The sequence below is a fragment of the Stenotrophomonas sp. 59 genome, assembly GCF_030291095.1.
Taxonomy (GTDB): Bacteria; Pseudomonadota; Gammaproteobacteria; order Xanthomonadales; family Xanthomonadaceae; genus Stenotrophomonas; species Stenotrophomonas maltophilia_Q.
The window spans coordinates 2,352,674-2,464,833 of the sequence record NZ_CP127408.1; the positions used below are offsets into that span (position 1 = coordinate 2,352,674).

At 66.5% G+C, this 112,160-nt stretch carries 112 protein-coding genes (2 of these 112 running past the window's edge); 71 read left to right on the forward strand and 41 right to left on the reverse strand.

Annotated features, from left to right (window positions below; all coding sequences use genetic code 11):
• Positions 1-1,343 carry the 3' portion of an ABC transporter permease subunit gene (locus QP552_RS10955; protein ID WP_286073619.1) on the forward strand. Its footprint begins 16 nt before the window's first position, so 1,343 of the gene's 1,359 nt are visible here — the last part of the coding sequence; its start codon lies off the left edge, out of view; the stop codon is at positions 1,341-1,343.
• A gap of 36 nt (positions 1,344-1,379) precedes the next feature.
• Positions 1,380-2,066 (forward strand): ABC transporter ATP-binding protein, encoded by a 687-nt coding sequence (locus QP552_RS10960; RefSeq protein ID WP_260678181.1) that lies wholly within the window; start codon positions 1,380-1,382, stop codon positions 2,064-2,066.
• Here the strand turns inward: QP552_RS10960 and QP552_RS10965 are convergent.
• From QP552_RS10965 to QP552_RS10975, 3 genes are all read right to left on the reverse strand, one after another.
• Positions 2,063-3,904 carry an asparagine synthetase B family protein gene (locus QP552_RS10965; protein WP_286073620.1) on the reverse strand — a complete coding sequence of 614 codons (1,842 nt, stop codon included), beginning with the start codon at positions 3,902-3,904 and terminating at the stop codon, positions 2,063-2,065. The genes QP552_RS10960 and QP552_RS10965 overlap by 4 nt on opposite strands.
• 13 nt (positions 3,905-3,917) lie before the next feature.
• A complete protein-coding gene (locus tag QP552_RS10970; protein WP_286073621.1) occupies positions 3,918-4,619 on the reverse strand; it encodes a lasso peptide biosynthesis B2 protein in 702 nt (233 codons plus the stop codon).
• Positions 4,620-4,695: 76 nt separating this feature from the next.
• The gene (locus QP552_RS10975) at positions 4,696-4,857 is read right to left on the reverse strand and encodes a hypothetical protein (RefSeq protein ID WP_164146301.1); all 162 of its coding nucleotides are present in this window, start codon (positions 4,855-4,857) and stop codon (positions 4,696-4,698) included.
• 191 nt (positions 4,858-5,048) lie between these two features.
• On the opposite strand from QP552_RS10975, the gene QP552_RS10980 reads away from it, so the two are divergent.
• From QP552_RS10980 to QP552_RS10990, 3 genes are all read left to right on the forward strand, one after another.
• Entirely contained in the window at positions 5,049-5,975 is a 927-nt protein-coding gene (locus tag QP552_RS10980; RefSeq protein ID WP_286073622.1) for a hypothetical protein, read from the forward strand.
• 135 nt (positions 5,976-6,110) lie between these two features.
• The gene (locus QP552_RS10985; protein ID WP_258392026.1) at positions 6,111-6,233 is read left to right on the forward strand and encodes a hypothetical protein; all 123 of its coding nucleotides are present in this window, start codon (positions 6,111-6,113) and stop codon (positions 6,231-6,233) included.
• 45 nt (positions 6,234-6,278) lie between these two features.
• Positions 6,279-7,172: a helix-turn-helix transcriptional regulator gene (locus QP552_RS10990; protein WP_286073623.1), complete on the forward strand. Its 894-nt coding sequence runs from the start codon at positions 6,279-6,281 to the stop codon at positions 7,170-7,172.
• On the opposite strand, the gene QP552_RS10995 is transcribed toward QP552_RS10990, so the two are convergent.
• A complete protein-coding gene (locus tag QP552_RS10995; RefSeq protein ID WP_286073624.1) occupies positions 7,153-8,157 on the reverse strand; it encodes a PHB depolymerase family esterase in 1,005 nt (334 codons plus the stop codon). The genes QP552_RS10990 and QP552_RS10995 overlap by 20 nt on opposite strands.
• Positions 8,158-8,378: 221 nt before the next feature.
• Here QP552_RS10995 and QP552_RS11000 point away from each other — a divergent pair, with 221 nt between their 5' ends.
• The 4 genes from QP552_RS11000 to QP552_RS11015 are packed head-to-tail and all read left to right on the forward strand — an operon-like array spanning position 8,379 to position 15,314.
• Complete coding sequence (locus tag QP552_RS11000) at positions 8,379-10,553, forward strand: TonB-dependent receptor (RefSeq protein ID WP_286073625.1); 2,175 nt, start codon at positions 8,379-8,381, stop codon at positions 10,551-10,553.
• A 32-nt stretch (positions 10,554-10,585) separates the two neighbouring features.
• The gene (locus tag QP552_RS11005; RefSeq protein WP_106548460.1) at positions 10,586-11,464 is read left to right on the forward strand and encodes an alpha/beta hydrolase; all 879 of its coding nucleotides are present in this window, start codon (positions 10,586-10,588) and stop codon (positions 11,462-11,464) included.
• Complete coding sequence (locus QP552_RS11010; protein WP_286073626.1) at positions 11,461-11,946, forward strand: MaoC/PaaZ C-terminal domain-containing protein; 486 nt, start codon at positions 11,461-11,463, stop codon at positions 11,944-11,946. The genes QP552_RS11005 and QP552_RS11010 overlap by 4 nt, the downstream gene beginning before the upstream one ends.
• Positions 11,947-11,981: 35 nt before the next feature.
• The gene (locus tag QP552_RS11015; protein ID WP_286073627.1) at positions 11,982-15,314 is read left to right on the forward strand and encodes a PAS-domain containing protein; all 3,333 of its coding nucleotides are present in this window, start codon (positions 11,982-11,984) and stop codon (positions 15,312-15,314) included.
• 4 nt (positions 15,315-15,318) lie between these two features.
• Here QP552_RS11015 and QP552_RS11020 read toward each other — a convergent pair whose 3' ends face one another.
• Positions 15,319-15,993 (reverse strand): response regulator transcription factor, encoded by a 675-nt coding sequence (locus QP552_RS11020; protein ID WP_286073628.1) that lies wholly within the window; start codon positions 15,991-15,993, stop codon positions 15,319-15,321.
• Positions 15,994-16,122: 129 nt separating this feature from the next.
• Between QP552_RS11020 and QP552_RS11025 the strand changes: the two genes are divergently transcribed.
• Positions 16,123-17,769, forward strand: coding sequence for a fatty acid--CoA ligase (locus QP552_RS11025; RefSeq protein WP_286073629.1), 1,647 nt, complete (start codon positions 16,123-16,125; stop codon positions 17,767-17,769).
• A gap of 202 nt (positions 17,770-17,971) precedes the next feature.
• Here QP552_RS11025 and QP552_RS11030 read toward each other — a convergent pair whose 3' ends face one another.
• Positions 17,972-19,423 carry a S41 family peptidase gene (locus QP552_RS11030; RefSeq protein ID WP_286073630.1) on the reverse strand — a complete coding sequence of 484 codons (1,452 nt, stop codon included), beginning with the start codon at positions 19,421-19,423 and terminating at the stop codon, positions 17,972-17,974.
• 193 nt (positions 19,424-19,616) lie between these two features.
• On the opposite strand from QP552_RS11030, the gene QP552_RS11035 reads away from it, so the two are divergent.
• Positions 19,617-19,799 (forward strand): hypothetical protein, encoded by a 183-nt coding sequence (locus QP552_RS11035; RefSeq protein WP_286073631.1) that lies wholly within the window; start codon positions 19,617-19,619, stop codon positions 19,797-19,799.
• Positions 19,800-19,859: 60 nt separating this feature from the next.
• Here QP552_RS11035 and QP552_RS11040 read toward each other — a convergent pair whose 3' ends face one another.
• A complete protein-coding gene (locus tag QP552_RS11040; protein WP_286073632.1) occupies positions 19,860-21,434 on the reverse strand; it encodes an alpha/beta fold hydrolase in 1,575 nt (524 codons plus the stop codon).
• A 186-nt stretch (positions 21,435-21,620) separates the two neighbouring features.
• Between QP552_RS11040 and QP552_RS11045 the strand changes: the two genes are divergently transcribed.
• A complete protein-coding gene (locus tag QP552_RS11045) occupies positions 21,621-22,892 on the forward strand; it encodes a hypothetical protein (protein ID WP_345782961.1) in 1,272 nt (423 codons plus the stop codon).
• Positions 22,893-23,181: 289 nt separating this feature from the next.
• Complete coding sequence (locus tag QP552_RS11050; RefSeq protein ID WP_286073633.1) at positions 23,182-23,922, forward strand: DNA/RNA non-specific endonuclease; 741 nt, start codon at positions 23,182-23,184, stop codon at positions 23,920-23,922.
• Positions 23,923-23,978: 56 nt separating this feature from the next.
• On the opposite strand, the gene QP552_RS11055 is transcribed toward QP552_RS11050, so the two are convergent.
• Positions 23,979-25,016, reverse strand: a complete 1,038-nt coding sequence (locus QP552_RS11055; RefSeq protein ID WP_286073634.1) for an NAD(P)-dependent alcohol dehydrogenase — start codon at positions 25,014-25,016, stop codon at positions 23,979-23,981.
• A gap of 115 nt (positions 25,017-25,131) precedes the next feature.
• On the opposite strand from QP552_RS11055, the gene QP552_RS11060 reads away from it, so the two are divergent.
• Together QP552_RS11060 and QP552_RS11065 are read left to right on the forward strand one after the other, a co-directional pair.
• Complete coding sequence (locus tag QP552_RS11060; protein WP_111113824.1) at positions 25,132-26,073, forward strand: LysR substrate-binding domain-containing protein; 942 nt, start codon at positions 25,132-25,134, stop codon at positions 26,071-26,073.
• Between the two features lie 22 nt (positions 26,074-26,095).
• Positions 26,096-26,791 (forward strand): HAD family phosphatase, encoded by a 696-nt coding sequence (locus QP552_RS11065; RefSeq protein ID WP_111113825.1) that lies wholly within the window; start codon positions 26,096-26,098, stop codon positions 26,789-26,791.
• A 7-nt stretch (positions 26,792-26,798) separates the two neighbouring features.
• On the opposite strand, the gene QP552_RS11070 is transcribed toward QP552_RS11065, so the two are convergent.
• Genes QP552_RS11070 through QP552_RS11085 form a run of 4 tightly spaced genes read right to left on the reverse strand, consistent with a single transcriptional unit; the run spans position 26,799 to position 28,846 of the window.
• Positions 26,799-27,029, reverse strand: coding sequence for a hypothetical protein (locus QP552_RS11070; protein ID WP_111113826.1), 231 nt, complete (start codon positions 27,027-27,029; stop codon positions 26,799-26,801).
• Positions 27,026-27,451, reverse strand: coding sequence for a VOC family protein (locus QP552_RS11075; protein ID WP_286073635.1), 426 nt, complete (start codon positions 27,449-27,451; stop codon positions 27,026-27,028). Before QP552_RS11075 ends, QP552_RS11070 begins: the two co-directional genes overlap by 4 nt.
• Before the next feature lie 10 nt (positions 27,452-27,461).
• Complete coding sequence (locus QP552_RS11080; RefSeq protein WP_286073636.1) at positions 27,462-27,923, reverse strand: AraC family transcriptional regulator; 462 nt, start codon at positions 27,921-27,923, stop codon at positions 27,462-27,464.
• Entirely contained in the window at positions 27,920-28,846 is a 927-nt protein-coding gene (locus QP552_RS11085) for a LysR substrate-binding domain-containing protein (protein WP_286073637.1), read from the reverse strand. Before QP552_RS11085 ends, QP552_RS11080 begins: the two co-directional genes overlap by 4 nt.
• A gap of 91 nt (positions 28,847-28,937) precedes the next feature.
• Here QP552_RS11085 and QP552_RS11090 point away from each other — a divergent pair, with 91 nt between their 5' ends.
• From QP552_RS11090 to QP552_RS11105, 4 genes are all read left to right on the forward strand, one after another.
• Complete coding sequence (locus QP552_RS11090; RefSeq protein WP_286073638.1) at positions 28,938-29,978, forward strand: hypothetical protein; 1,041 nt, start codon at positions 28,938-28,940, stop codon at positions 29,976-29,978.
• Positions 29,975-30,856, forward strand: coding sequence for a hypothetical protein (locus tag QP552_RS11095; RefSeq protein ID WP_286073639.1), 882 nt, complete (start codon positions 29,975-29,977; stop codon positions 30,854-30,856). Before QP552_RS11090 ends, QP552_RS11095 begins: the two co-directional genes overlap by 4 nt.
• 68 nt (positions 30,857-30,924) lie before the next feature.
• Positions 30,925-31,461: a hypothetical protein gene (locus QP552_RS11100; RefSeq protein WP_345782962.1), complete on the forward strand. Its 537-nt coding sequence runs from the start codon at positions 30,925-30,927 to the stop codon at positions 31,459-31,461.
• Positions 31,454-31,762 carry a hypothetical protein gene (locus QP552_RS11105; protein WP_286073641.1) on the forward strand — a complete coding sequence of 103 codons (309 nt, stop codon included), beginning with the start codon at positions 31,454-31,456 and terminating at the stop codon, positions 31,760-31,762. Before QP552_RS11100 ends, QP552_RS11105 begins: the two co-directional genes overlap by 8 nt.
• Here QP552_RS11105 and QP552_RS11110 read toward each other — a convergent pair whose 3' ends face one another.
• Positions 31,763-33,118 carry a sigma-54 dependent transcriptional regulator gene (locus QP552_RS11110; protein ID WP_111113834.1) on the reverse strand — a complete coding sequence of 452 codons (1,356 nt, stop codon included), beginning with the start codon at positions 33,116-33,118 and terminating at the stop codon, positions 31,763-31,765.
• A gap of 396 nt (positions 33,119-33,514) precedes the next feature.
• Between QP552_RS11110 and QP552_RS11115 the strand changes: the two genes are divergently transcribed.
• The 17 genes from QP552_RS11115 to QP552_RS11195 all read left to right on the forward strand — a co-directional run bounded on the left by QP552_RS11115 (position 33,515) and on the right by QP552_RS11195 (position 46,087).
• Positions 33,515-34,045, forward strand: a complete 531-nt coding sequence (locus tag QP552_RS11115; RefSeq protein WP_286073642.1) for a hypothetical protein — start codon at positions 33,515-33,517, stop codon at positions 34,043-34,045.
• A gap of 23 nt (positions 34,046-34,068) precedes the next feature.
• Positions 34,069-34,659, forward strand: coding sequence for a hypothetical protein (locus QP552_RS11120; protein WP_111113842.1), 591 nt, complete (start codon positions 34,069-34,071; stop codon positions 34,657-34,659).
• A gap of 43 nt (positions 34,660-34,702) precedes the next feature.
• Positions 34,703-36,019 carry an adhesin gene (locus tag QP552_RS11125; protein ID WP_106548441.1) on the forward strand — a complete coding sequence of 439 codons (1,317 nt, stop codon included), beginning with the start codon at positions 34,703-34,705 and terminating at the stop codon, positions 36,017-36,019.
• A gap of 99 nt (positions 36,020-36,118) precedes the next feature.
• Positions 36,119-36,823: a C39 family peptidase gene (locus QP552_RS11130; protein WP_111113836.1), complete on the forward strand. Its 705-nt coding sequence runs from the start codon at positions 36,119-36,121 to the stop codon at positions 36,821-36,823.
• 13 nt (positions 36,824-36,836) lie between these two features.
• Positions 36,837-37,586, forward strand: coding sequence for a hypothetical protein (locus tag QP552_RS11135; protein WP_286073643.1), 750 nt, complete (start codon positions 36,837-36,839; stop codon positions 37,584-37,586).
• Positions 37,587-37,632: 46 nt separating this feature from the next.
• Positions 37,633-38,958 (forward strand): transporter, encoded by a 1,326-nt coding sequence (locus tag QP552_RS11140; RefSeq protein ID WP_286073644.1) that lies wholly within the window; start codon positions 37,633-37,635, stop codon positions 38,956-38,958.
• A gap of 180 nt (positions 38,959-39,138) precedes the next feature.
• Positions 39,139-40,662 carry a hypothetical protein gene (locus QP552_RS11145; RefSeq protein WP_286073645.1) on the forward strand — a complete coding sequence of 508 codons (1,524 nt, stop codon included), beginning with the start codon at positions 39,139-39,141 and terminating at the stop codon, positions 40,660-40,662.
• Between the two features lie 209 nt (positions 40,663-40,871).
• Positions 40,872-41,804 carry an NUDIX domain-containing protein gene (locus QP552_RS11150; RefSeq protein WP_286073646.1) on the forward strand — a complete coding sequence of 311 codons (933 nt, stop codon included), beginning with the start codon at positions 40,872-40,874 and terminating at the stop codon, positions 41,802-41,804.
• Positions 41,805-42,025: 221 nt separating this feature from the next.
• Complete coding sequence (locus tag QP552_RS11155; protein WP_005416648.1) at positions 42,026-42,316, forward strand: RebB family R body protein; 291 nt, start codon at positions 42,026-42,028, stop codon at positions 42,314-42,316.
• Between the two features lie 43 nt (positions 42,317-42,359).
• Positions 42,360-42,629: a RebB family R body protein gene (locus tag QP552_RS11160; protein ID WP_005416649.1), complete on the forward strand. Its 270-nt coding sequence runs from the start codon at positions 42,360-42,362 to the stop codon at positions 42,627-42,629.
• Positions 42,630-42,655: 26 nt separating this feature from the next.
• On the forward strand, positions 42,656-42,922 hold the full coding sequence (locus QP552_RS11165; RefSeq protein ID WP_006446865.1) for a RebB family R body protein: 267 nt from the start codon (positions 42,656-42,658) through the stop codon (positions 42,920-42,922).
• A gap of 60 nt (positions 42,923-42,982) precedes the next feature.
• On the forward strand, positions 42,983-43,255 hold the full coding sequence (locus QP552_RS11170) for a RebB family R body protein (protein ID WP_005416651.1): 273 nt from the start codon (positions 42,983-42,985) through the stop codon (positions 43,253-43,255).
• A gap of 70 nt (positions 43,256-43,325) precedes the next feature.
• Positions 43,326-43,562, forward strand: coding sequence for a RebB family R body protein (locus QP552_RS11175; RefSeq protein WP_053511975.1), 237 nt, complete (start codon positions 43,326-43,328; stop codon positions 43,560-43,562).
• On the forward strand, positions 43,559-44,143 hold the full coding sequence (locus QP552_RS11180) for a RebB family R body protein (RefSeq protein ID WP_106548435.1): 585 nt from the start codon (positions 43,559-43,561) through the stop codon (positions 44,141-44,143). Before QP552_RS11175 ends, QP552_RS11180 begins: the two co-directional genes overlap by 4 nt.
• A 47-nt stretch (positions 44,144-44,190) precedes the next feature.
• Positions 44,191-44,538: a hypothetical protein gene (locus QP552_RS11185; protein WP_099551024.1), complete on the forward strand. Its 348-nt coding sequence runs from the start codon at positions 44,191-44,193 to the stop codon at positions 44,536-44,538.
• A gap of 20 nt (positions 44,539-44,558) precedes the next feature.
• Complete coding sequence (locus tag QP552_RS11190) at positions 44,559-45,638, forward strand: hypothetical protein (RefSeq protein ID WP_286073647.1); 1,080 nt, start codon at positions 44,559-44,561, stop codon at positions 45,636-45,638.
• A gap of 212 nt (positions 45,639-45,850) precedes the next feature.
• Positions 45,851-46,087: a hypothetical protein gene (locus QP552_RS11195; protein WP_106548433.1), complete on the forward strand. Its 237-nt coding sequence runs from the start codon at positions 45,851-45,853 to the stop codon at positions 46,085-46,087.
• Positions 46,088-46,142: 55 nt separating this feature from the next.
• Here QP552_RS11195 and QP552_RS11200 read toward each other — a convergent pair whose 3' ends face one another.
• Complete coding sequence (locus tag QP552_RS11200) at positions 46,143-47,660, reverse strand: helix-turn-helix domain-containing protein (protein ID WP_111111712.1); 1,518 nt, start codon at positions 47,658-47,660, stop codon at positions 46,143-46,145.
• Between the two features lie 471 nt (positions 47,661-48,131).
• On the opposite strand from QP552_RS11200, the gene QP552_RS11205 reads away from it, so the two are divergent.
• The 6 genes from QP552_RS11205 to QP552_RS11230 all read left to right on the forward strand — a co-directional run bounded on the left by QP552_RS11205 (position 48,132) and on the right by QP552_RS11230 (position 52,645).
• On the forward strand, positions 48,132-48,392 hold the full coding sequence (locus QP552_RS11205; protein WP_286073648.1) for a CD225/dispanin family protein: 261 nt from the start codon (positions 48,132-48,134) through the stop codon (positions 48,390-48,392).
• A 57-nt stretch (positions 48,393-48,449) separates the two neighbouring features.
• Entirely contained in the window at positions 48,450-49,334 is an 885-nt protein-coding gene (locus QP552_RS11210; protein ID WP_286073649.1) for an NAD(P)-dependent oxidoreductase, read from the forward strand.
• A gap of 101 nt (positions 49,335-49,435) precedes the next feature.
• Positions 49,436-50,575 carry an SPFH domain-containing protein gene (locus QP552_RS11215; protein WP_099551030.1) on the forward strand — a complete coding sequence of 380 codons (1,140 nt, stop codon included), beginning with the start codon at positions 49,436-49,438 and terminating at the stop codon, positions 50,573-50,575.
• A gap of 21 nt (positions 50,576-50,596) precedes the next feature.
• The gene (locus QP552_RS11220; RefSeq protein ID WP_106548428.1) at positions 50,597-51,949 is read left to right on the forward strand and encodes a hypothetical protein; all 1,353 of its coding nucleotides are present in this window, start codon (positions 50,597-50,599) and stop codon (positions 51,947-51,949) included.
• A complete protein-coding gene (locus QP552_RS11225) occupies positions 51,946-52,206 on the forward strand; it encodes a hypothetical protein (protein ID WP_111111716.1) in 261 nt (86 codons plus the stop codon). Before QP552_RS11220 ends, QP552_RS11225 begins: the two co-directional genes overlap by 4 nt.
• A gap of 64 nt (positions 52,207-52,270) precedes the next feature.
• Complete coding sequence (locus QP552_RS11230) at positions 52,271-52,645, forward strand: hypothetical protein (protein WP_111111717.1); 375 nt, start codon at positions 52,271-52,273, stop codon at positions 52,643-52,645.
• 99 nt (positions 52,646-52,744) lie between these two features.
• Here the strand turns inward: QP552_RS11230 and QP552_RS11235 are convergent, their stop codons facing one another.
• Together QP552_RS11235 and QP552_RS11240 are read right to left on the reverse strand one after the other, a co-directional pair.
• Entirely contained in the window at positions 52,745-53,641 is an 897-nt protein-coding gene (locus tag QP552_RS11235; RefSeq protein WP_111111718.1) for a tyrosine-protein phosphatase, read from the reverse strand.
• A gap of 17 nt (positions 53,642-53,658) precedes the next feature.
• Positions 53,659-55,947 (reverse strand): TonB-dependent receptor, encoded by a 2,289-nt coding sequence (locus QP552_RS11240; RefSeq protein WP_286073650.1) that lies wholly within the window; start codon positions 55,945-55,947, stop codon positions 53,659-53,661.
• 123 nt (positions 55,948-56,070) lie between these two features.
• Here QP552_RS11240 and QP552_RS11245 point away from each other — a divergent pair, with 123 nt between their 5' ends.
• The 4 genes from QP552_RS11245 (at position 56,071) to QP552_RS11260 (ending at position 60,466) form a co-directional block, all read left to right on the forward strand.
• On the forward strand, positions 56,071-56,712 hold the full coding sequence (locus tag QP552_RS11245; protein WP_106548423.1) for a TetR/AcrR family transcriptional regulator: 642 nt from the start codon (positions 56,071-56,073) through the stop codon (positions 56,710-56,712).
• A 63-nt stretch (positions 56,713-56,775) separates the two neighbouring features.
• Positions 56,776-57,402 carry a DNA-3-methyladenine glycosylase gene (locus QP552_RS11250; RefSeq protein ID WP_286073651.1) on the forward strand — a complete coding sequence of 209 codons (627 nt, stop codon included), beginning with the start codon at positions 56,776-56,778 and terminating at the stop codon, positions 57,400-57,402.
• A gap of 115 nt (positions 57,403-57,517) precedes the next feature.
• Positions 57,518-59,227 (forward strand): PAS domain S-box protein, encoded by a 1,710-nt coding sequence (locus QP552_RS11255; protein WP_286073652.1) that lies wholly within the window; start codon positions 57,518-57,520, stop codon positions 59,225-59,227.
• A 78-nt stretch (positions 59,228-59,305) separates the two neighbouring features.
• Complete coding sequence (locus QP552_RS11260) at positions 59,306-60,466, forward strand: M23 family metallopeptidase (protein WP_286073653.1); 1,161 nt, start codon at positions 59,306-59,308, stop codon at positions 60,464-60,466.
• Positions 60,467-60,614: 148 nt separating this feature from the next.
• Here the strand turns inward: QP552_RS11260 and QP552_RS11265 are convergent, their stop codons facing one another.
• Positions 60,615-62,558: a MacB family efflux pump subunit gene (locus tag QP552_RS11265; RefSeq protein ID WP_286073654.1), complete on the reverse strand. Its 1,944-nt coding sequence runs from the start codon at positions 62,556-62,558 to the stop codon at positions 60,615-60,617.
• Positions 62,559-62,560: 2 nt separating this feature from the next.
• Positions 62,561-63,742 carry an efflux RND transporter periplasmic adaptor subunit gene (locus QP552_RS11270; protein ID WP_286073655.1) on the reverse strand — a complete coding sequence of 394 codons (1,182 nt, stop codon included), beginning with the start codon at positions 63,740-63,742 and terminating at the stop codon, positions 62,561-62,563.
• A gap of 86 nt (positions 63,743-63,828) precedes the next feature.
• On the opposite strand from QP552_RS11270, the gene QP552_RS11275 reads away from it, so the two are divergent.
• From QP552_RS11275 to QP552_RS11290, 4 genes are all read left to right on the forward strand, one after another.
• Complete coding sequence (locus tag QP552_RS11275) at positions 63,829-64,548, forward strand: hypothetical protein (protein ID WP_286073656.1); 720 nt, start codon at positions 63,829-63,831, stop codon at positions 64,546-64,548.
• Positions 64,549-64,601: 53 nt separating this feature from the next.
• On the forward strand, positions 64,602-65,318 hold the full coding sequence (locus QP552_RS11280; protein ID WP_106548576.1) for a response regulator: 717 nt from the start codon (positions 64,602-64,604) through the stop codon (positions 65,316-65,318).
• A 3-nt stretch (positions 65,319-65,321) separates the two neighbouring features.
• On the forward strand, positions 65,322-66,398 hold the full coding sequence (locus QP552_RS11285; protein ID WP_106548575.1) for an ATP-binding protein: 1,077 nt from the start codon (positions 65,322-65,324) through the stop codon (positions 66,396-66,398).
• Positions 66,399-66,562: 164 nt separating this feature from the next.
• Positions 66,563-67,489 carry an ABC transporter six-transmembrane domain-containing protein gene (locus tag QP552_RS11290; RefSeq protein ID WP_286073657.1) on the forward strand — a complete coding sequence of 309 codons (927 nt, stop codon included), beginning with the start codon at positions 66,563-66,565 and terminating at the stop codon, positions 67,487-67,489.
• A 103-nt stretch (positions 67,490-67,592) separates the two neighbouring features.
• On the opposite strand, the gene QP552_RS11295 is transcribed toward QP552_RS11290, so the two are convergent.
• Complete coding sequence (locus tag QP552_RS11295; RefSeq protein WP_111111726.1) at positions 67,593-68,207, reverse strand: TetR/AcrR family transcriptional regulator; 615 nt, start codon at positions 68,205-68,207, stop codon at positions 67,593-67,595.
• 170 nt (positions 68,208-68,377) lie between these two features.
• Here QP552_RS11295 and QP552_RS11300 point away from each other — a divergent pair, with 170 nt between their 5' ends.
• The 5 genes from QP552_RS11300 (at position 68,378) to QP552_RS11320 (ending at position 73,113) form a co-directional block, all read left to right on the forward strand.
• On the forward strand, positions 68,378-68,506 hold the full coding sequence (locus QP552_RS11300; protein WP_258393968.1) for a hypothetical protein: 129 nt from the start codon (positions 68,378-68,380) through the stop codon (positions 68,504-68,506).
• 195 nt (positions 68,507-68,701) lie between these two features.
• The gene (locus QP552_RS11305; protein WP_286073658.1) at positions 68,702-70,879 is read left to right on the forward strand and encodes a TonB-dependent siderophore receptor; all 2,178 of its coding nucleotides are present in this window, start codon (positions 68,702-68,704) and stop codon (positions 70,877-70,879) included.
• A gap of 52 nt (positions 70,880-70,931) precedes the next feature.
• Entirely contained in the window at positions 70,932-71,231 is a 300-nt protein-coding gene (locus QP552_RS11310; protein WP_286073659.1) for a DUF3649 domain-containing protein, read from the forward strand.
• A complete protein-coding gene (locus QP552_RS11315; RefSeq protein ID WP_286073660.1) occupies positions 71,228-72,838 on the forward strand; it encodes a PepSY-associated TM helix domain-containing protein in 1,611 nt (536 codons plus the stop codon). Before QP552_RS11310 ends, QP552_RS11315 begins: the two co-directional genes overlap by 4 nt.
• Positions 72,835-73,113: a DUF3325 domain-containing protein gene (locus tag QP552_RS11320; protein ID WP_111111730.1), complete on the forward strand. Its 279-nt coding sequence runs from the start codon at positions 72,835-72,837 to the stop codon at positions 73,111-73,113. Before QP552_RS11315 ends, QP552_RS11320 begins: the two co-directional genes overlap by 4 nt.
• Before the next feature lie 69 nt (positions 73,114-73,182).
• On the opposite strand, the gene QP552_RS11325 is transcribed toward QP552_RS11320, so the two are convergent.
• From QP552_RS11325 to QP552_RS11335, 3 genes are all read right to left on the reverse strand, one after another.
• Complete coding sequence (locus QP552_RS11325; protein WP_111111731.1) at positions 73,183-73,839, reverse strand: alanyl-tRNA editing protein; 657 nt, start codon at positions 73,837-73,839, stop codon at positions 73,183-73,185.
• Positions 73,840-74,083: 244 nt separating this feature from the next.
• Positions 74,084-75,196, reverse strand: a complete 1,113-nt coding sequence (locus tag QP552_RS11330) for a crosslink repair DNA glycosylase YcaQ family protein (protein ID WP_286073661.1) — start codon at positions 75,194-75,196, stop codon at positions 74,084-74,086.
• 53 nt (positions 75,197-75,249) lie between these two features.
• Positions 75,250-75,864: a TetR/AcrR family transcriptional regulator gene (locus QP552_RS11335; RefSeq protein WP_111111732.1), complete on the reverse strand. Its 615-nt coding sequence runs from the start codon at positions 75,862-75,864 to the stop codon at positions 75,250-75,252.
• A gap of 238 nt (positions 75,865-76,102) precedes the next feature.
• Between QP552_RS11335 and QP552_RS11340 the strand changes: the two genes are divergently transcribed.
• Positions 76,103-78,301, forward strand: a complete 2,199-nt coding sequence (locus tag QP552_RS11340) for a TonB-dependent siderophore receptor (RefSeq protein WP_111111733.1) — start codon at positions 76,103-76,105, stop codon at positions 78,299-78,301.
• A 77-nt stretch (positions 78,302-78,378) separates the two neighbouring features.
• Here QP552_RS11340 and QP552_RS11345 read toward each other — a convergent pair whose 3' ends face one another.
• A complete protein-coding gene (locus QP552_RS11345) occupies positions 78,379-79,044 on the reverse strand; it encodes a TraX family protein (RefSeq protein WP_286073662.1) in 666 nt (221 codons plus the stop codon).
• Positions 79,045-79,158: 114 nt separating this feature from the next.
• Between QP552_RS11345 and pip the strand changes: the two genes are divergently transcribed.
• From pip to QP552_RS11380, 7 genes are all read left to right on the forward strand, one after another.
• Positions 79,159-80,106, forward strand: a complete 948-nt coding sequence (gene pip / locus QP552_RS11350; RefSeq protein ID WP_106550957.1) for a prolyl aminopeptidase — start codon at positions 79,159-79,161, stop codon at positions 80,104-80,106.
• 176 nt (positions 80,107-80,282) lie between these two features.
• Positions 80,283-80,582 (forward strand): hypothetical protein, encoded by a 300-nt coding sequence (locus QP552_RS11355; protein ID WP_111111734.1) that lies wholly within the window; start codon positions 80,283-80,285, stop codon positions 80,580-80,582.
• Between the two features lie 292 nt (positions 80,583-80,874).
• Entirely contained in the window at positions 80,875-81,174 is a 300-nt protein-coding gene (locus QP552_RS11360; protein WP_106550959.1) for a hypothetical protein, read from the forward strand.
• 63 nt (positions 81,175-81,237) lie between these two features.
• Complete coding sequence (gene mgtA / locus QP552_RS11365; RefSeq protein ID WP_286073663.1) at positions 81,238-83,997, forward strand: magnesium-translocating P-type ATPase; 2,760 nt, start codon at positions 81,238-81,240, stop codon at positions 83,995-83,997.
• Positions 83,998-84,028: 31 nt separating this feature from the next.
• Positions 84,029-84,766, forward strand: a complete 738-nt coding sequence (locus QP552_RS11370; RefSeq protein WP_106550961.1) for an MgtC/SapB family protein — start codon at positions 84,029-84,031, stop codon at positions 84,764-84,766.
• Positions 84,767-84,964: 198 nt separating this feature from the next.
• Positions 84,965-86,020, forward strand: a complete 1,056-nt coding sequence (locus tag QP552_RS11375) for an ATP-binding protein (protein WP_286073664.1) — start codon at positions 84,965-84,967, stop codon at positions 86,018-86,020.
• Positions 86,013-86,654: a response regulator transcription factor gene (locus QP552_RS11380; RefSeq protein ID WP_111111738.1), complete on the forward strand. Its 642-nt coding sequence runs from the start codon at positions 86,013-86,015 to the stop codon at positions 86,652-86,654. The genes QP552_RS11375 and QP552_RS11380 overlap by 8 nt, the downstream gene beginning before the upstream one ends.
• A gap of 195 nt (positions 86,655-86,849) precedes the next feature.
• Here the strand turns inward: QP552_RS11380 and QP552_RS11385 are convergent, their stop codons facing one another.
• From QP552_RS11385 to QP552_RS11395, 3 genes are all read right to left on the reverse strand, one after another.
• On the reverse strand, positions 86,850-87,284 hold the full coding sequence (locus QP552_RS11385; RefSeq protein ID WP_049427888.1) for an EamA family transporter: 435 nt from the start codon (positions 87,282-87,284) through the stop codon (positions 86,850-86,852).
• An 86-nt stretch (positions 87,285-87,370) separates the two neighbouring features.
• Positions 87,371-88,543, reverse strand: coding sequence for a low temperature requirement protein A (locus tag QP552_RS11390; RefSeq protein ID WP_286073665.1), 1,173 nt, complete (start codon positions 88,541-88,543; stop codon positions 87,371-87,373).
• A gap of 9 nt (positions 88,544-88,552) precedes the next feature.
• Positions 88,553-88,819: a hypothetical protein gene (locus QP552_RS11395; RefSeq protein ID WP_286073666.1), complete on the reverse strand. Its 267-nt coding sequence runs from the start codon at positions 88,817-88,819 to the stop codon at positions 88,553-88,555.
• Positions 88,820-89,021: 202 nt separating this feature from the next.
• On the opposite strand from QP552_RS11395, the gene QP552_RS11400 reads away from it, so the two are divergent.
• From QP552_RS11400 to blaL1, 4 genes are all read left to right on the forward strand, one after another.
• Positions 89,022-89,543 carry an RNA polymerase sigma factor gene (locus QP552_RS11400; protein ID WP_106550967.1) on the forward strand — a complete coding sequence of 174 codons (522 nt, stop codon included), beginning with the start codon at positions 89,022-89,024 and terminating at the stop codon, positions 89,541-89,543.
• Positions 89,543-90,394: a FecR domain-containing protein gene (locus QP552_RS11405; protein WP_286073667.1), complete on the forward strand. Its 852-nt coding sequence runs from the start codon at positions 89,543-89,545 to the stop codon at positions 90,392-90,394. The genes QP552_RS11400 and QP552_RS11405 overlap by 1 nt, the downstream gene beginning before the upstream one ends.
• 70 nt (positions 90,395-90,464) lie before the next feature.
• Positions 90,465-92,888, forward strand: coding sequence for a TonB-dependent receptor (locus QP552_RS11410; protein ID WP_286073668.1), 2,424 nt, complete (start codon positions 90,465-90,467; stop codon positions 92,886-92,888).
• 96 nt (positions 92,889-92,984) lie between these two features.
• Positions 92,985-93,857: a L1 family subclass B3 metallo-beta-lactamase gene (gene blaL1, locus QP552_RS11415; protein ID WP_286073669.1), complete on the forward strand. Its 873-nt coding sequence runs from the start codon at positions 92,985-92,987 to the stop codon at positions 93,855-93,857.
• A gap of 115 nt (positions 93,858-93,972) precedes the next feature.
• Here the strand turns inward: blaL1 and QP552_RS11420 are convergent, their stop codons facing one another.
• From QP552_RS11420 to QP552_RS11430, 3 genes are all read right to left on the reverse strand, one after another.
• Positions 93,973-94,512, reverse strand: a complete 540-nt coding sequence (locus QP552_RS11420) for a DUF411 domain-containing protein (RefSeq protein ID WP_286073670.1) — start codon at positions 94,510-94,512, stop codon at positions 93,973-93,975.
• A gap of 115 nt (positions 94,513-94,627) precedes the next feature.
• Positions 94,628-94,969 (reverse strand): hypothetical protein, encoded by a 342-nt coding sequence (locus QP552_RS11425; protein ID WP_345782981.1) that lies wholly within the window; start codon positions 94,967-94,969, stop codon positions 94,628-94,630.
• A gap of 25 nt (positions 94,970-94,994) precedes the next feature.
• Positions 94,995-97,280, reverse strand: a complete 2,286-nt coding sequence (locus QP552_RS11430; protein ID WP_286073672.1) for an FdhF/YdeP family oxidoreductase — start codon at positions 97,278-97,280, stop codon at positions 94,995-94,997.
• Positions 97,281-97,524: 244 nt separating this feature from the next.
• Between QP552_RS11430 and fdhD the strand changes: the two genes are divergently transcribed.
• Complete coding sequence (gene fdhD, locus QP552_RS11435; protein WP_286073673.1) at positions 97,525-98,364, forward strand: formate dehydrogenase accessory sulfurtransferase FdhD; 840 nt, start codon at positions 97,525-97,527, stop codon at positions 98,362-98,364.
• A 138-nt stretch (positions 98,365-98,502) separates the two neighbouring features.
• Here the strand turns inward: fdhD and QP552_RS11440 are convergent, their stop codons facing one another.
• Entirely contained in the window at positions 98,503-99,039 is a 537-nt protein-coding gene (locus QP552_RS11440; RefSeq protein ID WP_111111747.1) for a peroxidase-related enzyme, read from the reverse strand.
• Between the two features lie 106 nt (positions 99,040-99,145).
• On the opposite strand from QP552_RS11440, the gene QP552_RS11445 reads away from it, so the two are divergent.
• Positions 99,146-100,027, forward strand: coding sequence for an AraC family transcriptional regulator (locus QP552_RS11445; protein ID WP_286073674.1), 882 nt, complete (start codon positions 99,146-99,148; stop codon positions 100,025-100,027).
• A gap of 81 nt (positions 100,028-100,108) precedes the next feature.
• Here QP552_RS11445 and QP552_RS11450 read toward each other — a convergent pair whose 3' ends face one another.
• The 9 genes from QP552_RS11450 to QP552_RS11490 all read right to left on the reverse strand — a co-directional run bounded on the left by QP552_RS11450 (position 100,109) and on the right by QP552_RS11490 (position 107,968).
• Positions 100,109-101,053 carry an IS481 family transposase gene (locus QP552_RS11450; RefSeq protein ID WP_286073675.1) on the reverse strand — a complete coding sequence of 315 codons (945 nt, stop codon included), beginning with the start codon at positions 101,051-101,053 and terminating at the stop codon, positions 100,109-100,111.
• Positions 101,054-101,356: 303 nt separating this feature from the next.
• Positions 101,357-101,899 (reverse strand): TetR family transcriptional regulator, encoded by a 543-nt coding sequence (locus QP552_RS11455; protein ID WP_111111749.1) that lies wholly within the window; start codon positions 101,897-101,899, stop codon positions 101,357-101,359.
• A gap of 4 nt (positions 101,900-101,903) precedes the next feature.
• Positions 101,904-103,436: an MFS transporter gene (locus QP552_RS11460; protein WP_111111750.1), complete on the reverse strand. Its 1,533-nt coding sequence runs from the start codon at positions 103,434-103,436 to the stop codon at positions 101,904-101,906.
• Between the two features lie 150 nt (positions 103,437-103,586).
• Positions 103,587-104,333 carry a hypothetical protein gene (locus QP552_RS11465; RefSeq protein WP_286073676.1) on the reverse strand — a complete coding sequence of 249 codons (747 nt, stop codon included), beginning with the start codon at positions 104,331-104,333 and terminating at the stop codon, positions 103,587-103,589.
• The gene (locus QP552_RS11470) at positions 104,333-104,953 is read right to left on the reverse strand and encodes a DUF3299 domain-containing protein (protein ID WP_286073677.1); all 621 of its coding nucleotides are present in this window, start codon (positions 104,951-104,953) and stop codon (positions 104,333-104,335) included. Before QP552_RS11470 ends, QP552_RS11465 begins: the two co-directional genes overlap by 1 nt.
• Positions 104,943-105,494 (reverse strand): DUF3299 domain-containing protein, encoded by a 552-nt coding sequence (locus QP552_RS11475; protein ID WP_286073678.1) that lies wholly within the window; start codon positions 105,492-105,494, stop codon positions 104,943-104,945. The genes QP552_RS11470 and QP552_RS11475 overlap by 11 nt, the downstream gene beginning before the upstream one ends.
• Positions 105,495-105,496: 2 nt before the next feature.
• Complete coding sequence (locus tag QP552_RS11480) at positions 105,497-106,750, reverse strand: ABC transporter permease (RefSeq protein ID WP_286073679.1); 1,254 nt, start codon at positions 106,748-106,750, stop codon at positions 105,497-105,499.
• Positions 106,743-107,438: an ATP-binding cassette domain-containing protein gene (locus QP552_RS11485; RefSeq protein WP_286073680.1), complete on the reverse strand. Its 696-nt coding sequence runs from the start codon at positions 107,436-107,438 to the stop codon at positions 106,743-106,745. The genes QP552_RS11480 and QP552_RS11485 overlap by 8 nt, the downstream gene beginning before the upstream one ends.
• Positions 107,435-107,968: a DUF2796 domain-containing protein gene (locus tag QP552_RS11490; RefSeq protein ID WP_111111756.1), complete on the reverse strand. Its 534-nt coding sequence runs from the start codon at positions 107,966-107,968 to the stop codon at positions 107,435-107,437. Before QP552_RS11490 ends, QP552_RS11485 begins: the two co-directional genes overlap by 4 nt.
• Positions 107,969-107,999: 31 nt before the next feature.
• Here QP552_RS11490 and QP552_RS11495 point away from each other — a divergent pair, with 31 nt between their 5' ends.
• Positions 108,000-108,473, forward strand: a complete 474-nt coding sequence (locus tag QP552_RS11495) for a MerC domain-containing protein (protein WP_111111757.1) — start codon at positions 108,000-108,002, stop codon at positions 108,471-108,473.
• Between the two features lie 337 nt (positions 108,474-108,810).
• Here QP552_RS11495 and QP552_RS11500 read toward each other — a convergent pair whose 3' ends face one another.
• Positions 108,811-111,000 (reverse strand): TonB-dependent receptor, encoded by a 2,190-nt coding sequence (locus QP552_RS11500; protein ID WP_111111758.1) that lies wholly within the window; start codon positions 110,998-111,000, stop codon positions 108,811-108,813.
• Between the two features lie 181 nt (positions 111,001-111,181).
• Here QP552_RS11500 and QP552_RS11505 point away from each other — a divergent pair, with 181 nt between their 5' ends.
• Positions 111,182-111,988 (forward strand): AraC family transcriptional regulator, encoded by an 807-nt coding sequence (locus tag QP552_RS11505; RefSeq protein WP_286073681.1) that lies wholly within the window; start codon positions 111,182-111,184, stop codon positions 111,986-111,988.
• Between the two features lie 30 nt (positions 111,989-112,018).
• Here the strand turns inward: QP552_RS11505 and QP552_RS11510 are convergent, their stop codons facing one another.
• Positions 112,019-112,160 carry the final stretch of a LysR family transcriptional regulator gene (locus QP552_RS11510; protein WP_286073682.1) on the reverse strand. The gene runs 761 nt beyond the window's last position, so the window shows 142 of its 903 coding nt (coding positions 762-903); the start codon falls outside the window, past its right edge; its stop codon occupies positions 112,019-112,021.

Below are 112,160 nucleotides of genomic sequence, written 5' to 3' on the forward strand. Positions count from 1 at the left end.
TTGCCCGCTACGAGATCCGTCGCCTGCTGAGTGACCGGGCGCTGCCGGTGCTGCTTGTCCTCCTGCTGGGGCTGGGCGCCTACGCCGCGTGGAACGGTCGCGCGTGGGTGGACCAGCGCGAGGCGGCCATCGCACTGATCAAGCAGGAAGAGCAGCAGACCAGGGATCGCAGCCGCGCGTTCGTCGGCAAGGCACCATCGGTACTGCCCCGCGTGCAGCCGGTGCTTGTGCCCGGTGAGATGGCATCGCTGTCGATCGGCCAGGCAGATGCCTACCCCTACACCGCCGATGTGGTCGCGTTGGGCGATCCGACCCAACTGCTCAAGCATGTCTGGGCCGACATCGGCAATCCGGCGGCACGGGCGGCAGGGCGGTTCGATCTGGCCTTCGTCATCGTCTTCCTGCTGCCGTTGGTCATTCTCGTGGCCACCCATGACCTGTGGTCGCGTGAGCGCGAGCGCGGGATCGCGGCGCTGGTGTTGTCGCAGCCGGTTTCGGCGGCGCGGCTGCTCGTGGTCAAGGCCCTCGCCCGTGGCCTGATGGTGCTGCTGCCCACGCTGGCCATCATCGTCGCCATGGCCGTCTGGTCAGGCGCCCGAAGCCCCGTGGGGCTGATCATGCTGGCCCTGACCGTACTCGCCTACGGTGCTTTCTGGCTGGCATTGGCGCTGCTCATCGCGTGCCTTTCGCGCCGCACCACCGAGGCCGCCATCGCCGCCGGCGCGCTGTGGCTGCTGATCGTGGTCATGGCCCCATCATTGACCCTGGCCGCGGTGAACCTGATCGCGCCGCCACCGTCGCAGATGCAGTTCGCCACGGAAGTGAAGGCGAGGCAGTCAGACATCGCCAAGCGCCAGCAGCGCGAGCACCTCGCACGACCGGCACCCCAGCATTCGTCATCACCCGTCATCCCCGATGCAGTGCGCCAGGCCTATGCAGACCGGGTTGCCGCCGATCTTGAGCTGGCCAGGCTGATCGCCTCGCATGCGCAGGCGGAGGCAGCGCATCGCCGCGTACTGGACAGGGTGCGGCTGGTGCTGCCCGCCGTGGCCACCCAGGATGCGCTCGATCGCATTGCGGGCTCGGACTCGGGGCGCGCGCTCGAGTTCCAGCGTCAGGTCCACGCCTTCTGGCAGGCGCGGCGGCTGTTGCACAAGGGCTATCTGGACCGTGATCTGCCGCAGACCCTCGACGAGTACGAGGCGCTCCCCTGCTTCGAGTTCCGCGACACCGCAGGCGCTGCCCAGCGGGGTGTCCTGGCCGACCTTGCCGCACTGATCATCGCCAGCCTGATTGTCCTGCTTGCTGCCGCCACGCTGCGCGGCCGGCTGGCTACGCCCTGAGGAAACATCCACATGCTGTCTGCAAAAAGCCTGGTCATGGAACACGGCGCGCATCGGGCGCTCGACGACGTCAGCTTCGAGGTGAAGCCGGGTGAGATCTTCTGCCTGCTGGGCGCCAACGGCGCGGGCAAGTCGACGACCATCAAACTGTTCCTCGGGTTCCTGAAGCCCACCTCCGGCTCGGCCGATGTGGACGGACTCAGCGCGCACCGGCAGCCACAGGAGGTACGCCGGCGGCTGCTGTACATCCCGGAGACCGTGGCGCTGTACGACGAATTGACCGGCTATGAGAACCTGGACTATTTCGCCCGCCTGGCCGGTGTCGAGGAACGCTCACCTGCGCGGCTGAAGCAGGCGCTCAGGTCCGCCGGGCTGGCAACCGAGGCCTTTGGCCGACGCGTAGGCCTCTATTCCAAGGGCATGCGGCAGAAGGTCGGCATCGCACTGGCCATCGTCAAGGAAGCCAAGGCGCTGCTGCTGGATGAGCCGACTTCTGGCCTGGACCCCACGGCATCGGCCGAGTTCCACGAGCTGATCGTGCGGGAGCGTGACCGCGGCACGGCGATCCTGATGGCGACCCACGATCTGTTCCGGGCCCGCGAGGTGGCGACCACGATCGGCCTGATGCGCGCCGGCCGCCTGCGCAGGACGCTGGATGCCAGCACGATCACCGCAAACGATCTCGAGAGCCTCTACCTGGAAGAGATGAGCCGGAACGCCTAGACCGCGCCGGCAACCTGCTGGCCCGGCTGGCCGGACCAGCGCCTCAGCCAGGCTTCGATGTTGATCTGCGGGCCGAAGATGCCCAGCACCTGCGACGAATGATCCGGGCTGACCCGCCGGATGCCCGCATCGGCCAGCGCGCTGTCGAGGTAGCCACGCCTGGCCAGGAACCCATCGACCAGCAGACTGCGGATGAACGGCTGGTGCCCCTGGGTGACGGCCACGGAGTGATCATCCAGGTACGACTTCACCTTTCGCGACAGCAGCGCCTCCGGCAACAGGCCTTTCAGCGCACGCCGCGCGATGGTGCGGTCCTCCGCATCCGCCATGAGCAGGTGCAGCGGTATGCGCGCGAACAACTCGACAAGCGGCTGCGCACTGATCGGTGAAACGCCATGCCAGCGTCCCGCCCCTTCGAACGGATCAAGCACACTGGTCGGGAATATCATCCGGCCGATATGGGCCAGCTTGTAGGGGGATACGTGATGCCGCTGCTCCACGGCATGCCGCAGCCAGGCCGGCTGCATGCCATCCTGCTCGGCGCGCTCCACCCGCACCCATGGGCAGGGCTTGCCCCATCGGCCGTTGATGCTGGCCGGACGCCTGAGCAGGCCATGGACGAGCGCATCCCGCAGTACGCCGTACAGCGAGTCGCCGGACTGCGCGGTTTCGAAGGCCACGCGGAAGAATCCCCGGTCGATGCCACGACGCCAGGCGTAGTCGATCGCAGCGGCGTTGCCCTTGAAGCGCAGGAACACTGCATCGCCGCCGACACCGGTGAACTGTACGGTGTCGCCGTCGAAGTCCACGTCGCGTCGATGGAGGAGATAGCCGGAGCAATGCGCTGGCCGCGCTGTCCGCGGGAAGGTCATGATTTCTTCCAGCGCGCAGTGTGGCTGCCGCCGATACTCGATGAATTCGCAGTGCCTGCCCGAGGATTGCCGGGCCCCTTCGACCGCCATTCGTGCGAACCGCCGCTCGTCCGCACCGATACCGTCATCGTAATGATGGATACAGGTCACCTCGGGAGCTGAGGGCGCATGCAGCAGGCCCGCCAGGATGATCGAGGAGTCCAGTCCACCGGACAGCTGCAACTGGATTTTCCGGTGCTGTCCGGCCAGCGCGCCGATGCAGCCGAGCAGTGTTGAACGGGCCAGCTGCACGGCCTCGTCGATGTCCTCGACAGGCTGGTCGCGGGCCAGGCGCACCACGTCCCACTGGCATTGCCGACCGACCGGCTCGCCATCGCGGATCGAGACCGCTTCGCCGGGCTCAACGGAAGTGACCTCCTCGAACCCGGTCTGCAGGCCATCACGAAACGGGTACAGCAGGGAGTAGGACAGGAACGACCAGTCCACGCTGAAATCGCGCAGGCCCAGCCTCAGGCAGTCCTCCATGTTGGAGAAGACGACCGTCAACTGACCCGCCGTGGTCATGTAGCACGGGATCTCCGCAGTGGGATCGCGCAGGACAAACCAGCTCGCCGTCTGCGCCTGGTAGCCGAACGCCACGTACCGGCCCCAGTACTGCTCGACGATGCTGCGGCCGAGGCTGCTGCAGGCGCTGTCGGCCGAGTCCGCATCGAGGTTTACGCGCCCAGGTACGATGCCTGCGCCGAAATGCTTGTGGAACAGCGTTCCGAGCACCACCAGGGAACCGGATCGATTGCATTCGAAATAGCCGGGATTATCAGTCTGCGCGTAGATCGCAGCCCCGTTTCCGCTCATGACGCAGCTGGCACCGGGCAGCGTGGCCTCGATCCTTGCCACCGCCTGCCCTGCCTGGGCCGTTGCGGATTCGGAGAACGTGTTCCAGAGCACGGCGATGTATCGATACATGCGACGGGTTTCGTTACAGCACCAGGATGGGAACCATCCGGCGCAGGTTGAAGGGAATATCGGTCAGCACGTGGTCACCGTGCTGCAGCCAGCAGTGCGCAGCGAACGGCTGTGTCCTGACCGCGAACACCCAGGCAGGAACGATCCCGTACTTCGACAGGAATTCCCTCATCGCCAGGCAGTAGAGAAAGCACTCGTCGGTCTTCCTGAAGGCGACGGGCCGGAGCCAATCGAACACCCGGACCAGGAAGGCCAGCTCCTGGAGGCTTGCCGCTTTGCCTTGGGCGATGTCGGCGCGCCTGCGGGCCGATGACACGGTGGCGCTGAAAGGCAGGACCGCCCTGCAGCACGCGGCATGGGCAGCCGACGCCATGAACCTTCCCACGTCGCGCGCGGTGATCTTCGGGCATCCCCTAGGCTCACCCTCGCGCACCCAGTGCCGTGGCAGTTCCAGACTGGGGCTGGCGGCGGACTTGCCCTGACGTGGATCCCGGGTGATCAGCTGGCGATCGATCAGCGACTGGAGGAGCTTTGGCATCCGTTGCCCATCGGGGGGCAAGGGCCAGTCGAGAACCAGGCCTCCCAGGCTTGCGGCGCCACGCCTGTCGATGGAGAGATATTTTCCCGTGCCCTGGTCAAGGATCACCATCGCATCAGCGGTGACGCAGACATGCGCCTGCTTCGACAGGAAATAGGGGGCGGCGCCCTGCTCCATCACGTGCTCTCCTGCCCTGGGACCAAGAAGCGGTGCATGCAAGGCATGCACCGCAGTGACTGCATTGCGCGGCAGATCAGGGCGAGGTGGTCGGGAAGACGCCATCCCACAACGTGCCGTGGTTGTGCGCCTTCGTTTCCGAAACCACCGAGCCCAGCTCGATCAGTTCACCACCCACACCCTGTCCTTCAGGGTTCTGCTGTCCTGCCACTACACCCAGCTCAATCAGCTCGTTCATGAACATCTCCTCTAGTCAGTGGATGTATCCAGACGTTGCATTGGATACGGAGCAGCCAAGCCACCATCGCCACGCACGTTGCAGGGCGATTGCCGTCAAGGCACCGAAATGTTACGATATAACATATTATTTTGACGTGACGAATGGCGCGGCCTGTTGGCCGTTGATGCAATCCCCGGGGTGGAGAATGGATGAGCAGCGAGATCACTGACGACGGCCTGGACGCGACCGTTCTATTGAAGGGACTGTTTCCGCTGCCGGCCTTCGTCCGCTTCATCAGGGAGCGCTGCCCGCCCGGATGTTTCGACGAGGCCGCGCTGGTGGCCGACTGGAAGGCCGCACGCAACGACGTGCATCGCCTGCGCCAGGACGAGGCGAATGAGGCGGACGCCATTGTTGTCCAGCCGTTGCCCGAGGAGATGATGCCGCTGGCCGATCAGGCGTTGCGGCAACCCTCGATGCACGGCATGACCAGCGTGCTGCCGCGCTCCTGGCAGATGGTCGAGATTGATCGACTGGTGATCTTCCAGGAATGCATCAACCTGCGTCACATCGACCAGTTGGCAGCGGCAATGTCCGCCTCGCCCACCGCGCAGGAGGTCATGCAGCTCGTCTCCCGCAGCGGACGCCATGCCCACCCCAGCGTCCGGTTCACCCAGTCCGATGGCAGCTACACCTTTGCGTCCGCATCCAATGACCTGCGCTTCCTCGATGTGGCGACCCTCGATCCGGCCACCATCACCGGCTACGAGCCGTTCGGCGCGGCCAGCCACGCCGTCGTCATCTATCTCGGTTTCAGTGACAACCTGATCAGTGCCACCCGGTTCGGCAAGCGCGTGATCCTGACCAATGGCTCCCACCGCCTGTACCTGCTGCGCAAGCTCGGCTTCCGCCATGTGCCCTGCCTTGTCACAGATGCATCCGACGGCGACCTCAGCGAGGTTCTGCTGCCGGCGGCGGTCAGGCAGGACCGCGGGTTCTATCTTTCGTCGCCGCGGCCGCCCCTTTTCAAGGACTACGTTGCCCCCCGCCTGACCTGTGTCGTGCCGGTCACCCGCAAGCACTACGCCCTGCGGGCAAAGCTCGACCTGCAGAGGATCACGGTTCCAGCGCTGTAGCGCATCGGGCGGAGCACTGGTCAGGGCCGCTGCACGGCAGATGGCCGGATTGCTGAATCACCTGGCGGAACTGTCGAATGACGCCCCCCGCTTGGCTCAATACGCTTCTGATCCTCGACAGAAGAGGATGCCAGCATGCGTGCAACCACACTGATTGCCGAAACCGGAAGAAAGGAGCTGCCGATCGTTCATGTCCTGATGGGATTCGTCTGTGTCTGGCACAGGCGTGAACCGCAGCAGGCGGACCATGAAGATTGACAGCGCGCACTTCCCCCTCGCCTTGCTGTGCCGGGCGATGCAGTGGTGACGTCAGCTATCGAACTGGAGGGTATCGGCGCGGACTACCCCGATCTCGTCGACAGCCCGGTCATGGTGCTGGGCGTGGACCCCATCACCGACGCCTGGGAAATGCCCTTCCATGAGCATCGGAAAGCCCAGCTCCTGGTAGCCACGAGCGGATTGATCACGCTGGAGACCCCTGCAGGCCTGTGGGTCGTCCCGCCACAGGGGGCGATCTGGATTCCCGGAGGGCTGTCCCATCGGGCCAGCAGCACGGGAAAGCCGCATGGCTTCGTTGTATTCGTGGAGCCTGGGGCTATCGCTGGATTGCCGACACACTGCCTCGCAATGGCGATCAGTCCATTCATGCGTGCCCTGCTTGAACGAACCTCACAGCTTCCCTGGTGGTACGCAGCCGGCAGTGCGGACGCTCGCCTGATGGCTGTGCTTCTGGACGAACTCATCGCGGCACCGCCGGAATGGCTGCACCTGCCCATGCCCTCCGACCCAAGGCTGCGGAAGCTCGCCAATGCGATGCTGGCCGCCCCGGCTGAGCGGGCCACGCTTGAGGTGTGGGCGAGCCGGATTGGAATGAGCGAGCGCAACATGTCCCGCCTGTTCTCCGGCGAGACGGGTCTGAGCGTGAGGCGCTGGCGCAGACAGCTGCATGTGGTGGTCGCGTTGCCGATGCTGGCCAAGGGCCGTACGGTGCAAGCCATTGCCGATGACCTGGGATACGACAGTTCGGGCGCGTTCGTGACCATGTTCCGAAAGACGGTGGGCGCCCCGCCCAAGCGATTCCTTGCCGAACGGGGTGCCCGGCTGCGCGGACCAGGCGCTGAAACCCAGGCGGTGCGGGAGCCCTCGGCTCCCGCATCGTCAGTGACCGCCCTGCCCCTCAGCGCTGGTAATCCTTGAGGAACAACCAGGTGATCAAGGTGGCATCCGGGCCCTTCGGGTCGGTGAACGGCAAGCCCGACTGGCTGCCACTCCACGCATGCACCATGCCCTGTACCACATAGTGCTGTGCCAGCGTGCGACCGCCATAGGCATAGGTGTCCACCGTATAGGCACGCCCACCCGGCACCTGGCCATGGTAGGTGCTGGTCGGCACGTACTTCACCGAGTCGTTGTCCTGGCCGTCATCGGCCAGGTCGTTGGTCTGCAGGAACTGGCGCACCGCCTGCTGGCCGTTCACCGGGTTGACGGTGAGGTCGGCGCTGCCATGGAACACCAGCACCGGCAGCGGGCGCGGCGACGGTGAGCCCGAGCACTGCCAGGCCAGCCGTCCGTTGCTGTCCGGCGAATAGATGCTGCCGGCCAGCAACGCGTAGGCGCTGCCGGAAATGGTGGTCGCACCCTTGAACATGCCGCCGGAATGGATGGCACCAGCGGCGAACACGTCCGAATAGCAGGCCAGCATGATCGAGGTCATAGCACCGCCGGCGGAAATGCCGGTGACGTAGACCCGGTGCGGATCGACGCTGTAACCGGCCTTCACCTTGTCCACGATGCCGGCCAGGATCGACGCCTCGCCGCTGTCACGGGCCTGGTTGATCGGCAGCTGCCAGTTCCAGCAGCGCGCCGGGTTGGAGGTCACGTTCTGGCGCGGATAGACCACGATGAAACCTTCGGTGTCGGCCACATCGTTGAAGCCGGAGGCCTCGCCCATCAGGTTGGGGCCGTTGACGCAGCCGTGCAGCACCAACAGCAACGGCAGCGGCTGCTGGTCGCTGTAGCCGGCCGGCACCCATACCTGGTACTCGCGGGCGCCGAACAGGTTTCCGTACAGGCCGATGTCCCAATGCCCGGCAGCGCCCGCGGCGAGCACGGTGCCCGTCGACGCCAGCCAGCAGCACAGCGCCAGCAGTACCGCCTTGATCGAATCGATTCCGGATTTCATGGCCAGATCCTCATGCGTGAGTCGTGGATGAAGTGGTACCGGGGAGCGCGTCCGGCTGGGGGCACGCCCAGTATCCGCATCCGGCGGCCACTGCCGACTGGACCTAGGTCCACTCGCCGCTGCCGGATGACACCGCTAGCCTTCGCTGCAGGGGTGGCAATGGGCCATCTGTGAGCACTTGCCTGGGGGAGGACCGAATGAAACGGAATTGTTTGAGTCTCATGATCGGCGCACTGCTGGCCTCCGGGCCGGTACTGGCACAGGACACGCCAGAGGCCGTGCCGGCGGCAGGCAGGACCGCTTCACCCACGAACCTGGACAGCATCAAGGTCACCGCACGCAAGCGCGAGGAAACGCTGCAGGAGGTGCCGGTCGCCGTCACCGCCTTCACCTCGGAGGCTCTGGACAGGATGAATGTCCAGGACATCAGCAACCTGGATGCGCAGGTACCGAACCTGACCATCTACGCCGCCCGTGGCGCCAGCAGCACGGTTACCGCCTACATCCGCGGCATCGGCCAGTCCGATCCCACCTGGGGCGCCGACCCGGGCGTAGGCATCTATCTGGATGACGTTTACATCGCGCGACCGCAGGGGGCGCTGCTGGACGTGTTCGATGTCTCGCGCATCGAGGTGCTGCGCGGCCCGCAGGGCACGTTGTACGGCAAGAACACCATTGGTGGCGCGATCAAGTACATCTCGCGCGGCCTGCCCACCAAGACCGAGGGCTTCGCCCAGGTCACCGTGGGCAACTACAGCCAGCTGGATGCCAAGGCAGCCATCGGCGGTCCGATCGGCGGTGCCGACAGCGGCCTGCGTGCCCGCGTGGCGGTGGCCAGCATGAACCACGATGGATTTGGCGAGAACACCTTCAACGGCCAGCCGGTCAGCGACAAGCAGATCAACGCGGCGCGCGTGAACCTGGGGGCGTACGCCGGCGATGACTTCGACGTGCAGTTCGCACTGGACTGGATCGACGACCAGTCCGGCATGCGCGGCTCGAAGATGCTGGCGCCCAATCCGTTCCTGCGCGCCTACCCGCCGATGGACAGCCGTTACGACATCCGTTCGGGCATGCGCAATCTCAACAACGTGGAAACCAAGGGCGCGTCGGCCACGGTGAACTGGCGACCGAACGACGACATCGCCGTGAAGTATGTGGTGGCCAAGCGTGAGTCGGACAGCGAGGCCAACATCGACTTCGACACCACGCCGATCAAGCTGGCCGACGTGGGCGGCACCTACCACGACGAGCAGGTCAGCAACGAGGTGCAGCTGAACTACGACGCCGGCGGACGGGTGCGCGGCGTGGTCGGCCTGTACCAGTTCAGTGGCGAGGCCGGCGGCCAGATCCAGAACAACTACTTCAGCGCCCAGTTCGCCGACAACCAGGGCAAGGTATTGACCGACAGCATCGCGCTGTACGCGGATTGGACGTTCGACCTGGCCAGCAGGCTCAAGCTTGATGTGGGTGCCCGCTACACCGACGAGGACAAGCGCGCGATCGTGCTGAACCGCCTCTATGCTGACCCGGGCTTCAGCCGGCCGGTGGCGGTGACGGCGGACTTCGACAAGAAGACCAACTTCAAGAACGTCTCGCCCAAGGTTTCGCTGGACTACCAGATCACCCCGGACATCATGGTCTACGGGCTGGCCACGCGTGGTTTCAAGTCGGGCGGCTACAACATCCGCGCCAACGCGGTGGCGGTACCACGCTCGGCCGAGCCCTTCGACGATGAGACCGTGGACAGCTACGAGGTCGGCAGCAAGATGGCCTTCTTCGACCAGCGCCTGTTCCTGAACCTGTCGGCGTTCTACAACAAGTACAAGGATATCCAGCTGTCGGTGTTCACCGGCCTGGACACCAATGGCGATGGCATCGACGATTCCTTCTTCGGCGACTTCACCAATGCCGGCGCCGGCACCGTCAAGGGCCTGGAAGTCGAGTACCAGTACCTGCCCAGCCAGCACTGGCTGATCTCGGGCAACCTGGCCTGGCTGGACACGAAGTACGATGAGTACATCGATCGCGGCGTCAACGTGGCCAGGCAGATGAAGTTCACCAATGCGCCGGAATTCTCGGGTGCATTGAACGTGGAGTACCGCACTGACCTGGCCAACGGCAGCAACCTTTCTGCGCGGGTGAGCTACAGCTACCAGAGCGAGGTCTGGCCCACCACCGACCTGAGCCCGGTGATCCGCCAGGACGGCTATGGACTGGTCAATGCCGGTGTGATCTGGCGCCTGGATGACGCCTGGACCTTCTCGCTGCAGGGCACCAACCTGGCCGACAAGGAATACCGCACCACCGGTTACAACATTCCGGCGGTCGGCACGCTGATTGGCTTCTATGGCCCGCCGCGCCAATATAGCCTCAGCGTCCGTTACGATTTCTAGCGCATCCGTTACGATTTCCAGGAAGCCCCTGCATGATGCAGTCCTACGTAGATCTGTACTGGAACAGCAATGATGGCCTGCGCCTGCATGCGCGCGACCATGCACCGGGTACCGGAACGGCACCGCGCGGCACCGTGGTCTGCATTCCCGGCCTGACCCGCAATGGTGCCGATTTCGATGCGCTGGCCGATACGCTCACTGCCGGCGGCTGGCGGGTGATCGCGGTCGACCTGCGCGGGCGCGCGGGGTCGGAGCGTGCGCATGATCCCACCAGCTACAACCCACGCACCTATGCCGACGACCTGGTAGCGCTGCTGCGCTCGCAGAACATCGACAGGGCGGTGTTCGTCGGCACCTCGCTGGGCGTACTGGTGACCATCACCCTCGCCTCGCGCGCGCCGGAGCGGATCGCTGGCGCGGTCCTCAACGATGCCGGCCCCAAGGTGCCGCGCGAGGCGCTGGCACGGATCGGCAAGTACGCGGGCAAGCCGGTGCCGCCGATGGATCTCGAGCAGGCCACTGCCTATGTGGCATCGATCGGCAAGGCCGCGTTCCCGCGCTTCAGCACCGATGACTGGCGACAGATGGCGGTGCGTACCTTCCGCACGCGCAGCGATGGACTGCTGGAACTGGACTACGACCCGGCGGTGATCCGCACCACGCGACCGTGGGTGCTGTGGCTGCTGCGGCCGGTGCTGTGGCGCGCGGTGCGCGGTCTGACCTCGCGCGTGCCGGTGCTGGTGGTGCGTGGCGCCCTGTCCGACATCCTGCCGGCCGACGTTGCACGGCAGATGGCGGCGACGTCGGAGAGTGCCCGGCTGGTGGAGGTGCCGGATGTCGGCCACGCGCCCATGCTGTCCGAGCCTGAGGCGCGCGGTGCGATCCTGGCCCTGCTGGAGCGTGTGGAATGAGCCCACAGGGCACCGACGCCGCCCTGCCGGCCGCCCTGCGGGCGTTGCAGCAATGGGCGGCCAGCGAGCGGCTGAGTGGCGCCACCCGCATCGCCCAGTCGCGCATCGACGCCTTCGCCGATGCCACCGGCGATCACAACTGGATCCATGTCGATCCGGCGCGGGCGCAGGCACAGCTGGCGGGTGGGCGCACCATCGCGCATGGCTTCCTGCTGCTCTCACTGACCGTGGAAGACGACGTGGCCGCCCTCGCCGGCTTCCCCGGCATCGCCCACGTGCTCAACTACGGTTTGAACAAGGTGCGCTTCCTGGCGCCGGTGCCGAGCGGTTCGGAGGTGCGCGTCCGCTCGCGGCTGCTCTCGCTGGAGCTGCGCCAGCCCGGGCAGTGGCTGCTGACCCAGCACAAGAGTGTCGAACGGCTTCCCGATGGTGATATGGCACTGGTTGCCGAGCAGTTGTCACTGATCGTGACCGCAGCCTAGCGCTGCCGCGCCCGGCTTCTGCCTACACTGGAGCGATGTTGACGCCCTCTTTCGTGCTGCTGGCCTGCATTGCGTGGACCGCACTGCTGTTTGGCGTGGCCCTGTGGGGCGAGCGCCGGGGGCATCGGCTTTCGAAGGCATGGCCGCTCATCTACGCACTGTCCCTGGCGGTGCACTGCACCGCATGGACGTACTACGGCGCCGCTTCGCAGGGGCTGCAATGGGGCTTCCCCATTCCACCCACCCTCGCTGGCATGGCGCTGATCTTCGCGTTCGGCCTGCCCTTCCTGCTCCGCCTGGGGCGACTGGCCAAGCAGCACAACAGTGCCACCATCGCCGACCTGGTGGTCGCACGGCTGCGTGCGGATCGTGGCCTTGGCTTCACCATCACCCTGGTCGCGCTGCTCGGCATCATTCCCTACATCGCGCTTCAGCTGAGAGCGGTCAGCCAAGGGCTGGGGGCACTGTTGGGTGATCGTTTCACAGCTGCGGGCTGGCAGCTGGACATGTCGTTCTGGTTCGCATTGACGATGGCCGCCTTCACCCTGCTGTTCGGTGCGCGCAAGGCATCGGCCACCGAACCGAACCGCGGCATCGTGGTCGCTCTGGGTCTGGAATCGGTATTGAAGCTGACCGCTCTGCTGGCCATCGGCCTGTATGCCGCGCTGTCGGTGCACGCGGCCGGCGCGCCGCTGCTGGAAAAGATGGCACAACTGCCGCCACCGGCCATCGTGCCGGACTATCTCACCATGGTTGCGCTGGGCGCCATCTCTGCATTCACCCTGCCGCACCAGTTCCATGTCGGCGTGGTCGAGCTTCGCCAGACCTCGGACCTGAAGACGGCACGCTGGATGTTCCCGGTCTACCTGCTGCTGATCGGGCTGCCGTCGGTGCCGATGGCATTGGCCGGTGCGGCGCAGCTGCCGGCATCGGTATCGCCCGACCTGTATGTGCTGGCCCTGCCCCAGGCCGGTGGTCATCACCTGCTGGCACTGCTGGCCTACCTGGGCAGCCTGAGCGCGGCCACCGGCATGATGATCCTCTCGGGGCTGACCCTGTCGATCATGCTTGGCAACCATGGATTCGGGTCGCACCTGCTCGGCGGCATCGGCGGTGTGGCCAATGCCGACCTGCGCCCGCGTGTCCTGGCGTTCCGACGTGCCGGCATCCTCGCCGTGTTCCTGATGGCGTGGCTGTACAGCCGCGCGATGAGCGATACCGAGGCACTCAGTGATTTCGGCCTGATGTCCTTCACCGCCCTCTCGCAGCTGGCGCCGGCGGTGCTGCTGGCCGTGTACCGCCCACGCACGCCTTCCCCGGCCATCATGGCCGGCATCGTGCTGGGTTCGCTGGCCTGGCTGTGGCTGGTATTGCTGCCGATGGTGATCCCGGCCGCCACACCGTCGGCCAGTCCCGATGGACTGCACTGGCTGGCCGTGGTCTCGCTGCGCGTGCAACCCGGCCATATCGCGATCAGCATGGGCGCCAGCCTGGCGATCAACCTGCTGACGGTTGCCCTTGTGTCGCGCGCCGTGCGTCCGCCGCTGCCCCGGAGGCGGGATGCGGTGGCTGCCGCTTCCCTGCGCAGGACCGCCGGGCGCTTCCTCGGCCAGGAGCGTGCGCGCCAGCTGCTGGAGGGCCACGCCGGGCAGATGCTGGATGATGACCGGGTTACCGCCGTCGAGCGTGAGCTGACGGCCGTGGTGGGCGCAGGCATGGCACGGCTGCTGGTCGAAGCCGCACGCGAGGGTGGCGCCGCGCCGCTGGATGCGGTGACACGCGCCGTTGGCGAAGCGACCCAGGTGCTGCGCTTCAACCAGCGCCTGCTGGAAGCCGCACTGGAAAACATGAGCCAGGGCATCAGCGTGGTGGATGCACAGCTGCAGCTGGTGGCCTGGAACAGCCGCTACGCCGCGTTGTTCAGGTTCCCGCCGGAACTGCTGCAGGTCGGGCAACCCGTGGTCAACCTCACGGCATGGGCGCTGGACCAGCTGAAGATCGGTGAAAGCCCCGGTGACACACCCGACAAGGCGCTGCAGCGCCGCGTTGCACACATGCGGCGTGGCACGCCTCACCTGTCCGAGCGGGTTTTTCCCGACGACACCATCGTCGAGATCCGCGGCAACCCGATGCCGGGTGGCGGCTATGTGGCCACCTTCACCGATGTCACGGCGTTCCGCCGGGCGGAAGATGCACTCAAGCGCAGCAATGAAACCCTCGAGCACCGCGTGCAGGACCGCACGGCACGGCTGGAACAGGCAGTGCAGGAAGCCGAGCGCGCCAATGTGGCGAAAACCCGCTTCCTGACGGCCGTAGGCCACGACCTTATCCAACCCCTGCATGCCGCGCAGCTGCTGACCGATGCGATGTCGCAGCACATCGAATCGGAGTTCCTCGACAGCTTCCTGCGCCAGATCCGTGGTGCACTGGATTCCACCGATGACCTGCTGTCGGGCCTGCTGGACATTTCTCGACTGGAAGCCGGTGGGCTGGTGGCCGATCCTCGACCGTTCGCCGTATCGAACGTACTGGATCCGCTTGCACAGGAGTTCGCCGTGCTCGCGGCCGCCCGCGGCCTGCAGTTCGGCTATGTACGAAGCCACGCCTGGGTTCACAGCGATCCGCTGCTGCTGCGCCGGGTGCTGCAGAACTTCCTGGCCAATGCCATCCGCTACACCCGCCGTGGCGGCGTGCTGCTGGGGGTGCGCCGCCACGGCCAGAGGCTGTCGATTGGCGTGCATGACACCGGCCCCGGCATTGCACCGGAGCAACAGGCGGTGGTCTTCGAGGAATTCCACCGGATCGATCGCAGCAATGGCCAGGGCCTCGGGCTTGGCCTGACCATCGCACACCGTATCGCCGGTCTGCTGCATGCCCCCCTGCACCTGCGCAGCGTGCCGGATCGCGGCTCGACCTTCTCGCTCAGCGTGACACGCGCTGAGCGTCCGGAAGCACCGCGCAGCGGACCCATGGTCAATGGCAGCACCGCCCTCAAGGGCATCCGCGTGCTGGTGGTGGACAACGACCCGGTTGCGCTGGAGGCGATGCGTCAGCTGCTGCACTCCTGGGGCTGTGATGTCATTGCGGCAACCGGCGCCGATGTGATCGAAGCATCAGCCCATGAGGCCGCGCTGTGGCTGTTCGACTATCACCTGGATGACGGCGATACCGGTGTCGCGTTGTGGAAGCGACTGACGGCCATGCATGGGCTGCGACCGACGGTGATCCTCAGTGCGGACACCGGCAGCGCGACGCGCGATGCAGTCCGTGGCGCGGGGCTCTCTTTGTTGAGCAAGCCGTTCAAGCCGCTTGCACTCCGCTGGGCGATCAACCACCTGCTGGCCGCGAGCACTGCGGCCACGCCCTGATCCATCAGGGCCCAGGCGCTTCTTCGATCTGCCGGGAGGGATCGGCCAGTCCCATTTCGTGCAGTACGCGGATGGCCTGCGCGCGGTTGCGTACCCCCAGCCGCTCCATGATGCGCGTCATGTGTGCCTTGACCGTGCGCAGCTGCACACCCAGCCGGTCAGCAATCTGCTTGTTGAGCAGCCCTTCGGCCACCAGGCCCAGCACCTTGTACTGGTGAGCGGAAAGGCTGGCCAGCCGCGCGGCCAAGTCGGCGTCCCTGCTGAAGGGCGCCACGCGCGCCACCGGCTCACGCAGAAGGGCCGGAATCCAGCGTTCGCCCTCCAGTACCGACTGCAGCGCCGCCTGCAGCTCGTGCAGGCCCGAGCTCTTGGGCAGATAACCGGCCGCGCCAAGGTCGATGGCACGCCGGATCACCTGCGGTTCCTCATTGGCCGATACGATGATGATCGCCAGCCCCGGCTGCAGCGCACGGATGGTCGCCAGGCCTGCAAGCCCGTGGTTGCCCGGCATGTGCAGGTCCAGCAGCATCAGGTCGATCGACTGGCCCTCAAGCGCATCGAGCACGCTGTCCAGCGAATCGGCTTCGCGGATATGCAGGTCGGCGACCGCCTCTTCGGCCGCGCGATGCAGCGCCGCGCGGAACAAGGGATGGTCGTCGGCGATGAGCAGGGTCGGCATGTCCAGGCGAGATTAGCAAATCGCCCGCAGCTGGGCACAGGTACCTAGGTACGCTGGTGCAGGACGGCAGGATGGCTAGTGTGGCGTAGAGACGTCCAGTGACCGACACGCCCTCCACAAGGAACCCCCATGTCATCCACCTCGACCTCCGACGCCCATGCGTATCCACTGCTGATCAAGCAGCTGTTGCTGATGCCGCTGGCGGTAAGCCCGGAACAGGAAATCGTCTACGGCGAGCATGTCCGCTTCGACTATCGCACCCTGCAGGCACGCATCGCGCAACTGGCCGGCCTGCTGACTTCGCTGGGCGTGAAGCACGGCGATACCGTGGCGGTTATGGACTGGGACAGCAACCGCTACCTGGAGGCCTACTTCGCGGTACCGATGATCGGCGCGGTGTTGATGATGGTGAATGTACGCCTGGCGCCCGAGCAGATCGCGTATACGCTGAACCACAGCGGCGCACGGGTCATCCTGGCAAACCGGGACTTCCTGCCGTTGCTGGACGCCATCGGCGATCAGCTGCCCGACCTGCACACGCGCATCCTGCTGGATGATGCGGGTGGCGCACTGCCACCGGGCTTCGTTGGCGAGTACGAAGCAGGGTTGCGCCAGGCCATGCCGCTCAACCGCTTCCCGGACTTCGACGAGAATTCCCGTGCCACGGTGTTCTACACCACGGGAACCACCGGGCGGCCCAAGGGTGTCTATTTCACCCACCGGCAACTGGTGTTGCATTCGCTGTCGGCGATGGCCGCACTTGGCAGCGCCCCCCGCCAGGGACGCCTGCATCGCGACGATGTCTACATGCCGATCACCCCGATGTTCCACGTGCACGCGTGGGGCCTGCCCTACGTGGCCACGCTGATGGGCATCAAACAGGTCTACCCGGGGCGGTACCTGCCCGCCAGCCTGCTGGCACTGATCGCCCGCGAGAAGGTGACCTTCTCGCATTGCGTGCCGACCATCCTGCACATGCTGCTGGAGCACCCGGACGCTGCGCAGGCCGATCTGCAGGGCTGGAAGGTGATCATCGGCGGCGCCGCCCTGCCCCGCGCGCTCGCGCAGCGTGCATTGGCACGGGGCATCGACATCTTCGGCGGCTATGGCATGTCCGAGACCTGCCCGTTGCTCACCATCGCCCAGATCGATGTGGATACCGTAACCGATGCCGATGAGGTGCTGTCGCTGCGGACCAAGGCCGGCCTGCCGGTGCCGCTGGTGGACCTGCGCATCGTCGATACGGACATGGCAGATGTTGCCCACGACGGCATCGCCACCGGGGAAGTCGTAGCGCGCGCACCCTGGCTCACCCAGGGCTACCTGCATGATCCGGAGGCCTCGGCGTCGCTGTGGGCCGGCGGCTACCTGCATACCGGTGACATCGGCAACATCGATGCGGGTGGCTACCTGCGCGTGACCGACCGCATCAAGGACGTGATCAAGACCGGCGGCGAGTGGATTTCCTCGCTTGCACTGGAAGACATCATCGCGCTGCATCCAGCCGTCAGCGAGGTCGCCGTGATCGGCGTCAGCGACACGAAATGGGGCGAGCGGCCGTTGCCGCTGGTGGTCAGGCAAGGGGGCAGCGAGGTGACCGAAGCGGAGATCATCGAGCTGGTCGCGGCACGCAGCCGCTCGGGGGATATCTCGCGCTTTGCGATCCCCGAGCAGGTCCGGTTCGTTGATTCGATCGAGCGGACCAGTGTGGGCAAGATCAATAAGAAGAAGCTGCGCAACCTGCATGATCCGGGCGTAGGCAGGGGTAGCGGCTGACGGCCCATGCGTCACGGAGACCTGGCCACCCCACCGTTGGTCGGGAGGATTCTTCCCGGCAGAGCGACGAAAGCTGCCCGGGCCTTGGTCGAGATGGCATCGCGATCTCCAGGTGCCTTCAGGATGGCACTGGTTCCGCTTCATCACCTTCATGGCGGATACAACCCACCCCGGCACATGGAACCCATGGCCTGGACCCACGCTATTGACCCCGGATCCATGCCTCCAGTGCGGTCGTATCGCGCATGTCCCCTTCATACCGGATGTCAGGCGTGTGCGGTGCATTGGAACCGCGCGTGCGACCACGGAACACCTTCATCGGAACCGAGATTCTGGCCAGCCCACTGGGCAGCGCTTCCGGCCTGACATCCATGTACAGGCTGTCGGCGGAGGTCTCGACACCGACCTGCACCGCGCCAAGCCGCTTCCACAGGTCCAGGGCATCCAGGCACGCCGAACCACACGAGGCATCCGCCACAATCACCACCCTGCCAGGGCGCCGCAGATCGCCCCCCTCTTCCGGCCGCACCGGAGCCGCTGGTACCTCGGAAGGTTCACGCCACAGGAGGTCGCCGCGCGCGCTGGCCCGCGACATGCCGTCGGTTACCGTTTCGAGCATGCGGATCAGATCGGGCGACGTGTCAGGCGCCTGGGTCAGCTTCTGCAGGAATCCACGAAGCTGAGCGATGTTGGCATCGGACGTGCGCCATTCCACCCAGCTTTCGTCCCGCAGTGCCTCCACGGCCCTGCGTCCCCAGATCAGCTGGGCCAGCTCGATACTCCAGTGTGAGGCACCTCCGGTGTTACCGCGCACATCAAGCACGACCAGGGGTGCGTTCTGCAATGCGTCGGCTGCAGGAGTGAGTTGCTGCAGCAGCCGGGTCAGCTGCTGGAAATTGCCCGCTGCGGGATCGGCGTTGAAGCTGCTGGTGGTGATCCAGTAGCCTCCGCCGCGCAAGACGTGCCAGCCGTTGGCAGGGCGGAAGCTGCGCCGTGTATCGTCCAGACGCTCCTTCCGCGCCTCCGGCCCGAGCGGTTTCCACTGCAGCAGATAGGTCTTGTCGCGTGCATAAATCCGAAAGATGCACTTGCGCAGTGCTGGCACGAAGGGATTGCCCTGCTCAAGCAGCACCTCACCACCAGCCTGGACGCGACTGGCCTGCAGGTTCCAACGCCCGCTGAAATCACCCACCCGGCGTGCAGCCAGCGTCTCTGCATCAATGCCATCACAGGACAGCAATCGAGCCCCCAGCGGCGGATGGCCCGGACCACCTTCCACGGTCATGACCACCTGTGCATCGCCGTCAAAACCGGTCAGGAACCCGGGCCATTGCGCTGGAAGCACGGGCGCGCCGGAAAGTGCGTTGAGGCTGACATGGCCATCGTTGAAAGACGCCGCATAGCCCTTCATCGCCCACCAGTAACCCTGGTAGCTGGTGACCCGATCCGTGCGCGAGCGTGCAAGGGCCAGTGCTTCATCCAGCTGCGCGCCGAAACCAGGATTCCGCGGATCCACGGTACCCGGATGGCTGCCGCGCATGGCCGCGTCGGCAGCATCCAGATCCTTCTGCAGCACGTCCGGCCACTCCCTGGGCGGGACCTCCGTTGCGGACATACCCAGCAGTACCGCGATCAGCATCGTCGTTGCGGACATCCGCGACTCCCGTGAAACGTATCCAGCCTGCTGGCCACGCCACGAAATGGGCGCCAACCAATTGAATATACAAATAAATCCAGCCAGTCGGTCGTACAGAGTTAAGCCGCCGTGAAGTAGCCTTGCGACGCTCCCACCCGATGCGCGCAGGCGCTCAAATACGTGCGGGCAACCGCTACCTCAAGGAATCCAGATGAAAGTCACCCTCGCCGCCTCTGCTCTTGCCTGCACGATTCTGCTTTCCGGGTGCACCACCAGCGGGTGGTTGCATGCTGCCAGTGGCGTGATGGACGCCAAGGATGCATACGAAAAGCAGGAAAGACTGGATCGAATCAATCGCGCGAATGCGGCGGCCGCCCGGGCGCGCAGCAACTGACCCCATCAGGAAACAGCCGCCGCTCGACTTGGCATCGGGCGACGGCCCTGGGGTCTGGCCTCAATGCAGCGGCACCTTCAGCACCGAAGGCGCGTTGGCTGGCGAACTGAAGGTCACCGTGCCGCCCAACTGGCTGATGCCCGAGTAGCGTAGATCCACCGTATCAACCACCAGGGTCAGGCGGCTGCCAGCCGGAATGTTCCAGCTGCTCGCTTCCAGGCGCAGGTCCAGCGTCTTCGGCTGGCCCGGCGTGGCGCCGCGCAGCGTGTACGGCTTGTGGCTGATCAGCTGGCCGTTGCCCAGCACATCCTCCGCATACAGGTAGGCATACAGCGTGGTGTTGGCGCGGCTGGGCGTGACGGTCAAGCGCACCTCCGGCGCGCCGTCCAGGCGACGTGCACTCCACTGGACCGGCCCTTGCCAGACGCCGGCGGCGTTTCGGCCCACGAACGGAACATAGGCGCCTGGCGGCAGATTGATCATCTGCAGCGCGCCGGAGGCCATCGCCACGCCCGAGTTGGCGGCGGTCAGCAGGCCACTGCCGATACGGTAGTTCCAGCCGGTGCTGCTTCCGCTCTCGGCCAGGCCGCCGGTGGGCAGCAGCAGTCCTTTGGGTGCGGTCAACGCATAGCTGATGGCGCCGGCATTGGTCGCCTGCCAGTTCGGATACGTGCTCCAGCTGCCCTTCTGCGACTTCAGCTGCACCGCAGGCTGCCGGTCGATGCCATTGGCTTCACCCTTGAGGTAGTGGTCGAACCAGTCGCCAACCGAGTCATAGACCTCGTTGGGAATGCCCAGTGCGCCGAAGGCTTCGTTGAGCGCGTGGTCGCCATGGCGCAGCTGCAGCTGCTTGGGGCCCTTCAGGCGGTTGAAGAAGTCCACCAGCTGGCCCGGGGGGAACAGGCTGTCGTTGAAGGCGTTGGCCAGGAACACCGCCGGCTGGTTGGCGTTGATCTCATCGATGCTGGCCCCGGGGCTGCGCTGCGCCGCCACAGGCAACAGTGAGTCCACCGCACCCTGGTAGTTGCCCACCAGCACATTGCGGTTGATGGTGGCCAGCTCCGGTCCCGGACGGCCGGTGGCCAGGCCAGCCGCCACCAGCAGCGCGATGCCCTGTGCGCTGGGGGTGTCGTTACTGTACAGCGAGGCCTGGAGATCGGCCCAGCCACTCAGTGCCGCCACCGCTTTGATGCGCGGGTCGCGTGCTGCGGCCAGCAGGCTGGTGCCGGCGCCGTACGAGATGCCCGAGACGCCAACACGCGTGGGATCGGCCCGGGTGTTGTCCAGCGCCCAGTCGATCAGGGCGCTGACATCCTCGACCGTGGCCGGCCCGGCGATGTCGATGCTGCCGCCCGATTCCCAGAAGCCACGCGAGCTGTAGCTGATCACCACGTAGCCACGGCGCGCCAACGACTGTGCCACCCCCACGTACTCCACGCTGGGCACCGCCCAGCTGCTGGGCATCACCAGCAGCGGGTAGCGGCCATTGCCCGCGTCCTGCGGTTCGATGACGAAGGCCCCGAGAGGCGTTCCATCCCAGCTGGGAATGGTGCGATGGGTGGTCTTGACCGTCGCCGCCCAGGCGGTGGGCGCCAGCCCGGTCAGCAGGATCAACAGCAGCAGAACCTTGCGCATCGTCGTCTCTCCCCGTCGGTGGTGGTGCAACGGGTTGGACCGTACCAGTGCGAATGGTGGCTGGCACCTTGCGACGCAGCATGACGTTTGCTGCATTGTCGTGAGCTTTGCACCAATGCTATGACGGAGCCTCCCAAAGGATGGATGGATGCCATGAGGTCCCGGACGCTCCCGCTTGCCGCCCTGATGCTGGGTGCCGTCGGTCCCGTGTCCGCGGACGGGGCGGAGCTGTCTGACGTGGCCGCCGAGGCGATCTTCGAGGAGGCGCAGATGCTGTGCCAGGCCGACAACGGCCAACTTTGGGGAGCGTCACTGTGTGGGCCGATGATGCTGGTAGACCGCAGCAACCGACGCGTCACGGCATCCCATGCAGATGCACAGGGCAACCTGCAGGCACGTGGAAAGGTCTTCGTCGGCCAGCTTCCACCCGATGCGATCATCGCCAACACTGCTGTCGACTGGTCCGGCACGCGCTGGACGCAGCTGCTCTGGCCGCTGCCACAGGATGAAGGGCGGCGACGCACGCTGCTGGCCCACGAGATGTTCCATCGCCTGCAGCCCACGCTGGCGATCGCAGCGCCGGCCGAAGGCGGCAATGAGCACCTCGACACCCTGGAAGGACGCTATTGGCTGCAGCTGGAATGGCGTGCACTTGCCGCGGCCCTGTCAGCGACCGGCCCTGGCGCGCAGCGCAATGCGATGAACGATGCGCTCGCCTTCCGTGCTGAGCGTTACCGTCGCTCCCCTGCCGCCGCCCAGGAAGAAGCCGCGCTGGAGTTGAACGAGGGCCTGGCCGAGTACACCGGGGTTCTCGTCGGCAACCCCACGCCTTCTGCACGCATCGAAGCCACACTTCATGACCTCCGCGCGCATGCCGGTGATCGCAGCTTCGTCCGTTCGTTCGCCTATGCAACCGGTCCGGCCTATGGCCTGCTGCTGGACCAGGTTTCGCCCGGATGGCATCGCGATCTCGGCCTCCACGCCCGGGATCTCGGCACACTTCTGGCAGGGCACACGCGTATCAGTCCCTCTACCGACGAATCCGCACTGCGTACCGCCGCAGCGCGTCACGGCGGGCCTGCACTGCACAGCCGGGAAGTGCAGCGCGAACAGCAGCGCCTTGCGCTGCTCGAGCGCAACCGGGCCCGCTTCGTCACAGGGCCGGTACTGCGGCTGGATCTTCGCAACATGCGCATCCAGTTCGACCCCAGCAACATGCAACCGCTGCCTGGCAACGGCACGGTGTATCCCACGATGCAGCTGAGCGACGTATGGGGAACCCTGACGGTCACCGACGGAGCGTTGATGCAGAACGACTGGAAGGCCGTGTTCGTCCAGGCACCTGCATCCGGGAACCTGCCGCTGCAGGGCAGCGGATGGCGGCTGAGCCTTGGGCCCGGATGGACGCTCGTACCCGGGGCGCGGCGCGGCGACTACGTGCTGCTTGCGCCACCCTGAGCCAGGCAACGACAGGCATCCCTGCGCCTAGCACGCGTACGTTGCACCCACGCGCCGCGTGATCTGACACCTCTCCAGTGCTTGCGGGCGGTCACAGCTTCGTCTTTTCGTCGTTGACCGAAAGACGACAGCTTGTGACGCTTACGACACCGCAGGGCCTCCGCAGCCCAACAACGCGGTCACGTCCCACCGCAATCCGCCGCACCCGACTCCGCACCGTCTTCCCATGACCTCGCCCTGCCAGGTCGAGGCGGACGGCTGCGCCCTGAACTTCTGCTGGAGAACCGCAATGCGCCTTGCAAGCTTCTTCTTCGCGTTCGTCCTCAGTGCTTTCGCCGGCGCTGCCCAGGCCCAGGTCGTCACCCTCAACAAGGGCGGCTTCGTGCTCACCTATGACTGCAGCATCCACAGCGCCACCCGCTACGAATACACCCTGACCGCAGACACCGGTTCGGCCGCGCGTCCGTCCAGCTTCTACAAGGACCCGGACCTGCCGGCAGGCTGCCTCGGCCAGACCAGCACCGCCTCCTACGCCAGCATCAGGTCCGGCTATGACCGGGGCCATCTGGTGACCTCCAATCACATGGACGACAACGCGACCCACATCCGCCGCGCCAACTACATGACCAATATCGTCCCGCAGGTCTCCAGCTTCAACCAGGGCATCTGGGTGAAGGCCGAGAACGTGGCCGAGTGCTACCGCGACATCGCGCCGGTGGATGTCTACGGTGGCGTGGTCTACGGCGATGCGGTCAACGACTACTTCCTGGCCAGCCATGGCATTCCGACACCGGAGTTCTTCTGGAAGACGATCATCACCCGTGATCCGAACACCGGCACGGCCAAGGCGATCAGCTGGATCATCCCCAACGAAGCGAACCTCGGCAGCCTGGACAGCTACCTGGTGACCATCGCCGATCTGGAGGAGCTGCTGGGTGCCAGCTACGTGGCGATCAACGCCCCGGCATCGCTGAAGAACATGCTGCCGGCCACCACCTGGCCGCAACCGGCCGGCTGCGACCTGGGCTGAGGTCCCATCTGCCTGTGCGTGCGCCTCCGACGCCGCACAGGCGATCTACCACTCGATCAGAGCTCGTTTACCCGGATCACCACCTTGCCGAATGGCCCTTGCTGGAGCCGTGCGAAGGCGGCCAGCACATTGGAAAACCCATGGACTGAATCAATGACCGGCTGGATGCCTGCGCGTTCGATGGCGGCATTCATCGCCTCGAAGCTGGTGCGATGGCCGACCGAAACGCCCCTCAGCGCGCCACATCGCAACATCAGCGGGAGGGCGGGCACCTGCAGATCCCGTCCCTGCAGGAAGCCGATCTGAAGGATCTGTCCGCCGATGGCCAGCGCCTGCACGCTCTGTGCGAGATTTCCGCCGCCAAGCACCTCCAGCACATGATCAACGCCCTTGCCTTCGGTCAACGCCACTGCGCGGGCAGCCCACTCGGGATCCGTACTGGTGTTGATCCCGGCCCACGCGCCCAGGCGCTGCACCCTTTCCAGCTTGGCCTCGCTGCGCGAGGTCACGATCACCTTCGTGCCCAAGGCCTGCGCGAACTGCAGGCCGAACAGCGAAACACCTCCCGTGCCCTGCACCAGCACGGTCTGCCCGGCCGCCAGCCGGCCTGTTTCAACCAGTGCGAACCACGCCGTCAGTGCCGCCACCGGCAATGTGGACGCTTGTACATCCGACAGCGACGGCGGCGTTGCGACGGCAACGTCCTCCGGAAGCACCACATACTCGGCCAGCATCCCCGGCAGCGGTCCGCCCAGGGAAAGACCGTGCTGGAGGATCGCATCGGGCGGTGGCCCATCAAGCCACTGCGTCCAGAAATTGCCCATCACCCGCTGCCCCACAGCAAAGCGGCGCACGCCCTCGCCAACCTCAACGACCTCTCCGGCCATATCCGATGCCGGCACGAAGTGCGCAGGCACGGGGCCCGGAAGCAGCGCGCCGTCCACCATCAGGGCGTCGCGATAGTTGAGGGAGACCGCTCCTACCCTGACCAGCACCTCCCCAGGCCCGGGCGTTGGCAGCGGGCGCTGCACGCGCCGGAGTCGGGCCAGGCCCGGACCGGTCAATTCCCAGGCATTCATCGTTTCAGTGGACACAATGCTTCCCGTAGCTGCGCGGAAGTGCGCCCGCCCAGTCTATTGACGCCCCTTGGTAGTCAGTGGCGGAATATTCGATCTAGACTGGCGCCTCTATTTCCCCAGTCAAGAAGCCATGACCACCTACAGTGCTGCGCGCCTGCAGGGCATCAGCGTATTCGTGCAGGCCGTGGATGCCGGTAGCTTCACCGCCGCGGGGCTCCGCATGGGCCTGAGCAAATCCGCCGTGGGCAAGAGTGTGGCGACCCTCGAGCGGAGGCTGGGTACCCGCCTGCTCGATCGCACCACCCGACGCCTGGCATTGACCGTAGAAGGCGCGGAGTTCTACCAGGTCTGCCGCCGTATCCTGGCGGAACTGGACGAGGCCGAATCCCATGCTGCATCGCGCCGGCAGGAACCTGCGGGCGTGCTGCGGGTCAGCCTGCCCGTTGCGTTCGGCCAACGCTGGGTAATGCCGATCCTGGTCGCGCTGGCACAGCGTCATTCCGGCTTGCAGCTGGACGTCAGCTTCACCGACCGCGCCGTGGATCTGCTGGAGGAAAACATCGACCTGGCGGTGCGGCTTGGAACGCTGGCCGAGAGCAGCTCACTGTCCGCGCGCTCACTGGGACGTCAACGCTCGGTGATATGTGCGGCGCCAGCGTATCTGGCTGCGCGCGGCGTACCCCATGACATCGCCGATCTGGCCGGACACGACTGCATCACCTTTGGCAGGCAGGGACATGCGTTGCCCTGGTCAACGCCGGGCACGGACGGCACGGTCGTCCGTCATCGCATCCAGGGCCGGCATCGCATCAGTGATGGTGAGGCATTGCGATCCGCTCTTCTGGCGGGCCTCGGTATCGGTGAGGCGACCACCTGGCTGGTGGGAGAAGAACTTCGCAGTGGCGAGCTGGTGGGTGTGATATCGGCGGACAGCATGCAGAGCGGCCCCATCCATGCGATCTGGCCCGCCACCCGGGACCTTGCACCGAAGGTGCGTGCAGCGGTGGATGCACTGGTGGGTGCGTTCCTGCCCGTCCCGCCGTGGGAAGATAGCCGTCCTGCCGCCTCATGATTGCAATTGCAAGGAGCTGTTGATGTCCCCCTACCCCTTCGATGCCGTGCTGTTCGACTGCGATGGCGTGCTGGTCGATTCCGAGCCGCTGGTGGCCCGCGTGCTCTCGGAGATGCTGACCGAACGCGGCTGGCCGTTGACTCCGGCACAGGCCGGCGAAGTCTTCCTTGGCCAGTCCGTGGCCCACCTGGCCGGGCTGATCGAAGAACGCACCGGCAAGCCGTTCACCGAGGAGTGGCTGGAGGAATTCCGCCTGCAGCGCAACGTTGCGCTGGAGCGTGACCTGCAGGCGATCCAGGGCGCGCCGGAGGCAGTACGCGCGATCGCAGCGGCGACCGGCGGGCGTATTGCCTGCGCCTCCGGCGCCGATCTTCACAAGGTGCAGCTGCAGCTTGGCAAGGTCGGCATCCTCGATGCCTTCGGCGAGCACGTCTACAGCGGCCAGGACATGCCGAACACCAAGCCGCACCCGGACGTCTACCTGGCGGCGGCCGCGGCACTGGGCGTGGACCCGAAGCGCTGCGCGGTCATCGAAGACACCGTGACCGGCGCGACCGCCGGCGTTGCGGCAGGTGCCACTGTGTTCGGCTTCAGCGAGGGCGGCCCGCACCACAGCACGCCCGAGGCACTGCGTGCGGCCGGTGCGCAGGTGATCTTCCAGCGCATGGAGGATCTTCCGGCGCTGTTGGCGGCCTACGCCGCCGACGCTGCCGCCTGACCCTGCGTCAAGCCGCAGCGCCCTGCCCGGCGTTGCGGCGCCTGCCGCTGTAGTGCAGCGCGAACAGGTACAACCCGGTGAACAGCTGCAGGAACAAGGGCGGCAACGGCGAATAGGTGATCCACGCCGCCGGCTCGCCCTGCCCCAGCCCGCGTACGACGAAGTTGGCGATCACCGCCAGGGTGAACACGATCGAGGTCCAGCGGTGCACGGGCCGTGCCCAGCCACCGCGGCTCATTGCCGGCGCCTCGCTTCGGAGCGGGCTTCGATCATCTTCCAGCCATTGCCGGACGGGTCACGGAATCCGGCATCGACGGCGCCGTAGCGTTCGACCGGCTCCTGGGTGAACTCCACGCCCTGCGCCAGCCATTGCGTGTAGCACGCCTGGCAGTCGTCCACGGCCAGTACCAGCGGCGGCATTGCGCCCTTGGCCACCAGCTGCTGCAGCGCCTGCGCGGTGGCCGCATCGTGTGTGGGCGGACCGGGCACGAACAGGCCCAGCTGGAATCCGTCCTGGCCCGGGCTGCGTACCGTCAGCCAGCGGTAGCTGCCATTGCGCACGTCGGTGTGCACTTCAAAGCCGAGCGTGCCGACATAGAACGCGAGTGCTTCATCCTGGTCGCGCACATACAGGCCGACCGTGTTCACAGTGTTTGTCATGGGACCTCCCTCAGGTGGGATCCACGTTAGCAACCGCCTCACGGCGCCGCTTCTCCAAAACTGCGATGTTCAGGTCCGGTCGCTGCGCGGCACGTGCGTGGCACTCCGGCACGCAGGCCGGCGTCGCCTGGCCGGCCCGCTCACGCTCGCGCACATTGCCCGGGCTGTCGCCGGTGATGTCGCGGAAGATGCGGCCAAAGGTGCCCAGACTGCTCCAGCCGGTCTGCGCGGCGATCTCGGTGACCGGCAGGTCGGTGTCACGCAACATCGCCACGGCCCGTTCGATGCGGCGGCTGAGCAGGTAGCGGTGCGGCGGCAGCCCGAAGGCCTGCTTGAACGAACGCGCGAAATGCGCCGGCGATACGGCACTCACTTCGGCCAGGCGGGCCACCGGCCAGTCCTCGTGACTGGCGTGGTCCATCCGATCCTTGGCACGTAGCAGGCGTCGCAGCAGTTCGGGGCTCTGGTTCATGGCGTCACCATGTGGGACAGGTAATGACGTGCCGCATGCCGTGCCTCGCCAGCCTGCTCGACCACCCAGTCACGGAACGCAAGAACCTTCGGACTGCCACTTCGCGCCGTGGGCGCCACGAACCAGAAACTGCGACCGTCGCTGGCCACACCCGGATGCGCCTGTACCAGGCGCCCGCTATCCAGCTCGGACTGGAACAGGATCGGCGAGCCGATGGCGATGCCCTGCCCTGCGATCGCGGCGCCGATATCCAGATGTTCAACGGCAAACGGCGCGACGAAACTGCCCGGTGCCGGCGGTGGAATATGCCCGTGCGCGGAGAACCACAGGGCCCACCAGTCCGGCCGCCCAAGCAGGGGAACCTCCACTGCTGTGCTGCCCAGCGAACGCGCCGCAGGCAGCAGCGCTGGCGCGCACAACGGTGTGAACACGCTGGGAAACAAGGACGTTGCCTGAAGCCCAGGCCATTCGCCCTGGCCATTGCGGATGGCGGCATCGAAACGCCCGGCGGCCAGGTCCTGCGGCTCTGCCGACAGGTCCAGTTCCAGCACGAGGTTCCGATGGCGAGCGCGGAAGCTGCCCAGCCGCGGCGTCAACCAGCTGGTGCCCAGCGTTGGCAGTACGGACAGGCGCAATCGCATCGCATCCATGTCAGCGGCGCGCATGAAGCTGGCGCGTAGTGCATCGAACGCCCGGGTGGCCTCCTGCGCCACGCTGGCACCCGTTGCCGTCAGTTCTACGTGCTGTGCATGGCGCAGGAACAGGCAGGTACCGGTCTGGGCCTCCAGCCGGCGCACGTGGTAACTCACCGATGCCGCACTGGTGTCGAGCTCCTCGGCGGCGCGGGCGAAACTACCCAGCCGTGCCGCCGCCTCGAAGGCGCGGATGGCGGCAAGCGACGGAAGCTGGCGTTGGGTCACCATAAGTGTGGCTTAGCCTGGGCCCCGATATCTGCGTGGTCAATCCCCCTCGTGCCCGCAACGATGGAGGCACCTTCGGTAGGGGATCACGCACATGGATCGACGGCAGTTTCTGGCCACCCTGGCCGCCACGGCGGCGTCCACCGCCCTGCCCTCCGGGTGGGCCCTGGCCAGCCACAGCGCGGACTGGAAATGGTTGCAGGGCAACTGGCAGGTCCAGCACCAACGGCTGAAGGAGCGCCTGGTGGGCGATACCCGCTGGGAAGCCTTCACCGGCGCCAGCGCGGTATGGCTCACCCTGGGCGGGCTCGGCACCATCGATGACAACGTCATGGCGCTGCCCTCGGGCCCCTACAGGGGCCTGGGCGTGCGTGCCTTTGATCCGGTGTCTTCCACGTGGTCGATCTGGTGGATCGATGGACGCAACCCTGCCCATATCGAAGCGCCCGTGCGCGGCGTTTTCGAGGGCGATGGCGGCAGCTTCCGCGGTCGCGATGATTTCAAGGGACGCCCCATCGAGGTCTGGTTCCGCTGGCACGACATCCATGGCGATGAGCCGTGGTGGGAACAGGCGTTCTCCGACGATGCCGGTGCGCACTGGGAAGTGAACTGGCGCAACTCGTTCCGGCGCACTGCTGCGGTCCCCTCTCCGCTTCCCAGGCTGCCGGATGCACCGGGCGATTTTGATTTCCTGGCAGGCCGCTGGAACGTGCGCCATCGTCGCCTGCGCGCTCGGCTGGCAGGCAGCGATGCATGGGACGCGTTCAACGGCACCCTGCACAACTGGCCGGTACTGGGAGGATTCGGCAACGTGGGTGACAACCTGATGGACGTGCCTGGAGCACCGCTGCGCGGCATGGGCATCCGTGCCTGGAATGCGGCGGAGCAGCACTGGCTGAGCTGGTGGCTGGATGGCCGGGAGCCAACACGGATCGGCGCGCCACTGCGCGGTGGTTTCCAGGCCGGTGTCGGCCGCTTCTTCGGCGAAGACCAGCACGACGGTCGATCAATCCAGACACGGGTGATCTGGTCACGCATTACCCCGCGTTCGGCGCGCTGGGAACAGGCGGCCTCGGCCGATGGTGGGCGCAACTGGGAAACCAACTGGGTCAGCGACTTCGAGCGACAGGCATGAGGGCGTTGGTGGCCGTGATGCTGCTGGTTGCTGCGTCGCCTCCCGCGTCTCCATCAAGGGGGCTGCAGATCGTCGGCCCCGCCGAACGTTTTGCCCCGGGCGTTGCATCCACGCAGTACGACGAGATTCGACTGACCTTGAGCCCGGACGGAAAAACCGCACTGTGGTTCAGCCGCAACCGGCCCGGTGGTCCGGGCGGGTATGACATCTGGGTCTCCCGCCACGATGGGCAGCGCTGGCGGCCAGCGACGCCGGTCTCGTTCAACACGCCGGGACGTGACTTCGATCCCGCCTTTTCCGCCGATGGTCGTGTGGTGTATTTCTGTTCGGATCGAGCAGGCGGCCAGGGCGGCGACGATCTGTATCGGGTCAGCATGGCGAGCGACGGTCGATTCGGGGAGCCAGTCAATCTTGGCCCCGCAGTGAACAGCGCGGCCGATGAGTTCGCGCCGATGCTCTCGCCGGGCGGTCGTACGCTGTTGTTCTCCAGCGATCGTGCGGGCGGTGCCGGCGGCCATGACCTCTACAGCGCCACGATGATCGGCGGCGTGGCGCAGCCTGCGCGGCCGCTGGCTGGTGGCATCAATACCGCCGCGCAGGAGTTCGATGCCACGTTCCTGGGCGACGGCCGAACGGTGGTGCTTGCCCGCGCCCTGGACTTCGGCAGTGCACCGGTGCGCCAGTTCATTGCCTACGAGCGTGGAGGCCGTTATGACGCGGGCCATGCATTGCCCTCCCCCTTGAACGAGGTCTCCGGCGACAGCTACGGTGCGATGCTGGATGGCTCGCAACCCGACACCTTGACCTATTCGGCGCGGCGCGCGGACGGTGCAGGGTTGGACCTGTACCGCATCCGCTATCGGAGGATGCGCCCTTGATGGCGGATGCCGTCGATTTCCGGCGCCCCGGTTCGTCGAGAGGATGACCACCCCAGGAGAAAACGAAGATGGCCTCACACCAGTCCCTTGCCTGCGCCTGCGGCCAGGTGCGCCTGACCGCCACGGGCCAGCCCATCGCCACCGTCGAATGCTGCTGCGACAGCTGCCGCAAGGCCGGCGCCATGCTGCAGTCGATGCCCCAAGCACCGGACGTGCTGGGCCCGCACGGCCAGACGCTCTTCGTAATGCATCGCAAGGATCGCGTCAGCATCGATGCCGGACATTCCAGGCTGCGCGCGTTGCGATTGTCCAGCAGGGGCGGCAGCCGCCGCGTCCTGGCGGGCTGCTGCAATACCCCGCTCTTCCTGGAGTTCAGCGGTGGCCATTGGCTGAGCCTGTATGGCCTGTTGTGGCCGGACTCGATACGACCCGCCGTGGAGATGCGGACGATGGTCAGTGATCTTCCTGACGCCTCTGTCCTTCCCGACGATGTGCCCAACCTGAAGACCCGCTCGCTGCGGTTCTATGCCCGGCTGATGAAGGCGTGGATCGCCATGGGCTTCCGCAGCCCACGCATCGAGGTCGCGGGAGATACCCATGTCTGAGGCCGAGCGGATCGAGATCGAGAGCATCACCACCCCCGTGCACATCCAGCGCGTGGATCGTGCCAAGTACATGGCCATGCGCACGGCCCTGCTGCGTGCCTTACCCAGGCAACCTCCCGGGATGACGGTGGCGCAGGCGAAGCAGGCGCTGTTGCCGCACCTGCCCTCATCGCTGTTTCCGCAAGGGGCCACGGCCGGTTGGTGGCTGAAGGCCGTGCAGCTGGACCTGGAAGCCAAGGGCGTGGTCGAGCGTCTTCCAGGCACGCCACTGCGCCTGTTCAAGCACGTGCCGGCCGGCTGATCAGCGCTGCGCAGGCAGCTCCAGCCTGTGCTTGCGGCACAGCCGGTACACCGTCACCCGTGAAATCTGCATCTGGCGCGCGCATTCGGAGACGTTGTAGCCGGTCTGGCGCAGGGTCTGAAGCAACACATCACGTTCGGCCTGGCCACGCGCATCGTGCAGCATCGCGCCGGGCGGGGCCGGCACCGGTGCGCCCAGTTCCAGGTCCCGCTCGCTGATCAGTTCCCCTTCGGCCATGATCGCAGCGCGCTGCACCCGGTTGAGCAGTTCGCGGACATTGCCCGGCCAGTCGAAGCGGCGCATCGCCTGGATCGCCGCCGGCGAAAAGCCGCGTGCGCGCACCGTGTGACGCAACCGGAAGCAGCGCAGGAAGTGCTCGGCCAGCAGCTGCACATCGGCACCACGTTCGCGCAGCGGGGGCATCAGCAGCCGCAGCACGTTGAGGCGGTAGTAGAGATCACTGCGGAAACGGCCATGGGCCACGGCATGCTCCAGCTCAACGTGGGTTGCGGCAAGCACCCGCACGTCGGCGCGCAACGGCTGGCTGCTGCCGACCCGCTCGAAGGTGCCTTCCTGAAGCACCCGCAGCAGGCTGGTCTGGGCCTCCGCCGGCAGATCGCCCACCTCATCGAGGAATACGGTGCCGCCTTGGGCCGTTTCAAACACGCCGATCTGGCGCTTGTCGGCACCGGTGAATGAGCCGCGCTCGTGTCCGAACAGCTCCGACTGCACGAGGTTGGCCGGGATCGCACCGCAGTTGACGGCGATGAATGGCCTGCCCGCGCGCCCGGACAACGCATGCAGCGCGTGTGCGGCCAATTCTTTGCCAGTCCCGGTTTCACCGGTGACCAGCACCGGCAACTCCACCGGAGCGAACTTGTGCAGCACCGTGCGCACGGCATGCAGCGCGGGGCTCTCGCCGATCAATGCGCGCGGCCCCTGCCCGTTGCACGCGCCATCGACAGAAGGTTCATCCGCATCGAACTGCTGGCGCATCGCACTGACCAGGTCCTGCAGGCCGAACGGGAGCGTGAAGCGCGCCAGGCAGAACTGCAGCAGCGGCAGCCATGCCGTTGGCGTGGCACCTGCGCTCGGCGGCAGCACTGCCAGCCAGGGCAGATGCTGGTGCTGTTCGATCCACGGCATCAGCAGCTGCAGCGCTGGCTCATCCATATGGCGTAGATCAACAACCGCGAGCAGTCGATCGCGCCCACGCAGGCCAATGGCCATGCCGGGATCGGGATGGATGCTGCGTACATACCAGCCCGCGGCCGCCAGCGCGCTGCGCTCGCTTGCCAGCGGTTCGCCGAACCACAGTACACAGCGCGATGTTGAAGCCTCCGGGACCGCCGCCATGCTTCCCCCAGCATCCGGACACCGTCGGCGGACTGTCAGGCAATCACCGGCGTGCCGCCCCCCGCCGGGACTTCTTCGGCCACCGGGGCGGCCTTTGATGGGCGGATCCTAGCGCTGCGCTAAACGCCAGCGCAATGAGCAGCGCGTCAAGAAATCATCGGCTGAAGCGGCACCGTTGCAGTCGGCGATGTCACCTGTAACAACAATGCGACAGTCGGGCATCCGCCTTGCCCTGTGGCAGCTGCGGGCTGCGCAATCCCAACAATTTCCCGACGCCGTTGTAACGCCCTGGCGCCACCCGGCCGCGCCGCACCCCGGCCGTCGGTTGCGGCACGGGCCTCCGGCAGTTGGCACGGTTGATGCGTGGTTCCGCCGCACCCACCGCGGGAGATCGGCATGGACGGCACCACCCTCATTCGTGGCCTGGCGGCACCCCTGGCGCTGGCCCTGTTGTCGGTCGCCATGAACGCAGCCGGTTCCGGCGCGCGCCAAGCGGTGAAGGCACAACCGGGCGAAATCGTCCTGTTGCGCGATGTGTCGGCGCGCCCCGCCTACCGGATGGCACCGCCGGGCATGGCGCTGATTGCCGATCCAAAGCCTCAGCGCGAGATCGCCGCCGCGCTTGGCACCCGCACCGATAGCGGCGCAATGGACGAGCTGAGTGACGAGGACTATGCAGGCATGGGTGCAGGGCACGCCGCTGCGGCTTCGTCGCCGGGGGGGACGACGGTCGAGCGCGTCACCCAGCAGGCCCTTGGTGGCTCGCTCGGCCGCAGCAGCGACGGCATGGTCGGCAGCAGCCTCGGCGGCGCCATGAGCGGTCCGCTGGGCGCGGTGGGCAACAGCACACGTGGCATTGGCGATACGGTGCGCGGCGCCCTCGCCCAGTTCCCGCTGCAGGGTCCGGCCCCGGCAGGTGGCAAGTGAAACGCCCCTACTTGCCGCTGCTGATGCTGGCGATGGCGCCGTCGCTTGCGCACTGCGACGAGTACAGCGGCATGCTGGCCTATCTGGATGTAGCCCGTATCGACGGCCGCGCACTGGCCGGTGCCAATGGCGCGATCGCGGTGAACCAGGCCGCCGGTGACCTCAACCAGCAGGCCAACCTGCGTGGCATCGCCACCGGCGAGCGCGCCGATGTGGCGATCAGCGCCCAGCAACTGCTGCGTGGCAACCGGGTGCTGTCAGCGCCATTGCACGCACGCGCCGATATCGGCGGCGACGCACTGGCAGGCGCCAGCGGCATCGCATCCATCAACCAGGCCAGCGGCATCGCCAACACGACGCTCAACGTCGTCAGCGCGACGCTGGCCCGACAGGGCATACGCGAAACCGACGACTCGGCCTTGGCCGCCGAAGGTTCCGCGTTGGCAGGGGGGCGGGACGACGCCGGTCGCGGCGTTGCGACGGGCACCCGTAGCGTTGGTGTGGCCAGCACCGCGCTGCGGGGATTCGACGGGGTCCTGCAACTCAATCAGATAGCGGGCAGCGGCAACGACACGGCCAATGTGCTCGGCCTGGTCGTGCAGGACCGCCCGTGACAACCACCCAACCGATGCACCACCTGATGAGAGAGAGGGCACCATGAAAGCGACCGTCAAACAGACCATGCTCGCCATGGCGATTGCCACTGCCTCGACCGCCGCTGCGGCCAATGGCTGGGACAACCAGAACGCCAACGCGAACATCAACCACAACCACACCGTCAGCGAAACCCGCAACGACACGCACAACCACACCGACAACGATGTGCGTAACCGCACCGTCAACGTCAATGTGCAGAAGCACAGCAACATCCAGGCCGACGAACGCAAGGAAAAGAACAACCACGGCGTCGACGTGAACCTGGAGAAGGACCTGCGGTTGAGTACCGATATCAACTTCTCCGGCGACCCGAACATCACCGGTGACATCGACCTCGACTCGGCCGCCATCGCAGTGATCGACAACCGCCAGTCGATCAGCAACAACGCCACCAGCAACAGCCTGGTCACCAACAGCGCCTCCATCGGTGACAGCGTCGGTGCCGGTGCATCGGGCAATCTCGGCTTCAACGTGGTATCGGGCGACAACAACGCGCAGGACAACGCCGCGTCGCTGTCCGCTGCCGATGCATCCTTCAGCTTCGGCATGGCCGACGCCGAGGTGTTCGTCAACCAGGCTGGCTTCGGCAACGCCACCATGAACTCCGGCGTCACCAACGCCGCAGGCCTGGGCGGCAATGCCTTCGGCGGCGCGTCCGGCAATATCGGCGTGAACATCGCTTCTGGCAACAACAACGAGCAGAAGAACGCGCTCGCGGCCTCGGTAGCGACCACGGCGGTGGCGCAGTCGAGCATCAGTTCGAACCAGGTCTCCACCGGCAACACGGTCAGCAACGCCGGCTTCGTGCAGTCCTACACGGATACCGTGCAGGTCGGCATGCGTGGCGGTGTCAGCGGCCTGACCCTGGCCTATGGCGCGGGCACCTACCGCGGCACCGGCAACGCCTACCAGATGGCGAACTACTATCTGGACACCTGGAATGGCGAACTGCCGCACCCGGGTGGCAACAGCACCGGCCACATCGACCTGGACAACCAGATCCAGAACGCCACGATGAACCCCAACCGGCCGGGGGTGGGCGGCCTGGGCTTCGACACGCGTGAGAGTGGCACCAGCCAGTTCGTCGAACTGGGCGTGGCCGACCTGTATGCCAGCCTCAGCGGCACGGTCAGCACCACGCGCTGGGTGAACGTCAACGCCACCAACACCTCGGCATTGTCGGGCAGCGCCTTCTCCGGCGCCTCCGGCAACATCGGCGTGAACGTGGCTTCCGGCACCGGCAACCTGCAGGCCAACAGCCTTGCCCTGGCAGTCGCCCAGCCCAGCACCGGCGGTGGTGGTGGCAGCGGCGAGTAAGCGCAACACCCCGGCCGTCCGCCAATGGCCGGGTTCCCGGGAGCCCCTGTTCCTCCTCCCCCTTGGGACAGGGGCTCCCCCCTGCTGCCGGAGACCGTGATGATCCGTTGCCGTCTTTCGATGCGCCTGCTTTCGTGCCTGTTGCTGCTGGCCACTGCATCTGCGTGGGCTGGCGACGTGCGCTTCAGTGGCGTACTGCCCAACGGCGCGCTGCTGCAGCAGAAAGTGGAGAGCATGCAGGAGCGGCGCTACCGCAACGTGGTACGCCAGCACACCGACTACAGCTGCGGGGCTGCGGCGCTGGCGACCATCCTGCGCCACGCCTACCACCTGGACACCGACGAGGCGACGGTCATCGAAGGGATGATGGGGGTTTCCGATCCGGCGCTGGTCGCCGAACGTGGCTTTTCGCTGCTCGACATCAAGCGCTACGTGGAGTCACTGGGCATGCGTGGGCGCGGCTACCGCATCGACGAACAACGCCTGCGCACACTGCGCGTTCCCGGCCTGGTACTGATGGACGTGCGCGGCTTCCGCCATTTCGTGGTGCTCAAGCAGGTCCGTGAGGGCATCGTGGAAGTGGCAGACCCGATCCTCGGCAACCGCAGCCTGGCCCTGCCGGAGTTTCTGGCGGCCTGGCCCTCACGTGCCGTGTTCGTGGTGATCGGCAGTGATTTCGATCGCAACACGGTATTGCTGCAACCCAACGAACGGCCCAGTGCCCGCGCGCTCTTCGCGCGACAGGGGCCGATCACCGATGCCGAGCTGGTCGACTTCGGCTTCAGCCATGCCGACCTGTTCTGAAGGAGGCTTCGCCATGTTCCGCCGCCCCTTGTTGATGGTCCTGCTGCTGGCAACCCCTGCCCTGCCCCTGCTTGCAGCCGAGGGCACGCCAGGACGCGGCCTGAAGGAAATCCCGGATCCCGAACTGAACCTGATGCGTGGCCGCTACACCGTAGGTGGAAACACCGTGGCCTGGTTCGGGGTAACCATGGTCTCGCAATGGCAGGCCGGCAACGGCGCCGCGCTGCAGGGCGCGCTGACGCTGGGCATGGACTTCCGGAGCGGTGGCACCCCGAAGCTGAGCTTCCAGCCCAGCGTGCATGTAACCGCCGCCGACGCACCGTTGCCGGGCACGCAGGGCCGCAGCATCGACAGCACCGGACTGGCCAACGCCAGTGGGCTGGTGCAGAGCGTGCAGGTGGCCGGCGACGGCAACGTCGCACGCAACGCCACCACGCTGGTGGTGCGTGACGGTGCCGTGCCCGCGGCGACATCCGACGGCGCTCATTCGACCAGCGCACAGCAGGCCGGCATCAGTGCCAGTGCCGTGCTGGACGGCAACCAGGCACGCCTGATGCTGCAGGTGGACGGCCAGGGACTGGTGCAGCAATGGATACGCAATGGCAGCGTCGGCCAGGGCATTGCCCTGGCCGGTGACGGCCAGGCAGCCAGCAACCAGCTGCGGCTGGAACTGGTGAGGAACACCGCGGGCGGCAACCTGCCGTTGAGCCAGAACGTGGCCCAGGCAATCGCGCTGAACCGTGGCATGGGGCCGGGCCAGTAGCACGGCACGGCATTGGGGGACGCGTTCCACAACGCAGGACACGAACATGCACACCCTACTGAGGATCACCCCGCTGGCGCTGGCGGCGCTGGCGGGCACCGCCCTCGCCGCGCCTCCGGCGGCGGCCGACGACAATGCGGACGTACAGGCCCTGGCCAATCAGCTGGAGCAGCTCAAGAGCAACTACGCCCAGGAAGTTCGGCGATTGCGCGAACTGGACATGCAGGTGCAGGCCATGCAGGCGCGATTGGGTGGCCGGGTTGGACCGATGGGTCCGGCAGTCGCCGCTGCTCCGGCAACGGCAGTCGAGCATGGCTCGACACCACAGGGCGGTGCAGGTGCAACCGTTCCACCAAGCAGCGAGGGCTACGCCAGCACGGCGGCCGAGGCGCAGCAGGCCAAGCAGGAGTCGCGACGCAGCGTGGATGATGTGAAGCAGCAGCAATCGGCCCTGTTCTCCCGCCGATTCACCGTCGAAAACAGCCTCACCTACGCCCGCTACGACCGCAAGCAGCTCACCCTCAACGGCTTCCTCGCACTGGACGCGATCTTCCTCGGCAACATCGCCATCGAGAACGTGGAGTCCGATTCGCTCACCTACAACCTGGCTGCACGCTGGGGCGTCAGCCCGAACCTCACGCTCAACCTAGACGTGCCCTACCTTGCACGGCGCACGGTCTACCAGAAAGGTGGGGCGGGCGGCGCAGCCGCTGCCATCGCACAGGAAGAGACCAATGGCAACGGCCTGGGCGATATCGCCCTGAGCGCCAACTACCGGCTGTTCGGGGAACGTGGCTGGCGGCCCGAGACGGTACTGACGGCAGGCGTGACCGCACCAACCGGTCGCGCACCGTACGGCCTGGACTGGAAGGTGATCGAGCGTGATGACGACGACTACATCCGCTTCGCCGTGCCGCGCGAACAGCCCACCGGCAACGGCGTATGGCAGGCCAACCTGGGTCTCTCGATGGTCAAGACCGCTGACCCGGCGATCCTGTTCGCCAACATCGGCTACGTGCACTCCATCCCGCGCGGGTTCAACGATATCGACAGCAATCCGGATACCGTGAACCCGGGTGATGTGAAGCTGGGCGGCTCGGTGTACTTCGGTGCCGGTGTTGCCTTCGCGTTCAATGAACGCACCAGCCTCAGCCTGTCCTTCAGCGACCGCATCAGCGCCCGTGCGTCGACCCGCTTCCAGGGCGGCAAGTGGACGAAGGTGATCGGCAGCGACGCCAATGCGGCGTCACTGAATCTGGGCGTGACCTACGCGCTGAACCAGCACACCACGCTGGTCACCCTGCTGGGCATCGGCCTGACCCCGGATGCGCCGGACTTCACCTTGGCGTTCAAGATTCCGTACATGCTCTAGCCCTGATGCCCCGGCGACGGCGTGGCTGCGGCCCGCCGTCGTCGATTCCACCGCATCGGCACAGATCCGCGCGATGGCACCGCATTGCGCGTCGATTCGGCCGATTCCCGCGGCCACCCCCGTTTCTAGCATGCCCCTGAGCCGGCCATTCCCGGTCGCGCACTCATGCAGGGGCTTCGCATGGCAATCATCACGATAGACAAACGGCTTGGCTGGATCGTCAGCAAGCCCCCGGAGGTCCAGGGCATCGACATCGGCAAGGGCGGTGAAGCGCTGACAGACAACACCTATGGCATCGAGATCGAGTTCTGCACCCATGACAGCGTGATCTTCGCGTTCACCCATATTGTCGCGGGCGTCTTCAACATCACCGGCACCCTGCCATGGAAGCTTGAGTCCGATTCCGGCAACGTCTTCGAACTCGTCACGCCACCGCTTCCGTTCGAGACCATCCAGGGCGCCTATGCCTTCAAGGGCCAGCTGGTGGCAATGCTGCAGACGTCGATACAGAGCGCCCGCACGCAGGGAATCAATGCCATTACGCTGGGTGACTGGGCGCTGCAGTTCGGCCCAAAGCTGGTCGAACTTCTCAACACCCACATCAATACGCGCCAGCTGAAGCTGCAGCCCGTCGAACTGCAACCCGTCGGCTACTCGAGCTGGGAAAAGGTTGGCGAAGGGCTGAACGTCGGCAATGTGGACGATGGCATCAATATTCCCGCCGCCCTGCTCCGTCACAAGCTACGCGAGCCGGACTGGGAGAGCTATACGCCGGGCATCGTCCTGGCCCGCTGCAGCAAGTTCTGGTCCGAAGGCTACGCCTCGCAGATGAATCTGCCGATGACGCTCAGCGGCTACTTCCTGTACATGATGGACAAGACCCACGACGTGACTTACTCGCACGCTGTCCGGGTGCAGAAGGAGCTGAAGGACGAGAAGAGCGGCCAGAAGCTCACCGCGTGGTACTGGCGGCATGTGCTGCTGCAGGCGTGGTGCCGGTACCAGCCCCTGCTCGGAAAGCACCCGACTGACGAAGACCTGTTCTCTCCCGATGCGATCTCCCGCTCGGCCCTGCTCTACCTGGTGGTCGGCAAGCTGTTGACCGGCGCCCTTGCCGAGCTGGGGGAGACGCCACAGCTCGAGCTGCAACAGCTGGCATGGGATGCCGGCTCCACCCGCGCGATCGACGCCGACGAGCCGGAGGTGATCCACGGCGACTGGGCCGCTTACCACAGCGCGCTGAAGGACCTGACCGGCATCTGGCTGAAGGCATCGCTTCTGGATGTGATGCGTACCCAGAATCTGCAGACCTATTCCTGGGCCGTCACCGAGCTGCCGAGCGTGCTGGCCACGCCGGAAGTGTGGCAGGAGACGCTGCTGGAGTGGAAAGGAATGAAGCGCATCACGGAAATGGGTTCAACCATCGAATGGACCGACCTGGAAGACTTCGCAGAACCCGAACGCAGGGCAGTGCTCTGCGAAAAGATCATCGCCGTTGCCGGCAGCCTGGCCACGCGCTTGAAGCAGCTGGATCCGGACATACCGGGGCCACCCGATCTGCCCGACGAGACCGAACGACCGTTCCTCGACCGCCGCAACACACCTCCATGGGAAGCCCGCTACGACACCCTGCTGGCCCCCATTCCGCCGCGCGTCAACACGCGCAATGAGTTCACGTACCTGGTCGAGCATCGCAATCACTGAGCCGCCAGCGTGATCCACGCTGCCGGCCTGGCGTTCGCCTCGGCTCGCAGCCCGCCGTTCCCAACAGGAGAAACGACATGCCGCAGGTCTATGCAACCCTTCGCTCAGGCGACCAGTACCTCATCGCACGCAAGCAGATCACCAATGCATGGTGGAGTGGATATGCCGCACCGGTCCTGGTCGCCGAAGCGGCCGCAGCGTTGGTTGCGGTGGCCAATGTGGCCGCCGACCCGCCAGCTGATGCCGATGCGGTCGCTGTGGCCGCCATCAACGCCACGCTCAGCCATGCCGCTCTGGCCGCGAAATCTGCATGGCCGGGACCGATGCCACTCAACGGCGCAGCCACCCGCGCCGCGATCGATCAGGCGCTCGCGGACGTCAGCAACGCCGGCCAGGCCATCGACCAGTTGCAGGCCGCCGTGCCCGTCGTGCTTGCCGCTGTGAACCGTGCTGCGCGCATGGGAGCCAGTCGCTGGCCGCCGGCGCGTCCGGGCGTTCCGACGCCGCCCTGGGCCGACCTGGTGATTGCGGGCATGGCCGCATGGCCGATCGCCGACCTAGGGGTGCAGGTGAATACGGCGCTGGATCGCATCCGCAACTGGGCCGGCAGCCGGCCAGCGACACTGGTCAACCAGGCCGGGCAATGGGTATTGCCGGGTGGGCGCATGGGCAACGCAGAACCCGCCGAAGATGCCGCCAGGCGCGAGTTCCAGGAAGAAACCGGCGTCGTGCTCGGCGCGCCCTTCGTGATGGCGTACAACACGGCCTTCCAGACCGCGCCTCAAGGCGCCCGGTTCCATCTGGTGTGTTTCGACGTGCCGGATGACCAGGACATCGCGGCGCTGGCAGCGGACATCAACGCCAACCTGATGGCCCGCCAGGCCTGGCTCGATCGGCCGGTTGCCGGGTCAATAGTCGATTGGGAGCTGGACGCGGTGCGTATCGTGGCGCAGAACGAGCTGACCGGCTACCTGGGCGCGTATCAGGCCACCCGCATTCCAGACAATTGCCTGCCGGTTCCGTTCCCGCCGCCAGTGGGCGCGGATGCGATCGCGGACTGGGTGGCCGAGCTTCGAGGCTTCGCCGAATCACAGTCCATCGATTGGTACCTGCGAATGGCCTGCTACATCGAGCAGCAGTAGAAGGGCGGTGGACGATGCGGAGAAATCGATGATCCAGCAACGGCTCCACTCGCATCCTCCCGCACTTCTTCACAGCATTTCCGCCGCATTCTCCGTCGATTCCACCAATCCGCCACCGGCGCTTCTTTCTACTCTGCATCCACGGTGAAGCACAGGCAGTTCGGCACCACGCACCGTGACACTGGATACCACGCACTTCCACCTTTTCGCAGGAGCAGGACATGGCATTTCCAACCGCGGTAAACGACCAGATCACCGATTCGGTCACCCAGGCCAATACCAAAGTGCTGGGTGACGCGCCGGCGGTGGCGGTCGGCAATCTGTACCAGGCCACTGCCCAGGCGCTGGCCAACGCCGCCCACAACGCTACCAACGCCCAGCAGCAGTCCTACGTCACCGCGCAGTCGGCCACCACCATGGGCGTGGCCACGCTGTACTCGATCGATACCGCCACCACCGCGGTGGCCAGCAAGGAAATCCTCAGCACCCGCGTCCGCGGCCTGGGTTCCTGATCCGTCGTTCCGTAGCTGACCCGCCAACCCCAAGGAGCATCACATGGCATTCCCGACCGCTGTCAACGACCAGATCACCGATTCGGTCACCCAGGCCAATACCAAAGTGCTGGGCGACGCCCCTGCCGTGGCGATGGGCAATCTCTACCAGGCCACCGCGCAGGCGCTGGCCAATGCCGCACACAACGCCACCAACGCCCAGCAGCAGTCCTATGTGACCGCGCAGGCCGCCACGACCATGGGCGTGGCCACGCTGTACTCCATCGACACGGCCACCACCGGCGTAGCCACCAAGCAGATCCTCGGCGCGTGATGCGCCGGCAGGCAAGGAGCTGAGCCATGGCATTTCCCACGGCCGTCAACGACCAGATCACCGATTCGGTCAGCCAGGCCAACCTGCAGGTGCTGGGCGTGGCGCCGGCCACGGCAATGGGCACGCTGTACCAGGCCACCGCGCAGGCGCTGGCCAATGCCGCCCACAACGCGACGCTCGCCCAGCAGCAGATGTATGTCACGGCGCAAGCCGCGACCACGATGGGCGTCGCCCTGCTCTACGCCGTCGATACCGGCGCCACCGGCGCCGCAACCCGGAAGATTCTCGGCTGAGTCTGCTAGCCGCCGGCAATCTCCGTTCCTGTAGTGCTGTCCATCCAAGGAGCATTCACCATGGCTTTTCCCACCGCCGTCAACAGTCAGATCACCGACTCGGTCTCGCAGGTCAACACCAAGGTCCTCGGTGATGCGCCGGCGATCGCAATGGGCAACCTGTTCGTGGCCACCAGCCAGGCGCTGTCCAACGCCGCGCACAACGCCACCAACAACCAGCAGCAGTCCTACGTGACCATGCAGGCATCGACCACCCAGGGGGTATCCACCCTGTATGCGATCGACACCGCCTCCAATGGCGTAGCCACCCGCGAAATCCTGGGCCTGCGCTGACGTGTCGGCCCGGCGTGACGTCCACTACCGAGCCCCCGCCCCATGTGGCGTCACGCCGGGCCCCTGATCGATGCCCGCATCGCCTGCCACCGGTTATCTGCTGGACGCTGCCAGCGCCGGCTCCGGGCTGGCGATCGCGCTGGCACCCTCGTTCGCGATGTCGGCCACCTACCTGGCCATGGCCGACAGCCTCGGCCTGGCCATGCAGAACGCCGTCGCCAACCAGCAACGCGGCCAAGTGACCGCCGGCGCAAGCCTGGCCCAGGTCCTGGCCCTGATCATCCAGAAGGGAGCCGTTCCGTCATGAGCAGTGATAACACCGTCAACAGCCAGATCGTCGACAGCGTCGCCGCCGCCTCCACCCTGTTGGTAGGCCAGGCACCAGCACAGGCCTTCGGGATGCTCGACATGGTGATGCTGGAGACGCTGGGCACCGCCATGCACAACGCGGTCGCGCGCCAACAGGGCGCCGGCATGGTCAGCTCGGCAGCGGTCACCGCCGCCTGCGCGAAGATGATCAACGCGCCGTGGCCGGTGCCACCGCCGGCCCCGCCACCGCCCACACCACCGCCGCCGAACGTGATCCCGCTTCCCGGCCCGGTACCCACCCCACCTCCGCCAGCGGCCGTGATCGCCGCGGCCACCGCAGAAGGAAAGACCGCCATCAGCGTCCTGCAGGCACAGACCCACGGTGCCACTGCCGACGCTGCGGCCGCCACCGCCAGCCTGCATACGCTCGAACAGCTTGCAGGCAACGGCGCGGCGCAAGCGCCCGGTCCTGCGCCCGACTCCACGCCTGGTCCGGAACCGGCAGCGGGTCCCGCCCAGGACCCCACGCCCGACTCCCCCTCCACCCCGGCCACCGACGGTACCGACCCGGCGTCGTGACCCCGTAGCGGCCGCCGCCCGCCGCACCCGCCCATCAAGGAGCCCGTATGGACCCGAGCAACGTCAACGCCCAGGTCATCGATGTGATCAACCAGGTGCAGACGGCCACCATGGCCACGACCGTGGTGAAGACCAGCGGTGCCGGCAAGGCCTACCAGTCGGTCGCGCAGTCCGCGGCGATCGCCGTGCAGGATGCCGCCGACGCGCTGCGCAACGTCTCCACCATCGCCACCACCGCCGCCGGTGTGGCCATGGCCCAGTACCTGGCGACGGGGGACGAAAAGTATGCGAGGGTGCTCACCCAGGCGCAGACCATGATGCAGGGCGCCACCGACGACTTCACCCGCGTCGGCAGTGCGGCTGCGACCGTCCTCAAGGATTTTCCGGCCACGTGAGGCCGCCAGGAGAGCCACGCATGAGCGTTTTCATTGACGGTCGTTCCATCCCCCATCCCGGCCAGCTCGGTTCACGCACCCGGCGCGTGCTGCCCTTCATCGACGGTGGCCAGTACTGGCTGCAGTGGGCCATCGATTCACACGAGCACCGCTACGCGTTCAGCGACGAAGGCATGATGCTCGACGGCGTGCAGCAGGGCCTGCATGGTTCGCGCATGACCTGGCTGCCGAACGCCGGCGTGCAGGTCAGCCCGGTCAAGCTGCTCAGCCTGGACAATGACGAGCTGGACGCATTGCGCCAGCTCGAAGCGGGCCAGCCCAGCAACCTGCTGAGCCATGAGGTGCAGGGCGTGCTGGCCCGCCACAGCCTGCTCAGCAACCAGGCACTGGGCGCGTATCGTGCCTTCCTCGTCGCGGTCGGCGCCGGCGATGCACCGTTGCTGCAGCAGCTGGACTTCCGCGAGTCGCTGGCGCTGTGCCAGCTGGCCAGCGAGCAGGGCGGCCAGGGCCACGCCTCCGAGATGCAGGCCGAGGCAGCGCGCTTCGCGTTGCTGCATGCACGCAGGCCGATCGAGTTCGCCGACTACTTCCGTTTCTACCAGCGCTCGCATCCCACCGGTTCCAGCAGCGAGTTGCGCCTTGAACGTGCAACCCATGCCCTGCAGACGCTGTTGCCGATGCTGTTCGGCTACCTCGACGGCCCCCAGCTTCCGCACCTGCCGTCGCCGGACCAGGTGCGCGCGGCGATTGCCGAAACATTGGCGGCGAACCGCCAGATCGGCTACGCCCGCATCTCGCTGGCCGCGCAGCAGGTCGCCCAGTTCATGAGCGATGGCAGCGGCGTACCCCTGGACGGCGAGCGCCTGCGCGAGGCCGCGCGCAGGCAGCTGCGCAGCGCGCAGGAGTTCCTCAACAGCCATCCGGTCTCGCATGGCCGGCTTGGCCAGGATGGTGCCAGCGTGCTGTTCGCCATCGATGGCTCGAAGGAACAGGCTGTCATCCAGGTGGAAGACAATGTCATCACCCTCCTCGACTACCGGCGCATCCGTCGTTTCGCCGAGGATGAGGCGGAGATCGGCTACCAGGCGGATGCGGTGTGAGCCGGGAATCCTCCGCCGCCGGGCCTGATCAAGGCCCGCAGGCGGCCACGGCAGCACTGGCGTCGGCTGCCGGCGTGGCAGTCGCTGCCGGGCGCGCGGCCGCACGGCAGCAGGCCCAGCAGATCCTGGCCGATGCCCAGGCGGCATTGCGCCATATCCTGGGGGACCGCAACGGCGGTCCCCCATCCCCAGCCCCAGAAGGAGTTCCAGCGATGACCTTCCCGATCCCGCCCTCTCCGTTCCCCACGCCGGACCATCCCGGCGGCAAGACCCCCATGCAGATCGCGCAGGAGCTGGCCGATGCGGCAATGGCCGCCAGCGAGGAAGGCATCCGCGCAGCGATGGCGGTGTCCCAGCGGGCGGTCGATGCCGCCAACGAAGCCGCGCGACTTGCCGACGAGGCCGCCGAAGAAGCGGTGCGCCGCGCGACCGAAGCGAACGCCAGGTAGCGCTCGCTGCGGCGATGATCGACCCCGGCGAGGCGCGTGCCTGCGCCGGGGTTTTTCATTGCTCTGGCGTGCGGCGATAGCTGCGCGGGCTGACCCCGACCACGCGCCGGAAACTCTTCTCGAAATGACTCAGGTCGCCGAAGCCGACCTGGAGGGCGACATCGGTGATGCGCAGGCGCTGCCCGCCGCGCAGCAGCTGCTTGGCGTGTTCGATGCGCAGCTGCTGCAGCAACAGCTTGAAGGTGGTGCCCAGCTCGCTGCGGAACAGGAAGCCCAGGTGTGACTGGCTGACATGCGCCTGGCGTGCCAGGTCACCCAGCGTCACCGGTTCGGCGGCGTGATCCTTCAGGTAGGCCAGCGCACGCTTGAGACCCTCGTGCAGGCCCTCGCGTGATGCAGCCGCGGGGTCCGTCGCAGCCGGTTCCGGCACAGACACCGGCGCGCTCGCCAGCGGATCGTCCGCACGCGGCAGGGTCAGCCCGGTGCCGGCAGAACCGGTGCCGGCAGGATCGCCGCCCAGCTTCAATCCCGGTGCATGGCGCAGAACGTCTTCGCGGTGGATGTTGCGGCCGCCGGTCATCACCGCAAGACGGACCACCACGCGTTCCATCTCCAGAAGATTCCCCGGCCAGTCATGGCCGCGCAGCGCTTCCAGCACGTCTTCGCTGATGACCTGCGGGTTGAACCCATGCAGCTGCAGGGAACGCGCCACCAGCGCATCGATGTCTTCACTTCGCTCGCGCAGCGGGGGAATGTCCACGGTCAGGAACTCCAGCCCGGCCAGCAGTGCGCGCGAGAACTGGCGTTCGCGCACGCGCTGCTCCAGGTCGGCGCTGGTCGAGGCGATGACCCGGATCGCGCGCGCAGAACCTGCGTCGGCCGTCGCTGACTGCAGGCCACGAATGCAATGCGAGAGTTGCGCCTGCAGCGGCACCGGAAGTTCGTCCACCTCATGGAAGTACACGGTGCCGCCGCGCGCCCGGTCAAACCAGTGGGCAGGTTCTTCCTGCGGATGGGCGCAGTTGACCTCGACGAACGGTCCGCGCCGGCGCGGGCCGCAGCTGTGCAGGGCAGCGGCCAGCTCCATCTTCTCGGTGCCGAACTCGCCACGCAGCAGCACCGGCAGCCGGCTGGCGGCGGCGCGCTCGACGAATTCCTCCATCCGCTTCAGCGCATCGCAGGCACCCACCAGCAGCAACGACCGGCTGAGCGCCTGCTCCGCCCAGGCCTGCGCTTCGTAGCGCTTGATCAGGTGCGCGCACCGGTGCGCGAACACCTCGCCCAACGCAAGTGCACTGCTGTCCAGATCACCGGCGTCCCCTTCCAGTTGCAGCTCACCCAGTACTTCGCCGCCATAGCGGATCGGCAGGCGCTGGCTGCTGCCGCGTGTACGCGTACCGCCCGCGTCGTGGCCTGCTTCCGACGCGTTGGCGCCGGGGCCACGCAGATGGACGCGGCCTCCGCGCAATGCATGGTGCTGCGAGAACTCCTTGACGAACGCGCCCAGCAGGTCGGGCAAGGACCGGTAGGGTTGGTAGGCGCGCTGCAACATCTCACTGACTTGCCTGTGCATTGAAACTCCCCTTGCGAATGGCGCCCCGGTGCAGCTGCACCAGGCGATCGCGCAATGCGTAGCGTCTGGCTTCATTGCGTGATGCTGCGATGCCTACGCCGCGCTTCGCGCCAGCCGCTGCACACACAGATCAACGCGCACGCTGTCCGCCCCCATGCCCCCAGGGGGTTGCCGTCGGTGGGTCGACGATGCGGACGTCGGACGGATCCGGACTCCGCCGGCGTCTTCACAGTGCCGGCGTTTCCGATTATCGAATCGGAGTTTCAAGAGAAACATGATGATAATGACGTGAATATCCGTGGCATCCGGGCGCCTTCACGTCCCACAGGGCGCTGCACCGGCAGGAAACACCCGTTTTCACAGGCCCTGGCGTGGCCCAGCGATGTCTGCGCAGCGCGCAGCATTCCGCCCCCTGTCCTGCACCGGGAGCGGACGACATAATCCGCTCCCCCGATCAAGGAGATTCAATACATGGAACACACCACCCCGGCGGCCCCGAAGAACTATCTGATGTGGGCGATCCTGAGCATCTTCGGTGGTTTCTGGCCCTTCGGCATCGTCGCCACGGTCTACGCCAACCGCACCACCTCGCTGCTCGCCGCCGGCCAGATCGGCCCGGCGACGGTGGCATCACGCAAGGCGCTGCGCTGGATGATCGCCTCCTTCGTCACGCTGCCGCTGTGCGTCCTGTTGCTGGTGGGCTACGCACTGATCCTGCGCGCGGGCACCTGAACCACACGGCGTCCATCTGCGGCATGATGGGCGCCCTGTCCAGATCTGGAGTCGGCCATGCCCGTTGGATTCATCGGCCTGGGCGTGATGGGAACGCCGATGGCGGCGCATCTGGCGCATGCCGGCCACATCGTGCGTGGCTGGTCGCGCTCCGACCGCAACCACGCTGCCGCGCGCGCCGCCGGCATCGGCGTCTGCGAGACAGTGGACGAAGTATTCGCGGCCTGCGACACCGTCATCCTGATGCTGGCCAATGACGATGCCATCGACAGCGTGCTCGATCGGCATGGCGCGGCGTTCGGCGAGCGGGTCGAGGGCCGCCTGCTGATCAACATGGGCACCAGCTCGGCAGCGTACTCGCAGGCGCTGGCCGGGCAGATCCGTGCCGCGGGCGGCCGCTACGTGGAAGCGCCGGTGTCCGGCTCACGCGTGCAGGCCGAAGCGGCGCAGCTGGTGGTCCTGCTGGCCGGTGCGGATGTCGACCTCGCGGCAGCCGCCCCACTGGTTGCACCGATGGGCAGGCAAACGGTGTGCTGTGGTGAAGTGCCGTCCGCGCTGCGCATGAAACTGGCGGTGAACCTGTACCTGATCACCCTGGTCACCGGCCTGGCCGAAGCGGTGCACTTCGCCGAGGCCCACGGCATTGAGCTGGACCGCTTCGCGCAGGTGCTCAATGCAGGGCCGATGGCCAGCGAAGTATCGCGAATCAAGCTGGACAAGATGGTCCGTGGTGACTTCAGCGTGCAGGCGTCGATCACCGACGTGCGCAAGAACAGTGGGCTGGTAGCCGCTGCCGCCCATGAGGTGGGCATGCATGCGCCCTTGATCGACGCCAGCGACGCGCTGTTCGCACAGGCACTGGCGTCCGGGTCGGGGGCGCTGGACATGGCGGCCGTGCTGGAGGCTGTACGGGCCGGGCCAACCGGTACTGGCCGGCGCTGATCCGGATTCATGTTCCGGCACTACTGCCGCCCCCCACCGCTGCTATATTCAGTCCAGCTCGGCAGGCACGGTGCCTGCCCTCGAATCACAGGGAGTTGGACATGGGTCTGGTACAGGCGGTGAAGGGTGCGGTTGGCGGTGTTCTGGCCGACCAGTGGAAGGACTTCTACACCGTGCCGGCGGGCCTGCCGTCCACGGCGGCCCTGTTCGCGGCGGTGCCGCAGGGCACCAATGCCGGCCGCGGCTCCAACACCAGCGGCTCGTCCAACATCATCACCAACGGCTCGAAGATCATCGTGCCCGAAGGCTACGGCCTGCTGCTGTTCCAGGACGGCGCGATCACTGCGTTCGTCGCCGAACCGGGTGGCTATGAGTGGCGCTCGGACGATCTGAACTCGCAGTCGATCTTTGCCGGCGACGGCCTGGTCAGCACCTTCATCAAGCAGAGCTGGGAGCGCTTCAAGTTCGGCGGCCAGCCCGGCTCGCAGCAGGCCGCCTACTTCGTCTCGCTGAAGGAGCTACCGGACAACCGCTTCGGCACCCAGTCGGAAATCTACTGGGACGACGGCTTCCTCAACACCCAGGTCGGCGCGGTCACCCGTGGCTCGTACACGCTGAAGATCGTCGACCCGATCCTGTTCGTGAAGAACTTCGTGCCGGCCAGCTATCTGCGTCCAGGCCAGGTGTTCGATTTCACCGATCTGGACAATGCCGCCGCCAGCCAGCTGTTCAATGAAGTGGTCGGCTCGCTGGCACCGGCCTTCAGCCTGTACACCAACGATCCGGGCAAGGGCAACCGCATCACCAAGCTGCAGCAGGACTCGCTGGGCTTCGCGCAGAGCCTGTCGGCCGCAGTCGAGCAGGGCTACCAGTGGAAGTCGGACCGCGGCCTGGCCATCGTCAAGACCGCCATCGTCTCCATCGAGTACGACGCCAACACCCGCGAACTGCTGAAGACCGTGCAGCGCGCCGATGCGCTGTCCGGTGCGCGTGGCAACTCCAACCTGCAGGCCAGTGTTGCCCAGGGCATCCAGTCGGCAGGCGAGAATGGCGGTGCGGCAGGCCTGGTCGGTGTCGGCATGGCATCTGGCATGTTCGGTGTCGGCGGCATGCAGCAGCCGGTGGCCCCGGCTGCGGACGACCCGGTCGCCAAGCTGAAGAAGGCCAAGGAAATGCTGGACCTGGGCCTGATCACCCAGAGTGACTACGACGCGCTCAAGGCCAAGGCACTGGGCCTGTAACCGGCAGGACGCATACACCCCATGTCTGATCCCCGAAACGGCCCACCGCCGCTGCCCGGATCCGTGCCCGCGACGCCGCCGCCCTTGCCGGCGGCGTCGTTGGATGGGCCGGGTTCGCCGCAGGACGTCCCTCCCCTGCCCGGCAGCTTCCCGCTGGACACCTCGAAGCTGCCGCAGGCCATCCGCGATGAAGTGGAAGCGCCTGATCCGGTCGCCATCGACACCTCGGCCAGCGAGCTGAAGGATGGCCTCAACCGCTGCCCGAAGTGCGGCGCCACCGACATCCGCCCCAAGGCCGGCACCGATATCCTGGTCTGCCTGTACTGCCGTCACGAATGGCATGGCGCGCGGGTCGAGGAGGAATTCGGGCTGGGCGAGGCCATCGACCAGCTGCGCGGCACCGTCATTGCCTCCGGCGCACGCGACATCGACGCCGACACCTCGGCATTGATGACGTTCAAGTGCACCGGCTGCGGCGCCGAAGTCACGGTCAATACCGAAAGCACGATGACAGCGCGCTGCCACTGGTGCCGCCACGTCTTCGGCGTCAACGAGCAGATCAGCAATGGCGCGGTGCCTGATGCGGTGCTGCCCTTCCATATCAGGAAGGACGACGCGGTCGCGCGCATCCGCCAGTTCGTCGACAAGCGCCGAATGTTCGCGCTGAAGGCGTTCAAGGACCAGTTCACCCCGGAAAACGTGGTGGGCGTATTCCTGCCCTACATGATCGTCGACAGCAATGTCAGCGCGGCCGTGGCCGGCAAGGGCGAGATCAAGACGCGCGAATACACGGTGGGTAGCGAGAAGAACAAGCGCACCCTGTACGACGCCGATGTCTACCAGGTCGAGCGCCAGGTGGATTTCACCGTTGATGACCTGCCACTGGAATCCTCGGCCGAGCGGGGAAATCTCGATACCCGCGCCAACACCAACAACATCATCAACACCATCCTGCCGTTCGACACCAAGAACGCGGTGAAATGGAACGCCTCGTACCTGGCCGGCTTCACTTCGGAGAAGCGCAACCTGGACGTGGAGAAACTGCGGCCGCGACTGGAAGACCAGCTGCTGTCGATCGCCCGTTCGCAGGTGGAAGGTTCGGTGAAGCGCTACAACCGTGGCGTGCGCTGGGAGCAGGAACAGCTGGAGGTGCATGGTACCCGCTGGGTATCGATGTACCTGCCGGTGTGGCTGTATTCCTACCATCAGCCTGGAAAGAACGGCGGCATGCTGCATTACATCGCAGTGAATGGCCGCACCGGCGAGACCATGGGCAGCGTACCCGTGCAGCAATGGAAGATGCTGCTGGCGGCACTGGCCACCGGCACCGTCATTGAAGCCCTCGCAATAGCATTCCTGGTGGCATCGACATGAGCGACGACAGTGGCCTCTGGCTGTTGGCGGCAGGTCCGGCCGGCGCAACCGCGCTGTACTGGGCGCTGTACCGCTATTACCGCAACACCGACAAATCCCACTCCTTCGAGCATGAAACCGAGATCGAGGCCAAGCCCATCACCGGCTCGGACCAGCAGGTGGGCAGGGTCACCGGTACCGAGGAGAAGCGCATCCGTGGCGACAACGTCTACGAGTACCGGAAGCGGGTCGTGAGGGTGAAGCCGGGCGGGGACTGAAAACTCCGGCCAGCGGTTCCACCCTGCGCTACGCTGTTGCACAACCCAACAAGGAAGCAGGTTCATGCAGCGCATTTCAAGAGTGGTCGCGGGGCTTCTGGTCGCCATGGCGGCAGGCGCCGCGACGGGCCCCGCCCATGCCCAGAAGGTGTGCAACGTCATCGGAAAAGTCACGGGCCTGATCCCGTCGCAGGGCGTCGCTGGTTTCGGCATGACAGTGCCACTGACCGGCTGTTCCTGCGATCACTCCATGATCTGGATTGATACCGCTACGGATGGTGGAAAAGCCATGTACGCAGCGGTTCTGGCAGCGAAATTGAATGGCAGCCTGGTGCAGGCGACATTCCAGGATGGCCAGGGAGCCAGTGCACCGGGAAACTCCTCGATCGTGTTCCGCTATTCGGCCACCTGCAAACTGGCGGCGTTCGAAATGCTGTAGCCGGTGTGGGCCTCGGCCCACGACCGGTCGGGACCGATGCGGACCCCGTCGGCCCACCCGCAGATCGCTGCGGGGAGCCCCTCCTGGCCACTGCCCTCCTCAGCCGGCCTGGCCCAGCCGCATCTTGAGCTGCAGGATCTCCTGCTCGCTCACCCCGATCGACTTCAGGTAGCCCTCCGCACCGCCGTACTGGCGGTGCAGCGCAGCCAGGAACTGCTCCATGTTGTCCGGTGCGGTGCCGGCCATCCCCGCCATCCTGCGGCCGATCTCCGGGTTCTGCTTGATCAGTGCCATGATCTGCGCGTTCATCGCGCTGTCCTTCGGCTGTCCTTCCAGGTAGTGCGCGGAGATCGCATAGTTGTGCACGATCTCGTCCTTCGGCACGCCGGCCAGGTCCAGCAGCAGGCCGGCGATGATGCCGGTGCGGTCCTTGCCGGCCGTGCAATGGAACAGCACCGCACCGTCCTGCTGGGCTGCGATGCGCTGGAACACCTGCTTGAACTGCGGCTGGCTGTGGCCCAGCCACTGCACATAGGCTTCGCCAAGGGTCTCCGGGAAGCTGGACATCATCTTCTTCAGGTCCATCTTCTCGGTACCCATCAGCGAGATGCGCTGGTACGCGAAGCGATCATCCCGGGCCAGCAGGTCCGGCGACTGCGCTTCCTCGTCGGCGGTGCGCAGGTCGATGTCCAGCTTCACGCCGGCGGCGACCAGCGCGTCACGATCCTTGTCGGTCAAGCGACCGAGGTCGGCGGTGCGCACGAACGCGCCGGCCGGAATCGGCCCGCGGCTGCCCTGCAGGCCTTCGAAGGTACGCACGTTCCAGGCCCCCTGCAGCGGGATCACGCGCAGCGCATCGGCAGCGACAGGCTTCACATTCGTGGTGGTCACCGGCTTCGCGGCAACGACCGGCGGCGTATCGGCGGCCGTCGCAGCAGCAGCCAGTGACAGGCCCAGCATCAGGGCCAGGGCGAGTTCGGTGTGGCGGGTCTTCATGGGTGTCTCCGGTCGAATCAGAAGTTGACGGCCACATCCAGGCCAAAAGTGCGCGGATCATTGAAGATGCCGCTCTGGCCCAGTGCCGCGCTGTTGATCTTGTAGAACAGGTGTTGTTCGTCCAGCAGATTGCGCGCCCACAACGAGAACGACATCGTGGTGCCGGCACTGTTCAGCGGCACATCCACCAGCGCGACGCGTGCATTCACCACGAACGAGCTGTCGGTCAGCATCTGGTCGTACTCGCTGGTGTAGTAGCCATCGGACCAGTTGCCATCCACATGGAACTTCAAGGCCGAGAAGTTGGCGAACGGCACCAGGTAGTCCACCGACAGGCTGCCGGCATTCTTCGGCGCCAGCAGCGGCTGTACGGTCACCTTCACACCCGCTCCAAACGGGTCGGTGGCGGTCTGCGCATCGATCTTCGTGTAGGCGTAGTTGAGGCCGAGGGTGAGGTTGTCCACCGGCATCACGTTGAACTCCAGCTCCGCGCCGCGTGACTTGCCATCGCCCAGTGCATTGGTGGTGACCATGGTGGTGCGGGTTTCGCCACTGTTCGGGTCGAACGGCAACGAGAAATCCATCTGCTTGTGCGCGATGGTGGAATCGAACACAGCCAGGTTCAGGCGGGCGCGGTTGTCCCAGAACTGGGACTTGAAGCCCAGCTCGTAGGCGGTCACTTCTTCTGGCCCGAACGCGGTGTAGTTGGTCGAGCGCGAGTTGGCACCACCGGCCTTGAAACCGGTGCTGTACCTGGCATACACCATGGCGTGCTCGCCAAGGTCGTAGGCGATGTTGAGCATCGGGTCGAAGCGGCTCCAGCGGTCCTTGAAGGCGAGATCCGTCGCCGCGCCGTTGACGATGTACAGGCTGCCCTTCTTGTCATCGCGGGTGTAGCGACCACCCGCGGTCAGGTGCAGCCGCTGCATTGCTTCCGGCGTCCACGTAGCCTGCCCGAACACGCCCAGGCTGTCGGTCCACGCCTTGCTCGCACGGTCGATGCGCACCCGCGAAAGATCCAGTGGATTGGTCGCCGGATTCACCGTGTAGCTGTTGCCACCCGGTCCCCACACCAGCATGTTCGGGGTCTGTGCATTGTCACCCGCCGTCTCGTGGTAGTAGAACGCACCGCCGAGGAACTGCACCTGCGAGGTGTTCCCGATCAGCTGGAATTCCTGGCTGTACTGGTGCTGGTAGACCTGGGCCAGGCTGTAACGGCCGAACGGCGTGCCGGCACCGCCATAGGCAGAGATTGCATCGACCAGGCCCATGTCGAACTGGCCCTGGGTGAGCTCACGATAGGAGCTGATCGATTTCAGTTCCAGGTTGTCGTTCAAGGTCCACGAAAGATTCAGCAGGTGGCCACTGGTGCGGCCGATGTTGTCTTCCTGAGGGCCACCGAGGATGGCGCTGTCGCGACGATCCTGGCTGGCACCCGCCTTCTGCAGCGGGCTGAGGTAGGCGCCAGGCACAAGCACCTGCGTGTGATAAGGCGTGGTGGCGTCGTAGGAACGGTCGAAGGCATAGAGCAGCGAGAAATCATCACTCGGCTGCCACAGCATGCTCAATCGTGCACCACGCTTGTCATAGCTGTTGAAGCCGCGCTCACCGCGCATCGGGTTGTCGGTGGTCCCGCCGCGCCTGGCCTGCACAGCGTCGATCTTGAAACTGAGGTCGCCCACCTTGGGCAGGTCGAGGTGCAGCGCACTGTTGTAGCCGCTGAAGTTGGACACACCGGCGCTGACGCTGCCGCCGAATTCACCGGTCGGTGCCTTGGTCACGATGCTCACCGCGCCGCCTTCGGTATTGCGGCCGAACAGCGTGCCCTGCGGTCCTTTCAGTACTTCGATGCGCTCCACGTCGTAGAGCATGCTGCCCAGGCCCTGCGCGCGGCCCATGAACACACCATCGACATAGATGCCGACGCCCGCGTCGCGGGCTGGCTGGTTGGCATCACCGGAGGCGCCGATGCCGCGGATGCCGATGTTCAGCGCCGAACTGCGGGTGGCGAACGGCGTGACCCGCAACGATGGAATGGAACCATCAGACAGGCTGCCCAGCGAAATCGCGCTGCGATCCTTCAGCGCTTCGGCATCGACCACCGACACCGAGATCGGTGTTTCCTGCAGGTTGGTGGCGCGCTTCTGCGCGGTCACCATCACCTGGTCGAGGGCGACTACGGTACGAGCTGCATCGGCAGATGCCGTGGCATCGGTGCCGGGACTGTCTTCGGCATGGGCCAGCACCGGCAGCGCGGCGGCGATGGCGAGGGTGAGCAGCGGGCGGTGCAGCGGGGCGTGGCGCATCGGACTCATTCGCGGAAGGAGAAGGCCGGCGCAGTCTGGGAGGCGGGAATTACAAATGAATGACCGTTCATTCACACCTTTTGTGACGTACTATGCCGGCCCTGGACGCCCCGACTTCACGCAATGACGCCGAAACCCGCCGTAGTACCTGCCACCGAAGCCCCCGCTGCCGCCCATGCGGAGGCCCAACGCCGGCGCATCCTCGATGCCGCCCAGAAATGCTTCATTACCCGCGGCTTCCATGCGGGCTCCATCGGCGATATCGCCGCCGAGGCCGAGATCAGCCAGGGGCTGATGTACCGCTATTTCGCCAACAAGCGCGCCCTGATCCTGGCCCTGATCGAACGCCAGCTTCGGCATGACCAGGCCTCGATCAGCGAGATGCCGGCGGCATCGGATCTGGTTGACGGCCTGCTGGAGTGCTACCGGCAATGGGCGCGCGGCGAGGTGTTGCCCATCCATGGCAATGCCATCGCCAGCGTGGCGTTGTATGCGGAAATCAATGCCGAGGCGCATCGCGACCCGGTACTGGCCGACGTGCTGCGCACCCATGACAGGCAGACCAGCGACGCGATCCACGCCTGGCTGCGCCAGCGCGACGTCACCCAGGGCCGGCGCGTTGACGAGGAAGGCATCGCTGGCCGCACCCTGCTGCTGCGCCTGCTGGTGGAAGGCCTGGCGATGCGCGCCGTGCGCGATCCGGACCTGCCGCCCGCGCGGGTAAGAGCATTGCTGGCTGATGCGATTGGCCGCGTCATGGGGTAATGCCGGCCGCTTCACCAGCAAGCCGTCACACTGGCCGCTCCTCCCGCAGCGCCTGCCATTGCCGTGCTCGACTGGTTGCCTGGTCACTGGAAGATTCTTCCGCGCCGCTTCTACCAGCGCCCGTCGACCGACGTTGCCCCTGAACTACTCAACAAGCTGCTGGTGCGCGACGATGGTCGCGCGGCCCGTATCGTCGAAGTCGAGGCGTATGCCGGCAGCGTGGACCCGGCCGCGCACTCCTACCACGGGCAGACACCACGCACGGCCAGCATGTTCGGTGAAGCCGGCCATCTGTACGTCTACTTCACTTACGGCATGCACTGGGGCAGCAATGTCGTCTGTGGCGACGTCGGCGAAGGCGTGGCCGTACTGCTGCGCACCGCCGAGCCGTTGGCGGGGCTGGAGCGGATGCGCGAACTGCGCCCCGCAGCCCGCCGGGACCACGATCTGGCCAGTGGTCCCGGCAAGCTTTCGCAAGCCTTCGGTCTGGATCGCAGCTTCGATGGTGCGGATCTGGTGAGGGGCAACCAGGGGATCGTCATCGCCAGCGATGGCACCGCTCCGCCACTCGATCCGGTCGTCGGGCCCCGCATCGGCATCACCCGTGCGGTGGACTTTCCCTGGCGCTGGCATGTCCGCGACCATCGTCACGTTTCAGTGCGCCCCTCGCGCGCGCCTCGCAAACGCTGACCAGGATGCGTCACGTCGGCATCACCCCACCCTGCCCATACATAACGAGGTCCGCACTAGCGTAGTGCCTGACAGCCGCCGAAGCCGCCCTCGCCACCCTGCCCCGAAAAGCGCCATGGACGAAGCCGAACGACTGCTTGAACTGGACCGCCTTCATCTGCTCGATACACCACCGGAGCCGGTGTTCGATGCCATCGTCGCTGCCGCCCGCGCCGCCACGGGCATGACCATGGCACTGATCTCGGTGGTGGCCGATGAACGCCAATGGTTCAAGGCCAACATCGGCCTGGAGGGTGTCAGCGAGACGGCCCGCGAGATCTCGTTCTGCACGCACGCCATCCAGCAGGATGCCCTGTTCGAGATTCCCGATGCCCAGCAGGATCCACGCTTCGCCACCAATCCGCTGGTCACCGGTGGCCCCCGCATCCGGCATTACGCCGGCATCTCGCTCGGCTCGGCGCACGGCGCCCGTATCGGTACGCTGTGCCTGCTCGACCCGATGCCGGGCGTCCTGTCGCCTTCGCAACGCGAGCTGATGGTGCACCTGGCCCGGGTCACCACCCAGGTACTGGAGCAGCGCAGCACGCTGATGGCCCAGGTTGGACAGGCCAAGGCCCTGCATCGAGAGCTGAAGCGCAGCGAGGACTTCCTGGAGCGTACCAACCGCGCGGCGCGCGTGGGTGGCTGGGAAATGGACCTGGTCAGCAACGAGGTCCGCTGGACCCGCGAGACCAAGCAGATCCACGGCGTGCGCAGCAACTTCGAACCGACGCTCGAAACGGCATTGTCGTTCTATCGCGAGGACAGCCGCAGCATCATCCGCGCGGCAGTACAACGCTGCGTCGACGAAGGCATCTCCTGGGAACTGCAGCTGCCGATGACCACTGCCGACGGACGTGCCATCTGGACCCGCGTGGTGGGTGGACGGCAACAGGTCGATGGCCGGCCCCGGCTGGTCGGCGCCATCCAGGACATCACCGAGGAGCGCGCTGCACTGGACGCCCTGGAGGCGAGCGAAACACGCTACCGGCGCCTGTTCCACTACAGCCTTGGCCTGATCTGCACCCACACGCTGGACGGCGTGCTGACATCGGTCAACCCGGCGGCCGTGCAGTCGCTGGGCTTCCATGAGAGCCAGATGATCGGGCGCAGCCTGTGCGACCTGATGCCGCCGGACAAGCGCACCGCCTTCAAGGCCTATCTCGAGCGCATTGCGGTGAATCACACCGATGCTGGCGTCATCGAGCTGATCGCCGCGGACGGCAGCCGGCATTTCTGGGCCTATCACAATGTGCTCGACAGCGAGGCCAGTCCGCCGTACGTGCTGGGCCATGCGCAGGACGTGACGGCGCTGCGGATGCAGGAACAGCAACTGCGCGAGATGTCCTTCAAGGACCCGCTCACCCAGAGCTACAACCGGCGCTTCCTGCCTCGCCTGGACGCACTGGCTGAGCAGCCATGGGCCTGCCTGATGTTCGATCTGGATCATTTCAAGCAGATCAACGACACCCAGGGCCATGCGCGGGGTGACACGGTGCTGGTCGAGTTCGTCGCTTTCCTGCGTGGCCCGCTGGGTGCGGCGGAGCACGTGGTGCGCATGGGCGGCGACGAATTCATGGTGGTGCTGACCGCGCCGGAACCGGGACGGCTGGCCGCGCTGGAACTGTGGTATGTGCAGAAGGCCGGACAGTCACCGACGCCGTTCTCGCTCGGTTCGACCCACCACACCCCGGGCGAATCGGTGGCCGATACCCTGCAGCGTGCCGACAGTCGCCTGTATCGGGAACGCGCGCGGGTGCGCCAGCAACCCCGGCCGGCGCCCTGATCCCCCAACCGGTGTACCCGTGCCCCCGGCGCAGCGCTATGCTCGGCAGCGGCCACCGTCGGCCTGGGGGGAACACGCATGATCCGCAGCGTCTGCCTGGCTCTGCTGCTGTTGCTGGTTCCTTCCGTCACGTTGCCAGCGCCAGTCCCTGCACCGGTTGAGGCACGCGTGCCCTTCGCGCCGACGCCCTTCGTCGGCAGCGACGGCCTGCGCCATCTGGCCTACGAGCTGCACATCACCAACTACTACGGCGATACCGGTGCGCTGCTGCCGCAATCGCTGCAGGTGTTCGGCGACGATGCCGGAACCCCGCTGCTGAGCCTGGATGGCCCTGCCCTGCGCAACTGGGTGCGGCCGTCGCCTTCGGAGGATGGCGCGATATCCATTGCACCGGGCAAGCGCCTGGTGGTGTTCCTGTGGCTGTCACTGCCCATCGCCGATCGCGTGCCACATACCCTCCGGCACCGCATGCTGCTGGGCACCGAGCACCACGGCACCGTGGCGCTGGACGGCGCCCATGTTGCGGTCAGCGCGGCAAAGGTGATGGCGCTCGGCCCGCCCCTGCGGGGTGGCCGATGGCTCGCCCATGAAGGGCCCGGCGCGGCGCAGTCACACCATTGGGGCAGCCTTGTGGCGGTGAATGGTGACCTGACCATTCCGCAGCGCTTCGCGCTCGATCTGGTCGGCGTCGACGAACATGGGCGCGCCGTGCGCCCAACGGCCAGGGATCTGCAGCACACCCGCCATTCGGATTGGGTGGGCTATGCAGCACCGGTGCTGGCCGTGGCCGATGGCATCGTGCGCGCGACACGTGATGGGCAACCCGAACATGCGCCGCTGACCGCGCAACCGGAACCGGCCTCGCTCACGGCGGATGGCTTGTTTGGCAACTACGTTGTCCTGGAAATCTCACCGGGCATCTTTGCCAGCTACGCCCATCTGCGCACCGGCAGCATCAAGGTGGAACCCGGACAGCGCGTCCAGCGCGGACAGGTGCTGGCCCAGCTTGGGCAGTCGGGCAACTCCGCCGCCCCGCATCTGCACTTCCAGCTCTCCAACAAGGCAACGTTCGAAGGCTCCGAGGGCATCCCCTATGTCTTCCAGGCTTTCAACGATTTCGGCCCTGAAAGCGAAGCGCAGCTGTTCGGCCAAGGGCAGGCCTGGACACCCGGCGTGACCGCGCAGCATGGGAATCAACTGCCGCTGAATGACATCGTCATTGAGTTCCCGCCGCGCTGACACACCCACGCCGCCGCCAGCGCCGCTCCTGTAGAGCCGAGCCCACGCTCGGCTGCTCTTCGGCCTCTTCGGCCACGCCACGATGAGCGCCGAGCGCAGCAAGCCGAGCGCGGGCTCTGCTCTACAGGTTCCAGCAGCGGGTGCGACCCTACTCGGCCGCCAGCGCCTGGATCGGGTCCAGCTGCGCTGCACTGCGTGCCGGGAAGTAGCCGAAGCCCAGCCCGATTGCCGAGGAGCACGCCAGCGCGGCCAACACGGGTCCGGCGGTGAACAGGAACGGCACACCCAGCGACAGCAGGCTGGACAGCGCCCCCACGCCGAATGCAAGCAGCACTCCCAGCACGCCGCCAACCAGGCAGATCAGCACCGCCTCGATCAGGAACTGGCGCAGGATGTCACCCTGCCGCGCGCCCACCGCCAGGCGCACGCCAATCTCGCGCACGCGTTCTTTCACCGACACCAGCATGATGTTCATCACTCCCACCCCACCCACCACCAGCGCCACGGCTGCAATGGCGGAGACCAGTGCCGCCAGGGTCTGGCTGGACTTCATCACCGCCTTGCGGATCTGGTCGGCGTTGTAGATGAAGAAATCGCGGCGACCGTGCAGCCGCTCCAGCTCGGCGCCCAGCGAGGCCTCGGCAGCATTGGTGGGTACGTTGTCGCGAACGCGTACGGTGATGCTCTCCAGGCGCTGGCTGCCCAGCAATCGCGACGCCGCCGAGGTGTAGGGCACGTAGACCGTAGGGGTTGCGCCGCCAGCGAATGCATTGGCCCCCACCACGCCGATCACCTCCACCGGCATGCCGCCCAGCAGCACCGTGCTGCCGATCGGGTTGCCCGTGAACAGCGCCTTGGCGGCCTTCTGGTCGACCACACCCAGCGCACGATGCTCACCCACTTCCGCGCCGGTGAAGAAGCGCCCTGCCTTCAGTCGCAGCCCACGCACGCGCAGCATGTCGGCCCCCACGCCAAGCACCTGGGTGTTGGCACGACGACTGCCCTGCAGGGCCGCCACCGATCCGGTCAGGTTCGGGCTGACGCTGTCCACGTAGCTCAGCGCCGCAAGATGATCCGCGTCGCCCACCACCAGTGTCTCGATCTCCGCCGACCGTGGGTCGCCGAAATCGGCGCCCGGGAAGATCTCCAGCGTACTGGCGCCGAGTTCGTTGATCTGCGACTCCACCTGCGCCTGGGCGCCCTTGCCCAGCGCCACCACGGTCACCACGGCCGCCACGCCGATGATGATGCCGAGCATGGTCAGCAGGGTACGCAGGCGATGTGCCAGCATCGAGCGCACGGCCATCCGCGCGGCCTCGCGTACTGCGTCCATGCGTGCGCGGCGCTCTGTGACCGATGACCCACCGTGTTCGGGCGCGGTTGCTACGGATGCAGAATCCGGGCCACGCTCACCGCGATCTGCCACCACGCGGCCGTCCGCGATCTCGATCACCCGCTTGGCATTGGCCGCGATCGCCGCGTCATGCGTGACCAGGATCACCGTGTGGCCCTGTGCATGCAGGCGCTTCAGCTCGGCCATCACCTGCTGGCCACTGGCGTGATCGAGCGCGCCAGTCGGCTCATCGGCCAATACGATGGCGCCGCCGTTCATCAGCGAGCGCGCAATGGACACGCGCTGCTGCTGGCCACCGGACAGCTGGCTCGGCCGGTTCGCGGTGCGCTCGCCCAGGCCGAGCGTTTCCAGCAGCCTGCGCGCGCGGGCCGTGCGCGCTTCCGCCTCCATGCCGGCATAGACCGCCGGCAGCGCTACGTTCTCGGTAGCGCTCAGGTTCTCCATCAGGTTGTAGCGCTGGAAGATGAAGCCGAAATGCTCGCGGCGCAGCCGTGCAAGCGTATCCGGTGCCATCCGCTCGGTGGCCTCGCCGTTCACCCGATAGCTGCCCTCGGTCGGCCTGTCCAGGCAGCCGAGGATGTTCATCAGCGTTGACTTGCCCGAGCCCGACGGGCCGATGATGGCGATGAATTCACCGGCGTCGATGCGCAGGGAAACGTCCTTGAGCACCACGACCTCGCCAGCACCCGAGCGATAGCTGCGCGATACGCCATGCAGTTCCAGCAGTGCGTCGGCCATGTTCACATCCCAAGCAGGCTGGTCGGTTCGGATTCGCCGCCGCTGGGCGCCTGGCCGATCACCACGCTCTCCCCCGCCCGCAGGCCGCTGAGTATCTGCACGGCGGTAGCGGTGCGCAGACCGGTCGTCACTGCACGCTCGCGGACGCGGCCCTTGGCGTCGACCACGCGCACGGTGCCGCGGTTGCCATCCATGTCGTCCGATGCGACCAGCGCCGTCAACGGCACCTGCAGCGCATTGGCGGCGCGCGCGAGCTGCACGGTCACCTTCACCGTCATCGATGGTTTCAGTTTCAGGCCGGGGTTGGCCACATCGAACAGGCCGGCGTAGTACACCGCCTTGGGCGACTGCGCCGAGCCGCCTGCATTGCCGGTCGCGACGTCGGCAATGGAAGATGGCGCTGGCTCCAGCTGCTGCAGATGGGACTCATAACGGCGACCGCTCGGCCCCAGGGTCGAGAACCACAGCGGTTGCCCCGGCGCCACCAGTTCCACATCAGCCTCGGCAATCTCGGCACGCACGGTCATCGTGTCCATCTGCGCCAGCATCACGATGGTCGGTGTGGTCTGCATCGAGTTCAGCGTCTGTCCTGCCTTGGTCACGATGGCCACGATGTAGCCGTCGCTGGGCGAGACGATGCGGGTATAGCCCAGGTTGATCCGTGCGGTTTCCACCTGGGTCACTGCCTGGTCGATCTGTGCCTGCAGCGCGGCCACTTCCGAACGCGCCGCATCGCGTGCCATGCGCGCGGCTTCGAAGCCTTCCTGTGACACCAGTTGCGACGCCACCAGCTGCGACTGCCGCTCGTAGACACCGCTGGCCTGCGCATGGCGCGCCTGGCTGGCGGCATGCTGGGCACGCAATGCATTGGTGGCTGCCTCGGCGCTGCGCAGCGCGATGCGTTGCGGCTGCGAGTCGACCTCGGCGATCAGTTGGCCAGCCTGTACCCGCTGCCCCAGCACCACATGCAGGCGCTTGACCTGGCCGGACACCTGCGCGCCCACCGCAACCAGCTCCTTAGGATTGACCCGGCCGACCGCCTGTATGGTCTTTTCCAGATCTGCCACCTGCGCCGGCGCGGTGATCAGCGCGGCATCCCCGCCTTCGGACAGCGCCCACCATCCGGTGCCCGCGGCCAGCGTGGCCACGGCACCGGCAATGATCCAGATCCTGCGATTGCTCATCGAAACGCCCGGCTGCCTGCGATCGCCCGATGCGACCGCCGAGACTGCAGTCTGGGAGCCGCGGATGGACATTCCTTGGAGCCATCGTGGAGATTGCATGGAGATGCACCGGCCGTTCAGGCATCACCCCCGCTCCTGAACGCCGTGGCCTGCGTCCACGCAATCTCGACACAATCTCGACCGAGTCTCCATCAACGGTCGCTAGCCTCGTCGGCCTCGCCGACTGCCAGCCTGCCGTGTCCCTTTCCTGTCCAGACCTGCCACCCATCGATGTGCGCCGTGCCTACTTCGCTTGGTGCGCGCCTTCTCCGTGGTTGATCGCACTGGTTCTGGCGTCGACCTCCGGCTGGATGCTGGCCAGCCCCCGCCCTGTGCCGCCCTTGCTGGCGGGTTTCGGAGCCGCTGCACTGGTGTGGTTCCGCAGCGATGGGCCGGGTCATGCAAGCCGCGCGGGGGTTCCGGTGTCACTGGGCCTGATTGGCCTGGCAGTCTGGGCAGCGGCGCTCCCGACCGCCAGCACTGCCACCCTGCAGGGCCTGCTTGCCTTGGCCGCCGCACTGGTTGTGATCCTGCTGGCGCTGCGCCTGCACGCCGTCGTGGGCATGGCGCGCAGGCTGCAGGCCCGGGTTGAGGCGACGCCCATGGCATCGCGCTGGAGCAAGCTGCCGGCCTCTGTATCCGCGTTGATGGTGCAACAGCTGCACGGCGCGGGCGCAGTGGAGCCCAGCCTTCAGCGCACGCTGGTGCTGGCCACCCTGGCCTGGGCAGCGAACGAAGAAGCGCAGGCGATGGAGCAACGACGATGACGCTGCCCTTGATGCCACCACTTCCCGCCCTTGCCATGACGCTGCAGAACGCAATGAAACACGATCTCCGCTCCCGACAGGCACCCCTGGTGCTGATTGCCGAAGATGAAGGTGAAATCGCCGACATCCTCGGCGCCTACCTGGCTCGTTCCGGACTGCGCAGCGCCCGTGCCGCCGACGGCGAGGCCGCCCTCGCCAGCCACCGCCAGCTGCGCCCCGACCTGGTGCTGCTGGATGTGCAGATGCCCAAGCTGGACGGCTGGCAGGTGCTGAGCGAACTGCGCCGGCGCGGCAACACGCCAGTGATCATGCTCACCGCGCTCGACCAGGACGTGGACAAGCTGACCGGCCTGCGCGTGGGTGCCGACGACTACGTGGCCAAGCCATTCAACCCGGCCGAGATCGTGGCACGCATCCAGGCTGTACTGCGCCGCAGCGCCCGTACGGTGGTCGAAGAGCCCAATGGCCTGATCCGCCAGGGGCCGTTCGAGATCGACCTGCGCAGCCACGAGGTGACGGTGCGCCTTGGCGAGCAGGTGCATGCCCTGAACTTCACCCTCACCGAGTTCCGCCTGCTGGTGCACATGGCCCGCGCCCCGCGCCAGGTGCATGCACGCGTTGACCTGCTGCATGCCTGCCTGCCCGAAGGCGATGCGCAGGAGCGCACCGTCGACAGCCACGTCAGCAAGCTGCGCCGCAAGCTGGAAGACGTCGGCGTGATCGGCATCCCCGCCACCATCCGCGGCGTTGGCTATCGTTTCCTGGACTGAATGATGAACCCCAAAGGCAAGAGCATCGGCCGCCAGATCACGCTGTCCATCACGGTCGCCTCGCTGTGCTCCACCGTGCTGTCGATCAGCGGTTTCTACCTGTTCTACTACCTGATGGAGGTGTTCTATCCCCGCTGGTATGACGAACCGGAAACGATCATGCCGTCCGGGCTGGAATGGTTGTGGATCGGCCTGACCGCCACCGTCGTCGTCATCTTCGCCACGCTGGTCGCCTCGCGCCTGACCCGGCGCATCATCACCCCGCTGAACTCGGTGGCCGAAAGCCTGCGTCGGGTCGCCAGCGGCGATCTGGAGGCGCGTGCGCGCGGCTGTGATACCTCGATGACCGAGGCTGCCACGCTGGTCAGCGACTTCAATTCCATGGCCGAGCGATTGAGCAGGATGTCGGAGAACCGCGTGTTCTGGAACGCGGCGATCGCGCATGAACTGCGCACCCCGATGACCATTCTGCGCGGCCGCCTGCAAGGCATCGCCGAAGGTGTATTCGAGCCGGGCCCCGAGCAGTTCAACAGCATGCTCACCCAGCTGGAAGGCCTGACCCGCATCATCGAGGACCTGCGCGTGGTCAGCCTGGCTGAAAGCGGCCATCTCGACCTGCGCCTGCAGCGCAGCGACGTCAGCGTGCAGGTGGCGGCAGTGGTGGAGGCGATGTCCGAGGCACTGACCGAAAGTGGCTTCTCGGTGAGCCTGGACGCGAGGCCGTCGCTGGCGGACTGCGATCCGGCCCGCATCCGCCAGGCGGTGCTGGCACTGCTGGAAAACGCCCGTCGCCATGCCATTCCCTGCCCGCTGCGGGTACGCGTCACGCTGGCGGAGGGGCACTGCACGGTGGCCGTGGAAGATGGCGGCCCCGGCGTGCCGGACGAACTGCGCGACAGCATCTTCGAGGCATTCCAGCGCACCGATGTCTCACGTTCGCGGCAGAGCGGTGGCTCCGGACTGGGCCTGGCGGTCGTGCGCGCGATTGCCGTGGCCCATCACGGAACCGCGCAGTGCCGGGCTACCGAACGTGGCGGCAGTTCGTTCGAGATCCGCTGGCCGGTACATGCGCGGCGTTGATGGCCATCGCTGCCCTGGAAAACCCGAAATGCCGGAAATGCCGGAAATGCCTGGGTAGAGTCGACTGTCAGTCGACTTGCGCGCGCAAGCGCGGGTTCTTCCAGCAGTTCGCAAAGAGCAGTCGACCAACAGTCGACTCTACCCCCTTCCTGCACAGGCATCCCATGAAACACCCCCACGATCCGGCAGCCGCCGCCGGCAGCATCGGCCAGCAGAATGCGGCCGCCACCTTGAAAGCCATCCTGCGCACCTATCCCTGGCAGCTCACCGGTACCTTTTCGCTGGTGGCGCTGGAAAATGCGCTGTTGCTGGCCTATCCACTGTTCGCAGGCTTTGCGGTGGACGCGATCATCCGCGGCAACATCGGCCACGCCATTTCGTACGCAGGCGTGGTGCTGCTGTTCTGGCTGGTCGGTGCCGCCCGCCGTGCGGTCGACACCCGTACCTTCACCCGCATCTATGCCGATCTGGCGGTGAACGTGGTGCAGGCGCAGCGCAGGCTGGGCCAGGCCACGTCCACCTCGGCCGCGCGTGTTGTGCTGGCCCGTGAATTCGTCGACTTCTTCGAGAAGCACGTGCCGATCATCGCCACGGCATTGGTCTCGATGCTCGGTGCAGCGGCGATGCTGCTGGCGATCGAGCCGCTGGTCGGCGCCGCAAGCCTGGTCGCGCTGCTGGGTGCATTGTTGCTGTTGCCGTCGTTCGCGCGCCGCAACGAGCAGCTGCATGGACGCCTGAACAACCGGCTGGAGCATGAGATCCGCCTGGTGGACCGGGTCAGCCCCTCGGTGCTGCGTCGCCACTACACCACGCTGTCGCGGCTGCGCATCCTGCTCTCCGATCGCGAAGCAGGTGCCTTTGTGGTCGTTGGCGCAGCGGCGGCGGTGCTGTTCGCGCTGACCATCGGCCGCCTCGCCACCAGCGACGGAGTCACCCCGGGCCATGTGTATGCGGTGATGACCTATCTGTGGACCTTCGTCGGCAGCCTAGATGATGCGCCGTCAATGGTGGACCAGCTGGCGCGGTTGAAGGACATCGGCCGCCGCGTCAGCCCGGGCATGGACGATGCGGAACGCAAGGACCCTGCGTGATGGCAACCGCTGACACAGGGTAGAGTCGACTGTCAGTCGACTGCACTTCGTTCATCCGATCGGAAGTCCCGCGCTGCGCGCGATAGTCGACTGGCAGTCGGCTCTACCTCGGAGCTGCCGAGCGCCCGCACATTGCCAATGCACCGATGATCAACGCCTCCATGCTGCGGTCGAACCCGGCTTCCTGTGCCTTCCAATCCAGTGGTCGCCGCGTGGTGTCCGCCGCGGCATGCCGCGAGTACACGGTGTCGGCCAATGCCACGGCGTGATAGGCCACGGTCGAGAGCAACCACGCCGCCTGTTCCAGCGGCAGGCCATGCACGCGGCTGAACTCGGCATGGTGGCGCTGGATGCGTGCCAGCATCTCCGGCGTCTTGGCGCCATGGCTGACCAGGAACGGCGCCAGCCCGGGGTTGGTGTCCACCAGCGTCCGCAGTGAACGCTGGAATTCGCGCAGGTCCTCTTCGATGCTGCGCCGCTCCGCAGCATCCAGCGGCGGTGCCTGCCAACGCTCGAAGATCGCCTCGGCCACCAGCTCGCGCAGTGCTGCCAGGTTGTCGACATGCTTGTACAACGCGATGTGGCTGACGCCGAGCGCCGCCGCCACCCCCACGAAGCTCAGCCCCGGCAGGGTCATCGCAATGCCGGCGTCGGCAATGCGTTCGCGGGTGATGGTGGGCGGACGGCCGCGTGCGGCAGTCTTCTTCGGTGCGGCCATGCGGTTGCGTTTCCTGCACGGGGTACTGGCAAGGGCTGTCATGGTGGGCCGCAGGGGCGCGGTGGTCAACGCATCCAGATGCCATTCCGGCAGGCGCGGGTTGCGGCCCGGTCAATTTAGTTTACTATGATGTAACTAATTCGCATTTGCAGTCCCCTGGATCGCTATCGATGTCCGCGCCCTCCCCTTCAATCACCCCGAGCGGGCCGCTGCGCGGTGCCGACCATGGCAGCTGCGAAGCCCAGCTGACCCGCGCCGGTGGCCTGCACAATCTCGACGACCGCCTCGACGATATCTGATCCACCCCGCAGCACCCGCGCCATGCGCTTCGTTCCATACAGCCACAGATCGCCCACGCACCTCGCGTGCAGCATTGCCCCGACAGCAGTGCCGTGCCCTCTGCCAGCCATTCAACAGCCCGCGTCGTCCTGCCCAGGCAGGTCACCGACGGCGCCGTGCTGGCCGATCGCACGACCCACCACACGAGAACCGCCATGCCCCTCCCCGCCCGAACCCTGACCTTCCCACCGCGCACCGCGCTGTCCCTGGCCGCGCGCGCGGCGTTGCTGCCGGCCCTGTTGATCGCAACCGCCGCCCACGCTGATGACGCGCCCGAGGGTGCCCGCCAGCTGCCCACGGTCAACGTGCGCGCCGACAAGACCACGCCCACCGATGCCTACGCCGGTGGCCAGGTCGCCCGTGGCAGCCGGGTCGGCCTGCTCGGCGAACTCGATTTCATGGACACCCCGTTCAACACCGCCAGCTACACCGCCCCGTTCATCGAGAACATCCAGGCGCCTGACCTGGTACGGGTGATCGCATTGACCGATCCCAGCGTCTACAACGGCGGCTCCGGCGGCGGCATCACCGACTATTTCAACATCCGTGGCTTCAGCGTGGCGTCCTCGGACATCGGCTTTGGGGGCCTGTACGGGTTGATCCCCTACTACCGCGTCAGCCCTGAACTGGCCGAGCGCATCGAGGTGTTGAAGGGCCCTTCCGCGCTGCTCAATGGCATGCCGCCGGGTGGCTCGGTGGGCGGCGCCGTGAACCTGGTGCCGAAGCGCGCGGGTGATACGCCGTTGACCCGCTTCACCGCCAGCTACGGCAGCGATGCGCAGCTGGGCGGTCACCTGGATGTCGGCCGCCGATTCGGCGCGGACAAGCAGTTCGGCGTGCGACTCAATGCGGTGCATCGCGAAGGCGACACCGCCACCGATCACCAGCAGCACAGGGCGCAGCTGGCCTCGCTCGGCCTGGACTGGCGCGGTGAGCGTTCGCAGGTCTGGCTGGACCTGTTCAGCAGTCGCGACCATGTGGACGGCCTCAATCGCGGCGTTTCGCTGGCTCCCGGCCTGGCCGTGCCTCGCCCTCCGAAGGCCAGCACCCTGTTCGCACCCGACTGGACCTTCAGCAACGTCAAGGACCAGGCCGCCGCGCTGCGCTGGTCGTTCGACATCAATGACCACCTGCAGGCACATGCCAGCTACGGCCACGGCCATACCGATTTCGATTCCATCGCCAGCGCTACCACCCTGATCACCAACGCAGCCGGCGACTTCCGCAACAACTTCGCGCACCAGCGTTTCATCTACAGCAAGGACACTGCCGAAGCCGGCCTGTCGGCGCGGTTCCGTACCGGAGCCGTCGATCACGCGCTGGCGATCAGCGCGGCCTGGTACCAGCACGACCAGAAATTCGGCTTCAAGCGCAACCTGCTGGCCCGTGACTGGGTGACCAACATCCACAACCCGCAATGGGGCCCGGCCATCGACCGCAGCTTCAGCAGTGCGCCGTTGCCGAAGACTGCGCACGTGCGCACCACCAGCTTCGGCATTGCCGATACGCTGTCCTTCATCGACGACCGTGTGCAGCTGACCCTGGGCATCCGCCACCAGACCGTCCTCAGCGACACCATCGATGGGGCTGCTGGAACGCGCACCGCGCGCTACGATGCCAGCGCCAATACCCCGGCCGGCGCACTGCTGTTCAAGGCCAGTGACCGCCTGTCTCTGTACGCCAACTACATCGAAGGACTGAGCCAGGGCAGCACCGCCCCGGTCACCGCCGCCAATGCCGGCGAAGTCTTCCCGCCATTCAAGACCCGCCAGCGCGAGGTGGGGGCGAAGTTCGACTTCGGTCGCCTCGCCAGCGCGCTGAGCGTGTACGAAATCGAGAAGCCCGGCTCCTACACCGACCCCGCCACCAATGTGTTTTCGTTCGGCGGCCAGCAGCGCAACCGGGGCGTGGAATGGACCGTGTTCGGCCAGGCCACCGAACAGCTGCGCGTGCTCGGCGGCATCGGTTGGCTGCAGCCGAAGCTGACCCGCACCCAGGGCGGGATCAACCAGGGCCGGCTGGCCACCGCCACGCCGCAATGGCAGGGCAAGCTCGGCGTGGAGTGGGACGTGCCGGCCGTGGTAGGCCTCACCCTCACCGGCAATGCGGTCAGCCTCTCCAAGGGTTACATCAACGCCGACAACAGCCAATGGGTCGCAGGGCACACCGTATTCGATCTCGGTGCCCGCTACTCCATGCAGGCGGCGGGCCGCCCATTGGTACTGCGCGCCACCGTCCAGAACCTGACCAACAAGGCGTACTGGGCCGGCAGCCTTGGCTCCGGGCTGGGCACGCCGCGCACGGCCCTGCTGTCGGCCACTGTTGATTTCTGATCCCTGAGGCACGGGTACCACGCCCTCGCGCGTGGTGCCCCGGAGAAGTGATGTGACCGTTTCCCGTACCGCCGCCGTGCTGGCCTGGATGCCACTGGCCTCACGCATCATCGCCGCGCTGTTCGGTGGCTATGCCTTGGCTGCGCTGTGCAGCATCGCGGCATTGGCGTTGCCCATCGATGGTCGCCAGGCCGTGTTCACCGGCATGCTGGCCAGCTTCCTGCTGTACGCCGGCGCCGTGGTCTGGGTGTTCGCGGTGCGCTCGGCCTGGCGCGCATGGATCGGGCTGATCATCGCCGCACTTCCGCTGTGGCTGGCCGTACAGACGGTCGGCCCGGGAGCTGGTGCATGAGCAAGCCCCGGCACACTCCCAAACCGCGCGGCGTCCGCCAGACCATGTCCGACCTGCATATCTGGGTCGGGCTGCTGGCCGGTTGGATCCTGTACGCGATGTTCCTCACCGGCACCGTCAGCTACTTCCGCGATGAGCTTTCGCGCTACACCCGCCCCGAGATCGCCTCGCCCTCCATGCTGCCGGACGCTGCCGCCGTCACGCAGCGTACCGTCACCACGATCATGACCGCCACGCCTGCGGCCAGCCAGATCAATCTCAACCTGCCAGGCACGCGCATGCCGTGGGTGTCGGCGATGTGGGCCAGCCCGGGTGGACGCGGCCGGCACGGCTTCGATTCGGGCCTGTTCGACGCCAGCACCGGCGCACCGTTGCAGGCACGCGACACAGGCGGCGGCGACTTCTTCTACGCGTTCCACTTCAACCTGCACTACATGCCGGCCATGTGGGGCCGCTGGATTGTCGGCCTGTGCGCGATGTTCATGCTGGTTGCCATCGTCAGCGGCGTGATCACCCACAAGAAGATCTTCGCCGACTTCTTCACCTTCCGCTGGGGCAAGGGCCAGCGCTCGTGGCTGGATGGCCATGCGGCGGTGTCGGTACTCGGCCTGCCGTTCCATTTCATGATCACCTGGAGCGGCCTGGTGATGCTGGCGGTGCTGTACATGCCGTGGGGCCTGGCGAAACTGCCCGACAAGCGCCAGCAGGCCGAGGTCGTCAGCGAAATGCGGCTGTTCCTGCCACCGCAGAAGGCGGCAGGCCACGCTGCGCCGCTCACCGACGTGGGCGCACTGGTGCGGCAGGCCGAGCAACGTTGGGGAACCGGCGCCGTGGGCAGCGTACAGGTGCAGAACCCGGGCGACGAGAACGCACGCGTTGCCGTGGTACGGGCACAGTCCACCCGTGTTTCCACCACGCCGAACTATCTGATGTTCGATGGCAGCAACGGGCAGCTGCTGCAGATCAAGGAGCATTCGGGCGTTGCCGCCGATACCCAGGGCGTGCTGTACGGCCTGCACCTGGGACGCTTCGCCGACGCCGCCCTGCGCTGGCTGTACTTCATCGTCAGTCTGGCCGGCACCGCCATGGTCGGCACCGGGCTGGTGCTGTGGACGGTCAAGCGCCGTACACAACTGCCCGACCCGCAGCGCCCCCACTTCGGCTTCCGCCTGGTCGAGCGGCTCAACATCGCGACGGTGGCTGGGCTTTCGGTAGCGATGGCTGCCTATCTGTGGGCCAACCGCCTGCTGCCCACCGGACTTGATGGGCGTGCCGCGTGGGAGGTGCATGTATTCTTCCTGGCCTGGGCCGCAATGCTCGTGCATGCCACGCTGCGTGCGCCGAAGCGCGCGTGGGTCGAGCAGTTCATGCTGGGTGCGTTGCTGCTGGCGTTGTTGCCGGTACTGACGGCGATGACCACGCCGCATCCGCTGTGGGACGCATTGCCCACGGGCGACTGGGCGTTCGCCGGCACTGACCTGACCCTGCTGGCCCTGTCCGCCCTGCACGCTCTGCTGGCGTGGCGCACCTGGAAGCACGCGCCGAAGTTGAAGCGCGCACGGCCGTCTGCAGCGTCACGCAATGCCGCAGCGGAGGCCAGCGCATGATCCACGTCATTCTGTTCGTGTTGTCGCTGGCCGCATTCGCGTGCCTGGCGCTGGCAATGGAGCGCCATCAGCGGGACGTGCTGCATCGCGTGCTGAACGTTGCTACGACGCAGCAGCTGCGCGCAGTCGGATGGGCGCTGCTGGTGTTCAGCACCGTGTTCGCGATGCGCGCATTGGGTGTAGGCAGCGGCCTGGCCGCGCTGTCCGGGCATACCAGCGTGGCCGCCGGCGTGGTCGTGCTGGCGATGGTGGCGCATGGGCGCTGGAAGCGGTAGATGCCCACCTTGGTGGGCGCCGAGGCAACGCGGCGCCAACGCATGGCAGTAGCGAGTTGGCCGCCCGCGCTATGCCGGGAACGGGCGGGCATCGAGAGTGATCTCGATACGCTCCACGCCCCTGCCCTGGTTCTTCCGCTTCAGCGAGAGCACACCGATCTCACCGGTGCTGCGTGGATGGGTGCCGCCACAACCCATCTGCGCGAAACCCTCCACCCGCCAATAGCGACGATGGTTCGCCTCATCGGAAAAGGCCGTGATGATCGGCAGGTCGGACGCAAACAGCGCTGCGGACTGGGTCTGCAACGCGTCAAACAGCGCTGAAATGCTGCCATTCCGCGCAAAATCGATGCGGGCCTTGGCCGGGCCGATATGTGCACCGACCTTCTCGATCCCCGGTTCCAACGCATACACCAGCTGCAGGATCATCTCGGCTGCGAAATGGTGGCGCATCAGCCCATAGCGGCGCTGGCCATCTATCTCCACCAGCACCGTGTCGCCCACCGCGAGGGCGTGCCCTTCGGGCAATCGATAGGTGATGTCCAGGCCCTCCTTGCGCGCCTCCAGCACCTGATGGCCGCCGATGGACCCGGCGTCGCTTTCCTGGCCGCCGGAGAACGCGAAGAAGATGGTCTCGTCCAGCCGGATCTCATCACCGGTGACTGCGCTGACCCGAGCCTCATGATGCAGCCGATAGGGATCGTCCCAGAATGCCTTGATCGTCATCGTCACCTCCAACCCGAAGACGCTAGCACGGCGAAGGCCTGCGAACGCATTGGCCGGGGCACGAGTACCTGTGCGTGGTGATCAACATGGCCGGCACGCCATCGGCGGCCTCGGCTGCGGTAGATGCCCACTCTGGTGGGCGACGAAGCAACACGGCGCCAACCAAGGTTGGCGACTACCAGGGCCGATGATCGTGGCGGCGATACGTCGGTCGGTGCAAGGATCAGCCGAGCATGGCTCGGCTCTACAGGAAATCCGACATGCGCTGCAGTTCGTCTTCCAGCGCGCCACCAAACACCTTGTCGCGCGCCAGCGACTTGCCGGCATAGCCCACGCTGGATGTCAGCTCACCGTCACGCATGCTGACGTTGGCCCAGCCCACCACCTGGTCGTGCCATAACACTGGCAATGCGTAGTAGCCGTACTGGCGCTTAGGTGCGGGTGTGTAGGCTTCGAACTTGTAGACCCAGCCCCATAGCAGCTCGAAGCGGCGGCGGTCCCACACCACCGGGTCGAACGGTGCCAGCAGGCGCACCTGCTCGTCCGGTGCGTGTCGGCGCGAGCGCGGGTTCTCGTTGGCTGGCCAGTACCAGGTCGTTCCATCCAGCGTGCAGCTGGCCAGCTGTTGCTTGGCCAGCTTCAGCGCCTGCCGGGTCTGTTCGGCCAGATGCGGTGCACCGTAGCCCAGCAGCCGCACCAGATAGGTCAGGCTGGCCGAGGGCAGCGGCGCGTACTTGCGCACCACCAGGTCGATCAGGGCGGCCGCGCGTTCGATCTGCGCATGCTCGCCGGCATCGGCCTCGACATGGTCGGCCACCGCGTAGATGCGGGTGCCGCTGTCGCGCCGCTGCACGCGCAGCAGGCCGCGGTAATGCATGCCGTCCAGCAGGTGGGTGCTGGCATTGCTGGTGCCGCCCCAGTAGTTGGTCACCCGGCCATGCGCGAACGCCTGGTCAACCTCGCGCGGGTGCACGCTGCCACGCTCGCGGACGAAGGCCAGTACATCCGCCGCACGACGCCGGGTCTCGGCGTCCCACGCGCGCTTGGAAACACGCGGGTGCATCAACGCCAGGTGCTCGCGCGGGAGGAAGCCGTAGTTCACCAGGCAATCCTCTTCCACTGGCAGGCGCGCATAGCGCCGCTCCAGATCACCGGCCCGGTAGTCCTTCACCCGGTGGCGCAGCGTCAGGTCCTGTGCCCGTGCTGGTGCGCGGATCGGGTCGGCCTGCACGAAACCCAGGCGCCGGATCGCGGTCAACAGCGTGGTGGGTTTGAACAGCGTGCGCGCGACCGCGTGGCGGCGCAGATCATCGAGGGTGGGCGTGGCAGGCATGATCGCATTGTAGATCCACGCCATGCGTGGATGGGGCCGTGACGGACCGTGCACCGGTATCCACGCATGGCGTGGATCTACCGGACGCCGAGTACGTCCAGCGAACCGATCACCAGCGCACGCATGCCCTGCCTGAACTCGGCAATCACTTCCTCGTCCTGCACGCGCCGCCCGGTCAACGCTTCGGCCTCGTCATCCACCAGCCCATACACCGTGTCCGCACCGGCAATGCAGTAGAACGCAATCGTGGCCAGCACCCAGCGCGCCTTGTCCAACGGCAGGCCGAACACTTCGGCCACATGGGCCTGGTGCGAGGCGATCTTCTCCAACATCGGCGCGGTCGCCACCGAGCGCCGCAACAGGTAGGGCGGCAATCCAGGGTGCGCTTTCACCACCTCGCACAGCGATTCCACGAAGACCATCAGGTAGCCCTGCAGCCCACCCGGCGCATCGGCCGACGCGCGCGGAATCTGCCAGCGCTGGAACACCGTATCGGCCACCAGCCGCTTCAAGGCCTCCAGATTGGCCACACGCTTGTAGAGCGCCGCCTGGGTCACCGCAAGCTCGGCGGCCACGTTGGCCATGGTCAGGTTCGGCAGGCCCAGCTTGATGCCAATGTCAGCCAGGCGCTCGGGAGTGATGGTGGGCGGGCGGCCACGGGCCGGCGCCGGGATCTCGGGTTGCATGCTCATACCGTAGCGAGGGTGCCAGTAAAAGGACCCTCTTGTCCGCTTCATATGATTTAGTTTATTTTACTCAACTAATTCGGAATGCGTCTGGTTCGCACCCCGCCGCCATCCGGAATCGAGCCCGTGGCTCACTTCCCGCCAGGTCCCCACCCAGCCGACAACCCTGCGCTGCGCCTTCCCCCGTGCTTGCCGTCGGCAGCGCGCCAGGCGCGTTCGCACCTGCGATTCACAGGAATCTGGCATGACCGTGTTTGACCTTCCCTCTTCGCCCGTCCGTCCCGCCGTGGCAACTGCCCGACTGCCGATGCAGCCGCCCGGCCTGGCCCGGCGCTATCGTGTTTCGACCCTCGCGCTGGGCCTGCTGGCCTCGTTCGCCGCGCTGGCCGAGTCGACGCCGTCCACCCTGCCCTCGGTACAGGTGCAGGAACAGCGACGGGCCACCGCCGACTATGCCGGAGGACAGGTGGCGGGCGGCGGTCGTGTCGGCCTGCTGGGCGACAAGGACTTCATGGACACGCCGTTCAGCACGGTCAGCTACACCGAGTCGTTCATCCGTGACCGCCAGGCCAGGGACCTCACCGACGTCATCGCCGCCACCGACCCGACGGTGTTCAGCAACGGCGTCACCGGCGCGTGGAGCGAGAACTATGCCATCCGTGGCTTTGCCTCCAACACCAGCGACACCACCTTCAACGGCCTCAGCGGCATGGCGCCCTACTACCGCACCTCGCCGGAGATGTTCGAGCGCATCGAAGTGCTGAAGGGGCCCTCCGCGCTGCTCAACGGCATGCCACCGGGCGGCTCGGTGGGCGGCGCGGTGAACCTGGTGCCGAAGCGCGCTGGCGAGCAGCCCCTGCTGCGGGTCAGCGCCAACTTCGCCTCCGATGCGCAGTTCGGCGCCCATGTGGACATGGGCCGTCGCCTCGGCGCAGACAAGCAGTTCGGCATCCGCTTCAACGGCGCCTGGCGTGATGGCGACGGCGCCGTCGGCAAGCAGAGCAAGAAGGTTCAACTGGGATCGCTGGCACTGGACTGGCGCGGTGATCGCACCCGTCTGTCGGCCGATCTGTACAGCGCCGACGATCGCGTGGACGGCCCGGCCCGTGGTGTCGGCCTCGCACCGGGTGTCGCCATTCCCCGCCCGCCGCGGGGCGACACCCTGATCAACCCGGACTGGGCCTACGTGGACAGCCAGGACAAGGGCGTGATGCTGCGCGGCGAATTCGACATCAATGACAGCGTGATGGCCTACCTGGCCTATGGCACCAGCAAGACCGACTACCGTTACAACGGCTCGATCAGCGCGCAGATCCTCAACCCGGCCGGCGACTTCAGCACCGTGATCGGCCAGCTCGCGTTCGACATCAAGAAGCAATCCGGTGACGCCGGCCTGCGCGGCAGCTTCCGTACCGGTAGCGTGGGCCACCAATGGGCCGCCAACGTGACCCACTACCAGCACACCCAGAACGACTATGGCCGCCGCAGTGTGCCCGGCTGGGACTGGACCACCAACCTCTACAACCCGGTGTGGGGCCCGGCCGCGCCGTTCGTGGCGCCGCACATCTCGCATACCGACCTGCGCCTGGACAGCCTCGGCTTCGCCGATACCCTCTCCTTCGCCGATGACCGCGTGCAGCTGACGCTGGGCGTGCGCCGCCAGCAGGTGGTCAGCGAGACCTTCAGCGTGGCCACGGGCGCACGTACTTCGCGGTATGACGAGAGCGCCACTACCCCCGCGGCAGCCTTGCTGGTGAAGGCCACCGACACGATCTCGGTCTACACCAACTACATCGAAGGCCTCAGCCAGGGCGCCACCGCGCCGATGACCGCCGCCAACGCGGGCGATGTGTTCGCACCGTTCCGCACCAAGCAGAAGGAGCTGGGCATGAAGCTGGACATGGGCAGCTTCGCGCACACCTTCAGCGTTTATGAGATCAAGCGGCCAAGCAGCTATACCGACCCGGTCACGAACATCTTCTCGTTCGGTGGTGAGCAGCGCAACCGCGGCGTGGAATGGGGCTTCTTCGGATCGCCACTGGACGGCGTGCGCCTGCTCGGCGGCGTGGCCTACGTACAGCCGAAGCTGACCCGTACGGCCGGTGGCGTGAATGAAGGTCGCATCGCCACCGCTGTTGCACAGCGCCAGGCCAAGCTGGGCGTGGAATGGGATGTACCGGCGTTGCAGGGGTTTACGTTGACTGGCAATGCCACTGCGATGTCGAGACAGTACATCAGCGCCGATAATCAACTGTCAGTTCCGGGGCGCACACTGTTTGACGTGGGTGCACGCTACAGCACGGCACTCGCAGGGCGGCCGCTTGCACTGCGTGCCACGGTGAACAACGTGACCAACAAGGCGTATTGGGGCATGCCGCTGTTGTCGAGCCTGGCATTGGGCGCGCCGAGGACCGTGCTGTTGTCGGCCACGATGGATTTCTGAGCCGGGCGACAAACTGTCAACGGGATCCACGCATGGCGTGGATCTACCGGCACAAGGCACGACCACGCATGCGCTGATCACGAAAGCACGCGCGCCACTACCGCCAGCACCAGCAGATGCCCCACGTAGTATCCATAGAACATCCAGCGCCAGCGCGGCAGTTGCCATTGCACCCGTGCGGCCAGCAGCACCACGGGAACAGCCAGCAGGGCCCAGCCGTTGTGGTTGGCCCAGCACACCGCCGCCAAGGCAATCAGCAGCGGCCACCACGCGCGATGGCGGAACGCGATCCAGGCCAGCAGGACACTGCCGACGCCGGCCCACTGGTAGTCCACCAGCATCGGCAGTACACCCGCCGCCACCAACAGCAATAGGGGCCGGTTGTTGGCAAGTGCGTGCACCGCCACGGCTGCCAGGGCGAACGTGAGCAGGATGTTGAGCGGCAGCCAGGCACCGAAGGCCAGGGCATGCAGCGGTTGGGCGATGACGCCCCACAGGGCCAGGCGACGCATCGACTTGCGAAGGTCGGCGCCCGGTTGGGCCAGGTTGCAGGCCATCACCAGCGCGAACAGCGGGAAAGCGATACGCCCCAGTTCGCTCACCACCGGCACGTAGCCGCCAAACACCACTTTGGCCACGTGATCGCCGGTCATGGCCAGCAATGCGATCCACTTCAGCAGCTCGCGGGCGCCACTGCCGAGGTTGATACTGAACGTGGACGTCCTTGTCGTGGTCTCGTGCATCCCCGGAGCTTATGCGCATCGGCAAGCCCATTTCCAGCATCCGGCACGTGACACCCCCTGCCTCGGCCAGCGCAGGGCGCTATGCTGGCCGCCCCTGCTTGTGAGACACCTTCCATGCGCACCCTGTACCCCACCATCGAGCCGTACCGCGAGTTCACCCTGCCGGTGAGCGATCTGCACACGCTGCACATCGAAGAGTGCGGCACGCCGGAGGGCATTCCGGTGGTGTACCTGCATGGTGGCCCAGGTGCAGGCATTTCACCGACCCATCGCCGCTTCTTCGACCCAGCGCGCTACCGCATCGTGTTGATCGACCAGCGCGGCAGCGGCCGCTCCACGCCGTTCGGCGAGCTGCGCGACAACACCACGCAGCACCTGGTGGCCGACATCGAAAAGGTGCGCGAACACCTGGGCATCGAACGCTGGCTGGTCTATGGCGGCTCCTGGGGCTCGACCCTGTCGCTGGCCTATGCACAGGCGCATCCGGAACGCGCTACCGGCCTGATCGTGCGGGGCGTGTTCCTCGGCCGCGAGATCGAGAACCGCTGGTTTGCCGAGGGCAACGGGGGCGCGCGCTGGATCTTCCCGGAGCGCTGGGATCGTTATGAGGCCTACATTCCGGAAGCCGAGCGGGGCGACATGATTGCGGCATACTGGACCCGCATGGATGGCGCGGACGAGGCGACCCGCATCGAAGCGGCACAGGCCTGGCTGGGTTGGGAGGACAATGCCGCCACCCTGCAGCACGACGTGGATGCCGAATCCACGGATGATCCGCTGGACACGCTGGCGAAGGCCCGCATCGAAGCACATTACTTCCGCAACGGCATCTTCCTGGAGCCGGACCAGCTGCTGCGCGATATCGATCGCATCCGTCACCTCCCGGGCGTGATCGTGCAGGGCCGCTACGACATCATCTGCCCGCCGCGCAGTGCCTGGGACCTGGCCAAGGCCTGGCCGGAAGCCCGGCTGGAAATGGTGACCTCCGGGCACAGCGCGAACGAGCCGGCCACGGTCGATGCGCTGGTACGAGCCACGGATGCGTTTGCCGACAGGTTCTGATGCCGACGGCATGCTCCGGCCGTCCGCACAATCGCCGCTACGCGGCCCGGTGAATGGCGGCCCACCGACACAGGCCCACCCGGCCGGATCTTCGCAGCTCGCTTACAGACCCCCGCCGAAGATCCAGCCGTGGCCATCCACACGCGTGGCCCGCGTCCCCACTTCTGGAGCCTGTCATGACCGGTGTTCGCTACGTTCCTGTTGTCCTCGTCATCTCCGTCGGCCTGCTGCTGGGCGCCTGTTCCAAGACCCAGGAGGCCAGCAAGGCAACGGCCGCCGAGGACGTGACCGAAGTGAAGCTCATCCCTGCCTATGAAACGCTGGACAAGGACAAGGACGGCATCGTCACCCTGGCCGAAGTCGATGCGGTCGCACCCGACTGGGCCGAGCGGCTGCACGCCTGCGATACCGACCGCAACAAGACGCTGAGCCGCGGCGAGTACGACGTGTGCAAGCAGACCAGCGCTTCGCGTTGATCCGTCACTGAACCATAGCGTGGCGCAGCGCAGGCCCGGCTATACCAAGGTATAGCCGGGCTAACCCACGAGCCTCTAGGACTGCCCCATTCAGGGGCGGACAATAGCGCCATTGGCCAGGGCAATCCTGGCCGCCCCCTTCCTTCATGGAGACGCAGATGGACCCCGACCCTGCCGGGCGCGATGCGCCCCGGATGCCCGCTTGCTGCCTGTTCCTGGCGCCTGCCCGCCGGTCCCTGCCTGCCTGAGTGACGGGGGACCGCCAGGCGCCGCATGCCTGGAGATCGCCCCCATGTCCTACAAGATCCTCTACATCACCCTGCGTCGCCTGATCGGCGAGCGCAATGTCGCCGCGCTGCGCAGCCAGTTGCTGCAGCACGGGCCAGTGATGTTCGCCCGTTCGCTTTCGCTCGGCTCCCCCCGCGTGGTGGCCGATGCCCTGTCGTTGCTGCCGATCAGCGAGCGCATCACGGTGCTGCGCCACCTGCCCTACCCCCTGCGCGATGCGATGAAGCCACTGTGCATCGGCGGCAGCCAGCGCCTGCACATGCAGCCGTGGTCACCGGCGGTGCTGGCGATGCGCCACGCCTGATCTGTTTCGTCCATTCCGTTCGTGTTCCGGCCCCGGCCGGCTCTGACATTCGAGGAGAGTCCCATGAGCCTGCTCAACGCCTGGTTCAACGCCTTCCTGCGCAGCCGTCGCGCAGGTAACCTGTTCCGCCGCCGCGCGATGCCCGAGGCCGGCTTCGGCCCGGGCAGTGCCGAAGCGGCACCATTCGCACTCACCACCGGCCTGGTCACCCTCGCCCAGCAGGATGAAGACCAGCTGCTGGCCACGCTGGAATCGCATGCCGATGGCCTCAGCCCCCATGAGGCCGAGGAACGCCTGGCAACGCTCGGCCCCAACGAGGTGGATCACGAAAAGCCGCTGTCGTGGTGGCGCCACCTGTGGCAGTGCTACCGCAATCCGTTCAACCTGCTGCTGACCGTGCTGGCCGCGGTGTCCTGGCTGACCGAGGACATCAAGGCGACGATCGTGATTGGTGCGATGGTGCTGCTGTCCACGCTGATCCGCTTCGTGCAGGAAGGCCGCTCCAACCGTGCCGCGGAGCGGCTGAAGGCTCTGGTCGGCAACACCGCGCGCGTGCTGCGGCGCAATCCCGGCACCGAGGCGGCCGATGTGGCCGACCAGTACTTCGGCGCGCACCTGCACAGCCGCCGTCCGGCGCGCCTGCTGGACCTTCCGATCCGCGAGCTGGTGCCCGGTGACCATATCGTGCTGTCGGCCGGCGACATGATTCCGGCCGATTGCCGCGTGCTGACCGCCAAGGACCTGTTCGTGGCGCAGGCGGCAATGACCGGTGAGTCGCTGCCTGTGGAGAAGTTCGCGCACCCGGGCGACGGGCTGGCCGGCCTGCTGGAACAGCACAACCTGCTGTTCATGGGTACCAATGTGGTGTCCGGCACGGCCACGGCCATCGTGCTGGCCACCGGCAACCGCACCTACTTCGGCACGCTGGCCCAGCGCAGCACCGCCACCGACCGCGCGCCGACCGCTTTCCAGGCCGGCGTCAACAGTGTCAGCTGGCTGCTGATCCGCTTTGCGCTGGTGATGGTGCCGTTCGTGCTGCTGATCAACGGCTGGACCAAGGGCGACTGGACCGAGGCGTTCCTGTTCGCATTGTCGGTGGCGGTGGGCCTGACCCCGGAGATGCTGCCGATGATCGTCACCTCCACCCTGGCCAAGGGCGCGGTGTTGCTGTCGCGGCGCAAGGTGATCGTCAAGCGCCTGGATGCGATCCAGAACTTCGGCGCGATGGAAGTGCTGTGCACCGACAAGACCGGCACCCTTACCCAGGACAAGATCGCGCTGGAGCGCCACACCGATGTATTCGGTCACGATTCGGAAGACGTGCTGAAGTTCGCCTACCTCAACAGCCATTTCCAGACCGGGCTGATCAACCTGCTGGATCGCGCGGTGCTGGAGCACGTGGAGCTGCAGAGCTCGCTGCGGCTGTCGCAGGACTACCACAAGGTGGACGAGATTCCGTTCGATTTCGAGCGCCGCCGCATGTCGGTGGTGGTCTCCGAGCGCGAGGACCACCACGAGCTGATCTGCAAGGGCGCGGTCGAGGAAATGCTGGCGGTGTGCAGCACGGTGCGCGAGAACGGCCACGACATGCCGCTGGACGAGCGCCGCCTGGCCCGCGTGCGGCAGACCACCGAGGAACTGAACGAACAGGGCCTGCGCGTGGTGGCGGTGGCGATGAAGGAGACTGCGGCCAGCCAGACGGCGTATTCGCAGGCCGACGAATGCGGGCTGACCCTGGTCGGCTACGTCGCCTTCCTCGACCCACCGAAGGAATCGGCGGCTCAGGCACTGCAGGCGCTGGCCGCGCATGGCGTGGAAGTGAAGGTGTTCACCGGCGACAACGAGCTGGTCACCGCCCGGGTCTGCGCCCAGGTCGGGCTGGACGCGGACACCATCCTGACCGGCCCGCAGATCGAGCGCATGGATGACGGCGCGCTGTCGCGTGCGCTGCACCACCACCGCGTGTTCGCCCGCCTGACGCCGCTGCACAAGGAACGCCTGGTGCGCGAGCTGCGCGCACAGGGCAAGGTGGTCGGTTTCCTTGGTGACGGCATCAACGATGCCCCGGCACTGCGTGCGGCCGACATCGGCATCAGCGTGGACAGCGCCGTGGACATCGCCAAGGAGGCCGCCGACATCATCCTGCTGGAAAAGAACCTGATGGTGCTGGAAGAAGGCGTCATCCAGGGCCGGCGCACGTTCAACAACATGCTGAAGTACATCCGCATGACCGCCAGCTCCAACTTCGGCAACGTGTTCTCGGTGCTGGTGGCCTCGGCCTTCCTGCCGTTCCTGCCGATGCTGCCGCTGCAGCTGCTGGTGCAGAACCTGCTGTACGACATCTCGCAGATCGCCATTCCGTTCGACAACGTGGACGAGGAACTGGTGCGCAAGCCGCTGAAGTGGAACCCGGCGGACATTGGCCGCTTCATGGTGTTCTTCGGGCCGATCAGCTCGATCTTCGACCTGACCTGCTTCGCGTTGATGTGGTACGTGTTCGATGCACGCACGCCGGCCGACCAGGGCCTGTTCCAATCCGGCTGGTTCGTGGTCGGCCTGCTGACCCAGACCCTGATCGTGCACATGATCCGTACGCCGAAAGTACCGTTCCTGCAGAGCATCGCTGCACCGCCCCTGCTGCTGATGACCGGCCTGATCATGGCCATCGGCGTGGCCCTGCCGATGAGCCCGTTGGCCGGCTACTTCAAGCTGCAGGCCCTGCCGGCCGGCTACTGGCCGTTCCTGGTGGCGATCCTGTTCGGCTATGCGGTGCTGACCACCGCGCTGAAGCGCTTCTACATCCGTCGCTACGGCTGGCAGTAGCAGCCCGCCGCCTTGTCCAGGGAGAAACACATTGGACATCAACCCCAACCTGCCGGCGTTCAACGCCGGCGCGACCCTCGGTTCGCTGATCAGCCTGTCGGTGGCCTTCGTGCTGGGCGCGATCATCGGCCTGGAGCGGCAGTTGCGCCAGCGCACCGCCGGCCTGCGCACCAACACGCTGGTGGCGGTGGGCGCGGCGGTGTTCGTCGACCTGGCCGTGCGCTTCCATGACCTGTATGGCGGCCCGCCGTCGCCGCTGCATGTGGTGGCCTATGTGATCTCCGGGGTCGGCTTCCTGGGCGCCGGCGCGATCATGAAGGACGGCGCGCAGGTGTCCGGCCTGAACACCGCCGCCACCCTGTGGGGCTCGGCGGCGGTGGGAGCCTGCGCGGGCATCAAGCTGCTGCCTGAGGCAGTGCTGGCAGCGGTGTTCGTGCTGGCCGCCAACACCCTGCTGCGGCCGGTGGTGAACCGCATCCAGCGCCAGCCGCTGCCGGAAGCCTTCAGCGAAGCAACGTACGCGATCAACGTGGTCTGCCTGCGTGAACAGCAGGCAGAGGTACTGGACCAGCTGTTGCTGCTGCTGGAACAAGCGCAGTACCCGGTTCGCGCGGTGGACCAGCGGCCGTTCGGCGAGCGCGACGTGGAGATCGAAGCGGTGCTGTACGCCACCACCGTTGATGCCGGCGAACTGGATGCCGTGCTGGCGACGCTGGCCGCCACCCCCGGCGTATTGCAGGGATTCTGGAACGCCAGCCTGGAGGAGTAGTGCCGGCCGCTGGCCGGCAACCTCAATAACTCCGGCAACACCGTGCAGCTGCCGGCCAGCGGCCGGCACTACCAGGCATCGTTTCGCCTTGTGCTGACCAACGGTCGGCACCCACCCCACGAGAGCACGCCGACCAAGGTCGGCGTTCAACAGTGGCGGCTTTGCTATCCTTTCCCCCCACACCAGGGAGCCGTCCCGATGCCATCGCTGTCGCCCCGTCGCCCCCTGGTGTTGCTGGCCCTGATCGTGGTGATGGCGGCGATCTTCCTGATCGATACCGTCACCGACTACGCCGTTGCAGCAGCATGCTTCTACGCGGCGGTGATCCTTGCGGCGTCGCGCGTGCTCAGCGCTCGCGGGTTGATCTTCCTGGCCATCGCCTGCATCGCGCTGACCGGGCTGAGCTTCTTCCTCACCCGCTTCGGCACCTACCGCATCGGCCTGGTCAATTCGGTGATCGGCATGCTGGTGATCGGCATCACCACCTATCTCGCCTTGAACATGGAGGCGGCCAAGGCCGCGGTACAGGAGGCGCAGGGCCGGTTGCTGCGGGTCGCGCGTGCATCCACCGTCGGCGAACTGACCACCTCCATCGCGCACGAAGTGAACCAGCCGCTGGCGGCCATCGCCAGCAGCGCCGAAGCCTGCCAGCGCTGGTTGGCACAGGACCCACCGAACGTCGAAAAGGCACGGCAGACCGTGGCCCGGATTCTTTCCGATGCGCACCGCGCCGGCGACGTGATCGCCCGCATCCGTGGCCTGACCCAGGGCGCCGCGCCGGAGCGACGCGCCTTCGACCTGAACCAGGCGGTCGAGGAAATGCTGGCGCTGTCGCGAAGCGAACTGGACCGGCACGGCGTGACCGTGGCCCTGCTGCTGGATGCCGACCTGCCACCGGTGCAAGCCGATCGCGTGCAGATACAGCAGGTGATCGGCAACCTGATCCTCAATGCCGTCGATGCGATGGAAACCGTGCCCGCCGCCGACCGACGCCTGTCCCTGCTGACCCGGCGCAATGGGCAGCGGATCAGCCTCAGCGTGCGCGACCGTGGTGCCGGCCTGCCTGCCGACCATCCCGAGCGTGTATTCGATGCGTTCTGGACCACCAAGTCGCACGGCCTTGGCCTCGGCCTCAGCCTGAGCCGCTCGATGATCGAAGCCAATGGCGGCCATATCCGCGCGGAGCGCCCGAGTGGCGGCGGCGCCTGCTTCATCTTCGACCTGCCCATCGCCCTGGATACCCCTCATGCGTAAGACCCCTGCACCCGCGGCCGAACCGGCGCCGATCGTCTACGTGGTCGACGATGATCCGTCGGTGCGCGCGGCGCTGGAAGACCTGCTGGCCTCGATGGGCCTGCAGGTGCGCGCCTTCGCCTCCACCCAGGCCTTCCTCGACCACGATCTGGAAGACACCCCTGCGTGCCTGGTGCTGGACGTGCGCATGCCGGGCCAGAGCGGGTTGGAGTTCCAGCGCAGCATGGGCAGCCTGGGCCTGCAGCTGCCCGTGGTGTTCATCACCGGTCACGGCGACATCGCGATGGGCGTCAATGCAATCAAGGACGGCGCCATCGAGTTCCTGACCAAACCCTTCCGCGACCAAGAACTGCTCGATGCGATCCACAAGGGCATCGAGCTCGACCGCCTGCGGCGCCGCGAAGGCGAGGCACTGGACGCGCTGCAGCAGCGCTGGGACACACTCAATGCCGGTGAGCGCGAGGTGGTCGATGGCGTGGTGCGCGGCCGGCTCAACAAGCAGATCGCTGGCGACCTCGGGGTCAGCGAGATCACGGTGAAGGTGCGCCGCGCCCAGGTGATGCGCAAGATGGGCGCGCGCACCCTGGTCGATCTGGTGCGCATGTATGACCGCCTGCAGGCGGGTACTGCGTGAACATCCACGTCACTGACCGGTAGAGTCGACTGTTGGTCGACCGCACGGTAGAGCCGGTAGAGTCGACTGTTGGTCGACTGCACGGTAGAGCCAGTAGAGTCGACTGTTAGTCGACTGCTTCGCTCGGATGCAGAAACCCCGCGTTCTGCGCGTCAGTCGACCAACAGTCGGCTCTACACATGGGTTTGAACGCCGCTACTTCTTCGTCGCCAGCACGATCACCCCGGCCACCACCAGGCCGATCCCGCTCCATTCCCGCAGGGTCGGTCGTTCGCCCAGCAGCAGGTAGGCCAGCACGATCACCAGCACCACACTGAATTTGTCGACCACCGCGACCTTGGCCAGCTCACCACTTTGCAGCGCGCGGAAGTAGAACAGCCATGAAGCGCCGGTGGCCAGTGCAGACAGCACCAGGAACAACTGGGTGCGACCCGGCAACAGCAACGGATTGGACCATTTGCCGGTAACCACCACCAACGGCAGGATCACCGCGGCCACCACCAGGGTGCGGATCGCCATGGCCAGGTCCGAGTCGACGCCCTTCACGCCCACCTTGGCGAACAACGCGGTCAGCGCGGCGAAGCACGCCGACAACCCGGCCCACACCAACCACTGCGGAACGTTCTGCATGCTGCGCCTCTCCCGGATCCATGCGTCCCGTTGCCAACGCTACACCCGTCGCACGCCTGCGCAAGCAATGCGGGGCAACGTGCGGATCAGGCGCTTTGCAGGCGGCGCTTCAACCGCGTGTCCATCAGTCCCACGGCCAGCAGCACCGCACTGGTCAGCCAGCCGGCAGCCAGCAGATGGGCCTGCGTCAGCGCGACACCCAGCACGGCCAGCGCCACGGCACCGAACAGATGCGACCAGGGCGCACGCCCGTAGACCACCCGCTTGTACAAGGCGCTGCCCAGCAGGTAGATCAGCGGCCCAGCCACCAGCACCGTCGCATACACCGGCGTGACCGCCGCGCCCGGGTGATCCATCACCAGGTCATTGCCCACCGCTGTGGCGATGATGCCCGCGATCAGCAGTGCATGTACGTAGTGGAAGTTGGCGCCCATGCGCCCGGGGTCGGCCGCATGGGTGATCGCCTCGGTGGCGTCGCGGCTGGAGATACCGAAATACAGCCACCACATGGCGATGGTCCCGGCGAAGGTGGCCAATACCGCCGATACCACATCGCCGCTCCAGTGCTCGACCCCGCTGAGTACGCCCCCCGTCGCCAGCAGGGTCTCTCCCAGCGCGACGATGACAAACAACTGGCATCGCTCGGCCAGGTGCCCGCCCTCGATGGTCCACTCACGGGTGTGTGAACGGCCCAGCCCCGGGAACGCAAAACCGAACATCGGCGAGACATACTCGCAGGCGACCGCCACAGCCCACAGCACCAGCCGCGCATTACCCTCGGTCGCAGCCCCGGCCAGCCAGAAGCACGCCGAGACGCTGACCCAGGCCAGCATCCGGCGGAAATTGGGCGCCAGCGGATGGCTGCGACCGACCTCCAGCAGCACGAACACGGTGCGCCCGACCTGCATGGTGGCGTAAGCCCCGGCAAACACCCAGGCGCGATCGGCAAAGGCTTCGGGGATGGACGAAGACATCAGCAGCGCCAGCAGCATGGTGACGAACAGCAGGCCGCGGATGCGTGGTGCCTCCGGATCGAACCAGTTGCTGACCCAGCAGGCGTACTGCCAGCCCAGCCAGACCGCGAACCACAGCACCAGCGTCTGCATCACGCCGACCAGGTCCAGGTGGTGCAGGAGGTGATGGCTGAGCTGGGTAACCGCAAATACATAGACGAGGTCGAAGAACAACTCTTCGTAGGTCACGCGGGCATGGTGGCCATCGCGCTGGCGCAGGGCGGGCAGCCGCAGTCGTGTGCTCATGGCCGTCCTTCAGCGCGCCAGGCGCCAGTACAGCAGACCGGCCAGCAACGCCGGCACGGCGAACACCAGCAGTAGGATCGGCAGTTCCTCGCGGACGGCATAGCCGGCCTTGCTCACGCCCACCCACATGTTGGCTACCGTCACCAGCAGCCAGGTGGCGATGAACGCAATCAGGGCCGCAGGCAGCTGTGACTGGCCTACGCTCCATAGCCGCCCGAACAGCAGGAATACCCCCAACAGCAGAACCCCACCCACCATCACCAGAAGCACGTGCATGGTCCATCTCCTTGAGCCTGCTTGCAGGCTAGCCGCGGCCGATTCTGCGCTCCAGCCGATGATCGTGGTTTCACCTTCCAGCCCCGACGAACAATCCCGACCCGCGTGCCGCATGGCAAACGAGAACAGTTCCCATTAGTATTGCGTCATCGCGCAGGGATGCCCTCCCCGCGCCCGCCCTTTGCCCCCACTGCCGGTCCGGATGTCCCGCCTGCCCTCTCCCTGCCCGCCTGCGCCGCCGTTGATGTCCTCGCTGGTGCGCCATTACGAGGAACTGGTGGAATATCTGCGCCGCCGTTTCCGCTCGCCGGGGCTGGCCCGTGAGGTGGTGCACGATGTCTGCGTGCGCCTGCTGGAGCGCCCGGTCGCGCACGACGCACGGCAACCGGTCGCGCTGCTGCGGCGGATCGCACACGATGCCGCGGTGGACCGCTGCCGCGCCGAGGATCTGCGCCGGCACTGGGTGGAGGCGCGTGCCGAGCTGCCCGATGACGCCTGCCCGCGCCCCGGGCCGGAGCAGCAGGTGCAGGGACAGCAGGCCATGCAGCGACTGGGCGCGACCATCGAACGCATGCCCTGCCGCCGCCAGCAGGTCTTCATCCTGCACAAGATCCATGAACTGCCACAGGCCGAGGTCGCCCGGCGCATGGGCATCGGCCTCAAGGCGGTAGAGCGCCACCTGCGCCTGGCCATGGCCGATTGCCAACTGTCGGCTGGCATGTGATGAGTCCACAACCGCCGCCATCCACGCCGCAACCGCCGGTCCCGCCCACTACCACCGACCAGGTGCTGGACCAGCATCGCGATGCCTTGAAGGAACGCTTCCCCATGCCCAGCGCGGATGCCCTGCAGCGTCGCCGCGGTGGGCGTGCCGCGAAGATCGTCCTGCCGCTGCTGCTGATCGCGGTCGCTGGCGTGTTCATCGCCGACCCGGCATGGCAGGTGCGCGACTATCGGACTGCGGTGGGCGAACGCCGCGACATCCGCCTGCCCGATGGCAGCCATCTGCTGCTCGACGCCGGTACCCATCTGCAGGTTCGCAGGCACGTTCGCTCGCGGCAGGTGGTGCTGGTGCAGGGCCAGGCCCGTTTCCAGGTGCAGCACTCGACCTGGCGCCCGTTCGAGGTCGAGGCCGGGCCGGTGCATGTGCGCAACTACGGCACGGTGTTCGACGTGGACCGGCAGGGCAGCCTCAGTGAGGTAACCCTGTGGCGCGGCGAGGTGGGCGTGCGCGTGGATGGCGGGGGCGCCGAGCAGCGCCTGAAGCCGGGGCAGCGCGTGCTGGCCCAGCCGGGATCGTTGTCGCCACCCGAGCCGGTCAGCCCGGACCGGGCCGACTGGACCCGTGGCCGCCTGCAGTTCGATCGCCTGCCGCTGGCCGAAGTGCTGCGCATCCTTCAGCGTTATCACGACCGTCCCATCGTGCTGGATGACCCGCAGCTGGGACCGCTGCAGGTCTCGGGCGTGTTCGATGCCGACCACGCCGAAACCGCCGTTGCGCTGCTGCCGGAGATCCTGCCGGTGCAGGTGCACACGGCCAACGATGGCAGCCTGCATCTGCGCGCACGCGATTGATTGCGCCCGCGAGGGTGGGTTGCGCGTCGTCCCATCCGGCAGCTGCTTGAACCCCTCCGAAGGACCCTGCATGACCCGCCCTGTCCCGCCTGCCGCCCTGCGCCGGTTGGCCCCTGCCCTGCTCGCCGCCTGCCTGTGCGCGGCCCTGCCCGCCATGGCGCAGAGCGCTGCATCCGTGCCCGTCGAGCTTCACCTGCCCGCCGGCCCGCTGCATGCGTCGCTCAATGCGCTGGCGCGCCAGAGTGGCATCCAGCTGTTGTTCGCCGCCGACAGCGTGAATGGCCGCCGCGCGCCGGCACTGGATGGCCGCTATGCACCGCGCGAAGCGCTGCAACGCCTGTTGCAGGGCCACGATCTGACCCTGCAGGAACGCTCCCCCGGGGTATTCGTGGTCAGTGCAACTGCTGCGCAGGCCAAGGCCAGGCCCAACGCAACGGCACGCCCCGCCGCGCCGGCCAATCCGACCTCGCTGGCCCGTGTCACGGTCTCGGCCTCGACCGCTCGCATGCCGCAGGGCGAGACCGCGATGCCCAACACCATTACGGTGCTGACCCGCGAGGACATCGCCCAGCAGCTGGCATTGGGTTCGGATGTGTCGCGGGTGCTGTCGTCACAGATCCCGGCGTTTGCCCCGGCGCGCGAGAAGATGTCCAACTACGGCGAAACAATGCGTGGCCGCGGCATCCTCTACATGGTCGACGGCGTGCCACAGTCCACCCCCCTGCGTGACGGCTCACGGGATTCGCACACCATCGACCCGGCGATGATCGAACGCATCGAGGTCATCCACGGCGCCAACGCGCTGCAGGGCATCGGCGGTACCGGTGGCATCGTCAACATCATCACCCGCAGCGCACCCAGCGAGCCGGGCGCGTTCCTGCTCGACACCAATGTCAGCTACAGCTCCGCCCTGCCCAGCCGCCACGATGACAATGGCCAGCGCGGCTCGGCCCTGGTGGGCGTGCGCGGCGAACAGTTCGACCTGGTTGCCGGCCTGGCCTATGAAAAACAGGGCCTGTACCACGACGGCGAGGGCCGATCGATCGGCACCAACGCGCAGGGCGAGCTGATGGACTCGACCTCATCGAACGTGTTCGCCAAGCTGGGCTGGAACATTGCCGAAGGCCACCGCCTGCAATTGATGGCCAACCGCTACGAGCTGCGGGGGCTGGACAATTACTTCGCGGTGAACGGCGACTTCCGCAGCGGCCGCCCGACGATTTCGGTGCGCGGTGACACGCCGCTGGACCCACCGATGAACCGCTCGCGCGCCCTGACTGTCGATTACAGCGCCGCCGACCTGCTCGGTGGCCGCTTCCAGGCCCAGGCCTTCGCGGTGGACTTCGAGGGCCGCTATGGCGCCAGCCAGTGGGACCCGTGGGGCAACACCGGTGCCAACGCCGCCTGGGACCAGACCCAGAACGAATCGGACAAGCGCGGCTTCAAGCTGACCCAGAGCTGGAGCCGCATCGCCGATACCACGCTGGATGTGACCCTGGGCCTGGACGGCGTGCGTGACCGCACCCACCAGGTGCTGCTGGCCAGCGGCATGAACTGGGTACCGCTGACCATCTACCAGAGCCTGTCGCCGCTGCTGCAGCTGCACTGGTGGCCAACCGACCACCTGATGCTGTCCGGCGGCCTGCGCTACGAAAAGGGCGAGCTGGAGGTGGGGGACTACACCACCCTGCCTCGCTACGGCGCGCGCAAGGTGGCCGGCGGCAAGCCGACCATGAGCGAGACCCTGCCCAACTTCGGCGCGGTCTGGTACATCAACGATCGCCTCAACGCCTATGCCTCCTACTCGGAGGGATACACCGTGGCCGACGTCGGCCGCGTGCTGCGCGCGATCAACCGCGACGGCCAGCGCGTCGAGAGCCTCATCGACCTGTCGCCGGTGGTGTCGGACAACCGCGAGATCGGCCTGGAGTACGACGATGGCCGCTTCAGCGGCGACATCGCCTACTACACCTCCGAATCGAAGCTGGGTTCGGTGCTGGTCTATGACCCGGGCATCGATGCTTACGCAGTGCAGCGCCAGGCGACCCGCGTGGAGGGCTTTGAAAGCAACCTGCGGTTGCGGCTTGGCGACAGCCGGCTCGGCCTGGGCTATGCCCGTGCCAACGGCCGCTACGACGCCGACATCGACGGTCACCTCGACAGCGACCTGGCCGGCGTCAACATCGCGCCGAACCGGCTGACCGCGTTCTGGGAACAGGGCTGGACGCCGCAGCTCAGCACCCGCCTGCAGGCCAGCCATGCCTTCGACCGCAATTTCGACCTGCGTGGCGCGCGCGTGGCGGAGTTCAAGGGTTACACCACGGTGGACCTGGTCGCGCGCTACACGCTGGACAAGCACGCGTTCACGCTGGGCGTGCAGAACCTGGCGGACAAGCAGTACATCAGTTACTACTCGCAGACCACGCCGTCGAACCCAAGTTACTTCTCCGGCCGCGGCCGGGTGCTGACGCTGGGGTGGCAGTACCGCTACTGAGCCATCGGCGCCCTTATGGGAGCCATGAAATCTATGCGAGACGCGCTGAAGGAGGCCCATGCTAGTTTCTGGGCCTCCTTCAAACGGACGTGAATCATGCGTTTCCCTCTGCTCACCCTCACCGTTGCGGCCGTACTTCCGATCATCCACGCCAGCGCCGCCGAAGCGCCGTTGCCGCAGCTGCGGGCCTACACGGTGGACACGTCCTGGCTGCAGCCGATGGCGCCGCTGCAGATTGCTGATCACACCTGGCAGATCGGCACGCAGGACCTGACCGCTCTGCTGGTGCAGACCGCCGAGGGCGCAGTGCTGCTGGATGGCGGCATGCCACAGATGGCCGGTCACCTGCTGGACAACATGAAGCTGCGCGGCGTGGCCCCGCAGGACCTGCGATTGATCCTGCTCAGCCATGCGCATGCCGATCACGCCGGGCCGGTGGCGGAACTGAAGCGCCGTACCGGTGCGAACGTGGTGGCCAACGCCGAATCGGCCGTGCTGCTGGCGCGTGGCGGCAGCGACGACCTGCACTTTGGCGACGGTATCACCTATCCGCCGGCCAGCGCCGACCGCATCATCATGGATGGCGAAGTGGTCTCCATCGGCGGCATCGACTTCACCGCGCACTTCATGCCGGGGCACACGCCGGGAAGCACCGCGTGGACCTGGACCGATAGCCACGATGGCAAGCCGGTGCGCATCGCCTACGCCGACAGCCTGAGTGCGCCGGGCTACCAGCTCAAGGACAACCCCCGCTATCCGCGCCTGATCGAGGACTACAAGCGCAGCTTCACTACCGTGCGCGGCCTGCCCTGCGATCTGCTGCTGACTCCGCACCCGGGTGCCAGCAACTGGAACTATGCCGCCGGCAGCAAGGCCAGCGCCAACGCACTGACCTGCAAGGCCTACGCGGATGGGGCCGAGAAGAAATTCGACGCGCAACTGGCCAAGGAATCTGCGGCACACCGCTGATCCTGTAGAGCCTAGCCTACGCTCGGCTTGCTGGCAGAAAGCAGCCGAGCATGGGCTCGGCTCTACAGAGAGCGCATCGAAAGGTGCCGGTCAGAACCACCGGCACCTCCGCCTGTCAGCCCCCCTGCCCGTGCTGGGCGTACGGCTCGGTGCTGCCGTCGGCGCGCACCAGCTCGACGGTGTACGGCTGCACGTAGCCATCGGGCATTTCCATGCCCGGCGAACCGGCCGGCATGCCGGGCAGCACCAGACCACGCGCCGCGGGACGCTCCGCCAGCAGGCGCTTGATGTCCTCGGCCGGGATGTGTCCCTCGACCACATACCCGCCGATCTCGGCGGTATGGCAGGACGCCTTGCCGACCGGTACACCCAGGCGGACCTTGATCGGGTTCATGTCGTCGGTGTCACGCACATCCACCTGGAAGCCGGCGGCCTTCAGGTGATCGACCCAGATGCCGCAGCAACCGCAGCTGGCGGTCTTGTGCACGATGGCCACCGGCAAGGCCGGATCGATCTTGGCCGGGCTGACCTGGGCCGGCATCGCCGGTGCTTCGCTGGCAACCGGCGTGGCAGGCGATTTTTCGGCGGCACGCGCGCAGGCAGCCGTGGCCAGTACGGTGCCCAGCAGCAGGCCAAGAGAAAGAGTACGGTTCATTGAGTGATTCCTTTGCAGATGCGGGCAACAACGCCCGCCGCCCGCGCATCGAAGGCGCAGGCAGAGTCGAGATCGAGTCGAGCAGTCATGGCAGGCGCGTGGGGCCTGCAGGAAATCACACGATCGGAGGCCGCATCGGGTCCGGCGTTGGCGGCGGCGCGTGTTGAGGGGTACTGGCCGGAGCAGGCGCCTCGCGCCAGGGCGAGGCCGGCGTTCCGTTCAATGTCGCCAGCATGCCCAGGCAGGCCGGCGGGCATTCGCACTCACCGCTCTGGCAGGCTGTGGGGGCTGCATCATCGCAGCAGCCCGCTGCAGCCATCGCGGCCGGGTGCGGTGCTGTGCACTGGTCCTGGCTGGCCGGCCCGCTGTACGAAGTTGCGGCAAGCGCCAGCGCCGGTGCATTCAGCACCAGGGCAACGAGCAGCATCCATCGCAGCAGCAGGCCAGGCAGGTTCACATGCGGATGATAGCCGATGCGCGCGTCACGCAATCGCCGCCGCCATTGCACTCATCCGCACCGGGATCGACTTGGCTGCGGGCGTGCCGCTGATGCGGTCGTAGTAGCCCAGCGGCAGCAATGGGTTCAGTTCGGGGTAGTAGCCGGCCAGCGCGCCGCGCGGCATCGGGTAGTCCAGTACGGTCAGGCCCTCGATGCGCCGCTGCACGCCATCGCCGCTGATCGTCTCCAGGCTGACCAGCGCCTCTTTCTCCAGGCCGCGCGCCAGCCGGTCCTCGATGTTCATGAACAGCACCATGCGATCGTTGTACACGCCACGATAGCGGTCGTTGTAGCTGTAGATGGTGGTGTTGTACTGGTCGTGCGAACGGACAGTGGCCAGGCGCAGCATGTCCTGGTCGTGCACGGGATCGTCCACGTCCAGGCCGGGCATCACCAGGATGTTGGCCTTGCCATTGGGCGTGGGCCATGCGCGGCGGCGCGGCGGGATGTCCAGGTGGAAACCATGCGGCTGCTGGATGCGCTCGTTGAAGCCGGTGTAGATCTCCGGGTATACGGCAGCGATCAGCTCACGGATGGGGCCGTAGTCGTGCATGCAGCGTGCCCAGTCGACCCTGCTGTGCGGCAGGGTTGCCATCGCCATGCGGCAGACGATCTCGACCTCGGGCAGCACGTCGGCGCTGGCAGGCTCCAGCACGCCGCGCGACGCGGTCACGTTCGACATCGCATCTTCGATGGTGACGAACTGCTCGCCGGCCGGCGTAACGATGCGCTCCGAGCGCGCCACCACTGGCAGGATCAGCGCATCGCGGCCATGCACCAGGTGCCCACGGTTGAGCTTGGTGGCGATGCCCACGGTCAGCTCCAGGCCGCGCATGGCCTCGTACGCGCGCGGCGTATCAGGCACGGCATGGATGAAGTTGCCGCCCAGGCCGATGAATACCTTGGCGCTGCCATCCAGCATCGCCTCGATCGACTCGACCACGTGGTGCCCGTGCTCGCGCGGCGGGTCGAAGCCGAACACCTGCTGCACGCGGTCCAGATAGGCCGGCTTGGGCTTCTCGTCGATGCCGACGGTGCGGTCGCCCTGCACATTGGAATGGCCGCGGATCGGCCCGATGCCAGCACCGGGCTTGCCGAAGTTACCCCGCAGCAACAGCAGGTTGGCCACCTGCTGCAGCAGGCGCGAGCCGTACTGGTGCTGGGTCAGTCCCATGCCGTAGCAGATCACGGTGGCGTTGGAGCGGATGTAGATCTCCGCACAGCGGCGGATCTGCGCCTGTGTGATGCCGGAGACCCGCACGATCTCGTCCCAGTCCTGCGCCATCACGTCCTCGCGCAGCGCCTCCAGGCCCACCGTGTGTTCGGCCAGGAAGTCATGGTCGAGCACGCGCTCGCCCTGCGCTTCGCGCTCGAACATCACCTTCATCATGCCCTTGATCAGGGCCAGGTCGCCACCGATGCGGATGTGTACGAACTCGCTGGTGATCTCGGTCGAACCGAACGTGGCCATCTGCACCACGTCCTGCGGCTCGGCGAAGCGGATCAGCGCGCGCTCGGGCATCGGGTTGACCGCCACGATCGGAATGCCGCGTTTGCGCGCTTCCACCAGGTTGCTCATCATCCGTGGCGAGTTGGTGCCGGTGTTCTGGCCGATCACGAAGATCGCCTCGGCGTGCTCGAAGTCCTGCAGAACAATGGTGCCCTTGCCCACCCCGATGGCCGGTGGCAGGCCGCGGCTGGTCGGCTCGTGGCACATGTTCGAGCAGTCCGGGAAGTTGTTGGTGCCGAACTCGCGTACGAAGATCGAGTACAGGAAGGCGGCTTCGTTGGGCGTGCGCCCGGAGGTGTAGAACTCGGCCTGGTGCGGGCTGTCCAGCGCCTGCAGATGGCGGCCAATCAGCGCGAAGGCATCGTCCCAGCTGCACGGCACATAGTGGTCGGTCGTCGCGTCGTAGCGCATCGGCTCGGTCAGCCGGCCCTGCATCTCCAGCCAGTAGTCGGTCTGCGCCATCAGTTCGGTAACGGTGTGCTGCGCGAACAGCTCACGGCCGGCGCGGAACTGGGTGGCCTCCCAGGCCAGCGCCTTGGCACCGTTTTCGCAGAACTCCAGCTTCTTGCGTTCGTCGGCATCGGGGAACGCGCAGCTGGGGCATTTGAAGCCGCCGGGCTGGTTCATCGCCAGCAGCGCCTTCGAGCCTTTGCCGATCACGCTCTGCTGCAGCAGCACCTTGGCGGTGGCGCCGGCGGCACCCCACCCACCGGCGGGCTGGTTGTAGGGCTTGTAACGCGGCGGTTTCTGCTCGGACATGTTCGGGAACCTGGCGGGAGGAACGCAGCAACAATCGGCACAACGCGGTCGGGCGGCGCATTCGATGGCACGGCCAGCCCCACAGTCAAGCACGGCCCACGCCGCTTCGCCAGTGGGTGCACGCTGTTTTCAGAGCAGCCTGCCATGACAACGGTTACACCTGCGTCAGCGCGTGGCCACTGCGCTATTCTCGATGCCGTGGGTGGTCCACCACCTGCGTATCTCCCTTGTCCGGACGCGCTGCATGCCTGATTCGCCCCCATCGCACACCCCGCCTGCCGGCACGGCCCAGCGCCCGTTGCAGCGCTGGCGCAGCGAGGGGCAACAGCCGCTGGTCGATGTGGTGGCCGAAGAAGTGCCGGTGGCGCTGCGTTACAACGGCGCCGCCTTCGCAGTGATGATGGCCACGCCCTGCGACCTGGAAGACTTCGCGCTGGGTTTCTCGCTCAGTGAGGGACTGATCGCTACGCCCTCGCAGCTGCTGTCGATCGACATCCACCCGCAACTGGAAGGCATCGAACTGCAGATGGCGGTGACCGACGATGCGCCCGGCGCCGGCCTGGATCCGGCAAATGGGCGCCTGCTGCCCGGCCGCGGCGGCTGTGGCCTGTGTGGTACACGCCAACTGGAAGAGGTGCTGCGGCCACTGCCCGAGGTGCGTGAGCGCCGGACCTATTCACCGGCAGCCCTGCAACGGGCGCTGGCCACGCTGGTGCAGCATCAGCCGATGAATGCGGTGAGTGGCTCGACCCATGCCGCGGCCTGGGCCGATGCCAGCGGCCGCATCGGCTGGGTGCGCGAGGATGTCGGTCGCCACAACGCGCTGGACAAGCTGATCGGCGCCTTGCATCACAACGAACACACGATCGAGGGCGGCCTGCTGGTGATTTCCAGCCGTGCCAGCTACGAGATGGTCAGCAAGGCCGTGCGGGCCGGCGCCAGCGTGCTGGCGGCAGTCTCGGCACCGACCGCGCTGGCGATCGACCTGGCCCGTGGTGCAGGCCTGTGCCTGGTCGGGTTCGCACGGGAAAGCGGATTCAATGTGTATACCCATCCCGAGCGGCTGCAGGCAAACGACAAGTAGCATCGACTGGGTAGAGTCGACTGTCAGTCGACTGCTCTTCGTTCAGCCCCCGAAAACCCCGCGCTGCGCGCGATAGTCGACTGACAGTCGACTCTACCCGGCCGGCTCCATTCAGACCGGCCCGGGTCGAACCGCATCTCAGCGCAGCGCCACCTTCGGAAAGTCCACCGGCACGTCGAATGCTACGTTGACGTAATTGGTGAACAGGTTGAGCGCCACGTGGGCGAGGATCTCGACGATCTGCTCATCGTCGAAACCGGCCGTCCGCAGCGCCTGCACATCGCCATCGGTGATCCGCGCACGCTGCTCGACCACCTTCAGCGCGAAGTCCAGTGCAGCAGCGGTAGCCGGGTCACTGGACTGGCCGATCTGCGCGGCGGCCATCTGCTCGCTGCTGGCACCCGCCTTGCGGCCCAGCGCGGTGTGCGCTGCCAGACAGTACTCGCAGGCATTGCGGTTGGCGATGGCCACGGCGATCTGCTCACCCAGCAGCGGTGACAGGCGACCGCCGCCCAGCGCGCCGAACGAACCCCACATGCTCTGCAGGGCAGCTGGCGAGTTGGCCACGGCGCGGAACATGGCCGGGGTGGCGCCGAAGGCAGCGTGGACCTGGCCCAGCAGGGCCTGGCGGTCAGCGGTGGTGTTGGCGGCATCGATCAGGGGGACACGGGACATGGTGGATCTCCTTGGGAAAGCGCCCGGGATTGGACGACCCGCTCATCCTAGGTAGACTCGCAGGACGAATCAGGCGCAATCAGCCGCACATATTGTCCATTCATCCATGATCACGCCCGCCGACACCTCCCCACCCGACCGCCTCTCCTCCCTGCTGGAGCGCTTCCGGGTGCAGGCCGCGCTGTTCCACAGCGGTCCGCTGTGCGGGCGCCATGTCTTCGAGCCGCAGCCCGGTCGTGCCTTCCTGCACATCCTGCGCCAGGGTGAAATGGAGGTTCGTCATCCCGACGGTGATGCCGCACTGCCCCGGTTGAAGATCGACACACCCAGCCTGCTGCTGTATCCGCAGCCGCTGCACCATGTGTTCTTCAATGCACCGCTGGATGGTCCGGATTTCACCTGCGCCACGCTGGATTTCGATGGTGGCGCGCGCAATCCGATCGTGCAGTCACTGCCACCGGTGATGGTGGTGCCGCTGGCCGCGATCGGCGAACTGGATGACACCCTGCACCTCCTGTTCGCCGAGGCCGATCGCCAGCGCTGCGGGTCACGGCTGCTGACCAACCGCCTGTTCGAGGTGGCGCTGATCCAGATCCTGCGGTGGGTGGTCGATCACCCGGATACGGCCGGCGTCAGCCACGGGTTGATGCGGGGGCTGTCCGATGCGCGGCTGGCCCGTACGCTGGTGGCGATGCACCAAGCGCCGCAGGACGAATGGACGCTGCCACGCATGGCCGCGACTGCCGGGATGTCGCGCAGCGCCTTCGCGGCAGTGTTCAAGGAGGTGATGCAGGCGACGCCGGCCAGTTATCTGCTGGACTGGCGGCTGAGCCTGGCCTGCGCGCAGTTGAGGGCCGGCGTGGCGGTCAAGCAGGTGGCGATCGAGGTGGGATTTGCCGATACCGCGTCGCTGTCGAAGGCGTTCCGCAAGCGGCTGGGGGTATCGCCGAGGGCGTGGTTGGCCGCGAGCGCAGCGCAGGCTGGGTAGATGGATGAGGGGTAGAGTCGACTGTCAGTCGACTATCGCGCGAAGCGCGGGGGTTTCGTTGTCTGAGCGAAGAGCAGTCGACTAACTGTGTAAACCCACTACGTTGTTCAGCGGCACTCTGGAGATAGGTGGCTGGCCGCCGATCGCCATATGGGGACGGTGCCAGTTGTAGTGGTGCAGCCATTGGCTCAACACGGAATTGCGCTGGTCCGAGGATGCGTACTCGCAGGCGTAAGCCCACTCGCGCAGGCTGGTCTGGATGAAGCGCTCGGCTTTGCCATTGGTCCGCGGCGTGTAGGGCTTGGTTCTGATGTGCTTGATCCCAAGGGATTTGAGCAGCTTGGCAAAGGCGGTGGAGCGATAGCAGGCACCGTTGTCTGTCAGGATCCGCTTGAAGGTGATTCCCAGGCTGGCGTAGTACTGCAGAGCGCCCAGCAACGCCTGGCAGGCGGTTTCGCCCTGTTCGTTGGGGTGGACGCTGCTGAAGGCGACCCGGGAGTGATCGTCAATGGCCACGTGGACGTAGCCCCAGCCTCCGCCACCGGCATTTCCTCGGCGCTTGGCGTCGGTTCTATGGCCCGGCTGCTGGAAGTTGCCCAGCTTCTTGATGTCCAGGTGCAGCAGCCCTCCGGGCTGATCGTATTCGTATCGGATGACCTCCTTGGGCGGATCAAGCCGGCACAAACGATTGAGGCCGTGGGCGCGCATCAGCCTGGAAATGGTGCTGTGGCCGATCCCCAAGGCTTTGGAGATGGTCAGATAGGTCTGCCGTTTACGGCGACACTCCTTGATCTGCTCGACCACCGGTGCAGATGTGGCATGTGGTGTCCGGTGAGGGCGTGAGCTGCGGTTTTCCAGCCCCGACACCCCCAATTCCCGGAATCGGGCCAGCCATTTGTAGGCCGTACGCACACTTACGCCGCATGCTTGGGCTGCTTCTTCTGGGCGCAGGCCCTCGTGGAGGATGCGGCGAACAAGAAGTGCTCGACTATGGACGGTCAAACGGGCATTTTTATGGGGGTTCATCCGGGCTCTTTGGGGTCTGGAGAGGTGTGGTAACCACCATTTTCCAAAGATGTCCCGGATGAACAACCTACAGAGAGATCACAACTAACAGTCGACTCTACAAGGGCGGCGATTCATCCGACTTCGCCAACAACCCGGCGATGCGCTCGGCAACGGCGCAGGCTGGTTAGATGGATGAGGGGTAGAGTCGACTGTCAGTCGACTATCGCGCGAAGCGCGGGGTTTTCGTGGTCTGGTTGAAGAGCAGTCGACTAACAGTCGACTCTACCGACAGTCGACTCTACAAATGCAGCGCCACCGTGGTCAGCCCTTCGCCAGCAACCCGGCGATGCGCTCGGCAACACGGGCGCGCACGCCTTCGTCCAGCTGCCCTTCGTACATCGCCTCGTAGATCCACAGGCCATCGGCGGCCAGCCGCGCCACGAAATTGTCGAGCGTCGTCGCATCGACATTCCCAGCCTCCGGTGCGGATGGTGCCCAACGACGTACTGCCGGCCCCCACGGACGCTCATCGGCGTCCGGGTCGGCCGACTCGAGCATGAACATCAGCTCGGCACGGGTGGCACTCTGGGCCGACACGCGCACGAAGGTCTGGTAACGCTCCAGCGCAGTGGCCTGCTCGGCGGTCTTGCCCAGCAACGCTTCCATCGACGTCTCCCAGGCATGCACCAGGTGTTCGTCGATACCCCGCAGCAGCGCCTCGCGCGACGGGAAGTGGTACAGCAGGCCACCACGTGTCAGCTGGGCCTCGGCCGCCACCGACTCGAAGGTCACCGCGCGCACGCCGTCACGATTGATCACGTTGACGGCGGCGTCGAGGATGCGATCGCGCTTGCTGGTTCTCATCGCTTCATTTTACGCGATCGGCCGCGCCCTCGCGGCTGCCGACGCGGCCGCGCAGCAGGCGCGCGATGATCGCCGCGCCCAGCGCCAGCATCGCAGTGATCACCAGCAGCACGATCTGGTAGCCGCGGTCATACGCGGCCGCCGCCAGCACGAACCACTCGCCCTGCCCACTCTCGCGCGCGGCATGCAGCGCCTGGGTGAAGCCTTCGCGGGCAAGCGCGGGCATATCGGCCGAGACCGGCAGGAATGCGCTGTACATCGCCGCGCTCAGGCTGCCCAGCATTGCCACCGCCAGCAGGCCGCCGAACTCGTAGGACACTTCTTCCACCGACGAGGCCATGCCTGCCCGATGTGCCGGCACATTGTTGAGGATGGCGGTGGACGCCACCGAGATGGCCGAACCCATGCCGAAACCGGTGATCGCCATGCCCGCCACGACCCAGCCGAGCCCGTGCGGGAAGCCGAACGCCACCACGCCGACACCCAGCGCGCCCGCAGCCAGGCCGCCGCAGATCAACGGACGCAGGCCGACCCGATGCAGGATGCTGCCGCCCAGCAGCGCACTTGGCAGGCTGCCCAGCGCTGCCACCGATACCAGCAGCCCCGCCTGCAGCGGCGTAAAGCCCGCCACCAGCTGGAAGCGCTGGGTGGTGACCAGCTGCAGGCCTGCCATCGCGAACAAGGTGAACACCGCCGACAACGTGCCGGCCAGGAACGCCGGGTTGCGGAAGATCGCGAAGTCCAGCAGCGGGTACGGCAGCTGTTGCTGGCGGCGAGCGAACGCCGCGCCGGTCACTACGGCCAACAGCAGCGCAGCAGCGCCCAGTGCGTACGACGGCGGCGTGGCGATCAGCGACTTGATCGCCAGCACCAGACCGGAAAGTGCGGCCAATGCCAGCAGCGAAGAGACAAGATCCCAGGGCCGCGAGGTATCGCGCTGGCCTTCCGGCGCCAGCAGCAGCGTGGCCACGAATGCGACCACGACCACAGGGACGTTGACCAGGAACACCGACCCCCACCAGAAGTGCTGCAGCAACCAGCCACCGATGATCGGGCCAAGCGCCGCACCGACGATGGCCACCGAGCCCCAGATCGCAATGGCGATGTTGCGCTCGCGCTCCTCATGGAAGCTCAGGCCGATCAGCGCCAGCGTGGCCGGCATCATTGCTGCCGCACCGACCGCGAGGAACGCGCGCGCGGCAATCAACTGCGCTGCAGTTCCAGCGAAGGCCGCCGCCAGCGAGGCAATGCCGAACACCACAAGACCGATCAGGAACATGCGGCGGTGGCCGATGCGGTCGCCCAGCGTGCCGGCGCCCAGCAGCAGGCCGGCCATCACCAGCGGATAGGCATTGATGATCCACAGCGCCTGCCCGGCACTGGCCGAAAGTTCCTCGGTCAGCGTGGGCAGTGCGGTGTAGAGCACGGAGTTGTCCAGCGTGACCAGCAACAGGCCGGCAGCGACGGTGAACAACAGTGCCCAGCGACGGGCACGCGACAGGGCCGGAGCACCGGCCAAGGGCTGGGACAGAGCCATGGGACAACCTGATGGGGTGAAGTACGGCCATAACTATACCGGATGTCCTGTATAGTTATGACCCTCCGGTCAGCAATTCAGGTTGCCTGGCGGGAAATGTTCATCTTCCCGCCTCCGTCTCGCCGGGCCATGCCCTGCGGAATGGAACCTTCATCGGCAGTCCTTCGGCAACGCGGCGATCGCCGATACCACGGCCCCCTGCATGCCCTGCCCCACGGCCATGTCCAGCTCTCCACCAGTCCCCCCATGCTGGCGCCGCAGCTCGTCTTCGCATAAGCCGCGCACCCGCGAACGCGCATTCGCCCGCAGGCTGCTGCAACGCCAGTCGGCACCACCCAGCGGCAGCACCGAGTACACCACGCTGTTGCAGGCATTGCCGGCGCGCTGCTGCAACGACAACCCACCGAAATCGCGTGGCTCGCTGCTGCGCTGCGGGTCGAAATAGCTGTCGGGGAAGGTGCGCGCGTACTGCTCGATGTCCACCGCCATGCTGCGTCCACCGCCCAACGGCATCTGCAGCGGCTGGCCGCACTGCGTGGCATCGGCGCGATGCTGGATGTACTGGTAGATCGGCCGGTCCAGCGATGGATCCTGCTGGGTCACCGCGCTGACCGCCGCCAGCACCGGCAGTGATGCACGATTGGCCATGCGCGCCAGCAATCCCGCCTGCGCCGGCTGGCAGCGATCACGCAGGGTTGCCGCGAGCAGGAACAGCACGTCGTTGCGGAACGCATGGTCGTCGCCCAGGTACTGTTCGATGCGCTGGCTGGCATCCGGCGCTGGTGCCGGAAACGCCACCGCCGGCGGCGCGGTGGGTGCAGACTGCCGTTGCCACCACACCAGCAGCGCGAGCGCCGCCAGCAGCCCCCCGGCAGCAATGATCCAGCGCCTGCGCATCAGTTGTGGATCGCCGAGAGCGTGGCCGCCGCCGCATCGTAGGACGCGCTGGCGATATCCGCATCGAAACGCTTCACCTGCAGACGCCCGGCAAGCCGGTATGGATCCCAGAGGTCGCCCAGCGCGATCGGCGTGGCCAGGGTCACGTGGATGATCTGGTTCGGCGGTGGTGGCGGCACGTGGATGCACGCGCCATAGAACGGTACGAACAGCAGTTCATCGACCAGGCCGGCATCGTTGGTGCCAAGCGGTACCACGTAGCCGTCCAGGTCCACGGCGCGGCCGTCTACGGCATCGACCACACGCGAGGAGCCGAACTGCTTGGCGCGATCCGGGCTGGAATGGTCGATCTCCTGCCCCGGTGGCGTGCCGGAGCCAGTGTCGTCGATCAGGCCGCCCACGCCGTCCATGCCATTGCGTGACAGGCCGATCTGCGGCGGCGGGCGCTGGTAGGTGATTTCGTCGGGCCGCAGTGCATCCCAGCGGTCGACGGGCGCTTCGGCCATGGCCGAGGGTGCCGGCTTTTCCTGTGACGTGACCGCAACGGCGTCGCTGCCCGGCGACGTGCAGCCCGCCAACCACAGGCATCCCAGCATGAGCAGCAGGTGGCTACGGTTCATAGGGCCTAAGCTGTGCGTCGCGCATGGTGTAGGCCGAACCGGCCAGATCGTCTTCCAGCCGTTCGGCGCGCAGGGTGCCGGCCAGGAAAAACGGCGAGTACATGTCCGGCATCTCGATCGGGCGTGGCAGCACCACGTGCACGATCTGGTTCGGTGGCGGTGGTGGCACGTGGATGCAGGCGCCGTAGTACGGCACGAACAGGAATTCGGTCAGCCGCCCGTCCTGCGCGTTGGCCAGGGGTACCACGTAGCCTGGCAGGCGCACCGGACGCTGCAGTACCGAATCCACCGTGCGGAAGGTGCCGAACTGCGGCATGCGCCGGTTGCCGTTGTGCTCCACTTCCGGGCCCTCGCCCCGCTCCAGCGCGGCCAGCTCGTCCCTCGGCATCATCTGCAGCCAATCCAGCTCCTGTTCTGCAACGTCTGCAGGATCACCGCGGTCGACCACCGGCGAGGGCGGCAAGGCCTGCACGCCGGTATCCACCGGCCGCTCACAGGCGGCCAGTGCCAGCACCATCGGCAACCACAGCATCCAGCGCATGCTCAGCCTCCCGGTGAAAGGCCATCGGCCACGGTGCGCCGGTAGGCCAGCCATGCCGGCACGAGCCCGGCCACGGCGCTGATCAGCAGCACGCCCGCAACCCATGCCAGTTCGCGGCCATCCGGCCAGACATGGGTGATCGACAGGCCGAAGGTGGCCAGCACCCAGCCGCGACCGGCAATGCTGGCGGCCACCAACAGTGACAGGGCCAGCAGGCCGGCCACGGCACTGGTCGCCACCGCCTCGACCACCAGCAGGCCGGCGATGTAACCCGGCCGCGCACCGGTGGCACGCAGGATCGCCATCTCGCGCCGCCGCTCCTGCAGGGTCGAGACCAGCAGCGCCACCAGCGAGACCATGCCCAGCAGCACCACCATCGCGCTGATCAGCTGCAACGCCCGCTCGGCAGTGCCCAGCGACTGCCACAGCTGCTGCAGGGTCACACCGGGCAGGATCGCCAGCATCGCCTCGTCCGGGTATTCGTTGATCCTCCGCTGCACCGAGAACGTGGCGATGCGCGAGTTCAGGCCCAGCATGAAGGCGGTGATGCTGGTCGGGGTCAGGTCCAGGTGGCGCGCCTGCTCGGCACTGACGCTCTGGCTGCGCAGCTGCACGCCCGACCGCCAGTCGACATGGATCGCCTCGATGGCCGGCAATGAAACCAGCACCGATGAATCGACCGGCGTACCGGTGCGCTGCAGGATGCCGGCAACGCGGAACGGCTTGTCGGCATGCGTAGCCAGGGTGACCGCGCCAGTGCCATGGGCCAGTACGATCTCATCGCCGAGACCGACCTTCTGCGCGCGTGCCACCTCCGCGCCGATCACTGTGTCGTAGAGATCATCGAACGGACGCCCCTGCGCGAACGCGAGCGCGTGGCCGGCCCCATAGCGATAGTGGTCGAAATAGCCACCGCTGGTGCCGACCACCCGGTAGCCACGCCAGGAATCGCCCAGCGACAACGGCACCGCCCACTTCACCTGCGGCAGCGCGGACAGCTCCTGATAGGACTGCCAGGACACGTTGTTGGTCGGGTCGCCGATATGGAACACCGAATACAGCAGCAGGTTCACCGGCCCCGAACGCGCACCGACGATCAGGTCGGTGCCCGACACGGTGCTGGCGAAACCCTCGTGCGCCTGCGTGCGCACACGTTCTACGCCCAGCAGCAACACCACGCTGAGGGTGATGACCAGCACGGTCAGGCCGACACTCAACGCACGGCTGCGCAGACTGGCCCAGGCAAGCTCAAACATGGCCGGCACCTGCCTGGTTGATCTCGGACAGTGAAATGGTGCGGTCGAACAACGGCTGCAGGCTGTCGTCATGGCTGACCACCAGCACCGTGGTGCCAGCCGCCTGGCACTGCGCGGACATCAGCTGCAGGAAGGCGGTCGCCGCTTCGCGGTCGAGCGCCGAGGTGGGCTCATCGGCCAGCAGCAACGCCGGGCGGCCGATCAGGGCGCGTGCCGCCGCCACGCGTTGTTGCTGGCCAACACTGAGCGTGCCTGCGCGCCGCTGCATCAGCGCCGGGTCCAACTGCAGGGCCTGCAGCAGGCGGGCGATCTCGGCATCCAGCGGGCCGCTGATGCGTGCGCTGCGCAGGCGCGAGAAGCGCAGGCCCAGCGCGATGTTGTCGCGCACGGTAAGGAACGGCAGCAGATTGAACTGCTGGAAGATCACGCCCAGCTGATCGGCACGGAAACGATCCCGCGCCGCCCCTCCCATGTCCTGCAGTGACTGGCCTGCCACTTCGACACGGCCCTTGTCGGGTAGCAGCACACCGGCCAGCAGACCCAGCAAGGTACTTTTGCCGCCGCCGCTGATTCCGCGCAGCAGCACGCTGCTGCCCTGCTCGATCCACAACCGCGGGATGTCCAGCACCAGGCGCATGCCGTAGCCGAACTGCACGTCTTCCAGAGCGATCACCGGTGCTGTGCTCACGGGGCCAGCACCACGCGAAGGTTGTCGGGGGTCAGTACATTGCGATTCTGGCCGTTGGCTGTCGCACTGTTGACGATGACTTCGTGCAGGCCCGGGAACAGCACGGGCAGCCGCATGACGATGGCGCGCAACGCGGCCGGATTCGCGCAGCGGTACTGCAGAGTGGCAGTGAAACCCGCGTGCCGGTGCTGTCCTGCCGATGGCGCGGCGGCAGTCGCATCGAAGCCCTCGGCATCGGCTTTGCTGCTGGTCAGGCGGCAGTCTGCAGCGGTGGGCAGGGTAACCCAGCTGCCGCCCTTCAGCAGCGTCGTAGCGCGATCCAGCGCGGCCTGCTCGGCGGTATTGGCCGGCGGTCGCTCGTAATCGAGGATGCCGATGCCGGGGGCCTGAAGGGCGAATTCCAGCATTTTCTGGTCAAGCGCAACATCAACGGTGGCCTGGCCGTGCACGTGCGGCGCGTGCTGACGGATGTCGTGGGCCTGCGCGGCGCCGGCAGCCAGCAGCAGGAAAAGAGCAGCAGGAAGCTTCATGGGGAGACTCCAATTGTTACTATGTAACATTATGGACCACATCCCCACGACGCCTGCAAGGGCTCCAGCCCAGCCGCCAACTTCGGCACGCTGGCACCCCCGCATCGATCTCGCCGGCGCCTGGCTGTCACTGGCCTGCGCCGCGCACTGCATCGCCCTGCCCCTGCTACTGGCGTTCATGCCAGCGGCAATGATGGCGCTGCGCTCGTTCCAGCACCCCGGCCATGGCGTGATGACGCTGCTGCTGATGATGTCGCGCTGGGAGTGGCTGTTCGCGCTGCTCGCTTCGACGCTGGCAATGACCAGTACGAGCGCCGGGCTGCACCGGCATGGCCGTTGGTGGCCATTGCGGCTGGCCTGCATCGGTGCTGCCCTTCTGTTGTCGGCCTCGCTGTACCTGCCGCTGAAGGAATCACTGCTCTGGCATGGCGTGGCCACCGCATCCGGTGGCGTCCTGCTGGCGACGGCGCACATTGGCAATCGACGGGCGTTGCGCACCCGGTAGTGCCGGGCCATGCCCGGCAGGAACGCCCCATCCACGCATGGCGTGGATCTACCGCTACCTTCCAGTAGCGCCGGGCCATGCCCGGCGGGCATTTCACCATCCACGCATGGCGTGGATCTACTGCTACCTTCCAGTAGCGCCAGGCCATGCCCGGCGGGCATTTCGCCATCCACGCATGGCGTGGATCTACTGCCACCTTCCAGTAGTGCCGGGCCATGCCCGGCAGGAACGCCCCATCCACGCGCGGCGTGGATCTACCGCTATCTTCCAGTAGTGCCAGGCCATGCCCGGTGGGCATTTCGCCATCCACGCATGGCGTGGATCTACCGTCGGCATTTCAGAAGCGGTACCCCACTTCCACGCCAAAGATCCGCGGGCTGTCCACCGGGCCGTAGTAATTGCCGTCGCGGCCAAACGCCAGGTTGTCGAAGATCAAGCCGTTGATGCGGCGCTTGTTGGTGAGGTTCTGGACGAACACCCGCGCAGTCCACGGCCCGGTCTCATAACCCACCTGCGCACCGAATACGGCAACGGCCGGCTGGAACGCGCGGTTGCGCTCATCCAATGCGCTGGAGCCGGTGAACTGGGACTCCAACCGCGCATACAGGCCGGACTCGAACTGGTAGCGCGCGGCCAGGTAGCCGGTGTAGTGCGGCGTCAGCTTGACCCGCTTTCCATCCAGGTTCTGGTCAACGCTGACCCACAGCCTGGTGTACTTCGCATCGACATAGCCCACATTCGCCATCAGCGTGAAACCCGGCAGCACTTCAAACACGCCCTCCAGCTCGGCACCGCGCGAACGGATCGAGGCATCCGAGCCCACGTAGTCCGAAGAGATCGGACGGCCGTTGGCATCGGTGGCCACCTGGATCTCCTGCCAGTTGTCCGAGGTGATGTGGAACAGCGCGCCACCGATGTGCCCGCGCCCACCGGCCAGGTTCATCTTGAAGCCCAGCTCATGGCTCCACATGCGCTCGGCCTCATAGCGCAGCACCTTGTCGTTCACCACATCGCTCTGCGCCGCAGCCAGATTGAAGCCGCCCGGAATGTAGCCCTTGGCCGACGCGGCATAGAACGACAGGTCGTCAGTGGCGTCGTAGCGCAGCGACACCCGCGGCAGCGTGGCCGAGAACGTATGCGCCAGCGCGGCATCGCGGTACAGCACGCGCCCACCGGCCCCCAGGTCCAGCGCACCGGCACGCTGCTCGGTGGAACGCCGCGCCTGCTCATGCCGCAGGCCGGCGCTGGCGGTCAGCTTCGGCAGCGCGGGGAAGGTGTAGCTGGCGGTGGCGAACACGCTGTAGTCCTCGCCCCTGGAGGTCTGCCGCGGTGCAAGGTTGTAGCTGTCCAGCCCACGCAGCGCCGGGCCGACAAAGGTACCGAGGATCGAATCCTTGCTGTTGTGATAGGTCGACACACCTGCCATCCAGGTCAGCGGCTGGTCGCTGGGCGAACTGAAGCGCGCCTCGGCCGTCCATTCCTTCTTCCTGTCGTAGATGCGGCCCGCCAGTGCTGGGCTGTTGGTCATGTCGAAGTCATAGCCGGCCGAGGTCACCTCCTCGTCCCGCCAGGAAGCAGCCACGTCCAGCGTGCCGGCCTGCAGCTGCCATTGCGCGCTGAGGCCCACCACCGTTTCGTCCTTCTCGGTGCGCTTGGGCGCGTCATTGATGTAAGTGAAATCACCTGCGTGGCGGCCGCCATTGAGCGATGCCCCGTAGGTGCGGTTGTAGAGGCCGGTATCCAGCGGCAGGTATTCATACTCGAACATGCCCGGCGCGCGCGTGCGCAGGTGGTAGGCCAGCGCATTCACCGAAACGTAGTCACTCGGCCGCCAGCGCAGCTTGCCCTGCAGGTATCCTTCGCCCACCTTGCCCCGCGCCCCGGACGGCGTGAGGTTCTTCAGGTACGCATCCTCGTCCGAACCCATGAAGGCCACCGAGCCGGACAGCCGGCCATCACCACTCAACGGGCCGGCGACGAAGCCGTCCAGCGCGGTGCCATTGCCGTTGCCGAACCAGGTGCTGCGCACGTTGATCTCGCCTTCGCGTGCATCGGCGGGGCCACGCGTGCGCACCAGCACCAGGCCCGATTCACTGTTGGCACCGTACAACGTGCCCTGCGGCCCGCGCAGCACCTCCACCGACTCGACCTGGTTGAGCACGGCATTGCTGAGCTCACGGAACGGGATGCCGTCGATATAGACCGAGGCGCGGTTGACCAGGAACGGATTGGACTCGATGCCACGGATCGAGATGAACATGTTGCTGAGCTGGCCCATCGCGTTGAACTTCACGTTCGGGGCGAGCTTATCGAGATCACGGAACTCGGTGACTCCGGCCTCCTTGAGGGCCTGCCGATCGAGCACCGTCACCGACAGATCGCTCTTCAGGTAAGGGGTGTCGCGTTTGGAGCCAGTGACACGGACACCATCCAGCGTAGCTGGCGTGGACTGCTGGGCGCGTACCGGAAGTGCGGAAATGAGAAGGGATGCTGCGACCAGGGCGGCAGCGGGCGTGGACGACTTCAAGGGAGAACCTCGGCGGATGGAGTTGCGGGCGCGCGGGCGACGGCGGCGCGGAACAGGAGTGTTATCCTGTAACATTCGCGCCGAGCCGCCACTCCATTCCAGGCGGCGCTGCTCCATTTCCGGATCCGTGATGCCAGCGCTCGCCGACCAGCTGATACAGGAAGCAGGCCCGATGCCCCCGATGGCGATTGCTAGTGACGACGGCGGGGTCGTGCTGCTGCGTCATCGCTTCGACGCCAGCGAAGGCGCCATGGGACATCCGCACCAGCTCCGGCTGGGCCTGGCCGTGGCCGGCGGTGGGCGATTGCAGCAAAGGGCCCAAAGCGGCCTGCTCCACGCGCAATGGCGACCCGGTCAATTCAACGTGGTCCTCCCCGGCGACCTCGGCACCTACGCCAGCCCCGAGGTCGACCTGCTCGGCATCGCCATTGACACCCACGTCTACCCGCACGACCTGCAGCCACTGCGCAACCTGGAAGCGCTGGCTGCACGGCTGCACCACGACCCGGTAGTCACTGCGGTGCTGCAGGCGTTGTGGTGCAGCGCGCAGGCCGATGCCTGCCTGCCCGGCTTCCTCGAGCACGGTGCCCAGGTGCTGATGCACCGCCTGGAACAGCTTGCCGGGAACCGGCACCAGGCGAGCCAGGCATGTTGTGTATTGTCCGCGCGGCGACTGCAGCAGCTGGAGGACTATATCGACGCGCAGCTCGGCCAGCCGCTGGCGGTTGCGCATCTGGCTACCGCCTTGCAGATGGAGCCTTCGACGTTCAGCCGTGCGCTGCGTGCGGCAACGGGGCTTGCGCCGTATGCGTTCCTGACCCGGCGCCGCATGCAGTGGGCACGTGCGCAGCTCGCGCAGGGGCGCAACGTCACCGAGGTCGCGCTGGCCTGCGGCTACGCCAATCCCAGCAAGTTCAGCGCTGCCTTCCGGCGCGTATCCGGCTGCTCACCGTCGGCGTGGATCACGCAGACCCACAGCCCACGGTAGCGCCGGGCCATGCCCGCCAGCGTCAGCCCCTCATTCGTCGAACGGGCGCTGCCCCAGCGTCTGCGTCACGTGGTCGACGAAACAGGTGATACGTGCAGCCAGCGCGGTGTTGCGGTAGTACACCGCGTTGATCGGCTGGCGCACCTCCTGCGTCTGCCTGGCAAACAGCTGC

What these genes read in the sequence shown, in the direction of transcription:
- QP552_RS10960 (WP_260678181.1), top strand. Translation starts at nt 1,380, where the DNA reads ATGGAACACGGCGCGCATCGGGCGCTCGACGACGTCAGCTTCGAGGTG.
- QP552_RS10965 (WP_286073620.1), bottom strand. Translation starts at nt 3,904, where the DNA reads ATGTATCGATACATCGCCGTGCTCTGGAACACGTTCTCCGAATCCGCA.
- QP552_RS10970 (WP_286073621.1), bottom strand. Translation starts at nt 4,619, where the DNA reads ATGGAGCAGGGCGCCGCCCCCTATTTCCTGTCGAAGCAGGCGCATGTC.
- QP552_RS10975 (WP_164146301.1), bottom strand. Translation starts at nt 4,857, where the DNA reads ATGAACGAGCTGATTGAGCTGGGTGTAGTGGCAGGACAGCAGAACCCT.
- QP552_RS10980 (WP_286073622.1), top strand. Translation starts at nt 5,049, where the DNA reads ATGAGCAGCGAGATCACTGACGACGGCCTGGACGCGACCGTTCTATTG.
- QP552_RS10985 (WP_258392026.1), top strand. Translation starts at nt 6,111, where the DNA reads ATGCGTGCAACCACACTGATTGCCGAAACCGGAAGAAAGGAGCTGCCG.
- QP552_RS10995 (WP_286073624.1), bottom strand. Translation starts at nt 8,157, where the DNA reads ATGAAATCCGGAATCGATTCGATCAAGGCGGTACTGCTGGCGCTGTGC.
- QP552_RS11000 (WP_286073625.1), top strand. Translation starts at nt 8,379, where the DNA reads ATGATCGGCGCACTGCTGGCCTCCGGGCCGGTACTGGCACAGGACACG.
- QP552_RS11005 (WP_106548460.1), top strand. Translation starts at nt 10,586, where the DNA reads ATGATGCAGTCCTACGTAGATCTGTACTGGAACAGCAATGATGGCCTG.
- QP552_RS11010 (WP_286073626.1), top strand. Translation starts at nt 11,461, where the DNA reads ATGAGCCCACAGGGCACCGACGCCGCCCTGCCGGCCGCCCTGCGGGCG.
- QP552_RS11015 (WP_286073627.1), top strand. Translation starts at nt 11,982, where the DNA reads ATGTTGACGCCCTCTTTCGTGCTGCTGGCCTGCATTGCGTGGACCGCA.
- QP552_RS11020 (WP_286073628.1), bottom strand. Translation starts at nt 15,993, where the DNA reads ATGCCGACCCTGCTCATCGCCGACGACCATCCCTTGTTCCGCGCGGCG.
- QP552_RS11025 (WP_286073629.1), top strand. Translation starts at nt 16,123, where the DNA reads ATGTCATCCACCTCGACCTCCGACGCCCATGCGTATCCACTGCTGATC.
- QP552_RS11030 (WP_286073630.1), bottom strand. Translation starts at nt 19,423, where the DNA reads ATGTCCGCAACGACGATGCTGATCGCGGTACTGCTGGGTATGTCCGCA.
- QP552_RS11035 (WP_286073631.1), top strand. Translation starts at nt 19,617, where the DNA reads ATGAAAGTCACCCTCGCCGCCTCTGCTCTTGCCTGCACGATTCTGCTT.
- QP552_RS11040 (WP_286073632.1), bottom strand. Translation starts at nt 21,434, where the DNA reads ATGCGCAAGGTTCTGCTGCTGTTGATCCTGCTGACCGGGCTGGCGCCC.
- QP552_RS11045 (WP_345782961.1), top strand. Translation starts at nt 21,621, where the DNA reads ATGCTGGGTGCCGTCGGTCCCGTGTCCGCGGACGGGGCGGAGCTGTCT.
- QP552_RS11050 (WP_286073633.1), top strand. Translation starts at nt 23,182, where the DNA reads ATGCGCCTTGCAAGCTTCTTCTTCGCGTTCGTCCTCAGTGCTTTCGCC.
- QP552_RS11060 (WP_111113824.1), top strand. Translation starts at nt 25,132, where the DNA reads ATGACCACCTACAGTGCTGCGCGCCTGCAGGGCATCAGCGTATTCGTG.
- QP552_RS11065 (WP_111113825.1), top strand. Translation starts at nt 26,096, where the DNA reads ATGTCCCCCTACCCCTTCGATGCCGTGCTGTTCGACTGCGATGGCGTG.
- QP552_RS11070 (WP_111113826.1), bottom strand. Translation starts at nt 27,029, where the DNA reads ATGAGCCGCGGTGGCTGGGCACGGCCCGTGCACCGCTGGACCTCGATC.
- QP552_RS11075 (WP_286073635.1), bottom strand. Translation starts at nt 27,451, where the DNA reads ATGACAAACACTGTGAACACGGTCGGCCTGTATGTGCGCGACCAGGAT.
- QP552_RS11080 (WP_286073636.1), bottom strand. Translation starts at nt 27,923, where the DNA reads ATGAACCAGAGCCCCGAACTGCTGCGACGCCTGCTACGTGCCAAGGAT.
- QP552_RS11085 (WP_286073637.1), bottom strand. Translation starts at nt 28,846, where the DNA reads ATGGTGACCCAACGCCAGCTTCCGTCGCTTGCCGCCATCCGCGCCTTC.
- QP552_RS11090 (WP_286073638.1), top strand. Translation starts at nt 28,938, where the DNA reads ATGGATCGACGGCAGTTTCTGGCCACCCTGGCCGCCACGGCGGCGTCC.
- QP552_RS11095 (WP_286073639.1), top strand. Translation starts at nt 29,975, where the DNA reads ATGAGGGCGTTGGTGGCCGTGATGCTGCTGGTTGCTGCGTCGCCTCCC.
- QP552_RS11100 (WP_345782962.1), top strand. Translation starts at nt 30,925, where the DNA reads ATGGCCTCACACCAGTCCCTTGCCTGCGCCTGCGGCCAGGTGCGCCTG.
- QP552_RS11105 (WP_286073641.1), top strand. Translation starts at nt 31,454, where the DNA reads ATGTCTGAGGCCGAGCGGATCGAGATCGAGAGCATCACCACCCCCGTG.
- QP552_RS11110 (WP_111113834.1), bottom strand. Translation starts at nt 33,118, where the DNA reads ATGGCGGCGGTCCCGGAGGCTTCAACATCGCGCTGTGTACTGTGGTTC.
- QP552_RS11115 (WP_286073642.1), top strand. Translation starts at nt 33,515, where the DNA reads ATGGACGGCACCACCCTCATTCGTGGCCTGGCGGCACCCCTGGCGCTG.
- QP552_RS11120 (WP_111113842.1), top strand. Translation starts at nt 34,069, where the DNA reads ATGCTGGCGATGGCGCCGTCGCTTGCGCACTGCGACGAGTACAGCGGC.
- QP552_RS11125 (WP_106548441.1), top strand. Translation starts at nt 34,703, where the DNA reads ATGAAAGCGACCGTCAAACAGACCATGCTCGCCATGGCGATTGCCACT.
- QP552_RS11130 (WP_111113836.1), top strand. Translation starts at nt 36,119, where the DNA reads ATGATCCGTTGCCGTCTTTCGATGCGCCTGCTTTCGTGCCTGTTGCTG.
- QP552_RS11135 (WP_286073643.1), top strand. Translation starts at nt 36,837, where the DNA reads ATGTTCCGCCGCCCCTTGTTGATGGTCCTGCTGCTGGCAACCCCTGCC.
- QP552_RS11140 (WP_286073644.1), top strand. Translation starts at nt 37,633, where the DNA reads ATGCACACCCTACTGAGGATCACCCCGCTGGCGCTGGCGGCGCTGGCG.
- QP552_RS11145 (WP_286073645.1), top strand. Translation starts at nt 39,139, where the DNA reads ATGGCAATCATCACGATAGACAAACGGCTTGGCTGGATCGTCAGCAAG.
- QP552_RS11155 (WP_005416648.1), top strand. Translation starts at nt 42,026, where the DNA reads ATGGCATTTCCAACCGCGGTAAACGACCAGATCACCGATTCGGTCACC.
- QP552_RS11160 (WP_005416649.1), top strand. Translation starts at nt 42,360, where the DNA reads ATGGCATTCCCGACCGCTGTCAACGACCAGATCACCGATTCGGTCACC.
- QP552_RS11165 (WP_006446865.1), top strand. Translation starts at nt 42,656, where the DNA reads ATGGCATTTCCCACGGCCGTCAACGACCAGATCACCGATTCGGTCAGC.
- QP552_RS11170 (WP_005416651.1), top strand. Translation starts at nt 42,983, where the DNA reads ATGGCTTTTCCCACCGCCGTCAACAGTCAGATCACCGACTCGGTCTCG.
- QP552_RS11175 (WP_053511975.1), top strand. Translation starts at nt 43,326, where the DNA reads ATGCCCGCATCGCCTGCCACCGGTTATCTGCTGGACGCTGCCAGCGCC.
- QP552_RS11180 (WP_106548435.1), top strand. Translation starts at nt 43,559, where the DNA reads ATGAGCAGTGATAACACCGTCAACAGCCAGATCGTCGACAGCGTCGCC.
- QP552_RS11185 (WP_099551024.1), top strand. Translation starts at nt 44,191, where the DNA reads ATGGACCCGAGCAACGTCAACGCCCAGGTCATCGATGTGATCAACCAG.
- QP552_RS11190 (WP_286073647.1), top strand. Translation starts at nt 44,559, where the DNA reads ATGAGCGTTTTCATTGACGGTCGTTCCATCCCCCATCCCGGCCAGCTC.
- QP552_RS11195 (WP_106548433.1), top strand. Translation starts at nt 45,851, where the DNA reads ATGACCTTCCCGATCCCGCCCTCTCCGTTCCCCACGCCGGACCATCCC.
- QP552_RS11200 (WP_111111712.1), bottom strand. Translation starts at nt 47,660, where the DNA reads ATGCACAGGCAAGTCAGTGAGATGTTGCAGCGCGCCTACCAACCCTAC.
- QP552_RS11205 (WP_286073648.1), top strand. Translation starts at nt 48,132, where the DNA reads ATGGAACACACCACCCCGGCGGCCCCGAAGAACTATCTGATGTGGGCG.
- QP552_RS11210 (WP_286073649.1), top strand. Translation starts at nt 48,450, where the DNA reads ATGCCCGTTGGATTCATCGGCCTGGGCGTGATGGGAACGCCGATGGCG.
- QP552_RS11215 (WP_099551030.1), top strand. Translation starts at nt 49,436, where the DNA reads ATGGGTCTGGTACAGGCGGTGAAGGGTGCGGTTGGCGGTGTTCTGGCC.
- QP552_RS11220 (WP_106548428.1), top strand. Translation starts at nt 50,597, where the DNA reads ATGTCTGATCCCCGAAACGGCCCACCGCCGCTGCCCGGATCCGTGCCC.
- QP552_RS11225 (WP_111111716.1), top strand. Translation starts at nt 51,946, where the DNA reads ATGAGCGACGACAGTGGCCTCTGGCTGTTGGCGGCAGGTCCGGCCGGC.
- QP552_RS11230 (WP_111111717.1), top strand. Translation starts at nt 52,271, where the DNA reads ATGCAGCGCATTTCAAGAGTGGTCGCGGGGCTTCTGGTCGCCATGGCG.
- QP552_RS11235 (WP_111111718.1), bottom strand. Translation starts at nt 53,641, where the DNA reads ATGAAGACCCGCCACACCGAACTCGCCCTGGCCCTGATGCTGGGCCTG.
- QP552_RS11240 (WP_286073650.1), bottom strand. Translation starts at nt 55,947, where the DNA reads ATGCGCCACGCCCCGCTGCACCGCCCGCTGCTCACCCTCGCCATCGCC.
- QP552_RS11245 (WP_106548423.1), top strand. Translation starts at nt 56,071, where the DNA reads ATGACGCCGAAACCCGCCGTAGTACCTGCCACCGAAGCCCCCGCTGCC.
- QP552_RS11255 (WP_286073652.1), top strand. Translation starts at nt 57,518, where the DNA reads ATGGACGAAGCCGAACGACTGCTTGAACTGGACCGCCTTCATCTGCTC.
- QP552_RS11260 (WP_286073653.1), top strand. Translation starts at nt 59,306, where the DNA reads ATGATCCGCAGCGTCTGCCTGGCTCTGCTGCTGTTGCTGGTTCCTTCC.
- QP552_RS11265 (WP_286073654.1), bottom strand. Translation starts at nt 62,558, where the DNA reads ATGGCCGACGCACTGCTGGAACTGCATGGCGTATCGCGCAGCTATCGC.
- QP552_RS11270 (WP_286073655.1), bottom strand. Translation starts at nt 63,742, where the DNA reads ATGAGCAATCGCAGGATCTGGATCATTGCCGGTGCCGTGGCCACGCTG.
- QP552_RS11280 (WP_106548576.1), top strand. Translation starts at nt 64,602, where the DNA reads ATGAAACACGATCTCCGCTCCCGACAGGCACCCCTGGTGCTGATTGCC.
- QP552_RS11285 (WP_106548575.1), top strand. Translation starts at nt 65,322, where the DNA reads ATGAACCCCAAAGGCAAGAGCATCGGCCGCCAGATCACGCTGTCCATC.
- QP552_RS11290 (WP_286073657.1), top strand. Translation starts at nt 66,563, where the DNA reads ATGAAACACCCCCACGATCCGGCAGCCGCCGCCGGCAGCATCGGCCAG.
- QP552_RS11295 (WP_111111726.1), bottom strand. Translation starts at nt 68,207, where the DNA reads ATGGCCGCACCGAAGAAGACTGCCGCACGCGGCCGTCCGCCCACCATC.
- QP552_RS11300 (WP_258393968.1), top strand. Translation starts at nt 68,378, where the DNA reads ATGTCCGCGCCCTCCCCTTCAATCACCCCGAGCGGGCCGCTGCGCGGT.
- QP552_RS11305 (WP_286073658.1), top strand. Translation starts at nt 68,702, where the DNA reads ATGCCCCTCCCCGCCCGAACCCTGACCTTCCCACCGCGCACCGCGCTG.
- QP552_RS11315 (WP_286073660.1), top strand. Translation starts at nt 71,228, where the DNA reads ATGAGCAAGCCCCGGCACACTCCCAAACCGCGCGGCGTCCGCCAGACC.
- QP552_RS11320 (WP_111111730.1), top strand. Translation starts at nt 72,835, where the DNA reads ATGATCCACGTCATTCTGTTCGTGTTGTCGCTGGCCGCATTCGCGTGC.
- QP552_RS11325 (WP_111111731.1), bottom strand. Translation starts at nt 73,839, where the DNA reads ATGACGATCAAGGCATTCTGGGACGATCCCTATCGGCTGCATCATGAG.
- QP552_RS11330 (WP_286073661.1), bottom strand. Translation starts at nt 75,196, where the DNA reads ATGGCGTGGATCTACAATGCGATCATGCCTGCCACGCCCACCCTCGAT.
- QP552_RS11335 (WP_111111732.1), bottom strand. Translation starts at nt 75,864, where the DNA reads ATGAGCATGCAACCCGAGATCCCGGCGCCGGCCCGTGGCCGCCCGCCC.
- QP552_RS11340 (WP_111111733.1), top strand. Translation starts at nt 76,103, where the DNA reads ATGACCGTGTTTGACCTTCCCTCTTCGCCCGTCCGTCCCGCCGTGGCA.
- QP552_RS11345 (WP_286073662.1), bottom strand. Translation starts at nt 79,044, where the DNA reads ATGCACGAGACCACGACAAGGACGTCCACGTTCAGTATCAACCTCGGC.
- pip (WP_106550957.1), top strand. Translation starts at nt 79,159, where the DNA reads ATGCGCACCCTGTACCCCACCATCGAGCCGTACCGCGAGTTCACCCTG.
- QP552_RS11355 (WP_111111734.1), top strand. Translation starts at nt 80,283, where the DNA reads ATGACCGGTGTTCGCTACGTTCCTGTTGTCCTCGTCATCTCCGTCGGC.
- QP552_RS11360 (WP_106550959.1), top strand. Translation starts at nt 80,875, where the DNA reads ATGTCCTACAAGATCCTCTACATCACCCTGCGTCGCCTGATCGGCGAG.
- mgtA (WP_286073663.1), top strand. Translation starts at nt 81,238, where the DNA reads ATGAGCCTGCTCAACGCCTGGTTCAACGCCTTCCTGCGCAGCCGTCGC.
- QP552_RS11375 (WP_286073664.1), top strand. Translation starts at nt 84,965, where the DNA reads ATGCCATCGCTGTCGCCCCGTCGCCCCCTGGTGTTGCTGGCCCTGATC.
- QP552_RS11380 (WP_111111738.1), top strand. Translation starts at nt 86,013, where the DNA reads ATGCGTAAGACCCCTGCACCCGCGGCCGAACCGGCGCCGATCGTCTAC.
- QP552_RS11385 (WP_049427888.1), bottom strand. Translation starts at nt 87,284, where the DNA reads ATGCAGAACGTTCCGCAGTGGTTGGTGTGGGCCGGGTTGTCGGCGTGC.
- QP552_RS11390 (WP_286073665.1), bottom strand. Translation starts at nt 88,543, where the DNA reads ATGAGCACACGACTGCGGCTGCCCGCCCTGCGCCAGCGCGATGGCCAC.
- QP552_RS11395 (WP_286073666.1), bottom strand. Translation starts at nt 88,819, where the DNA reads ATGCACGTGCTTCTGGTGATGGTGGGTGGGGTTCTGCTGTTGGGGGTA.
- QP552_RS11400 (WP_106550967.1), top strand. Translation starts at nt 89,022, where the DNA reads ATGTCCCGCCTGCCCTCTCCCTGCCCGCCTGCGCCGCCGTTGATGTCC.
- QP552_RS11405 (WP_286073667.1), top strand. Translation starts at nt 89,543, where the DNA reads ATGAGTCCACAACCGCCGCCATCCACGCCGCAACCGCCGGTCCCGCCC.
- QP552_RS11410 (WP_286073668.1), top strand. Translation starts at nt 90,465, where the DNA reads ATGACCCGCCCTGTCCCGCCTGCCGCCCTGCGCCGGTTGGCCCCTGCC.
- blaL1 (WP_286073669.1), top strand. Translation starts at nt 92,985, where the DNA reads ATGCGTTTCCCTCTGCTCACCCTCACCGTTGCGGCCGTACTTCCGATC.
- QP552_RS11420 (WP_286073670.1), bottom strand. Translation starts at nt 94,512, where the DNA reads ATGAACCGTACTCTTTCTCTTGGCCTGCTGCTGGGCACCGTACTGGCC.
- QP552_RS11430 (WP_286073672.1), bottom strand. Translation starts at nt 97,280, where the DNA reads ATGTCCGAGCAGAAACCGCCGCGTTACAAGCCCTACAACCAGCCCGCC.
- fdhD (WP_286073673.1), top strand. Translation starts at nt 97,525, where the DNA reads ATGCCTGATTCGCCCCCATCGCACACCCCGCCTGCCGGCACGGCCCAG.
- QP552_RS11440 (WP_111111747.1), bottom strand. Translation starts at nt 99,039, where the DNA reads ATGTCCCGTGTCCCCCTGATCGATGCCGCCAACACCACCGCTGACCGC.
- QP552_RS11445 (WP_286073674.1), top strand. Translation starts at nt 99,146, where the DNA reads ATGATCACGCCCGCCGACACCTCCCCACCCGACCGCCTCTCCTCCCTG.
- QP552_RS11450 (WP_286073675.1), bottom strand. Translation starts at nt 101,053, where the DNA reads ATGAACCCCCATAAAAATGCCCGTTTGACCGTCCATAGTCGAGCACTT.
- QP552_RS11455 (WP_111111749.1), bottom strand. Translation starts at nt 101,899, where the DNA reads ATGAGAACCAGCAAGCGCGATCGCATCCTCGACGCCGCCGTCAACGTG.
- QP552_RS11460 (WP_111111750.1), bottom strand. Translation starts at nt 103,436, where the DNA reads ATGGCTCTGTCCCAGCCCTTGGCCGGTGCTCCGGCCCTGTCGCGTGCC.
- QP552_RS11465 (WP_286073676.1), bottom strand. Translation starts at nt 104,333, where the DNA reads ATGCGCAGGCGCTGGATCATTGCTGCCGGGGGGCTGCTGGCGGCGCTC.
- QP552_RS11470 (WP_286073677.1), bottom strand. Translation starts at nt 104,953, where the DNA reads ATGAACCGTAGCCACCTGCTGCTCATGCTGGGATGCCTGTGGTTGGCG.
- QP552_RS11475 (WP_286073678.1), bottom strand. Translation starts at nt 105,494, where the DNA reads ATGCGCTGGATGCTGTGGTTGCCGATGGTGCTGGCACTGGCCGCCTGT.
- QP552_RS11480 (WP_286073679.1), bottom strand. Translation starts at nt 106,750, where the DNA reads ATGTTTGAGCTTGCCTGGGCCAGTCTGCGCAGCCGTGCGTTGAGTGTC.
- QP552_RS11490 (WP_111111756.1), bottom strand. Translation starts at nt 107,968, where the DNA reads ATGAAGCTTCCTGCTGCTCTTTTCCTGCTGCTGGCTGCCGGCGCCGCG.
- QP552_RS11495 (WP_111111757.1), top strand. Translation starts at nt 108,000, where the DNA reads ATGGACCACATCCCCACGACGCCTGCAAGGGCTCCAGCCCAGCCGCCA.
- QP552_RS11505 (WP_286073681.1), top strand. Translation starts at nt 111,182, where the DNA reads ATGGCGATTGCTAGTGACGACGGCGGGGTCGTGCTGCTGCGTCATCGC.